88 protein-coding genes (2 of these 88 only partly in view) are annotated in these 115,343 nt (G+C 68.3%); 56 read left to right on the top strand and 32 right to left on the bottom strand.

Going from position 1 to position 115,343, the window contains the following annotated elements; genetic code table 11:
• Both mdcC and mdcA read right to left on the bottom strand, forming a co-directional pair.
• Positions 1–295: the 5' portion of a malonate decarboxylase acyl carrier protein gene (gene mdcC, locus IFT54_RS13505; RefSeq protein WP_192071026.1), read on the bottom strand. 23 nt of this gene lie to the left of the window's left edge; 295 of the gene's 318 nt are visible here — the first part of the coding sequence; the start codon lies at positions 293–295; its stop codon lies beyond the left edge, outside the window.
• A gap of 11 nt (positions 296–306) precedes the next feature.
• Positions 307–1,953, bottom strand: a complete 1,647-nt coding sequence (gene mdcA, locus IFT54_RS13500) for a malonate decarboxylase subunit alpha (RefSeq protein WP_192071025.1) — start codon at positions 1,951–1,953, stop codon at positions 307–309.
• A gap of 165 nt (positions 1,954–2,118) precedes the next feature.
• On the opposite strand from mdcA, the gene madL reads away from it, so the two are divergent.
• From madL to IFT54_RS13485, 3 genes are read left to right on the top strand one after another with little or no spacing between them, the layout of a single operon-like run.
• Complete coding sequence (gene madL, locus IFT54_RS13495) at positions 2,119–2,562, top strand: malonate transporter subunit MadL (RefSeq protein ID WP_107933815.1); 444 nt, start codon at positions 2,119–2,121, stop codon at positions 2,560–2,562.
• Positions 2,563–2,573: 11 nt separating this feature from the next.
• The gene (gene madM / locus IFT54_RS13490; protein WP_056022622.1) at positions 2,574–3,338 is read left to right on the top strand and encodes a malonate transporter subunit MadM; all 765 of its coding nucleotides are present in this window, start codon (positions 2,574–2,576) and stop codon (positions 3,336–3,338) included.
• Positions 3,339–3,342: 4 nt separating this feature from the next.
• A complete protein-coding gene (locus tag IFT54_RS13485; protein WP_056408419.1) occupies positions 3,343–4,032 on the top strand; it encodes a GntR family transcriptional regulator in 690 nt (229 codons plus the stop codon).
• 10 nt (positions 4,033–4,042) lie between these two features.
• Here IFT54_RS13485 and IFT54_RS13480 read toward each other — a convergent pair whose 3' ends face one another.
• The 11 genes from IFT54_RS13480 to IFT54_RS13430 form a co-directional block, all read right to left on the bottom strand.
• Entirely contained in the window at positions 4,043–5,005 is a 963-nt protein-coding gene (locus IFT54_RS13480) for a hypothetical protein (RefSeq protein WP_192071024.1), read from the bottom strand.
• Positions 5,006–5,016: 11 nt separating this feature from the next.
• Positions 5,017–6,093: an alpha/beta hydrolase gene (locus IFT54_RS13475; protein WP_192071023.1), complete on the bottom strand. Its 1,077-nt coding sequence runs from the start codon at positions 6,091–6,093 to the stop codon at positions 5,017–5,019.
• 1 nt (position 6,094) lies between these two features.
• Positions 6,095–6,895 carry a TylF/MycF/NovP-related O-methyltransferase gene (locus tag IFT54_RS13470; protein ID WP_192071022.1) on the bottom strand — a complete coding sequence of 267 codons (801 nt, stop codon included), beginning with the start codon at positions 6,893–6,895 and terminating at the stop codon, positions 6,095–6,097.
• A complete protein-coding gene (locus IFT54_RS13465; RefSeq protein WP_192071021.1) occupies positions 6,886–7,563 on the bottom strand; it encodes a 4'-phosphopantetheinyl transferase family protein in 678 nt (225 codons plus the stop codon). Before IFT54_RS13465 ends, IFT54_RS13470 begins: the two co-directional genes overlap by 10 nt.
• On the bottom strand, positions 7,560–8,921 hold the full coding sequence (locus tag IFT54_RS13460) for an APC family permease (protein ID WP_192071020.1): 1,362 nt from the start codon (positions 8,919–8,921) through the stop codon (positions 7,560–7,562). Before IFT54_RS13460 ends, IFT54_RS13465 begins: the two co-directional genes overlap by 4 nt.
• Positions 8,921–9,313, bottom strand: a complete 393-nt coding sequence (locus IFT54_RS13455) for an SCP2 sterol-binding domain-containing protein (RefSeq protein WP_183936524.1) — start codon at positions 9,311–9,313, stop codon at positions 8,921–8,923. Before IFT54_RS13455 ends, IFT54_RS13460 begins: the two co-directional genes overlap by 1 nt.
• Positions 9,314–9,325: 12 nt before the next feature.
• Entirely contained in the window at positions 9,326–10,576 is a 1,251-nt protein-coding gene (locus tag IFT54_RS13450; RefSeq protein ID WP_192071019.1) for an acyl-CoA dehydrogenase family protein, read from the bottom strand.
• Positions 10,554–15,182, bottom strand: coding sequence for an aminotransferase class III-fold pyridoxal phosphate-dependent enzyme (locus IFT54_RS13445; protein ID WP_192071018.1), 4,629 nt, complete (start codon positions 15,180–15,182; stop codon positions 10,554–10,556). Before IFT54_RS13445 ends, IFT54_RS13450 begins: the two co-directional genes overlap by 23 nt.
• A complete protein-coding gene (locus tag IFT54_RS13440; protein ID WP_192071017.1) occupies positions 15,179–16,210 on the bottom strand; it encodes an NAD-dependent epimerase/dehydratase family protein in 1,032 nt (343 codons plus the stop codon). The genes IFT54_RS13445 and IFT54_RS13440 overlap by 4 nt, the downstream gene beginning before the upstream one ends.
• Positions 16,211–16,322: 112 nt before the next feature.
• Positions 16,323–18,419 (bottom strand): GMC family oxidoreductase N-terminal domain-containing protein, encoded by a 2,097-nt coding sequence (locus tag IFT54_RS13435; protein WP_192071016.1) that lies wholly within the window; start codon positions 18,417–18,419, stop codon positions 16,323–16,325.
• A 15-nt stretch (positions 18,420–18,434) separates the two neighbouring features.
• Positions 18,435–19,136 carry a hypothetical protein gene (locus IFT54_RS13430; protein WP_192071015.1) on the bottom strand — a complete coding sequence of 234 codons (702 nt, stop codon included), beginning with the start codon at positions 19,134–19,136 and terminating at the stop codon, positions 18,435–18,437.
• 168 nt (positions 19,137–19,304) lie between these two features.
• Here IFT54_RS13430 and IFT54_RS13425 point away from each other — a divergent pair, with 168 nt between their 5' ends.
• The 14 genes from IFT54_RS13425 (at position 19,305) to IFT54_RS13360 (ending at position 39,736) form a co-directional block, all read left to right on the top strand.
• Positions 19,305–20,936 (top strand): ABC1 kinase family protein, encoded by a 1,632-nt coding sequence (locus tag IFT54_RS13425; protein ID WP_192071014.1) that lies wholly within the window; start codon positions 19,305–19,307, stop codon positions 20,934–20,936.
• Positions 20,937–20,940: 4 nt separating this feature from the next.
• Entirely contained in the window at positions 20,941–22,461 is a 1,521-nt protein-coding gene (locus tag IFT54_RS13420; protein ID WP_192071013.1) for a hypothetical protein, read from the top strand.
• The gene (locus IFT54_RS13415) at positions 22,458–23,441 is read left to right on the top strand and encodes a hypothetical protein (protein ID WP_192071012.1); all 984 of its coding nucleotides are present in this window, start codon (positions 22,458–22,460) and stop codon (positions 23,439–23,441) included. Before IFT54_RS13420 ends, IFT54_RS13415 begins: the two co-directional genes overlap by 4 nt.
• Positions 23,442–23,543: 102 nt before the next feature.
• Positions 23,544–23,762, top strand: coding sequence for a hypothetical protein (locus IFT54_RS13410; protein ID WP_192071011.1), 219 nt, complete (start codon positions 23,544–23,546; stop codon positions 23,760–23,762).
• A 94-nt stretch (positions 23,763–23,856) separates the two neighbouring features.
• Positions 23,857–24,186 (top strand): hypothetical protein, encoded by a 330-nt coding sequence (locus IFT54_RS13405; protein ID WP_192071010.1) that lies wholly within the window; start codon positions 23,857–23,859, stop codon positions 24,184–24,186.
• Positions 24,187–24,230: 44 nt separating this feature from the next.
• Positions 24,231–24,596 (top strand): CsbD family protein, encoded by a 366-nt coding sequence (locus tag IFT54_RS13400; RefSeq protein ID WP_192071009.1) that lies wholly within the window; start codon positions 24,231–24,233, stop codon positions 24,594–24,596.
• A gap of 4 nt (positions 24,597–24,600) precedes the next feature.
• The gene (locus IFT54_RS13395; RefSeq protein WP_192071008.1) at positions 24,601–26,133 is read left to right on the top strand and encodes a PAS domain S-box protein; all 1,533 of its coding nucleotides are present in this window, start codon (positions 24,601–24,603) and stop codon (positions 26,131–26,133) included.
• Positions 26,130–26,342: a CsbD family protein gene (locus IFT54_RS13390; protein ID WP_192071007.1), complete on the top strand. Its 213-nt coding sequence runs from the start codon at positions 26,130–26,132 to the stop codon at positions 26,340–26,342. The genes IFT54_RS13395 and IFT54_RS13390 overlap by 4 nt, the downstream gene beginning before the upstream one ends.
• A gap of 35 nt (positions 26,343–26,377) precedes the next feature.
• Positions 26,378–27,256, top strand: coding sequence for a hypothetical protein (locus IFT54_RS13385; protein ID WP_166747352.1), 879 nt, complete (start codon positions 26,378–26,380; stop codon positions 27,254–27,256).
• Between the two features lie 243 nt (positions 27,257–27,499).
• Positions 27,500–34,495, top strand: a complete 6,996-nt coding sequence (locus IFT54_RS13380) for a BapA/Bap/LapF family large adhesin (RefSeq protein WP_192071006.1) — start codon at positions 27,500–27,502, stop codon at positions 34,493–34,495.
• A 114-nt stretch (positions 34,496–34,609) separates the two neighbouring features.
• Complete coding sequence (locus IFT54_RS13375) at positions 34,610–35,938, top strand: TolC family protein (protein WP_244648970.1); 1,329 nt, start codon at positions 34,610–34,612, stop codon at positions 35,936–35,938.
• A complete protein-coding gene (locus IFT54_RS13370; RefSeq protein ID WP_342354833.1) occupies positions 35,935–38,097 on the top strand; it encodes a type I secretion system permease/ATPase in 2,163 nt (720 codons plus the stop codon). The genes IFT54_RS13375 and IFT54_RS13370 overlap by 4 nt, the downstream gene beginning before the upstream one ends.
• Positions 38,094–39,281 (top strand): HlyD family type I secretion periplasmic adaptor subunit, encoded by a 1,188-nt coding sequence (locus IFT54_RS13365; RefSeq protein ID WP_192071005.1) that lies wholly within the window; start codon positions 38,094–38,096, stop codon positions 39,279–39,281. Before IFT54_RS13370 ends, IFT54_RS13365 begins: the two co-directional genes overlap by 4 nt.
• Positions 39,278–39,736 carry a MarR family transcriptional regulator gene (locus tag IFT54_RS13360; RefSeq protein WP_107933826.1) on the top strand — a complete coding sequence of 153 codons (459 nt, stop codon included), beginning with the start codon at positions 39,278–39,280 and terminating at the stop codon, positions 39,734–39,736. The genes IFT54_RS13365 and IFT54_RS13360 overlap by 4 nt, the downstream gene beginning before the upstream one ends.
• 11 nt (positions 39,737–39,747) lie before the next feature.
• On the opposite strand, the gene IFT54_RS13355 is transcribed toward IFT54_RS13360, so the two are convergent.
• Positions 39,748–41,148 (bottom strand): sensor histidine kinase, encoded by a 1,401-nt coding sequence (locus tag IFT54_RS13355; protein WP_192071004.1) that lies wholly within the window; start codon positions 41,146–41,148, stop codon positions 39,748–39,750.
• Entirely contained in the window at positions 41,138–41,803 is a 666-nt protein-coding gene (locus tag IFT54_RS13350; protein WP_192071003.1) for a response regulator, read from the bottom strand. Before IFT54_RS13350 ends, IFT54_RS13355 begins: the two co-directional genes overlap by 11 nt.
• Before the next feature lie 113 nt (positions 41,804–41,916).
• On the opposite strand from IFT54_RS13350, the gene IFT54_RS13345 reads away from it, so the two are divergent.
• The 5 genes from IFT54_RS13345 to IFT54_RS13325 all read left to right on the top strand — a co-directional run bounded on the left by IFT54_RS13345 (position 41,917) and on the right by IFT54_RS13325 (position 47,191).
• Positions 41,917–43,005, top strand: a complete 1,089-nt coding sequence (locus tag IFT54_RS13345; protein WP_192071002.1) for an ABC transporter substrate-binding protein — start codon at positions 41,917–41,919, stop codon at positions 43,003–43,005.
• The gene (locus IFT54_RS13340) at positions 43,002–44,507 is read left to right on the top strand and encodes an OprO/OprP family phosphate-selective porin (protein WP_192071001.1); all 1,506 of its coding nucleotides are present in this window, start codon (positions 43,002–43,004) and stop codon (positions 44,505–44,507) included. The genes IFT54_RS13345 and IFT54_RS13340 overlap by 4 nt, the downstream gene beginning before the upstream one ends.
• Positions 44,508–44,670: 163 nt before the next feature.
• Positions 44,671–45,972, top strand: a complete 1,302-nt coding sequence (locus tag IFT54_RS13335) for a CitMHS family transporter (RefSeq protein WP_192071000.1) — start codon at positions 44,671–44,673, stop codon at positions 45,970–45,972.
• 63 nt (positions 45,973–46,035) lie between these two features.
• Positions 46,036–46,689, top strand: coding sequence for an alpha/beta fold hydrolase (locus tag IFT54_RS13330; protein WP_031440721.1), 654 nt, complete (start codon positions 46,036–46,038; stop codon positions 46,687–46,689).
• A gap of 121 nt (positions 46,690–46,810) precedes the next feature.
• On the top strand, positions 46,811–47,191 hold the full coding sequence (locus tag IFT54_RS13325) for a hypothetical protein (protein ID WP_031394795.1): 381 nt from the start codon (positions 46,811–46,813) through the stop codon (positions 47,189–47,191).
• A gap of 82 nt (positions 47,192–47,273) precedes the next feature.
• On the opposite strand, the gene IFT54_RS13320 is transcribed toward IFT54_RS13325, so the two are convergent.
• Positions 47,274–48,941 carry a glycoside hydrolase family 43 protein gene (locus IFT54_RS13320; protein WP_192070999.1) on the bottom strand — a complete coding sequence of 556 codons (1,668 nt, stop codon included), beginning with the start codon at positions 48,939–48,941 and terminating at the stop codon, positions 47,274–47,276.
• Positions 48,942–49,046: 105 nt separating this feature from the next.
• Positions 49,047–52,193, bottom strand: a complete 3,147-nt coding sequence (locus tag IFT54_RS13315) for a TonB-dependent receptor (protein WP_197984672.1) — start codon at positions 52,191–52,193, stop codon at positions 49,047–49,049.
• A gap of 561 nt (positions 52,194–52,754) precedes the next feature.
• On the opposite strand from IFT54_RS13315, the gene IFT54_RS13310 reads away from it, so the two are divergent.
• Both IFT54_RS13310 and IFT54_RS13305 read left to right on the top strand, forming a co-directional pair.
• Positions 52,755–54,038, top strand: a complete 1,284-nt coding sequence (locus IFT54_RS13310) for a DEAD/DEAH box helicase (protein WP_031396629.1) — start codon at positions 52,755–52,757, stop codon at positions 54,036–54,038.
• A gap of 80 nt (positions 54,039–54,118) precedes the next feature.
• Entirely contained in the window at positions 54,119–56,302 is a 2,184-nt protein-coding gene (locus tag IFT54_RS13305; RefSeq protein WP_192070998.1) for a penicillin acylase family protein, read from the top strand.
• On the opposite strand, the gene IFT54_RS13295 is transcribed toward IFT54_RS13305, so the two are convergent.
• Both IFT54_RS13295 and IFT54_RS13290 read right to left on the bottom strand, forming a co-directional pair.
• The gene (locus tag IFT54_RS13295; RefSeq protein ID WP_244648965.1) at positions 56,299–58,941 is read right to left on the bottom strand and encodes a M1 family metallopeptidase; all 2,643 of its coding nucleotides are present in this window, start codon (positions 58,939–58,941) and stop codon (positions 56,299–56,301) included. The two genes, IFT54_RS13305 and IFT54_RS13295, sit on opposite strands and share 4 nt — an antisense overlap.
• 11 nt (positions 58,942–58,952) lie before the next feature.
• Positions 58,953–60,764, bottom strand: a complete 1,812-nt coding sequence (locus IFT54_RS13290) for a DUF885 domain-containing protein (protein WP_192070996.1) — start codon at positions 60,762–60,764, stop codon at positions 58,953–58,955.
• 119 nt (positions 60,765–60,883) lie between these two features.
• Between IFT54_RS13290 and IFT54_RS13285 the strand changes: the two genes are divergently transcribed.
• The 8 genes from IFT54_RS13285 (at position 60,884) to IFT54_RS13250 (ending at position 73,916) form a co-directional block, all read left to right on the top strand.
• Positions 60,884–61,756, top strand: coding sequence for an oxygenase MpaB family protein (locus IFT54_RS13285; RefSeq protein WP_244648964.1), 873 nt, complete (start codon positions 60,884–60,886; stop codon positions 61,754–61,756).
• 371 nt (positions 61,757–62,127) lie between these two features.
• The gene (locus IFT54_RS13280; RefSeq protein ID WP_192070995.1) at positions 62,128–63,396 is read left to right on the top strand and encodes an efflux RND transporter periplasmic adaptor subunit; all 1,269 of its coding nucleotides are present in this window, start codon (positions 62,128–62,130) and stop codon (positions 63,394–63,396) included.
• Between the two features lie 134 nt (positions 63,397–63,530).
• Entirely contained in the window at positions 63,531–66,710 is a 3,180-nt protein-coding gene (locus tag IFT54_RS13275) for an efflux RND transporter permease subunit (protein ID WP_192070994.1), read from the top strand.
• Between the two features lie 10 nt (positions 66,711–66,720).
• A complete protein-coding gene (locus IFT54_RS13270; protein ID WP_192070993.1) occupies positions 66,721–68,133 on the top strand; it encodes an efflux transporter outer membrane subunit in 1,413 nt (470 codons plus the stop codon).
• An 84-nt stretch (positions 68,134–68,217) separates the two neighbouring features.
• A complete protein-coding gene (locus IFT54_RS13265; protein WP_192070992.1) occupies positions 68,218–68,724 on the top strand; it encodes an RNA polymerase sigma factor in 507 nt (168 codons plus the stop codon).
• Between the two features lie 7 nt (positions 68,725–68,731).
• On the top strand, positions 68,732–69,658 hold the full coding sequence (locus tag IFT54_RS13260; protein WP_244648961.1) for a FecR family protein: 927 nt from the start codon (positions 68,732–68,734) through the stop codon (positions 69,656–69,658).
• Between the two features lie 89 nt (positions 69,659–69,747).
• A complete protein-coding gene (locus IFT54_RS13255) occupies positions 69,748–72,648 on the top strand; it encodes a TonB-dependent receptor (protein ID WP_342354832.1) in 2,901 nt (966 codons plus the stop codon).
• Positions 72,648–73,916: a histidine-type phosphatase gene (locus IFT54_RS13250; RefSeq protein WP_192070990.1), complete on the top strand. Its 1,269-nt coding sequence runs from the start codon at positions 72,648–72,650 to the stop codon at positions 73,914–73,916. Before IFT54_RS13255 ends, IFT54_RS13250 begins: the two co-directional genes overlap by 1 nt.
• A gap of 13 nt (positions 73,917–73,929) precedes the next feature.
• On the opposite strand, the gene IFT54_RS13245 is transcribed toward IFT54_RS13250, so the two are convergent.
• Positions 73,930–74,250, bottom strand: coding sequence for a hypothetical protein (locus IFT54_RS13245; RefSeq protein ID WP_031441677.1), 321 nt, complete (start codon positions 74,248–74,250; stop codon positions 73,930–73,932).
• Positions 74,251–74,394: 144 nt separating this feature from the next.
• Between IFT54_RS13245 and IFT54_RS13240 the strand changes: the two genes are divergently transcribed.
• Together IFT54_RS13240 and IFT54_RS13235 are read left to right on the top strand one after the other, a co-directional pair.
• On the top strand, positions 74,395–75,207 hold the full coding sequence (locus IFT54_RS13240) for an IclR family transcriptional regulator (protein ID WP_192070989.1): 813 nt from the start codon (positions 74,395–74,397) through the stop codon (positions 75,205–75,207).
• A gap of 35 nt (positions 75,208–75,242) precedes the next feature.
• Entirely contained in the window at positions 75,243–75,596 is a 354-nt protein-coding gene (locus IFT54_RS13235) for an L-rhamnose mutarotase (protein ID WP_446740674.1), read from the top strand.
• A 4-nt stretch (positions 75,597–75,600) separates the two neighbouring features.
• Here the strand turns inward: IFT54_RS13235 and IFT54_RS13230 are convergent, their stop codons facing one another.
• Entirely contained in the window at positions 75,601–76,377 is a 777-nt protein-coding gene (locus IFT54_RS13230) for an SDR family oxidoreductase (RefSeq protein WP_056676926.1), read from the bottom strand.
• Positions 76,374–77,228 (bottom strand): amidohydrolase family protein, encoded by an 855-nt coding sequence (locus IFT54_RS13225; protein ID WP_192070988.1) that lies wholly within the window; start codon positions 77,226–77,228, stop codon positions 76,374–76,376. Before IFT54_RS13225 ends, IFT54_RS13230 begins: the two co-directional genes overlap by 4 nt.
• Positions 77,229–77,376: 148 nt before the next feature.
• Here IFT54_RS13225 and fucP point away from each other — a divergent pair, with 148 nt between their 5' ends.
• Genes fucP through lldD form a run of 5 tightly spaced genes read left to right on the top strand, consistent with a single transcriptional unit; the run spans position 77,377 to position 82,737 of the window.
• The gene (fucP, locus tag IFT54_RS13220; protein WP_107933870.1) at positions 77,377–78,681 is read left to right on the top strand and encodes an L-fucose:H+ symporter permease; all 1,305 of its coding nucleotides are present in this window, start codon (positions 77,377–77,379) and stop codon (positions 78,679–78,681) included.
• Complete coding sequence (locus IFT54_RS13215; RefSeq protein WP_107933872.1) at positions 78,678–79,418, top strand: SDR family oxidoreductase; 741 nt, start codon at positions 78,678–78,680, stop codon at positions 79,416–79,418. Before fucP ends, IFT54_RS13215 begins: the two co-directional genes overlap by 4 nt.
• A 43-nt stretch (positions 79,419–79,461) precedes the next feature.
• Positions 79,462–80,310, top strand: coding sequence for a fumarylacetoacetate hydrolase family protein (locus tag IFT54_RS13210; RefSeq protein ID WP_192070987.1), 849 nt, complete (start codon positions 79,462–79,464; stop codon positions 80,308–80,310).
• Entirely contained in the window at positions 80,307–81,596 is a 1,290-nt protein-coding gene (locus IFT54_RS13205) for an L-fuconate dehydratase (RefSeq protein ID WP_192070986.1), read from the top strand. The genes IFT54_RS13210 and IFT54_RS13205 overlap by 4 nt, the downstream gene beginning before the upstream one ends.
• A gap of 7 nt (positions 81,597–81,603) precedes the next feature.
• Positions 81,604–82,737, top strand: a complete 1,134-nt coding sequence (gene lldD, locus IFT54_RS13200) for an FMN-dependent L-lactate dehydrogenase LldD (RefSeq protein WP_192070985.1) — start codon at positions 81,604–81,606, stop codon at positions 82,735–82,737.
• A gap of 33 nt (positions 82,738–82,770) precedes the next feature.
• On the opposite strand, the gene IFT54_RS13195 is transcribed toward lldD, so the two are convergent.
• Together IFT54_RS13195 and IFT54_RS13190 are read right to left on the bottom strand one after the other, a co-directional pair.
• Positions 82,771–83,406 (bottom strand): 2-dehydro-3-deoxy-6-phosphogalactonate aldolase, encoded by a 636-nt coding sequence (locus IFT54_RS13195; RefSeq protein WP_192070984.1) that lies wholly within the window; start codon positions 83,404–83,406, stop codon positions 82,771–82,773.
• Positions 83,403–84,302, bottom strand: a complete 900-nt coding sequence (locus IFT54_RS13190) for a 2-dehydro-3-deoxygalactonokinase (RefSeq protein WP_192070983.1) — start codon at positions 84,300–84,302, stop codon at positions 83,403–83,405. The genes IFT54_RS13195 and IFT54_RS13190 overlap by 4 nt, the downstream gene beginning before the upstream one ends.
• A 258-nt stretch (positions 84,303–84,560) precedes the next feature.
• Here IFT54_RS13190 and IFT54_RS13185 point away from each other — a divergent pair, with 258 nt between their 5' ends.
• Positions 84,561–85,712 (top strand): cellulase family glycosylhydrolase, encoded by a 1,152-nt coding sequence (locus IFT54_RS13185; RefSeq protein WP_192070982.1) that lies wholly within the window; start codon positions 84,561–84,563, stop codon positions 85,710–85,712.
• 13 nt (positions 85,713–85,725) lie between these two features.
• Here IFT54_RS13185 and IFT54_RS13180 read toward each other — a convergent pair whose 3' ends face one another.
• From IFT54_RS13180 to IFT54_RS13155, 6 genes are read right to left on the bottom strand one after another with little or no spacing between them, the layout of a single operon-like run.
• The gene (locus tag IFT54_RS13180) at positions 85,726–87,963 is read right to left on the bottom strand and encodes a GH92 family glycosyl hydrolase (protein WP_192070981.1); all 2,238 of its coding nucleotides are present in this window, start codon (positions 87,961–87,963) and stop codon (positions 85,726–85,728) included.
• Entirely contained in the window at positions 87,960–89,117 is a 1,158-nt protein-coding gene (locus IFT54_RS13175; protein ID WP_192070980.1) for a Gfo/Idh/MocA family protein, read from the bottom strand. The genes IFT54_RS13180 and IFT54_RS13175 overlap by 4 nt, the downstream gene beginning before the upstream one ends.
• A gap of 14 nt (positions 89,118–89,131) precedes the next feature.
• Positions 89,132–90,403 (bottom strand): Gfo/Idh/MocA family protein, encoded by a 1,272-nt coding sequence (locus IFT54_RS13170; RefSeq protein ID WP_192070979.1) that lies wholly within the window; start codon positions 90,401–90,403, stop codon positions 89,132–89,134.
• Positions 90,400–91,254, bottom strand: a complete 855-nt coding sequence (locus tag IFT54_RS13165) for an FAD:protein FMN transferase (protein WP_342354831.1) — start codon at positions 91,252–91,254, stop codon at positions 90,400–90,402. Before IFT54_RS13165 ends, IFT54_RS13170 begins: the two co-directional genes overlap by 4 nt.
• A gap of 1 nt (position 91,255) precedes the next feature.
• Complete coding sequence (locus IFT54_RS13160; RefSeq protein WP_192070977.1) at positions 91,256–92,566, bottom strand: Gfo/Idh/MocA family protein; 1,311 nt, start codon at positions 92,564–92,566, stop codon at positions 91,256–91,258.
• Positions 92,567–92,579: 13 nt separating this feature from the next.
• A complete protein-coding gene (locus tag IFT54_RS13155; RefSeq protein WP_192070976.1) occupies positions 92,580–93,977 on the bottom strand; it encodes a 3-keto-disaccharide hydrolase in 1,398 nt (465 codons plus the stop codon).
• A 276-nt stretch (positions 93,978–94,253) separates the two neighbouring features.
• Here IFT54_RS13155 and IFT54_RS13150 point away from each other — a divergent pair, with 276 nt between their 5' ends.
• From IFT54_RS13150 to IFT54_RS13120, 7 genes are all read left to right on the top strand, one after another.
• Positions 94,254–95,000 (top strand): FadR/GntR family transcriptional regulator, encoded by a 747-nt coding sequence (locus IFT54_RS13150; protein WP_192070975.1) that lies wholly within the window; start codon positions 94,254–94,256, stop codon positions 94,998–95,000.
• A 212-nt stretch (positions 95,001–95,212) separates the two neighbouring features.
• On the top strand, positions 95,213–98,248 hold the full coding sequence (locus IFT54_RS13145) for a TonB-dependent receptor (protein ID WP_192070974.1): 3,036 nt from the start codon (positions 95,213–95,215) through the stop codon (positions 98,246–98,248).
• A gap of 194 nt (positions 98,249–98,442) precedes the next feature.
• Positions 98,443–98,880: a VOC family protein gene (locus tag IFT54_RS13140; protein WP_192070973.1), complete on the top strand. Its 438-nt coding sequence runs from the start codon at positions 98,443–98,445 to the stop codon at positions 98,878–98,880.
• Between the two features lie 187 nt (positions 98,881–99,067).
• The gene (locus tag IFT54_RS13135; RefSeq protein ID WP_192070972.1) at positions 99,068–99,598 is read left to right on the top strand and encodes a 2Fe-2S iron-sulfur cluster-binding protein; all 531 of its coding nucleotides are present in this window, start codon (positions 99,068–99,070) and stop codon (positions 99,596–99,598) included.
• Positions 99,595–100,584 carry an FAD binding domain-containing protein gene (locus tag IFT54_RS13130; RefSeq protein WP_192070971.1) on the top strand — a complete coding sequence of 330 codons (990 nt, stop codon included), beginning with the start codon at positions 99,595–99,597 and terminating at the stop codon, positions 100,582–100,584. Before IFT54_RS13135 ends, IFT54_RS13130 begins: the two co-directional genes overlap by 4 nt.
• Positions 100,581–102,923: a xanthine dehydrogenase family protein molybdopterin-binding subunit gene (locus tag IFT54_RS13125; protein ID WP_192070970.1), complete on the top strand. Its 2,343-nt coding sequence runs from the start codon at positions 100,581–100,583 to the stop codon at positions 102,921–102,923. Before IFT54_RS13130 ends, IFT54_RS13125 begins: the two co-directional genes overlap by 4 nt.
• A 296-nt stretch (positions 102,924–103,219) precedes the next feature.
• Positions 103,220–104,332 (top strand): alkene reductase, encoded by a 1,113-nt coding sequence (locus tag IFT54_RS13120; protein ID WP_192070969.1) that lies wholly within the window; start codon positions 103,220–103,222, stop codon positions 104,330–104,332.
• A gap of 69 nt (positions 104,333–104,401) precedes the next feature.
• Here IFT54_RS13120 and IFT54_RS13115 read toward each other — a convergent pair whose 3' ends face one another.
• Both IFT54_RS13115 and IFT54_RS13110 read right to left on the bottom strand, forming a co-directional pair.
• Positions 104,402–105,061, bottom strand: coding sequence for a UPF0149 family protein (locus IFT54_RS13115; RefSeq protein WP_192070968.1), 660 nt, complete (start codon positions 105,059–105,061; stop codon positions 104,402–104,404).
• Positions 105,058–105,255, bottom strand: coding sequence for a hypothetical protein (locus IFT54_RS13110; RefSeq protein ID WP_043157026.1), 198 nt, complete (start codon positions 105,253–105,255; stop codon positions 105,058–105,060). The genes IFT54_RS13115 and IFT54_RS13110 overlap by 4 nt, the downstream gene beginning before the upstream one ends.
• A 300-nt stretch (positions 105,256–105,555) precedes the next feature.
• Here IFT54_RS13110 and IFT54_RS13105 point away from each other — a divergent pair, with 300 nt between their 5' ends.
• From IFT54_RS13105 to IFT54_RS13065, 9 genes are all read left to right on the top strand, one after another.
• Positions 105,556–107,724 carry a methyl-accepting chemotaxis protein gene (locus IFT54_RS13105; protein ID WP_244648956.1) on the top strand — a complete coding sequence of 723 codons (2,169 nt, stop codon included), beginning with the start codon at positions 105,556–105,558 and terminating at the stop codon, positions 107,722–107,724.
• Positions 107,725–107,944: 220 nt separating this feature from the next.
• The gene (locus IFT54_RS13100; protein ID WP_192070967.1) at positions 107,945–108,256 is read left to right on the top strand and encodes an STAS domain-containing protein; all 312 of its coding nucleotides are present in this window, start codon (positions 107,945–107,947) and stop codon (positions 108,254–108,256) included.
• Complete coding sequence (locus tag IFT54_RS13095; RefSeq protein WP_031439694.1) at positions 108,253–108,621, top strand: response regulator; 369 nt, start codon at positions 108,253–108,255, stop codon at positions 108,619–108,621. Before IFT54_RS13100 ends, IFT54_RS13095 begins: the two co-directional genes overlap by 4 nt.
• A complete protein-coding gene (locus IFT54_RS13090; RefSeq protein ID WP_192070966.1) occupies positions 108,618–110,630 on the top strand; it encodes a chemotaxis protein CheW in 2,013 nt (670 codons plus the stop codon). Before IFT54_RS13095 ends, IFT54_RS13090 begins: the two co-directional genes overlap by 4 nt.
• 2 nt (positions 110,631–110,632) lie before the next feature.
• Positions 110,633–111,148, top strand: coding sequence for a chemotaxis protein CheW (locus IFT54_RS13085; protein ID WP_192070965.1), 516 nt, complete (start codon positions 110,633–110,635; stop codon positions 111,146–111,148).
• Positions 111,149–111,274: 126 nt separating this feature from the next.
• A complete protein-coding gene (locus IFT54_RS13080) occupies positions 111,275–111,751 on the top strand; it encodes a chemotaxis protein CheW (protein ID WP_056408544.1) in 477 nt (158 codons plus the stop codon).
• An 81-nt stretch (positions 111,752–111,832) separates the two neighbouring features.
• A complete protein-coding gene (locus IFT54_RS13075; RefSeq protein WP_446740673.1) occupies positions 111,833–112,696 on the top strand; it encodes a CheR family methyltransferase in 864 nt (287 codons plus the stop codon).
• A gap of 3 nt (positions 112,697–112,699) precedes the next feature.
• A complete protein-coding gene (locus IFT54_RS13070) occupies positions 112,700–113,785 on the top strand; it encodes a protein-glutamate methylesterase/protein-glutamine glutaminase (protein ID WP_159511844.1) in 1,086 nt (361 codons plus the stop codon).
• Positions 113,786–113,796: 11 nt separating this feature from the next.
• Positions 113,797–115,343 carry the 5' portion of a hypothetical protein gene (locus IFT54_RS13065; RefSeq protein ID WP_192070964.1) on the top strand. Its footprint extends 190 nt past the window's final position, so 1,547 of the gene's 1,737 nt are visible here — the first part of the coding sequence; its start codon is at positions 113,797–113,799; its stop codon lies beyond the right edge, outside the window.

Genomic DNA, 115,343 nt, shown 5'->3' with positions numbered 1-115,343 from the left:
TGCGGACGGCCTGGGCGAGGCGCAGCGACACCGTATCGGGTCGCGCGCCACCATCGTTGATCGCGATCCGCAGGCCGCCGGCGGCGCGCCGGCCGACGAAATCGGCGACCACCGCGTCCCACAGGTCGCGAAAGCCGTGCGCCGCAGTGCAGATCTCGATCGCGCACCGATCGGCTGCGTCGCCGCGCTCGACCAGCACTTCCAGATTGCCCGACGCGACCACGCCGACCAGCGCCATCGCGCGCGTGCCGCCCGCGGGCACGGGCGCGGCGATATCGAAATGCAGGATTTCCATGCTTCTATCCCCTACCAGTTCCGGAACCGGCTCGGCGGCCGGTAGAGCCCGCCCGAGGCGAGCATCAGGTCCTTGATCGAACGCGCGGCCAGCATGTTGCGGTTCGCGTCGAGCGGGTCGATGCCGAGATCCTCGGGCCGCTGGATGATCTTCCGTTCGCGCAGCCGTTCGACCATCGCCTTGTCGCGGCCGCGGCCGATCTCGGTAAAGCCCGCCACGCCGCGGATCGCCTGTTCGCGCTCATCCGCATCGCGGCAGAGCAGCAGGTTGGCGATGCCCTCTTCGGTGACGATGTGCGTCGTGTCGTCGGCATAGACCATGATCGGTGCGAGATCGAGATCGAGCTTTTCGGCGAGTTCGAGCGCGCCGAGCTTTTCGACGAACAGCGGTGCGTTACCCTCGCCGAACGTCTCACCGATCTGCACGACGAGTTTGCGGCCGCGCCGCAGCGGTGCCGCGGTGTCGGGATCGGCCTCCGCGCCGGCTTGCAGCCAGGGTGCGCTGGGATGGCGCCGGCCACGCGCGTCCGACCCCATGTTGGGCGCGCCGCCAAAGCCGGCGATGCGGTTTGCGGTGATCGTCGAGCTGTGCCCGGCAAGATCGATCTGCAGCGTGGAGCCGATGAACATGTCGCAGGCATACAGCCCCGCGGTCTGGCTGAAGGCACGGTTCGAGCGGAGCGAGCCGTCGGGGCCGGTGAAGAAGATGTCGGGCCGCGCGGCGAGATAATCCTCCATGCCGACTTCGGAGCCGAAGCAATGGACCTGCTCGACCCACCCCGCCTCGATCGCGGGAATCAGCGTCGGGTGCGGGTTGAGCGCCCAGTGCGTGCAGATCTTGCCCTTCAGCCCGAGCTTCTCGCCATAGGTCGGCAGCAGCAGCTCGATCGCCGCGGTGTTGAAGCCGATGCCGTGGTTCAGCCGGCGCACGCCGTAGGGCTGATACAGCCCCTTGATCGCCAGCATCGCGGTGAGGATCTGAGTCTCGGTCATCGCCGCGGGATCGCGCGTGAACAGCGGCTCGACATAGAAGGGGCGCCCTGCGTCGAGCACGAAATGGACCTGGTCGCCGGGGATGTCGACGCGCGGCAGCGTATCGACGATCTCGCCGACCTGCGCGATCACCAGACCGCTGCCGAAGCTCGTCGCCTCGACCACGGTCGGCGTGTCCTCGGTATTGGGGCCTGTATAGAGATTGCCGTGACGGTCCGCGCTGACCGCAGCGATCAGCGCGACCTGCGGCGTCAGATCGACGAAATAGCGCGCGAACAGTTCGAGATAGGTGTGGATCGCGCCGAGCTCGATCTTGCCGCCGAACAGCATCTTCGCGATCCGTGCCGATTGCGGGCCGGAGTAGGAGAAGTCGAGCCGCTTCGCGATCCCGCTGTCGAACACGTCGAGATGCTCGGGCAGGACGACGCCAGACTGCACCATGTGCAGGTCGTGGATCCGCGCCGGGTCCATCGCGGCCAGCCCCCTGGCCAGCACATCCGCCTGTTTCTGGTTGTCACCCTCCAAGCAGACCCGGTCGCCGGGCCTGAGCACCGCTTCGAGAAAGTCGACGAGCGTTTCGGGATCGACCAGCTTGCCGGTGGCAAAGCCCCGGCCCGCCGCGATCCGCTCCTCGCGCATCTGCTTGCGCGTATTCCATTGCCGCACCGCATCGCCTCCTGACGCTTATTCTGACCCTCTTGTATTCGCTATTGCTCCAAAGGCAACCCTGTGCATACTTAACGGCGTATAAGACGCCAGATCGAATACATTGAGAGGATATGCCATGAGCGAGTCCCTACCCGTTGCCGCCGCAGATGCGGGACGCGGCGCATGATCGCCGGAGTCGCGCTGCTCGCGATCTGTACGCTGATAGGGCAATTGCTGGGCGAAGGCCTTGGCGTGCTGCTCGGCGTGAAGGCCAATGTCGGCGGAGTCGGCATCGCGATGATCCTGCTGATTGCCGCGCGGATGTGGCTGAAGACGCGCGGTCGCTACAATGAAGGCGTGTCACGCGGGATCGGCTTCTGGGGCGCGCTCTATATCCCGATCGTCGTCGCGATGGCGGCGCAGCAGGATGTCGTCGCCGCGGTCGAGGGCGGCCCGATCGTGCTGATCGCGGGCGTCGGCGCGCTGCTGCTGTGCTTCAGCGCGGTCGCGATCATCAGCCGGTTGTCGGGCACGCCCGAGACGATGGACGAGATCGAGGCGCGCGAGTCGCGTGAAGCCGAGATGGCGATCGCCGCCGGATCCCCCGCCCCGATCACCCCGCGCTAAGGACCGAACGCATGGAAATGATCACCAAGGTCCTGACCGCCAATGCGCTGCTCACCGCGTTTGCGGTCGTCGGCATCGTCATGTGGCTGTCGAACATCCTGTCCGCCAAGCTGACGATGGGCCGGGTCCACGGCTCGGCGATCGCGATCCTGATCGGCCTCGCACTCGCCTTCTGGGGCGGGATCGCGACGGGCGGGCACAAGGGGCTCGCCGACCTGCCGATGCTTGCGGGGATCGGGCTGATGGGCGGCGCGATGCTGCGCGACTTCGCGATCGTCGCGACCGCGTGCGAGGTCGATGTCGAACAGGCGAAGAAGGCGGGGCTGATCGGCGTCGTCGCGCTGCTGCTCGGCACGATCCTGCCGTTCATCGTCGGCGCGCTGGTCGCGGCGTCGTTCGGCTATACCGATGCGGTGTCGATGACGACGATCGGCGCGGGCGCGGTCACCTATATCGTCGGGCCGGTCACGGGTGCTGCGATCGGGGCAAGCTCGCCCGTCATCGCGCTGTCGATCGCGACGGGCGTGTTCAAGGCAGTGATGGTGATGGTCGGCACGCCGTTGGTCGCAGGGCTGATCGGGCTCAACAACCCGCGCAGCGCGATGGTGTTCGGCGGGCTGATGGGGACGGTCAGCGGCGTGTCGGGCGGGCTCGCCGCGACCGATCGCCGGCTCGTGCCCTATGGTGCCTTGACCGCGACCTTCCATACCGGGCTAGGGTGCCTGGTGGCGCCGTCGATCCTCTATCTGATCGTCCGCGCGATCGTGGGGGGCTGACAGCGTGGCGGATATCGAGAGCGAAGACACGGGGCTGCTGTCCGACCGGATCCGCAACGCGCTGACCGACGCGATCTCGTCGGGCGAGCTCGCGCCGGGCACGATGCTCGACGAACAGCAACTGGCCGACCGCTACGGCGCGTCGCGCACGCCCGTCCGCGAGGCGCTGCGGCAGCTCGCGACCAGCGGGATGGTCGAGGTCCGCCCGCGCCGCGGCGTCATCGTCCGTCATGTCACCGCCGAGGAGGTGATGGACATGTTCGAGACGATGGCGGAGCTCGAGGCGGTGTGCGTCCGGCTCGCCACCTACCGGATCACGCCGCTCGAACGCAGCCGTCTGCTGCGGGTCCATGAGGCGAGCGAGGCGGCGGTCGTGGCGGGTGATGTCGACGCCTATGACGCGCTCAACCGCGAGTTTCACGAGGCGATCTACCGCGCGGCGCACAACGACTTCCTCGCCGACCAGGCGATCGCGGTGCGCACGCGGCTCAACGCCTTCCGCCGGATGCAGCTGCGCCAGGACCGCCGCCTCGCCAGCTCGCGCGCCGAGCATGACGCGGTGATGCGCGCGATCGCCGAGGGCGATGGCGACGAGGCGGCGCGGCGGATGCGCGCGCATATGCTGAATGCTGCGAGCGCGCTCGACAGCTATATCGCACACCAGGACGCCGCGCACGCCAAGCCGGCGGGATGACCGCGGCGCGTCAGGCTCGGCGCCCAGGGAGCCGGGTCATCATGTAGATGCCGACCAGCAGCAGGTCGGGGACCCACAGGAAACCGCCGCGCATGTAGAAGTCGGTATTCTGGCCGGTCCAGAGCCAGTTGAACTTGCCATTGGCGAGCCACAGGCCGTCAAAACCCTCGATCAGCGCCCCCTGGAGCAGCAGGATCGCGAGCATCCGGGGCTCGCCGCGCCGGACCGCGAGCCACAGGCCGAACAGCAGGAACAGCCCGTAAGCGAGGTTGCGCGTGCCGATCCACCGCGCGGGCAGGATCGCCCCGAACAGCGCCGACCCCGTCCCCCAGTCCGGAAACGGCCGGAACGCCGCCATCCAGAAGCCGGTGCTGTCGAACCACCACCAATAGGCGAACAGCAGCTTCATCCCGGCATAGGCGAGCGTGACGACATAGCAGACGATCACGAAATGGCGGTCGATCCAGCGGCCTGCCGCGCTTGGCCGTGGCGGGATCGGCGCTGTCGGCGTCGCGCGGGCGGGGCTGCCCGACTGGCCGGCGAACACCCATGCCGCCGCGAGCAGCGCGACCACCCAGCCGACACTGACGATCATCGCGCCGCTCGATACCGGCGGTGCCCAGCCCACCGCCTGCCCGCGGCTCAGCCAGACGGCATCGATCGTCTCGATCAGCGCCGCCTCGCAGGCAAAATAGGCCGGCAGACGATAGGCACGCAGACACAGCGCGACGATCACGGTGGCGAGAAACCCGATCGCGTGCATCGCGGTCCGCGTGCCGAGCCATTTCGCCGGCAACAGCGCACCATAGAGCGCGGCACCGCTGCCCCAATCCGGAAAGGGCCGGAACAGCAGTTCCCACCGCGCGATGCCGTGAAACCAGAAATCGCCGGCGACCAAGGCCTTGCTGGTGACATAGACAAGCATCACCGCCAGTGCGGCGAGGAACGCGGGCACGGAGTGGCGGACGGGCATGATGCGCGCTTTCAGTTCGACCCCGAGGGGTGGCTGGTGGAGGAGTCGCCCGCGGCCTGCAGATTGGCGGGCCAGCGGCCGGGGGCATGGACGCGGATCCAGTCCACGACCGCGTCGATGAGTTCGGGGGGCGGCTTGAGGATCATCAGATGCGCCAGGTCGCCGAGCAGCAGGAAGCGCTTCTGACAGGTAAGCTGGTCGAACAGATGCTGTTCATAGGCGACCGGGAAGACTTCGTCGCCGCGTGACGAGATCAGCATCAGCGGCGTCGTGATCCGGTCGAGCGGCCGTGCGAGGTCGGTCTTGGCGAGGGTCGAGATCGCCCCGAGGCCGTAGGCGAGCGTGACCAGCGGATCGGTGCGCATGAGCTCCATCGCCGAGCCGCCGCCGGGCAGCTTCAGCTTGTCGAACGGCAGGTACCAGGTGACGGGGATCGACCAGGCACGCAGCCGCAAAAACAGCCGGCACAGGAACGGCACGAGCCACCGGGGTGGCTTCAGGATCGCGATCTGGCGGATCGTGTTCCCGTCGAGCCAGGCGATATTGTGACAGACGACGGTGGCGACCGCGGGATCGTCGGTGGCCGCGACGTACAGGCCGATCACCCCGCCCTGGCTGCTGCCCGAGAAGACCACCTTGCGACCAAAGCGCGCATGCGCCCAGGCGCAGACGGCGCGCGCATCGTCGATCGCCTGCGTCACGGTGAAATAGCCGCGCCAGCGTCCGCTCCGGCCGTGACCGCGCGGATCATAGGCGACCACCGTGCAGCCGCGGCGATGCAGGTCGACGAGCAGCTGCGCGTAGAGCTGCGCATAGGCCGCGGTCCCCGGCATGAAGACATAGACCGGCGCATCGGGCGCGCCCTGCAGCACATAGAGCGCGAGGCACACGCCGTCCGCGGTCCTGAGATATTCGCGCGCAAAGCCATTGGGCGCCGCATCGATGCCGAAGCGCGCGTAGAGACCGGCGAGATAGGTGATGAGCGTACATTCGCACGCGCGCCGGCGGTGCATGTACCATTGGCTGACCGCGAGCCACAGCAGCATCCCGCCAAGCAGGAGGGCGGCGAGGATGGACAGGATCGTCATCTCACGCCGCCGCGCCACGCCGGGTGGCGGCCGAATGGACGGCCAGACGCCCTGCCCCGGCGCCGTCCGGGGGGACCGCCGCCACAGCCGGAGTCTCGGGCACGCCGCGGCAGACGATCATCGCCTGCGTGCTCGGCAATTCGATCGGTCGTTCGGGTCGTGTCGCGAGGAAATCGGCAAAGGCGCGCTCGACCCCGGGCAGCATCGAATAATCGTGCGACAGGATGATCCCGCCGCGCACCATCCGGGGATAGAAGAAGGCGAGCCCGGCCAGCGTGCTTTCATAGAGATCGACGTCGAGATGCACGAAGCTGAAGCGCAGCGCGTCGAGCCCGGTGGTCGAGGCGGGGAACGCGCCGGGATGAAACCGGACCATGTCGAGATCGGCAAGCCGCGCGCGCACCCGCGGCAGGCTGGCCTCGAACTGACCCCGCTGCAGGACTTCGCGTTCGTCCGCACGGGGTTCGGGAAGCCCGGCGAAGCTGTCGAACAGATGCAGCGCCCGCCCCGGCGCCGCGGCGGCGATCAGCGACGCGGACGTCCCTTCGAACACGCCGAACTCGGCCAGATCGCCATCGAGCGCGGCCTGCGCATGCGCGATGCCGTACAGCGTGAACGACTCGTTCGCGGTCAGCAGCGACTCACGGCCGCGTTTGCTCCGGCGGATCAGCGCGAGCGTGTCGCCCCGCTTGTGCCCCCGCAGCGACAACGACTCGATCGCCGAGGCGAGCCCGATCGCACCGCGGCGGAGCAGCCGGCTGCGCCCGACGATGCGCTGGACCTGAGGGTGCTTCATCCACATCGGCCGGTCTCCTCCACGGGGCAAAAGGCGAGCGCCGCGTCGGCGGCGATGCCATCGGGCAGGCGCAGGTCGCGCCATGTCCAGCGCGTGCCGCCGAACTGCAGCGTGCCAGCGCTGGCGGACAGGGCGAATGGCGACTGGGCGCGGACCGACAGGCCGAACCCCGTGCCCTTCACCAGCGCCTCGTGGCGGGTCCAGCGGCGCGTCACCTCGGCATCGGGGAGTGCGTGATCGCGGCACAGGAACGGCGCGCGGTCAGGCCCGTGGCATTCGATATCGACGCCGAGTTCGGTGTCACGGGCGAGCGCGGTCAGCGCGATCACACCGCTCCGGCTGGTGTTGAAGTAGAGCGGCACCGATCCGCGCGACCGGATGCTCGGTTTGCCGCGCGCGCCCGACACGATCTCGACCGCGTCGGCGGACTGGCCGAGCGCGCGCGCCAGCAGGCCGCGCAGCTCGAGCCGGGCGCGGCTGGCGCGGGTGGTGTGCGTATCGGTCGCGCCGGTGTCGGGCGCCGGGGCGGCGGGCAGATCGTACAGCCACAGGTCAATAAACCCGCGCTCCGGCATGACGCAGGTCGCAGCCGCCCAGTCCGCGACGATCGCGCCGTCGCTGACCGCGACGCGCGCATGCCGGGGCGTGGACAGGGCGGACGACGGCGTCGTCACCGGGCCGCACCGACAGGCGCGCGGACCGCCGCCTGCTCCTGCGACCTCCGAGAATAGAGCGTGAGCACTGCGACGAGCAGGATCGCGACGGCGACGCCGGCGATGGCCTGCGGCACGATCGCGGGCACGGTGAACAGCGATGCCACCGCGATCAGCGGCATCAGGACGATCACCGCCCAGTGGCTCGCCCCCGGTAACCGGCTGCGGAACGGCCGGGCGAGCTCGGGGCGACAGCGGCGCAGACGCTCGACCGCGCCGACATAGGCGGCATAGATCAGGCAGATGATCGCCGACCCGACCAGCCCGACGACGAGATACAGGTCGAACGCCGCGATCAGCAGCGCGGCGACCAGGCCGAGGCTGCCCAGCACGAGCACGGCACCGACCGGCGCGCCCGTATCGACCTGTACCCGCGCGACGAACCGCGGCAGCGATCCCTCGCGCGCGAGCGCCTGGAGCAGTTGCGCGCCGCCCATGATGCCCGCGTTGAACGTCGAGACGATCGCGCCGAGTCCGACCAGCACGGCGAGCGCAATGCCGGGGCTGCCCAGCAGCGCGGTGAACAGCGGCACCTGCGGCGTCGCACTCGTGGCGATCAGGCCGTGCGGCAGCCTTGTACCGAGCGCGGCGACGAACAGGCCATAGGTGACGAGCAGCGTCCCGATCGCGACGAGCATCGCGATCGGGACCCGCCGCGCATAGGCTTGCCGCGACAGGCCGATCGGGGTGACCCATTCGAAGCCGGTATAGATGAAGATCGCGAGCGCGGTCGCCGCGGGCAGCCCCGCCCAGCCCGCGGGCGCGGCTGTCGTCGCCAGGTCTCGCGTCGACGCGACGGCCGGTGCCGGCAGGAACCAGAGCGCGGCCGTGGCGGTGACAAGCAGCACCGCCATCGTCCCGAACGCGGTGAGGATCTGCAGGCGACGGGGCAGGTCGAGCCCGCGCAGGTTCGTCAGCACGACGACGGACATCAGGACGACGATCGACACCGTCGGTGGCACGGCGGGCAGCGCGGCCTGCACCACCATCGCAAAGCCGTAGCTCTCCACCCCCGCGATCATCACGACGAACAGCAGATAGGCGTGGACCAGCACCAGCGCCGCGACCGGTCCGAACGCCGCGCGGAAATAGGTGATCACCGCGGGCGAGGAGGGCCACATGCTCGCCAGCTCGCTGATCGCTGCGCCGATCACCGTGCAGATCACGCCGGCGACCAGCAGCGCGACCAGCGCCGGGCCGGTGCCGGTCACCGCGAACAGCCCCGAGACCATCGCGAACGCCGAATTGCTGAGCGCCATCCCCGCGCCGACCGCGACATAGAACAGCCACTCGCCGCGAGAGGACAGGCCAGTCGCCATCACAGCCCCCAGATGACCATGGCGAGCGCCTCGAGCTTCACCTTGTCGCGCGCGTCCGAATAGACTTCGAGCTGTCCGTCGATCACTGCCGAGGACGGATTGTAGCGGCCCGCGAAGATCTCGATCAGCGTCCGCTCCTCGCCGCTCAGCGTCACGAACGGGGTGTCGCCGGTGCCCTCGGTTCCGTCGCGGATATCGGTGACGCGGGTGCCGGTCACCGTCAGCACGACGCTGCGCGCGGTGTCGGTCGCGTCGACGAGCAGACGGCGGTTCCAGCCCGCCGTCAGCTTCGCCGCACGGACATTGGCGTTGAAGCGGTCGCGGAAATCGCCGAGCCAGTGATCGAGCGTTTCATGGGGAATGGCAGGCTGCGTGGCGGCGGCAAATGTCATCGCGATATATCCTCAGGCCCAGGGTTGCGGCGTGCCGAGCAACTGATTGCCCATGATCACCTTCAGCGTGTCGTCGGAGGGGCCCATCAGCGAGCCGGCGCGCGCGTCGCGGTAGCAGCGCTCGACGAGGTGGCCGCGCTTGTAGCCACTGCCCCCGCAGACCTGCAGCGCGGTATGCGCGACATCGACCGCCATCTCGCTGGCGATGATCTTCAGTTCGGCCAGCTCGACGAAATAGGGATCGTCGGGATTGTCGCGGATGATCTCGTCGAGCAGCCCGGCGGTGTTGAACTCGTTGAACAGGACGACCGCATTGTCCGACATCTGCGCGACCCGCAGCACGGTCGCGCGCGCCTGGTCGATCCGGCAGCGCATCTCGGCGGCATAGCGCTGCACCGTCTCGACGGTGGCGAGCGAGCGTTGCGTATCCGAATGGACGCGCCCCTTCACATGCGCGATCGCGCCATCGAAGGCGGCCGAGGCAAGGCCCAGATAACAGCTCGCGAGGCCGACCAGGTAGATCGGCAGCGCATAGGCCATCATGAACGAAAAGCCCGTGGTCTCGCCGCCGAGCCGGGCGATCGGTGGGACGTGCACCTGATTGAAGTGCAGCGGGCGGCTGCCATTGCCGCGCAGCCCCATGCCGTCCCAGGCCCCCTTGGGCTCGATCCCGGTCGCATCGCCATCGACCCAGAACATGCTGAGATCGGTCGCTCCGGCATCGGCGTTGCCACGTGTCGGGACGAGGTAGAAATCGGCATGGCCCGCCGAGGTGCAGAACGACTTGAACGAATCCAGGATGAAGCCGTGGCCGTTCTTGCGCGCATGGCTGTCCATGTGCCAGATCCGGTTGCCCGATCCCGGTTCGCTCATCGCGAACGCGCCGAGAAGCTCGCCGCGGACGATCGGGGCGATGAACCGCTCGACCTGTTCGACATCGGCGAGCGCGCACAGCATCGGCAGCGTCGACTGGTGCATCGTATAGATCATCGCGGTCGACACGCAGCCCTTGGCGAGCGCCTCGGTGACCAGCGCGGCGGTGACGATGTCCCCGCCGCCGCCGCCCATCTCGGTCGGGATCATCAGCGCGAGCAGCCCCGATTGCTTGAGCGCGTCGATATTGGCGCTGGGGAAGACCCCGCCGTGATCGATCTCGGCCGCATTGGGGCGCAGCACCTCGCGCGCCAGCGTCTCCGCCTTGCGACACCAGCGTCCCTGCTCCCGCGTGAGCGCGATGCCGTCAAGATTGAGGGCGTTGGGCATATCTTTCCCCTTGGTCATGAAGGTTGTGCGCGCGGCGGGCGCGCCAGTCGGCGGGCTCGAGCGGGCGGCCGAAACTGGTCGGCGCGGCGATCCGGAAGCCCTGCCGCGCGCCCCAGCCGCGCAGGGCGCGAAGATAGTCGAGCGGTACGCCAAGCCCGATCGGCGCGGCGTCGAACCGGCCTTCGAGCGCAAGGATCATCGGTTCGCACATGCACGCGAACGCGACCCCAGCAGCGAGGCCGAAGCGGATGCCCAGATCGGGCGCGCCGGGGACCGCGACCAGCCCGCCGTCCAGCACCAGCAGATCGGGCCGCGCGGTCGCGGTCGCGCGGCCGATGTTGCGCGGCTGCGATACGTCGCACAGGATCGCGTTCGGGCGGAACAGTTCGGGTGCCAGGATCAGGTCCGGACTGGAGGTCGCGGTAAAGACGAGGTCGCAGGCGGCGAGCGCGGCATGGTCCGCGGCAAGCTCGACATCGCCCGCGAGGATCAGCCAGTTGGCGACCGCGGCCGCATCCGCCCCGGTCCTGTCGTGATAGGCGAGCGCGCGGCGCGCCAGGTCGCCGCTCACTCCGTCGCGGCCCGCGATCAGCGCCGCGGCGATCGCCGCCGCGGCCGACCGCAGCCGCGCCAGACTGGCGCGCCGATGCCCCGGATTGCCGACGAGCACGATCCGGCTGACGCGCTCGGCCATCAGATAGGCGAGACCGAGTCCGACCGAGCCCCCGCCGCCGACGATCCCGACGACCGCCTTGTCCAGCGGACGGTCGAGCCGGTCGCACGCCGCCGCCATCGCATCGACCGCGGCGATCGCGGTGTAGCTGTTGCCGGTCGTGACCGGCACCCCCGAGCCGGCAAGGTCGCTGCCGCCGCCGCACGCGATCGAGCAATAGCCGCCCAGCCCGACGACACCCGCGCCGGCGGTCCGCGCGAGCTCAGCCGCCGCGCGGATCGCCGCGAGCCCGCCGGCGCGGTCGCGTGCCAGCGCCTGCGCGGTCCAGGGGACGAGGATTATCGTGCCGCACGCGGTGCGATCGTTACCCACGACCGAAAGCGTGTTCGCGACGAACGGCGCGATCATGCCGCCGAGCCGGTCGGTCAGTTCGGTCAGCTGCGGCACGTAAAAGCGCGCGAGCGTGTCGTCGATCGCGGCAAAGCCCGCGGCGTCGAGCGGATGCGCGAGGAACGCCCAGGGTCGCGCGTCGTGCTTCGCGACGACGATCGACGGCGCCGAGGGACGCGGCGGGGTCCGCGTCTGGCCGATGGCCGATCCCGACAGCGGCGCGTCGAGCAGGTGGTTGATCAGCGCCCCGCCATCCCCCGCCGCAAGCAGCCGTGCGACCTGCTCGACTGCGGCAACGATCAGCTCCGCCTCGGCCTCGGTCAGTGTCAGCGGCGGCTCGATCCGGACGACGTCGCTGCCGAGCAGCGTCGGTGCGACGCGGACATGACAGACGTTGAGGAGATAGCTTGCGACGAGCGGCGCAAGCATCGCCTGTTCGGCGAGAATATCGAGCAGGCCGTGAGCGGCGGGCGCGGCGCGGCCCGCGGGCAGCTGCAGCCCGAGGAGATAGCCACGCCCGCGAACCCCGAGCCGGGCCGCCGGATAGCGATCCGCCACGCCGCGCAGCCCCGCCTCGAGCCGGGCGCCGCGCTCGGCAACCATATCGACGAGACGCCCGCCATCGGCCGTCAGCCGGGCGAGCGCGGCAAGGCCGACCCGGCAGGCGAGCCCGTTGCCGGCAAAGGTCGAGCTGTGCTTGCCCGCAAATGCCGCACTGTGGCAGCCCGACGCATAGAGGACCGCGCCGATCGGCAGCACCCCGCCGCCGAGCGCCTTGGCGAGGAGCAGGATGTCGGGCGCGACGCATTCGACGTCGCAGGCGAACATCGCGCCGGTGCGCCCGAGCCCGGTCTGGATCTCGTCGACGATCAGCAGCACGCCGTGCGCGCGGCACAGGCTGGCCACGGCGGCGAGATAGCCGCGCGGCGGCTCGACGATGCCCGCCTCACCCTGGATCGGCTCGACGATGAACCCGGCATAGCGCGTGCCGGTCTCCACGAGGACGCGCTCGAGCGCGGCGATGTCGCCGAACGGGACATAGTCGACGTCGAGGACGGGCGCGCCGAACGGCGCCTGGAACGTGTCGCGTCCGGTCACCGACAGCGCGCCGAAGGTCTTGCCGTGGAACCCGTTGGTGGTCGAGAGGAAGCCCGGGCGTCCGGTCGCGGCGCGGGCGAGTTTCAGGCCGATCTCGGTCGCCTCGGCGCCGCTGTTCGCAAAGCAGACGTGGCGCAGCCCGGGTGGTGCGATCGCCAGCAGCGCCTCGGCCAGGGCTCCGGCGGCGTCATTCATCGACGGCTGGACGAGGCTCGGCGCGGCAGCGGTGCGTGCCGCGTCGAGCGCGTGCCAAATCTCGGGCGGGTTATGCCCGAACGGGAGCGCGCCGAACCCTGCAATCGCGTCGAGGATGCGCGTGCCGTCGTCCCATGTCAGCCAAGCGCCGGCACCGGTCGTGAACGGCCGGTCGAGCCGGAAGCGGCGCAGCAATGCCCCGATCTCGGGGTTGACCAGCGTTTCCCACGGATGGCGCCCCGCCGTGGCTGCGGGCGGCGCGGCGCGTTCGGCGGCGATCTCGGCGATGCTCCATCCGCGCAGGAGCCGTTCGAGCGGCAGGTCGATCGTCATCTCCTGCTCGATCGCGGCGCGTAGGTCGGCAAGTTCGAGCGACCCGAGACCGAGCTGGTGCAACGGGCGCTCGACCGCGACGTGCAGATCCGGATCGCCGAGCAGCCGGCGGACATGGCGGACCAGCGTCGCGGTCAGCGCGTTGGCGTCGGGGCACGCCTTGGCGGGCAGCGCGACGCTTGTGCGAGCGGCGGGCGCGGATGAATGCGTGGGCCACGCCGCGATCACCCCCTCCAGCCGCTGGTCGCACCAGGCGTCGCGCACCGCCGCGCGGCGCAGCTTGCCGCTCGACGTCTTGGGCAGCGTGCGACGTCGGAGCAGGACGACGGAGCGGACCGCGATGCCGTGCGCGTCGGACACCGCGGCGCGCACTGCCGCGATCACGGTTTCAGGCGCATCGCTGCCCAGATCAGCAAAGACCTCGGCCGCGACGACCAGCGCATCGGTATCGCCCTCGACCGCAAAGGCCACGACATTGCCGGGGCGGACCGCGGCGTGCGCCGCCTCGACGGTCGCCTCGATATCGTGCGGCACGTGATTGGTCCCGGCGATGATGATCAGGTCCTTGAGCCGTCCCGTGACGACGAGCTCGCCCTGATCGAAAAACCCCGTGTCGCCGGTGCGCAGCCAGCGCGTCCCGGGCTCGCCCGCGATGCGCGCGCCGAACACCGCTTCGCTCTCCGCCGCGCGGCCCCAATATCCACCGGCGACGCTCGGGCCCGTCACCCAGATCTCGCCGGTGGCTCCGGAGGACTGCCGCTCCAGAGTTTCGGGGTTCACGAGCGCGATGTGGTGGCCGGCCGCCGCTGTGCCGCAGGCGGCATAGGCCAGCGCGGGCGCCGCGTCGCCGTCCGCGGCTGGCGCGCCGACCATCCGCGGCCCCCCTTCGGCGCGGGTGCCGCTGACGAACACGACGCTTTCGGCCAGTCCGTAGAAGGGGCGCAGTGCCGCGGCATCGAAGCCGACCGGCGCGAAGGCGGCGGCGAACCGGTCGACCGTCGCGCGTCGGACAGGCTCGGCACCGCTGACAGCGACACGCCAGTGTTGGAGATCCAGCCCGTCGCGCTCACCTGCGGCGATGTGACGATGGCACAGCTCATAGGCGAAATTGGGTGCGCCGCTCCAGACGCCGCGGTGCCGGGTCAGCGCGCGCAACCAGCGCACCGGCCGGTTGAGGAACGTCTGCGGGGCCATGAGCACGAGCGGATGGCCGCCATACAATGCGAACAGGATGCCGCCCGCCAGTCCCATGTCGTGGAAATGCGGGAGCCAGGTCACGCCCGGCGCACCCGCCGGCAAGTCCATCGCCGCGCCGATCGCCGCGAGGTTCGCAAGTGCCTGTGCGTGCGTGATCATCACGCCCTTGGGCATTCCCGTCGATCCCGACGTATATCGGAGATAGGCGATGTCGTCCGGCGATGGCAGGTCGCGCTGCCCCGGCGCGGGAAACGGCGGTCCGGATGGTCCGGCGGACACCGGGGGCAGCGCGTCGCTGGCGATCCATGTGACCACCTCGCGAGACACCGCCCCGGGCAGCGCGGTGACGCGATCGCTGGTCGTCAGCGCGATCCGGGGCGTACAATCCGCGATCACCGCGGCGGTCGCGGCATAGGCCAGCGTGCCGATCGTCCCGCCGCGTGGGCAGGGCACCGGGACCGCGGTCATGCCGGCAAGGCCCGTCGCGAAGAAGCCGATGATGAAGTCGAGCCCGGGGGGATAATAGAGCAGGACGCGGTCGCCGCGCCGGCCGTGCGCGAGCAGGTGCGAGGCGAGCGCGCGCGCGCGTGTTTCGAGCGCGGCGAGGTCGAGGATATCCTCGCTGCCGTCCTCGCGTTCGAACCAGTACCCAGCGTCCTTGCCGCCGCCCGGGGACGCCCTGGCGATGAGCAGATCGACAAGGGTCGAGGCGCCGGTCACTGGCCTGCCCCATGCGCGACCGGCTCGCCCGAGATCGTTTCGCGCGGGACGGCGCGACGCGTCTCGGCGATCTGATCGCGGACCCAGTGCACCGCGGGCGCGAGCACGTCGCGCGCCGGTCGCGGGCGATAGCCGAGCTCGGCGCGGGCTTTGTCCGACACGACGAACCAGTAGCGGCTGAGATAGTCGAGCAGGACCGGCTCGATCGGCGGCGCCAGCCGGACCAGGCGGCACGCGACCACCGCGCTTCGCAGCAGCGCGAACGGCACGACGACCACGGGCCGGCGGACCGCGGCGATATCGAGCATCAGCCGGACGATCTGTTCGATCGTCAGATTGTCGCCGCCCAGGATATAGCGTTCGCCGGCACCGCCCCGTGCGAGTGCGGCGACGATACCCGCAGCGACGTCGTCGACATGGACGACCGAGCTGCCGCCCCTCACCGCCAGCGCGGGCCAGCCGCTGAGCACGTCGCGGATGCTGCCCGCGGTGATCCAGTCCTGATCGTCCGCGCCATAGGTTTCCGCCGGGCTGACGATCACCGTCTCGAGCGTACCGCCATTGTGGCGGAGGACCGCCTGTTCCGCCGCATGTTTGGCGACCGCATAGTCGAGCCCCGACTGGCCGAGCGTGAACCGGCTGCGCTCGTCGAGCGCGACGGGTTTGCGGGTGCCGTCGATCGCGGCGGTCGAGGAGACATAGACGAGCCGCCGGACACTGGTGTCGGCGAGCGCCGCGAGCAGCCGGAGCGTCCCCTGGTGGATAACGTCATGGACCGCCGGGCCGGTGATCTGGTCCCAGCCGCTCAGCCCGGCGAGATGAATGCAGGCATCACAGCCCTTGACCGCGCGGGCCAGGCTGAACGCATCGAAGAGATCGCCGCGCACCTGTTCGACCGCGAGTCCGCCGAGCCGGCCGATCCGGCGCTCGGAGCGGACGAGACAGCGGACCTGGTATCCGTGGTCGAGCAGCCGTCGCACGGTGCGGGCGCCAATGAAGCCGGTACTTCCCGTGACCAGAACCCTCACCGCGACCTCCTTCAGAGAAGATTCCATAATACTGGGTTTATAGCCTGCGACATGGCGATGATGGTCCGTAATGGAGCGCCAGCTGACCAAGCTGCTCCATTATGAATGATCGTCAGGCGACGATCGACTTCGCGGCATAATGAGCGAGCGCCATGACCGTCATCTGCAGATTTACCGTGATAGGCGACGGAATGATGCTGGCGTCGGCGATCCACAACTTGTCGATCCCATGGACGCGCATGTCGAGATCGACCACGCCCTGCGCCGGATCGGGATGGAGCACATTGCCACCCTGCAGATGCGCGGTCGTGATCTTGAGATACTGGAGCGGGCCGACCGCGCCGAAATAGGCGTCGAGCTCGGCGGGCGAATTGGCCCAGGTCGCATCGAACCGCGTCGAACAGACGCGGCGTGCGCCGGCGGCGAACATCGCCTGCCCCGCCGCCTTCATCCCCAGCGTCAGGCGATACCAGTCGTCATCGTCGAGCGCATAGGAGATGGTGTAGCCGCTCGACGAGAGATCGGCGTTGATGCTGCCATAGGCGTTCGCGCCGATCACCGGGACCGCGACGGCGACGTCGTTGTAGCGATCGAGCAGGCCCATGAAATCGGGACCCCATTGCGGGGCCTCCATTCCGAGCGATGACGGCGGTCCGAAGGCGGTCTCGATCACCATGCGCTCACGCGGCATTTCGATCGCATAGCCGACCTGGATCCCGCGGGCGCCATATTGGCGCGTCGCGAACTCGCCGAACACCGGGGTTCCCATATTGCCCGAGAAGCGCTTGCCGACGGTCCGCACCCCCGGGAGTGCGCCCGAAAAGCCGCTGCGGCGCAGGATCTTGGTCGAGGCAAAGGCGCCCGCGGCGAGAACGATCCGATCGGCCTCGACCTGAAAGGCGGTGCCTGTGGCATCGCGTGCATAGGCGCCGCGGCACCGCTGCGCGCCCGGTTCGCCGTCGAGCATCAGACCCGTGACGTGCGCGTCCGGCACCAGCAGCGCACCCGCCGCCACGAGCCTCGGCAAGGTCGTCTCGTTCATCGACTGTTTGGCGCCGAACCGGCATCCGGCATTGCACCGCCCGCACCCGATACAGTCGAGGATATTGCACTTCACGGTGGTCGCGGTCTGGCCGATCGCGGCAAATCCGTCCTTCAGCGTCTGCGCCATCGGCGGCATCACCACCGGGTTGACGGGTCGGACGTTGAGCAGGTCGAGCATCGCGTCGTAGCTGGCATCGAGCCGGGCCCAGTCGAGCGTCACGCCAAAACGCTCCCAGCGCTTGACGACCACGTCGTCCCACCAGACGCCCTCGGGCTTCCAGGCGACCGAATTGTTGAGCAGCGTCCCGCCGCCGACCACGCGTCCCTGGACGAAGGTCGTCTTCTCGTCCGCAGACAAAGTGAAGCCGCCGTTCATGTACAGGGAGGCGGCGGACTCCATCAGCTTGTCGGGCAGCGCGTCATTGGGCACTAGTGGCCCGGTCTCGAGGATCACGATCCGCGCCGACGGATCGGCCTGCTGGATGAAATAGGCGGCGGTGGCGCCCCCTGCCCCCGACCCGATGACGAGATAGGTCGTCGAACCGGCCGGTTTGCGCGCGACCTCCGCCAGCGTCTGCCGGCGCTGCATCAACAGCTTCGAGGCGCGCGTACGCTGCGGGTCGGCGAGATCCGGCCCGCTTGGCGGGGTCCAGCTGCGTTGCTGGAAGCGCTGATAGTCCAGGCCATTCCAGGTGCGGTCGAGGTCGAGATAGGCACCGCTCAGCAACGTCTTGACCGCGCCGATGACGATGATGCTCTTGATCGGCTGGTCTTCCTCGGCCGCGGCCTGCTCGCCGAGCCGCACGAACAGCGTGTCGACGACGCGGGCCCGGCCCGCCGCGGACCGAAAGCAGAAGACGATCCGCAAGACCTGGCTCCAGACCGGCAGGAACAGGCCGAGCAGCAGACGCGCAAGCGGCGAATAGGGCAGTTTTCGCGGAACCCAGAGCGGCATGACGAGGACGCTGAGCGCCGCCTGGACGAAGACCGCCCGCGTCATCATCGTCATCAGCCGATCGAGTTCGCGCACCACCGCGCGACCGTCGGGATCGAGCAGGACATTGCCGGGATTGCGACCGATCAGCGCGACCGCGAACCGCTCGAGAAAGCCGCGGTTCGCACGCCAATACAGCCAGAGCACCGCCGCGATCACACGCTCGACCACCGCACCCTCCCGCGTCTAGAGGCGACGCTTGCGCGTCGACGGCGGGCCGGCCGGCGGGGGGCGGTCGCCGACGCGATCGGCGTCGTCCCCGGGCGCGCCCACACTCTCGTCGGGCGCCGTGCCGTCATCATGATCGCGCGGATCGGTGTCCTCGCGACCCAGATCGCGGTCGGCATCCTCCGCATCGTCGAGCGCATTGTCATATTCATCCTGGAAACGCCGGCTGGACCGCGAGACGACGCTCGCGGCGCCCGCCAGCGCATCGGATACGGCATGGGTGAAACCGGCCACCTCGTCCCCCGCCTCCTCGATCCGGTCGGCGTTCGAGCGGCGCGTCGCATAGGACGGCGACACCCGGTCGGGATCGCGCTCGGCATACTCGTCCTCCCGATCGAGGTCATCGCGATACGCCTCGTCACGGCGGCGGCTGGCGCGCGTGGCGCCGCCGAACAGGTCGAGCGCGACATTGCCAAGGATCGTGACCGCACCCTTGAAGCTTTCGGCGTTCGCCGCGCTCCACGCGCGCACCAGCGCATTGACGTCGTTCGCGACGCGATCGGCGACGCGATCGATCGTCTCGACATTCTCGGCAAAGTCACGCGGCGACCGCAGGTCGCGCCGGGACCGGACCCGCGCACGCCTGACCAGCCGCTCATGCTGCACACGATCACGCCGGTCGCTGTCACCCTGATATGGTTTGTCAGAACGGTTTGCCATGCCCAATCCTTTCGAGATTTGCAGATTATTTTATCTTGTACTTGCGCCCTGGTGATTTTGATTGACTCTTGACTATCACGGATCCCGGCATAGTTTAACAAAGGCATTTGAGTACTATCTCCATTGCGGACTAGAACTTCGTCTGAAACCTCCGAAATGGAGCAAGACATGCCGGCGGCGGTCATCGACAGCGACGAAATCGGCGAGCGGCGCGGGGTATCGGCGGTCGGAGCCTGGCATCTGGTCATGGCGATCGGCCGCGCGGCGTTCCTGACTGCGCTTGCGATACGGCTGTTCTTCCGCCCCGCAGTGATGCACCTGCTCAAGCGCGACTCGACCGAGGCGGGGGTCGCGCGCCGGTTGCGGCGCCTGCTCGAAGCGGGGGGCGTGACGACCGTGAAGATCGGCCAGTATCTGGCGATACGGCGCGATCTGTTCTCTGCCCTCACGTGTGCGGAACTGTCCCGCCTGCTCGACGCCGTACCGCCGATGCCGGGCGATCGTGCGGCGGCGATCATCGCAGGCGAACTCGGCTCGCCGATCGCGACGTGGTTCGCGGCGTTCGATCCGGTACCGATCGGGGCCGCCTCGATCGCGCAGGTCCATCGCGCACGGTTGCACGACGGCACCCGGGTCGCGGTCAAAATCCAGCGCGACGGCATCGTCGCGACGATGACCGCGGACTTCCGGCTGATCGCCGCCGCCGCGGCGCTGGCGGATCGGCTGGGGCTGTTTTCCGGCGTAGGCGCGCAGGCGCTTGTCGCCGAGATCGCCGCCTTCACGATGCGCGAGACCGATTTCCGGATCGAGGGCCGAACCGCGGATCGCATCGCCGCGGATCCCGAGCGCGGCGTCCGCATCCCGCGGATCCACTGGACGCTGAGCACGCAGCGCGTGCTGGTGATGGACCTGATCGTCGGCGTGCCGCTGGCACGCGTCATCGCACGCGGCGGCGAGGCCAAACGCCTGCGGATCACGCCAGCGGTGATCGCCGAACGACTGTGCGAGGCGTTTCTCCGCCAGCTGTTCGTCACCGGCTTCTTCCACGGCGACCCGCATCCGGGGAACGTCATGATCGAACGCGGCGGTGGAATCGCGCTGATCGATTTCGGCATCTTCGGCGAGATCTCGGGCGCGGACCGGTCGACGCTGGCGGCCTATGTCGAGAATCTGGCGCTTGGCCGGATCGAGGCGGCGTTCGACTGCTATGCCGCGCTCGTCACCCTCGCGCCGACGACCGATGTCGCGGCCTATCGGCGCGCGACGCAGGCGATCCTGCGCGGCTGGCACGAGGCCGCAACCGATCCGGCGACCCCGGTGGGGCGCCAGCTGACGGCCTATTACCAGGGCCTGATGTTCGAGGTGATGCGGCGGCACCGGGTCCGGCTGGCGCCCGAGCATCTCCTGTTCTGGCGCGCGCTTGGCCTGCTCGATTCGACCGCGCATCAGCTGCCGGGGCGGTTCGACCTGCTGGCGGCGGTGCGCCGCTTCTTCGCGGATATCCGCCCGGGCATCGGCGTGCGCGGCGCGTCCGCGGTCGGCGGCCTCGTCGACTATGTCCGCCTGACACGTGGGGAGGCCGCGCGCGCGCTGGCGGCGGTGACGCGACGTCCGGCAATCCCGATCGTCGCGCGGCTGCCGGGTGGCGACGATGCCCGCGCGGTCGCGCTCCCGCTCGCCGCATTCGCGCTGGCGCTGCATGCCGCCGCCTTGCCCGATGGACCCGCGGCCGGCGTGGTCGCGAGCGCGGCGGCGCTCGTCGCGATCGGCGGCCTGCGCGCGCTATGGACCGCGGGCTGATCGCGTGGCGACGACCGCGCAGCAGGCCGCGGTGCGGCTCGCTCGGCTGGGCCACGGCGGGGCGCGCCTGTCGCAACTGATGGCGCTGCGGATCGATCTGTTCGACCGCGAGACGAACCGGGCGCTCACGCTACGCCACCCCGTCGAGGTCCGACCGCCGGCTGAGGCCCTCGCGCTGATCGCGACGGAGCTCGACCAGACGCTCGACGCGATCCTGCCGGTCTGGACCGCCGGTGCGGCCGGGAGCAATCCGTTATGCTGGACCGCGTTCGGTCGGCGTGCGGACGGGCGCGACCTACTCCTGCGCGTCGCCATGCCCGAACGCGCGCCCGACAGCGCGACGATCGACGCCGCGATCGCCATAGTCATCCCGCTGCTTCGACCCGGTGTCGATCGCGAGCACGCGGCGACGTCGCTGGCGCGGGATCTGCACCGCTGGATTGCCGCCGATCTCGACATTCCCGGGCACCGGCGCCGGATGCTCGCGTGGCGACGTCGAGCGTTGACGCGGACCGGAGTCGTCATCCCGCGGATCTGTACGCCCGACGCCGCGCATGTGATCGGCGTCACGCCGCTGGCCGGGCTGCCCCTCCCCCAGGTCGAACAGCTCGTCGCGCGCAACGACGTGGCGGCGCTGGACCGGCACGACATCGACGCGCCGACCGCGGCGCAACGGCTCATCGAGGCGGGACTGGAACGGCTCTTCATTCATCACGAAGCGCCGGTCGACCCGCGCCCCGCATCGCTGCTCATCCTGCCCGAAAGCCGGATCGGCCTGGGCGATCTCGACGCCGCCGAGCCCTTGTCGCGCGCGCTTCAGCAGGCGCTGCCCCGGTTCGTCCGCGCGTTGCTGTCGGGCGATCCGGCCCAGCTGGCCAGCGAGGCAGTGGCGCTGTTCGAGGCGGGGCCAGTGGCAGATGCCGCGGCCTATGCGCGTCACGTCACGACGCTGGAGCGGCGGATGCGGGATCGGCGCGACGGCACGTGGTTCGAGCGCGCGCTGGCCGACGGGCTCGCTGCCGCAGGGCCGTGCGGGTTTCGCGTGCCCGCCGATCTTCTGGCGGCGCTACGCTGGATGACCGCTCTTGCCGCCAGCGCCTGCCGGCTCGACCCGGCGGTCGACCTTGCCGCGATAACCCAGAGTTTCATGATGCGGCGGAGCATCGAGACACTGTTCGAAGCGCCCGACAGCCATGCGATCGCGGTCGGGCTGCTCGACGAAATCGAACCGCTCGCGACGCTGCCCCGCCGGCTCGACCAGCTTCTGTCACAGGCGACCGCGCCGCAATACCGCGTGCCGGTCGATCTGCGCGAACCACCGGCCGACCGCGCGGTACGGCGGGATCAGCGGCGGCTGATCGGCGTCGCGATCTTCTGGGTCGGCTGTGCGGTGCTGCTGCTGGTGCCGCATCCAGCCGCCGATCGCTGGCCGGCATGGGCGTCGACCGCACTGACGGCCACGCTCTGGAGCCTGGCGGCGCTCAGCGCGACGGGCTTTGTCCAGCTCTGGCGGCGGTCGGCGTGAGCGCGTTCGGCGAGGCGGCGTGCGCCGCCGAACAGGCCGGCAGCACAGCGCTGGCGGCGATGCTGCGCGCAAGTGCCTCGTTGCTGGCCGGCGACAGCGAGTCTGCCGGCCTGCCGCGCGACGTCGTCATGCGTCTCCACCGCGATGCTTGGGAGATGCAGGCCCGGCTGTCGCAGGTCGCCGCGGTGCCGGGTATCGATGCGGCATTCGGCGATGTCGTACTCCTCGCGCGCGACCTTGGCGAACGTCTGGTTGCGCTGATCGCGCTGGTCGACACGCTGGTCGACGAAGCCGAGCGGCTGCACGGCACGCAGGCGGGCCGGGGTCGCTACAAGCGCCAGCAGGTCAAGGCCGCGCTGCTCTATGCCGCACGGCGCGGCGGGTACGACATTCCCTGGGTCCCGAGCCTGCTCGAGCCGGCGGTGTTCTCGCTCGGCGCCGATCTGCTGATCGATTTCACGGTGGCGCACGTCAACCAGAACGCGCTGTGGGACACGGACCAGCTCGCCGGCGCGCGGCTCGGCATCCGCGCGCGGATCGCGAGCCCGCCGCTGCTGCTGCTGCGCCAGCTTCTCGACCGCGCGGCCGCATGGCTCGCCGGACTGGCATGGCGACTCGTGCTCGGCGCGAACCAGCTCTCGCCCGGGCTGCGCGTGATCGTCGACCGTGTCGCGAGCCGGGATGCGGGGGCGCTTGCCGCGGTGGCCGAGTTGCGGACGCTGATCACGGACAATCCGGGCCTGGTGCGCAGCCTCGCCGCGGTCTTCGCGATCGGCACGCAGCAGGCGGAGGTGTTCGTCCATCTGTCGGGCGCGCAGAAGCAGGCCTATGTCCGCGCGCTCGTCATGATCGTCCTGCGCCAGCATGGGCTGGCCGGCCGATCCGTGCTGCTAGACCGGATCATCGAACAGGTCGTGACGGTCGGGATCGACGCGACGGTGGCGATCTTCAACCGGCGGGGTGGCTTCCGCCGCGCGTGAGGGCGACCGCCGGACGGGGGCGGCGCCGACTGGGATATCTACCCAGTGCACTGGTCCTTTCCGATCACGCGGCGTTGGCGCTGACGGCCTAAGGTCGCGGCGATGACCATTGAGAAAAGCAGGACGATGACGGATCAGGACGACGACCGGCCGCCCCACACCGGCGATGCCGGAGAGGACGCCTATTTCCACGCGCGCGCCGACTGGCACGAGCGGCGCGCCAGCGTGGCGACCGATGCCAGCACGGTGACGCTGCATCGCCGGTTCGCGCGATTGTACCGGGCACGGGCGGCCGATCCTCTAGTATATGAGTACCCATGATTAGCGCATAAATACCAGGAACTTACGTCTCGTTACACGCTTTATACGTCCGATCCGGGAGCAGTTGCGCGACTGGAATGTCGGGAGCCCGATCATGAAAAGCCTGTCTGCGACGATCGCCTCGCTTGTGCTGATGACGGGAGTCGTCGGCTGTGCGGCACCGGCGACGCGGATATCCTCGGGGTTGCAGCGCTACGGGCTCGACGCGCCGCGCGCGGATTGCGTCGGCGAGCGACTCCAGTCGCGCCTGTCGCTCGGACAGCTCCAGCGGCTCGGCAAGGCGGCCGCGGCGTATCGGCAGAACGACACGACGCCGGGGGCGCTGACGCCGTCCGACCTGATCCGTGTCGCCTCCGAACTGCGCGATCCGGCGATCGCGCTCGAGGTCGGCAAGGCCGCAGCGGGATGCGGCGTGCTCCCCTGATCCGCGAATGTGCTTTTTTTCATATGCAAGTGAAGGACAAGACGATGAACAAGGACGAATTCCAGGGCGACGCACGCTATGTCGGCGGCAAGGTCGAGAAGACGATCGGCGATACCGTCAGCAGCCGTGACTGGCAGGTCGACGGCGTCGTCGATCAGGTCGCGGGCGGCGCACAGAATCTCTACGGCCGCGCGAAGTCCGCGGTCGCCGATGCCGTTGATGGCGCCCCGGAGCTCGCCGACAAGCTCGGCAGCGACGCCCGCGAGGCCGCCGACCGCGCCGGCCAGCTGGCGCGCCAGGGCGCGCGGACCGTGCAGGAATCCGCCGAGGACGCACCGTTGCTCTGGGCATTCGGCGCCGCCGCGATCGGCTATGGCCTGGCCTGGCTCGTCCACGGCCAGCGCGACTGATCCGATGACCGCCGCCCCCGCCCTCAAGTCGCTGCGCGACTCCGCTGATCTGCGCCATCTGCGCCAGATCATCGCGGGGCTCGACGAGGGCGTGATCCTGATCGATCCGGACCAGTCGATCCTGTGGGCGAACGCCGCGGCGCTCGCGATGCACGGGGTCGACGCGGTCGAGGATCTGGGGGCGACGGTCGACGCCTATCGCGCGAAGTTCCAGCTGCGCTATCGCAACAACCATCGGTTGGGCGACGACGACTATCCGATCGAGCGCGTCGTGTCGGGCGAGGCGTTTTCGCAGGTGGTGGTCGAGGTGGCGGTCGCGGGCGAGGACAGCCCGCGCTGGGTCCATCAGGTCCGCAGCCTCGTCCTGACCGACGACCAGGACGAGCCCGAATGCCTCGTCCTGGTCATTCAGGACGTCTCGGCGCAGTTCGAGGCGGAAGACCGGTTCGAGCAATCGTTCAACGCGAACCCCGCGCCCGCGCTGATCTGTCGGCTGTGTGATCTGAAGTTCGTGAAGGTCAATCAGGGGTTTCTCGACATGACCGGGCATGAACGCGACGGGGTCCTCGCGCGCACGCTCTACGATCTCGACATCCTCGCGCATGCCGACAAGCGCGACGTGGCGAAGCAACGGCTGTGCGAAGGGCGGACGATCCCGCAGATGGAGGCCGAACTCGACCTGCCCGAAGGCGGTACCAAGCTGGTGATCGTCGCGGGCCAGCCGATCGATCTGGCCGAGCAGGCGTGCATGCTGTTCACCTTCGCGGACCTCGAACCGCGGCGCAAGGCGGAGACAGCGCTGCGCCACAGCGAGGACCGGTTCACCCGCACCTTCTCGCTCGCGCCGGTCGCGCTGGCGATCGGCACGCGCGACGGCCACCGGCTGTGCGACGTCAACGAGGCGTTCACCGAGTTGACCGGCTATACGGCGGCGGACATCGTCGACGAGCCGCTCGGGGTCGTCGATCTGTGGGAGACCGGTGCGATCCAGCACGAGATCGAGGGCGAGATCGCCGCCGACCGGCCGATCCGCGACCGCGAACTGCGGCTCCGACTGAAATCGGGTCAGGTGATCGACGGGATCGTCTCGAGCGAACCGATCCAGCTTGGCGGCGAACCGTGCATGCTGTGGGCGATGCGCGACATCAGCACGCGCAAGGCATCCGAGCGCGAGCTGGTCCATGCGATCGAGGCGGTGATGCAGGATACGAGCTGGCTCAGCCGGTCGATCATGGAGAAGCTCGCGCGGATCCGGACGCCGCAGGCCGATCCCGTCGGCGTCGGGCTCGACGAGCTCACTCCGCGCGAGCGCGAGGTGCTGGCGCTGATCTGTCGCGGGCTCGACGACAAGTCGATCGCACGGACGCTCGACGTCTCGGGCAACACGGTGCGCAATCACGTCGCGCGGATCTATTCGAAGATCGGGGTCAACCGCCGCAACGCCGCCGCAGCCTGGGCGCGCGCGCGCGGCTTCGACGGAGACTCGCTGCCCGCGCGTCATCCGGCCGATGCGGCAAACAAGGAGGTCGCAGCATGACCGACGACACGACACCAGGCGGCAAGGCCGGCAGCAAGACCGGACGCGCGCGCCAGGCCAAGGGCTCTGTCCAGGAGGCGATCGGCAAGATCATCGGCGACCCCGGTGTCGAACGCAGCGGCCGCCGCGAAAGCAAGGCCGGCGCGAAGCAGGCTCAGGCCGAGCCGCATGAAGCGGATCATTCCATCGACCGCGACGGAACCGACTGACGCCGTCGCGGGCACATTATTCAACAGGAGCATCTATGACGATCACCACGACACCCGGCGTTCTGCCGGCCGACGACCTGCGTCTTGCGAAGACGCCCAGCCGCATATCCTGGGGCGCGATCTTTGCGGGCGTCGTCCTCGCGATCGCGGTCCAGCTCGTGCTGGGCATTCTCGGCACGGGCATCGGCCTGACGCTGGTCGACCCGGTCGAGGGGACCACACCGGGCGCGGCTGGCTTCGGCATCGGTGCCGGACTGTACTGGATCGTCACGACGATCATCGCGCTTGGCGCGGGCGGCTATGCCGCGGCACGCGTCGCCGGGGTCCATGACCGGTTCGACGGGCTCGTCCACGGCCTCGTGGTCTGGGGCGTGACGCTGATCCTGACGCTGTACCTGCTGACCTCGGCGGTCGGCGGGATCATCGGCGGCGCCTTCCGTACCGTCGGCTCGGTCGCGACCGCGGCCGGCACCGGGATCGGTGCCGCCGCGCCCAAGGTCGCCGACGTCGCCGGCGTCGATACGGGCGACGTCCGCGAAGAGGCGGCCGCCTACCTCTCGGACGCACCGTCGGACCCTGCACAGATGACGTCGGAACAGGCGCAGAAGGAAGTCGCCAAGCAGCTTCCCGCGCTCGCCCGCGGCGGGCCGGACGGCGCGCGTGCCGAGAGCCGCATCGTCGACATCGTCGCCGCGCAGCGCAAGATCGCCCGTCCCGAAGCCCAGGCTCAGGTGACGCGCGCCAAGGCACAGTTCGTCAAGACCAAGGACGAGACGATCGCGACCGCCAAGTCGGCGACCGACACCGCCGCCGGCGCCGCTGCGGGCACGTCGTTCATGGTGGTGATCGCGCTGCTGATCGGTGCCGCCGCCGCAGGGGCCGGCGCGACCGCCGCGACGCGTCGCCGCATCTGATCGCGATACGCCGAGCCTGACTGGGGCGCTGCCGGATCCTCCGGCGGCGCCTTTTTTTTTGGCCGGCGCGCTGCCGTGCCATGACCTTGGCCGCGGAATTGATTCCGATAGCGGAATGGTTGCGGCCCCCCGACCGCGCCGCGCTTTGTCCCTCTCGAGAAGTCAGCAGTTTCGAAGGTCGTCGACGTGCCCGCTGGGGCCGTCGGCGCCGCGGCGCTGCTGACCCGCACAGGAGGATGAAGCATGGACGTACACGTCATCTCGAAGGCAACCGGGGCCGTCACGCGCGTATCGGGAGAGGCCGTGAGCCTCGATGCGCCAAGCGTCGTCCGGCTCGACCTTGCCCGCTCCGAAGTCGCGGGGTTCGAGCGTGAGGGCAATGCGCTCATCGTCCGGCTGACCAATGGCGACCATGTCGAGGTCGCCAATTTCCATCCTGAAGATGCCGGGGTCGCACCGCATGATCTCGTCCTGAACGAACCCGGCGGCACCATGTGGCAGGCGCGCGTCGCGCCGGGCGCGCCGCGCTTCGTTCCGCTCGAGGATCCCGAGGAGCTTGTTGCGGCGGCGGGCGGCGGCGGTGGCGCCTCGCTCGCGCTGCCCGCGGCCCTGCTGGGCGGGGTGGTCACGGCAGGCGGCGCGGCGGCGGCACTGGGCGGCGGCGGCGGTTCGGATACCCCCGCGACCCAGCCCGATCCGGCCACCCCGCCCGTCACGCCCCCCCCTGTGACGACCCCACCCGTCATCACCCCGCCCGACACGACACCCCCCGCCGCTCCGAGCGTCACGATCGCAAGTGACGGCACGGCCGTCACCGGGCTCGGCGAGGCCGGCGCGACGGTCACAGTGCGTGATGCTGCTGGCGCCGTGATCGCAAGCGTCGTCGTGGCAGCGGACGGCAGCTTTACGACGCCGCTGTCACCCGCTCAGTCCAACGGCGGCAGCCTTGCCGTCACGCAGACCGACGCCGCGGGCAATGTCTCCCCCGCCGTACAAGTCGCTGCGCCCGATACCACCGCACCCGGCGCGCCCGAGGCAGCGATCGACGCTGGTGGCGCGACCGTCACCGGGCGCGGCGAAGCGGGCGCGACCGTCACGGTGCGTGATGCTGCGGGCATTGTGATCGCCAACGTCGTGGTGGCGGCGGACGGCAGCTTTACTACGCCGCTGTCGCCCGCGCAGGCGCGTGGCGGCAGCCTCGCCGTTACGCAGACCGACGCTGCGGGTAATGTCTCCGCTGCGGTGCAGATCGCGTCGCCCGACCTCACCGCGCCGGTGACCCCCGCCGCTGCGGTGAACGGCGACGGGACGTTGCTCAGCGGCAGCGGCGAGCCGGGCGCGCGGGTTACGGTGACCGACGCCAATGGCGTGGTGATCGGCACCGCGACCGCCGGGACGGACGGCGCCTTCGCGGTGCCGCTGTCGCCGGCGCAGACCAATGGCGAGACGCTGGGCTTCAGCCAGGCGGATGCGGCGGGCAATGCCTCGCCCGTGGTCGGGGTCATAGCGCCCGACCTCACCGCGCCGGCGGCACCGACGATCGCGCTCGACGGGACTGGCACGATCGCGACCGGGGCTGGCGAGCCGGGTGCGACCCTCACCATCACCGGCGAGGGCGGCGTTGTGCTCGGAAGCGGAAGCGTCGACGCCGGCGGACGCTATGAAATCACGCTGCGATCGGCGCAGACCGATGGCGAACGGGTCGAGGCGGTCCAGAGCGACGCCGCGGGCAATGTGTCGGGCAATGCGAGCACGATCGCGCCCGACTTCACCGCGCCCGCGCAGCCGGTCGCCGCGATTAACGGCGATGGTACGCTGGTGACGGGGACGGGCGAACCTGGCGCGCAGATCGTGGTCCGCGACCCTGCCGGCACGACGATCGGCACCGCGCAGGTCGGGGTCGACGGACAATATAGCGTGCTGCTCGACCCGGCACAGGCGAATGGCCAACGGCTCGCGGTGATCCAGACGGACGCCGCAGGCAATGCCGCGTCCCCACTGTCGCTGATCGCCCCCGACGTGACCGCGCCGGCGGCCCCAGCCGCCACAATCGATGCGACAGGGACAATCGTGAGCGGCAGCGGCGAGCCCGGTGCCCGGATCTCGGTCCGCGACACCACCGATACCGAGATCGGCGCGGCGATCGTCGATGCGCGCGGCAATTACGATGTCGTGCTCGTCCCGCCGCAGATCGACAGCCAGCTGATCTCGGTCGTGCAGGCGGATGCCGCGGGCAATGTCTCGACCGCCACCGCGCTGATCGCACCCGACCAGACCGCCCCGGCCGCGCCGACTGCGACCGTCACCGCCGATGGTGCGAGCCTGACCGGGACCGGAGAAGCGGGTGCGACGCTGACGGTGCGCAGCCCGGTCGGGGCGGTGATCGGCACGATCATCGTCGCGGGCGATGGCAGTTATACCGTCACGCTGACGCCGGCGCAGACCGACGGGGAAACGCTGAGCGTGCGGCAGGTCGATGCCGCGGGCAATGCCTCGCCCGAGGTGACCGCCGTCGCGCCCGATCTGGTCGCCGATCTCGGCCCCGATGCACCGACCGCGACGATCACCATCGACGGCAGCGCCGTGACGGGGAGCGCGGTAGCGGGCGCGACGGTCACGCTGTTCGATGCCGATGGCGTGGTGATCGCGACGGGTCTCGCCGCGGGCGACGGACAGTATAGCATCGCGCTCGTCCCTGCGCTGCGTGACGGCGAGACGATCCGCGTGACGCAAACCGACGGCGGCGGCAATGTCTCGCCCCCCGCGACCGCGATCGCCCCCGACCTGACCGCGCCCGACGCCCCCAGCGCGCTGCTCGACCAGACGGGCACGGCGCTGACCGGGACGGGCGACGCCGGCGCGGCGATCACGGTGCGCGATGCCGACGGCACCGTGATCGGCACGGCGACAGCGAACGCCGCCGGCGCCTTTGCGGTGATCCTTGATCCTGCGCAGCGCGAGGGCGGGACGCTTGCGGTGACGCAGGCGGACGCCGCGGGCAATGTCTCGGCCCCCGCGCTGGTCGCGGTGCCTGATGTCACCGCCCCTGCGGCACCGACGGCGACCGTCGAGGGCGATGGCAGCCTTGTCGTCGGCACGGGTGAGGCTGGTACGATCGTCACCGTGCGCGATCCATCCGGCACCGCGATCGGTACCGCGACCGTCGCCGCCGATGGCGGTTTCCGCGTCGCGCTCGACCCCGCCCAGGCGGATGGCGAGACGCTGAGCGTGACGCTGACCGACGCGGCGGGCAATGTGTCCGCACCCGCCACCGCGCTCGCCCCCGACATCACCGCGCCGGGCGTGCCGACCGCGACGATCAGCGGTGACGGTTCGGTCGTCACCGGATCGGGCCAGGTCGGCGCCACCGTGACCGTTACGGCGCCCGGCGGAACGACGCTCGGGACGGCCATCGTCGCCGCCGACGGCGCCTATGCCGTTGCCCTCGTCCCCCCGCAGCTTGACGGCGAGGCGCTGTCGGTCGTCCAGGCCGACCGCGCGGGCAATGTCTCGGCCCCGGTGGGTCTGCTGGCCCCCGATACCACCGCACCCGACGCGCCCACCGCGACGATCAGCGGCGATGGCAGTCTTGCGACGGGTACCGGCGCCCCGGGTGCGACGATCAGCGTCACCAACGCGGCGGGCATCGTGATCGGTACCGCGATCGTCGCGGAGGACCGAAGCTATGCCGCAACGCTGACCCCGGCGCAGGCCAATGGCGAGAGGCTCGGCGTGACGCAGGCCGACGCGGCGGGCAATGTCTCCGTGTCGACCGGCGTGACGGCCCCGGACATCACCGCGCCGCCTCAGCCGCTCGCGATGCTCGACGCGAGCGGATCGGTCGTCATGGGCACGGGCGAGCCCGGCGCGACGCTGACGGTCCGCGATGCCGCCGGCACGCTGCTGGGAACCGCGATCGTGACCGCGCAAGGCGATTATAGTGTCACGCTCGCGACCCCGCAGATCGACCGCCAGACACTCAGCGTGTCGCAGGCCGATGCCGCGGGCAATCCGTCGCCCGCGACCACGCTGACCGCCGCCGACCTGACCGCGCCGGCCGCGCCGCTGGCCACCGTCGCGCCCGATGGACTCACGCTCACCGGCACGGGCGAGGCGGGGGCGACGGTCACCGTCCGCGATCCGCTGGGCCGCGTGGTGGGTCAGGCCGTCGTCCAGGGCGACGGCACCTATACGGTGCCGCTCGTTCCGGCGCAGACCAACGGCGAACTGCTGGGGGTCGACCAGCGGGACGTTGCCGGAAACGGCTCGCCCATCGTGACCGCGACCGCACCGGACCTCGTCGCGGACACCACGCCCGATGCGCCGAGCGCGGCGGTCGACCCGGATGGCGCTGCGGTGGCGGGGACGGCGAATGCCAGTGCCGCGGTCATCGTCTATGATGCGGTCGGGACGATCATCGGCACCGGCGTCGCCGGTCCGGACGGAAGCTACCGTGTCGCGCTCGTCCCCGCCCGGATCGACGGCGAGACGGTCCGCGTCACGCAGACCGACGCGGACGGCGACGTATCGCCGCCCGCCACCGCGGTCGCGCCCGACCTGACCGCCCCCGCCGCCCTCACGGCGACCCTCGATGTGACGGGAAGCGTCGTCACGGGCACGGGCGAGACGGGCGCGACGATCACGATCCGTGCGGCCGACACGACCAGTCTGGGCACGGCGATCGTCGGCGCGAACGGCGCCTATGCGGTGACGCTGACGCCGGCGCAGACCGATGGCCAGACGCTGGCCGCGACACAGGCTGACGCTGCGGGCAATGTCTCGGCGCCGATCGCGCTGGTTGCGCCCGATTACACCGCGCCCGCCCTGCCCGTCGTCACGATCGCGCAGGACGGCAGCACGGCGACCGGGATCGGCGAGCCGGGTGCGACCGTGACGATCCGTCTCGGTACCGTCATCCTGGGCACCGCACAGGTCGCCGCGGATGGCAGCTACACCGCGCAGCTGAGTCCTGCGCCGGTCAACGGCGAGACGCTGTCGGCGAGCCAGGCCGATCCCACCGGCAACGTCTCGGCCGTCGCGACCGTCGCGGCGCCCGACATCACCGCCCCGCCGCCGCCGATCATCTCCGCGATCACCAACGACGGCACGACGCTGACCGGGACGGGCGAGGTCGGCGCACGGGTCGAGGTTCGCGGTCCCGATGCCACGCTGATCGGTGTCGCGACCGTCGATGCCGAGGGCCGCTATACGGTCACGCTGGCGCCGGCACAGGCGGCGGGCGGGACGCTCAGCGTCACCCAGGCCGATACCACGGGGAATGTCTCGGTCCCGGCCAGCATCGCCGCCCCGTTCGACATCGCCGCGTTCGGCAATGTCGACGCCGCCGGACTCGATCTCCTGCCGACCACGACCCCGGTCGATCTGGGCAGCGCCCGTTATCTCGCCCTTGTCTCGCTGGGCCTCGTCAACCTTGACGCCGAGGTGCTCGCGGTCCGCAACGTCCGCTTCTCGGTGGCGGAGGGCCACAGCCTGGATGCACGGTTTACCTATGACGCGGCGGCAACGATCGGCGCCGCCAGTGACTATGCGGTGGTCGTGCAGCGGCTGGTGGGGACGCAGTGGGTCGCGGTCACCGGCAGCGGGCCGGCCTCGCTGCTCGAGATTGGTCTGCTCAACGGCAATCTCAGCGCGACCGAGACGCTGGGACCGGGCGTGTACCGGGCGTTCCTGACCTTCCAGGGGACGGCGGGTGTCGGGCTGCTCGGCGATCTGTCAGTCGCCGGGATCGATTCGGACTTTACCGACATTGCCGGTGCAACGCCGATCGCGGCGACCGGCAACGTCATCACCGACGCGGGCCCGGGTGGCGAGATCGACGTTACGGGCCCCGGAACCCGCGTCGCCAGCGTCACGGTCAACGGCGTGACGACCGACGTCGGACCGGACGGGAGCAGCGTCACCGGCGCCTGGGGCAGCCTGAGGATCAACCCCGACGGCAGCTACAGCTACACCCCCGTTGCGAATGCCGGCGCGATCGGGCGGACCGAGACCTTTACCTACACGCTGGTCGACCCGACCGATGGCGAGCGTGAAACCGCGACGCTGACGATCGCGATTGGCAGCCCGGACATCACCGGCGCGCCGCTTGCGGTCGCCGACCAGGCGTTTGCCGACGTGACGTTCCAGAATGTCGTCACCACGCTGCCGCCCGCACGGACGTTCGACTTCCCGTCGACCGGGACCATCCTGACGGGGCAGGTCACCGGCACGGGCACCGGCAGTTTCACCGTCGCCCCCGCCGCGGTGTCGGATATCACGATCGTCGCCGCGCGAACGGGTGGGCTGCTCTCCGTACTGCCGGCCTATACCGTCAGCGTGCGCAGCGCCGACGGCCTCATCGTGCGGACGGCAACCATCAATACGGTGCTAAACCCGGTGCTCGGCGGCGTCGCGACCTTCACCTTCGACGACCTGCCCAGTGGCAGCTATTCCTACCAGGTCAGCAGCAACGCGGCGCTGAGCGTCGGGAATTTCGGCACCACGGTCTCGCTCGGCTCGAGCACCTTGTTCCTCAACGACTACGCGCTGGCGACGCGCGAGACCGCGACGGGCAATCTGCTCGACAATGACACGACCAATACCAGCTTCGCGGCGATCCGCGTCGATCGCGGCAGCGGTTTTGCCGAGATCGGCGACACCCCGGTCACGCTGACCGGCCGATATGGCACGCTGCAAATCGATGAGACCGGCGGCTATGCCTATCAGCCCAGCGCGACGCTCGGCTTCTCCGCGGTCGATCTTACCGACAGCTTCACCTATCAGCTCGTCCAGCCCAATGGCGTGCTGTCCACCGCGACACTGACCGTGACGATCGACGTGCCTGGCGACGGACCCGCCGCTGCGGCGGGCTTCGCATCGGTCGCATCGGACGCAAACGGGTTCGCGGAACTGACCGCCCTGGTGGAGACCGGGGACCTCGACGTCATCCCGCTCGACGCGCTGACGGTACAGAGCATCGAATCGGGCGCGTTCGCGGCGGCCGGACCGGTGATCGGGCTCGCCACCTATGATCTGTTCGAGGGTCAGGGCGAATTGGAGGACGTGCTGTCACAGTATCTTGCGGCGGAACCGCAAGCATTGACCGGAGAAGAGCCCGATACGGTTTCGTTCGATCCGATCGTCGTCACCGAAATCGCCACCGTCGTCGATCCGTTCGATTACCTCGCCACTATCCCGGATCAGGATCAGAACGGACTAGTCACCAGTCATGTTGTATAAGCATTCGAAACTGGTCTTTTCTAGAACCATTTCAGCAACTTAAAGACTGTTTACTCTATACGTTTCGTTAAGCACCCCTGTCCTTTGCTGCTGCCAGCAGAGGACAGGGACGCAATGATCACTTCCACTATGAGCGCGATGCGATCGCTGGCCGCGGGCGTCCTATTGGCGGCTGTGCCGTGTAACGCCGGGCAAGCGGTCGACACCCCTCGCCCCGCGACGCCGGGTCCGGTGACGCTCGAAACCGCGGCACGCGAAGCGGTTGCCTGGCATCCGTCGCTGACCGAGGCGGCGGGCGCGCTGGCGGCACGCGGCGAGGAGGTGAAGGCGGCACGCGCGGGCTATCTCCCCACCGTCAGCGCCGGGATCGGCAGCGGGTTTGACAGTCGCGTATCGGGGACGCTGCGACCACGACCCCAGTTGGGCGCGTCGCAGATGCTGTTCGATTTCGGCAAGGTGTCGAGCGAGATCGCGGGCGCGCGCGCCGGGACGCGGGTCGGGCGTGCGGAGATGCTACTCGCGGTCGACACGCTGATCCGCGACACCGCCTATGCCGTGATCGAATATCAGCGCGCGTCCGCCCAGCGGATCATCGCGGCCGAACAGGCCGACCGGATCCGCGAGATCAGCGAGCTCGTCGGCAGGCGCACCGCCTTTGGTGCCGCGACGCGATCGGATGCGCTGCAGGCGCAGGCGCGGGTCGAGGCGGCGATGGCCAGCCTCGCGACGGTCGAGGCAGCGGAGCGCCGCTGGGCGAGCAATCTGGCCTTCCTGCTCGGTCGCGACGCCCCGCCCGCCGCGGTGTCCGCCGACGTCCCCGACTGGCTGATGCGGAGCTGTTCGGGCCCGGTGCCCGCCTGGGAGACGGTGCCGCTGGTCATGGCCGCCGAGGCGCAGGCGGACCGCGCCGCCGCCGCGCTGCGCCGCAGCCGCGCGGACCGCTATCCGACGCTGTCGATCGGCGGCGACGCCTCGACCGACGTGACCGCGCCGCTCGGCAATCGCAGCATCTACAATGTCGGCCTGCGCGTCTCGAGCAACATCTTCGCGGGCGGGGTCACGCGTGCGCGTGCGCGCGGCGCGGCGTTCGAGTTGGAGGCGGCCCAGGCCGCCACGCGCCGGGTCCGCAACGAGAGCAGCCAGCGGCTGGCCGAGGCCCGCCAGCAGATCGAAAGCCTGTCGCAGGTCGTCGCCACGCTGCAGTCGCGCCAGACCAACATGCGCGAGACGGGCCGGCTGTACCGGATCCAGTATCTCGAAATGGGCACGCGCACGCTGGTCGATTTGCTCAACGCCGAACAGGAATTCCAGCAGGTGCGGTTCGAGGCGGTGAACGTCGCCCAGACCCTGCGCAGCCTCCAGGTGGATTGCCTGTATCTGTCGGGCCGGATGCGCGACGCGTTTGCGCTGTCCGGCGCGACGGTGCGCGGGGTGACGCTGTGACCGCCGACCGGGTGCCGATCGCGGTGGCGGCGGGCGGACCGGGCGCCGGCATCGACGCGTGGCTCGACCTGCTTGGCCGCGTTGCCCGCCACTACCGCCTGCCGCTGTCCGAACAGCGCGCGCGGCTCGCGGCCCATTGGGAGCTGGGCGACGGTGACGAGGCGCGCATCCGCACGCTGGCGCGCGCCACCGGGCTCGGCGTGCAGTTCGTCCCCGCCGCGGGCATGCGGCTGACGAGCTGGCGGCTGCCGCTGATCGTCCGGCTGCGCGATGGTGAGATCGCGCTGATCGAGGGGATAGACGCGGAGGGCCAGGCCCGGCTGATCGTGCCGGGCGACCGGGGTGGAGCGACGCATCTGCCGATCGACCAGCTGACCGCGGGCGCGACCGGCTATGTCATTCCCCGGCCGTCGCGCTCGGCGCCCGACACGCGGATCGACGCCTATATCCGGCCATTCCAGGATCACTGGCTGCGCGACATATTGATGGCCGACGCGCCGTCCTACGGCCATGTCATGGTCGCGTCGGTGGTGACCAACTGCCTGGGGCTCGCGGGCGTCCTGTTCTCGATGCAGGTCTATGACCGCGTCGTGCCGGCGGGCTCGATCCCGACGCTGACGATCCTGTTCGTCGGAGTGCTGATCGCGATCGGCTTCGATTTCGTGTTGCGACGGCTCCGCACGAACATCGTCGATGTGCTTGGAAAGCGGGCCGATCTGCGCATTTCGGACCGGGTCTTCGGTCACGCGCTGCGGGTTCGCAACCGCGCGCGCCCGACCTCGACCGGGACGTTCATCTCGCAGCTGCGCGACCTCGACCAGGTGCGCGACATGCTGACCTCGACGACCGTCGCGACCGTCGCGGATATGCCCTTCTTCCTGCTGTTCCTCGGCGTCCTCTTGTATGTGGGCGGCGCGCTGGCGCTGGTGCCGCTCGCCGCGCTGGTCCTGCTGCTGCTGCCGGGGCTGCTCGCGCAACGCCGGCTGCGGATGTACGCGACCGAATCGATGCGCGAATCGTCGCTGCGCAACGCGATGCTGGTTGAATCGGTACAGGGTATCGAGGACATCAAGGCGCTGCAGGCGGAGGACCGGTTCCACCACCAGTGGAACCATTATACCGCAGTCGCGGGCGAGGCGCAGCTCAGGCTGCGCGGGCTGACCAACGGCCTGTCGGTGTGGACCCAGAGCATCCAGAGCGGCGTCTATGCCGCGATCATCTTCGTCGGCGCACCGCTCGTGATCGCGGGCGACATCACCACCGGCGTGCTGGTCGCGACCTCGATCCTCGGCTCGCGGATGATGGCGCCGATGGCCCAGGTCACGCAGCTGCTCAGCCGGTTCCAGCATGCCAAGGTGGCGATGGGCAGCCTCAACCAGATCATGGCGCTGCCCGTCGACACCGCTGACGCGGATCACCGCATCCCGCTGCCCGTCGTCCAAGGCGACTTCGCGCTGCGGTCCGCGGTCTTCACCTATGCCGACCCCAACGCCCCCCCTGCCCTGACGGTCCAGACGCTCGACATCGCGGCGGGCGAGCGGATCGCGTTGCTGGGGCGCAACGGCGCGGGCAAGTCGACGCTGCTCCAGGGCCTGTCGGGGATGCTGCAGCCGGTGTCGGGGGAGGTGCTGCTCGACGGCCTCGCGCTGCATCAGGTCGATCCCGCCGATGTCCGCCGCGACATCGGCCTGCTGACCCAGACCTCGCGGCTGTTTCACGGGACGCTGCGGGAGAATCTGACGCTCGGCGCGCCGATGGCGTCGGACAGGGAAATTAGCGAGATGCTCGCGATGGTCGGCGCGGACACCATGGTCCGGCGGTTGCGCGACGGTCTGGGCCATGTCGTGCAGGAGGGTGGCCGAGGCTTGTCGGGTGGGCAGATCCAGGGGCTGCTGCTCGCGCGGCTGCTGCTCCGCCAGCCGAGCGTCGCGCTGCTCGACGAGCCGACCGCGGCTATGGACGAGGGTACCGAGCGGCACTTCATCGCGCGGCTCGGGGCGTGGAGCCGCACGCGTACGCTGATCGTCGCGACGCATCGCATGCGGATGCTCGAGATCGTCGACCGGATCATCGTGATCGACAATGGCACCATCGTCCTCGACGGCCCCAAGGATCAGATCCTCGCGCAGATGCGCGGGACGCGGAGTGCGGCGGCATGAGCGCGCGGGCGATCGACGACGACCACCTCTTCGGCGGCGAAGGCAGCGTCCGGCTCGCGACCGCGACGCGTCTCGTCTGGATCCTGGCCGCGCTGTTCGTGGCCGCGCTCGGCTGGGCGTGGTTCGCGGCCCTCGACGAGGTGGCGACCGGCGAAGCGCGTGTCGTGCCGACCAGCCGCGAACAGGTGATCCAGTCGCTCGAGGGCGGGATCCTGACCAAGCTTCCGGTGCGCCAGGACGATATCGTCACCCCGGGTCAGCTGCTTGCGCAGCTCGATCCGACGCAGGCGGGGTCGACCGTCGACGAGACCGCCGCCAAATACCGCGCCGCGCTGGCCAGCGTCGCGCGGCTTCAGGCGGAGGCGAACGGCACGCCGCTGACGTTTGCCGCCGAACTCGACCGCTATCCCGAGCTCAAGGCCGCCGAGACGCGGCTCCACGACACCCGGCGACGCAGCCTGCAATCGTCGATCCAGCTGATCGACCAGAGCCTGGCGCTGATCGGACGCGAGGTCCGGATCGGCGAGTCGCTGATCGCGGTCGGCGCGGCGAGCAATGTCGAGGTGCTGCGGCTGCAACGCCAGCGGGCCGAGCTCGAGCTCAAAAAGGCCGATCTGCGGTCGCAATATATGGTCGAGGCGCGGCAGGATCTGGCGAAGGTCACCGAACAGGTCGACTCGCTCGCACCGGTCGTACGGGGGCGCTCGGACACGCTCTCGCGCCTCACGCTGCGCTCGCCGGTGCGCGGGGTCGTCAAGAATATCGAGGTGTCGACGATCGGCGGCGTCGTGCCGCCCAATGGCAAGCTGATGGAGATCGTCCCGCTCGACGACCGGCTGCTGATCGAGGCGCGGATCCAGCCGCGCGACATCGCCTTCATCCGTCCCGGCCAGGCGGCCAGCGTCAAGGTGACCGCCTATGACTATTCGATCTATGGCGGCCTGACGGGCAGCGTGGTCAGCATCTCGCCCGACACGATCCGCGACGAGGTGAAGCCCGACATCCTCTATTACCGCGTGTTCGTGCGGACCAAGGCGGATTCGCTGACGAACAAGGCCGGCGCGCGGTTCGCGATCACCCCCGGCATGGTCGCGACGGTCGATATCCATACCGGCAGCAAGACGGTGCTCCAGTATCTCGTCAAACCCCTCAACCGGGCGCGGGAGGCGCTGCGCGAACGATGACCGATGTCGCACGCCGCAACCTGCGCGCACCCGGCGCCGGCGCCCCGAGACCGATCGCACCCGCTCTGCTCGCCCGCGCGCGCCAGGCCCGCCAGCTGCGCGCGACGATGAGCGCGTTCCTGCCGCAGGACCTGCTGGTCGATCCGGCCTGGGACATGATGATCGACCTGTTCATTGCGGCCGCCACCGGCGAGACGCTCTGCGTGAAGGATCTGACGCTGATGTCGGGGGGCAGTGCGGCGGGGACGATGCGGCGGATCGATCGGCTGCAACAGGCCGAGCTGCTGCGACGCCATGTCGATCCCGCGGATCACCGGCGGGTGCATGTCAGCCTGACCGATACCGGCCACAGGGCGATGGCGGCGATGCTGGACCATCTGTTCGATCGCGGCGCCGGGGATGCGGCCCCGGCGGTGGCGCCGAAATCCTTCGCACCGGGCAAGCTGCGCGGCTGACGGGCGCGGCGTCAGCCGGCCGCGGCGGTGCCGGGGAAGCGGACGACGATCGTCGTGCCGCGGTCCGCTGCGCCGAAGCCGACGGTCGCGTTCAACCGCGCGACGGCGGAGCGGACGATCGCGAGCCCGAGCCCGCTGCCCTCCGGGCTGCCCGGTGCGCCGAGACGGACGAAGCGGTCGAACGCGACCTCGCGCTGGCTGTCCGCGATGCCCGGGCCGTCGTCGATCACCGCGATCGCGGTCTCCCCGCGCGAGGTCTGGAGGCTGACCGTGACCGTACCGCCGCGCTGATTGTAGCGGATGCCGTTGTCGACGAGGTTCGACAGGATTTCGAAGATCAGCGTCCGGTGCCCGGCCACCCGGTAGGTCTCGACCGGGTCGGTTTCGAGCGTGAGGTCGATCCCCGCCTCGATCGCCTGGTTGATCTGGCGGGTGATGACCGCGGCGGCCACCTCGCGCAGGTCGACGGTTTCAAGCGGGGCGGACACCCCCGCCTCTTCCGCCCGCGCAAGTGCCAGCAACTGGGTGACGAGCCGTTCGAGCCGCGTCACGGCATCGCCGATTTCGTCGAGCGCCTCGTGCCGTTCGGCGCCCGAACCACGCCGCGCGAGCGCCACCTGAACCTTCAGGACCGAGAGCGGCGTACGCATCTGGTGCGACGCGTCGGCGGTGAAGCGCCGCACGCCGACCGTCGCGGTATCGAGCTGCGCGAGCAGCCGGTCGAACGCGCCGGCGAGCGGGCGCAGCTCGCGCGGCAGCGGCCCCGTGTCGAGCGGCGAGAAGTCGGGCCGCGCCCGCTTGTCGCGCGCCTCGATCGCGCCGCGCAGCCGGGCCAGCGGGCGCAGACTCCACCCCAGCGCCGGGCGAAGCAGCAGCGCGGCACCACCGACCAGGACGCATTCGCCGATCAGCAGCGCGATCATCAGACGGCGGGTCAGGGCTGACCGATTGTCGATCGTCTCGGCGATCTGCACGATCACCGGCCGGTTTATCCGCGGCAGGTCGCGACGGACCTCGGCGATGCGGATCCGCTGACCGCGATAGCGCGCAAAGCGGTAGGCGGGCACATCGACCGCGAGCGCGGCAGGATCGGGTGCGGGCAGGTCGGCATAGCCGGTGAGCAGGTCCCCGCCGACCGCGATGCGGTAATAGACATTGTCGCGTTCGGCATTCTCGAGCATCCCGAACGCGGCGGCGGGCAGGTCGAGCGTGACCTCGCCGCGCTCGACCTGCACGGTCTCCGCGATCGCGCCAAGCGCGCCCCCGAGCACGCGGTCGCTGGTGCGCCGGACGACGTCGGTGATCAGCGTCGCGCCGACCACGCCGATCAGGATCGCCGCGGCGAGCAGCGGACCGAGCACCGCCACCAGCAGGCGCGTCCGCAGCGCCGGGGCACGCGCCTCAGCCGGCATCGAGCATATAGCCGACGCCGCGGACGGTGCGGATGCCCGGTCCGTCCGGCGCGAGTTTGGTCCGCAACCGCGTGACATGGACCTCGATCGCGTTGCCGCCGACGGGTTCGTCAAACCCGAACACCTCGCCGATCAGCAGCTCGCGCGGCACGACGCGGCCCGCGCGCATCGCCAGCGCCTCGAGCACCGCGCGTTCGCGACGGCGCAGATCTAGGACCCGGCCAGCGATATCCGCATCGCCCGTCGAGCGGTTCATCGTCAACGTCCCCACGCTCAGCACCGGGAGCGGGTCGCCGCCGCGCCGCCGCCCCAGCGCGCGGACCCGCGCCTCGAGCTCCTCGGGATCGAACGGCTTGCGCAGATAGTCGTCGGCGCCGAGATCGAGCCCGCGCACGCGGTCGTCCAGCGCATCGCGTGCGGTCAGCATCAGCACGGGCACGCGCTCGCCGCGTCGCCGCAGCGTCTCGAGCACCGCGAAACCGTCGATCCCGGGCAGCCCGACATCGAGGATGACCAGCGCATAGGGCTCGCCCGCGACGATGCCGAGCGCCTCCTCGCCGGTCGCGACATGATCGACCGCATTGCCGCCCGCCCGCAGCAATGCCGCGATGCTGCGCGCGAGGGCGGCGTCGTCCTCGATCAGCAGAATGCGCAAATCGGCTTACCTCGTTGATTCAAAAGGGCGTGAAAGGTTGGTGACAGCTTCGATTCGTATTCCACCGCTACTGCCTATCCGAACACAGAGACGGAAGGCGAGGAGAGGTGACGATGGCACGAATGGTTCTCACGATCGGACTGCTGGCCACGCTGACCGGGTTCGCGGCGACCGCGGTATCGGCGCAGCGTCCGGCGGGCTATCCCCGATCCTATGACACGCTGATCGAAAGCGCACGCGCCGAACGGCAGGTCCGGATCTACGGCAATGCCGATCGCGCCGAGCTGCTGCCGGTGGTCGCCGCGTTTCGCAAACGCTATCCCGGCATCACCGTCCTCTACGCCGATCTCGGATCGACCGAAATGTATCGCCGCTTCGTCGCCGAGACGCGCGCGCGGCGCCTGTCCGCGGATCTGGTCTGGTCGTCGGCGATGGATCTGCAGGTCAAGCTGATCAACGACGGTTTCGCGCAAAGCTATGCCAGTCCCGAAAAGCCCGCGCTGCCCGCCGTCTCGGTCTGGAAGAACATGGGCTTCGGCGTCACCGCCGAGCCGATCGGGATCGTCTACAACAAGCGGCTGCTGCCGCCGGCGCGCGTGCCGCGGACGCATGCCGAGCTGGAGGCGCTGCTGCGGACGCAGCGCACCGCGCTGACCGGGCGCGTGACGACCTTCGATCCGTCACGCTCGAATGTCGGCTATCTCTATCTGTCGGAGGACATGGCGATCACGCGCGACACGCGGTCGTTGCTGGAGGCGATCGCGGCGACCAAGCCGGTCCTGTCGCGGACCAGCGAGCCGATGCTGCGCGGCGTCGCCGAGGGCCGGCAGGCGATCGCCTATAACGTCATCGGCTCCTATGCGCTCGAGCGCGCGAGCACCGATCCGCGGATCGGCGTGGCGTTCCTCAAGGACTATACGATCGTCACGTCGCGGATCGCGTTCATCGCCCGCGAAGCCGCACACCCGGCGGCCGCCAAGCTGATCCTCGACTTCCTGCTGTCGCGCGAAGGCCAGTCGCTGCTCGCCAAGCGCAGCCTCTGGCCGGTCCGCACCGACGTCCCCGCGCGCCGCCTTCCCGCCGCGCAGGCCCGGCCGATCCGGGTCGGACCGCAGCTTCTCGTCACGCTCGATCATCTCAAACGCCAGCGCTTCCTGCGCGACTGGACCGCCCTTCTTGCCAACGGAGCCTCTTCCCGATGACCCCATTTCGTACCGGCTGCGCTCTCGTCGCGCTGATCATCGCGACACCCGCGCTCGCCCAGACCGGGGCACCGGCGCCCAGCGACGCCGACCTCGCCGCACTGGTCCGCGCGCAGGCGGCCGAGATCGCCACGCTCAAGTCCCGGCTCGACCGGCTCGAGACCAATGCGGTCGTCGCACAGGCGGCTGCGCCCGCGGCCCCCGTCCAGCCGACCGCCGCCGCGCCGCAGCCGCAGCTCGCGCAGACGGGCGAGCCCCGGCGGACCGTGCCGTTCGCACCGCAGCTCGCGCCCCCCGGCCCCGCCGACCGTAGCGTCGCACAGGCCGTGGCGGCACGCGACAATCCATCGGGCCTGACGACCGAATGGGGCGCGGGCCTGCCGGTCTTCCACTCCGCGGACGGCGTCTATACCTTCAAGCCGCGCGGCCGGATCCTGACGGATGTGAGTTCGAGCTTCGGGTCGAAATATGACGGCCGCAACATCACGACGACGGGGATGCGCGCGCTGCGCCTCGGTCTCGAAGGCGGCGTCGGCACGCATTTCTTCTATCAGTTCGAAAGCGACTTTTCCGAAAACGAGGTCGACGTCGTCACCGCGTTCGTCGGCTGGCGCAACCGTATCACGCCCGGTCTCGATTACGACGTGCGCGCAGGCCATCTGTTCAACGACCGCAGCTTCGAGGGATCGACCGGGTCGGACTCGACCCCGTTCCTCGAGCGCACGACGGTCGCCACCGCGATCATCCCGCAGCGTGGCTTCTACGGCATCGGCGTGATGCCGCGGATCTTCTGGAAGACCGGCCACGCGTCGGTCACCGTCACCGGCGACCGGATCGACGGTACGCAGACGGTCGGCGACAGCCGCACCGTGCTCGGCCGCGCGCACTGGAACCCGATCAAGTCGGACACCGGCGTGCTTCATGTCGGGCTCTGGGGGTTCGACGAATCGCTGTCGTCCGTCGCGGGCACGCTGACCCGCAACACGGTGATCGGCGGGCGCTTCAACGGCGCGCTGCGCGTGTCGACCGGACCGCTGACGGGCGGGACCGGGACGACGGGTTACGGTGTCGAGCTCGGCGGTTATCGCGGGCCCTTGTGGGTGATGGGCGAAGCCGGCCAGCGCAATGCGCGGCTCGACGGTGGACGGCCCGATTTCGTCAGCAAGGCGTGGAGCGTGTCGGGTGGTCTGTTCCTGACCGGCGACCTGCCGCCCTATAACCCGCGGCTCGGGAGCTTCGGCCAGCCCAAGGTGCTCAAACCCACCTTCGATGGCGGCGTCGGCGCGATCGAACTGACCGCGCGGTACGAGAGCCTCGATTACAGTGACCTGCTGACCGGCGGCGACGGCTGGGCCGCGACGGTCGGGGTGAACTGGTATCTCAACAGCTTCACCCGGTTCCAGGTCAACGCGATCCAGTGGAACACCGACAATCGTGCGGGCGACTATGTCGGCAACGACAGCGGCCAGACGGTCAGCGCGCGCGTCGGTGTGACGTTCTGATGCGGCGCGCCGTCTCCGGCATCTACCGCTCCGTCATCCTGACGAAAGTCAGGATCCAGAGCCAGACAGGACGGCCCTCCGTAACCTTAAATCCTGACTTTCGTCAGGATGACGGGGGTTTTGCCCCCACCCCCTTTTTCACGCCCTTTTCTAGGACGATGCGATGAACCTTGCCCTGCTTGGCTTCCTGATGGTCGCCACGTTCATGACGTTGATCATGACCAAGAAGATGACGCCGCTGGTCGCGCTGATCGTGATCCCCTCGGTCTTCGGCGTCTTTGCCGGCGAGGCCGCGGGTCTCGGCCCGATGATGATCGACGGGATCAAGAACCTCGCGCCGACCGGCGTGATGCTGCTGTTCGCGATCCTGTTCTTCTCGACGATGACCGATACCGGCCTGTTCGATCCGCTGGTCGGACGGCTGATCCGGATGGTGCACGGCGATCCGATGCGGATCCTGATCGGCACGGTCGTGCTGTGCGCGCTCGTCAGTCTCGATGGCGACGGCTCGACCACCTACATCATCACGATCGCCGCGCTGCTGCCGCTGTACAAGCGCTATGACATGAACCGCCTGTATCTCGTCTGCTTGCTGATGACGACGAGCGGGATCATGAACCTGACGCCGTGGGGCGGGCCGACCGCACGCGCGGCGAGCGCGCTGAAGCTCGATCCCGCGACGCTGTTCCTGCCGCTCATCCCCGGCATGATCGCAGGGCTCGCCTTCCTCGTCGGGCTGGCGGTGTATTTCGGCCGCAAGGAACGCGCGCGCATGGGCGAAGCAGGCATCACCGCGACCGACACGTTCACCGGCATGGCGGTGTCGCAATATCCCGAAGCGCGCCGGCCCAAGCTGATCTGGTTCAACGCAGCCCTTGTCGTCACTTTGCTGACGCTGCTGGTCTGGGGCATCCTGCCGCTGTCGGTACTGATGATGCTCGCCTTCGCGATCGCGATGATCGTCAACTATCCCGGCGTCGCCGACCAGAAGGAACGCATCTCCGCGCATGCCGGCAATGTGCTGGCGGTCGTGTCGCTGATCTTCGCGGCGGGCATCTTCACCGGGATCCTCGGCGGTACCGGCATGGTCGAGGCGATGAGCAAGGCGGTGGTCGGCGTGATCCCGCCGGCAATGGGCCCCTATATGGCGCCGATCACCGCAGCGCTCAGCCTGCCCTTCACCTTCTTCATCTCGAACGACGCCTTCTATTTCGGGATGCTGCCGATCCTCGCCGAAGCGGGCGCGCATTACGGCGTCGCACCCGAGGCGATCGCGCGCGCGTCGCTGATGGGCCAGCCGGTCCATCTGCTCAGCCCACTGGTGCCGTCGACCTATCTGCTCGTCAGCCTGGTCGGGATCGATCTGGCGGATCATCAGCGGTTCACGCTGGTGCCGGCGATCCTGGTCTGCGCGGTGATGACGGTGGTGGGCATGATCGCGCTCGCCTTCCCGTTCGTCGCCTGACCGGTCCGGCCGCCCGATGATGCCCCCCGCCCGCCCCCTGCTTCCCGCCACCGGAGACACCGCATGACCCGTTCGCCGATCCCGCTCGTGCTGCTCCCCGCCATGGGGTGTGACGGGCGGCTCTGGGCACGGCAGATCATGGATCTTGCCGCGCTCGCCGAGCCCGAGTTTCATGACCTGTCGCAGGACGACACGCTGTCGGCGATGGCCGCGCGCGTGCTCGCCAAGGCACCGCCGCGCTTCGCGGTCTCGGGGGTCAGCCTGGGGGGTTATGTGGCGATGGAGATGGTGCGGCAGGCGCCCGACCGGGTCCTGCGTGTCGCACTGTTCGGCACGCGCGCGTCGATGACGATGCGCCCGCGGACGGTCGACGGCCAGGGGCTGCTCGCGACTGCGCCGCATGCCGATCCGCGACTGACCGCGATCGTGGCGGGCCCGGTGCAGGCAATGGCTGACCGGGTCGGCAAGGCGGTCTTCGAACGCCAGCAACGCGCGCTGCTCGAACGACCCGACATCAGCGACGCGATCGCCGCGATCCACGTGCCGACGCTCGTCGCGGTGGGCGATCGCGACCGGATCTGCACACCCGACGATGCGCGTGCGCTGGCCACGCTGATCGAGGGCGCGCGATTCCACGAGCTGCGGGGCTGCGGCCATCTCGCCCCGCTCGAACGGCCGGGTGAGGTCACTGCCCTGTTGCGCAACTGGTTGCGCTGACGCGCGCGGCGGGCCCGCGAACAAAATGCGATCATGTTGATGCAGGTTGATAGGAATGGCGGGACATTCGTGACGCCCGACCGCGTTGATGCTCGCCGATACCGGCTAGGAGAGAGCAGACATGGCCGTCAAATTTGCAGGAACGATGAACGCGATCAATCGCGGTCTCGACGCGACGAAGCCCGCCAAGGGCGCCGACATGGTCGAGGATTGGGAAGCCGCACTCGCCGATATCGAGACACCCGGCGCCAAGGGCATTCTTCGTGACCTGGCATCGCTGCGCAAGCAGCTCGAGAAGGACGCGCCGGACGCCGACCGCGTCCATGCGCTGCTGCACCGGCTTGGTGCCGCGACGACCAAGATCGCGGAAAAGGCTGACACGTCGCAGGACAAGCTGCGTGCGCTCGGCGAGGCGCTGACCGAGGCGGGCGAGGATAGCCCCGACGAGGAAGAGGACGTCGCCGCAGCCGCAAGCCCTAAGCGCGCGCGCAAGAAGGCCTGAGGTTCAGGCGCGGGCCGGCACGTCCGCCGGCCCGCGCCTTTTTCTTATTTCGGCATCACGTCCGCAGCGGTGCCACGCGAGGTCAGCGCGTCCAGGCATAGGGGCCGACGAGCGTCCCGACGAAACCGCCCGCCACCCGCGTGCTCAGGAACCGGACGTCGACATCTGATGCGAGCGTACGAGGCGTTGCGCCGGTCGTGTAGCTGAAGCGCATCGTACCCCCGGTGGCGTCGATCGTCAGCGTAACCGGGCCCGTCGGATCGACCGGCGCGCTTGCGACGAGCTGCTCCTTGCCTTCCTGTGTCGTGTAGAGGGCGACGACAGGTTTCTCCGCAATCCGCGTTAGCCCGAAGAAGAGATGCGCCTTGTCGCTCTGCATCGCCGCTAGGCCGGCACGATCGCCGGTTCTCGGCGAGAATCGCAGCGTGGTCGAGATCGTCGCGTCGTGATGCTGCTGGCGCCGGCCTACAAAGGCGGGCACGCCCGCGAGATCGCCCATCGGCGCGCCCCGGCCGAGTACGAGCTCGCCCCCGGTCAGGCGATAAAACGGCGCCTTGGGGGTGCGGACACCGACCCATTGCATCGCCAGACGATCGCCGTCGAACTCGTCGACATAGGAAAACGCACCGGCCGTCGGCACTGGCCCCGGGCGTTGCGCAGGCAGTCTGGGCGACGCTGCGACTTCGGGGACGCGCTGCCCCTTGGGCAGGATGATCGGCCAGCCATCCTTCCACGTCACGGGGAGAAGGAACGTCTCGCGTCCGATATTGTAATAGTCCCCCGAATAGGGCCGGACCGCGAGGAAGGTCGCCCACCACTCGCCCGTCTGCGTCTGGACCAGTTCGGCATGCCCCGCCGAGGTGATCGGCCGCGAGCGTGCGGGATCGAGATCGCGCTGCGTCAGAATGGGGTTGCCGGCATAGGGCTCATAGCGGCCGCGCAAAGTCCGCGACCGGAGCACGACCTGAGAATGATTGACGCTCGTGCCGCCCTCCGCGGCGGTCAGATAATACCAGCCATCCTTGCGGAAGATGTGCGGCCCTTCGATCCAGACCGGCTTTTTCAACAGGTTGACACCGCCATTGACGAGCTGCGTGCTCTCGCCGACCATCTGCCCCTTGCGCCAGTCATATTCCTGGATCCAGATCGCGCGGTGCCCGTCATAGCGCGGCGGTTCGGCGGGGGCGCGGTTGTTGACGATATAGGCCTTGTCGCCGTCCCAGAAGATCGAGGGGTCGATGCCCTCGAACGGCAGCCAGATCGGCGCGGACCAGGGGCCGGCCGGATTGCGCGCGGTGATGACGAAATTGCCTTTGCACTCGACGCAGGTGTTGACGATGTAGAAGAGGCCGTCGTGATAGGAGATGTCGGGGGCAAAGACCGCCTGCGACGTCCGCATGCCGGTGAAGTCGAGCTGATCGGGGCGGTTGATCGCGTTGCCGATCTGAGTCCAGTTCACGAGGTCGCGCGAATGGAAGACCGGCAGTCCGGGGAAATGCGCGAACGACGAATTGACGAGATAATAGTCCTCGCCCACCCGCGTGACCGACGGATCGGGATAATAGCCCGACAGGATCGGGTTGCGATACTGGTTGCGCTGCAACGGTGCCGCGCCGGGCGACCGCCCCTCATAGCTGAATCGGCTGAACCGGGGCGATGCGTCGGACGGCACAGCGGCGGTCTGTGCCGGACCGCCCTGCGCGACGCTGGTGCCGGCGAGCGCGATGAGAGCGAGGGTGAGGATGCGCATGAGGGGGGATCCTTTGTCCGGAGCGGGCGGCGTACAGACTGGTCGTCGGGTCCTTGAGCGGCTGCCGGGACGATCGCGCGATGGCGACCGTCCCGACCGTCGGTCCTAGAAGGTGCCGCGCAGGCCGATCAGGAACTGACGTCCCGGCTTATACTGCGTGAACGTCGCATTCTCGAACTGGAAATAGGACCGCAGCGTCGCGTCGGTGAAGTTCGACACGTTGACCGTCAGCTGCGGTGCGCCCGCAAGGCCGAAGATCTTGTCGAGATCGAACGACGACGAGAAGTCGTAGGTCGTATAGTCCGTCCCGAACAGCGCCGCCGCCGGGATACCGTTCTGCGCCGCGCCGCTATTCTGTGCGCCCTGACGCGAGGTCGTCGCCACCCGGAGCATCACGCCGTTCTTCTCGTAGAAGCCGGTGATGTTGTAGGTGAAGGGCGACACGCCGAACGCCGTTGCCGGGCCATCGCTGCGCTGATCGACGATCGTCGCATTGGCATTGAAGCCGAAGCCCGTGACGCCGATCATCCGGGTCAGGAAGTCGAGCGGCTGGACCCACTGGAATTCGAGGCCGTTGATCGTCAGCTTGTTGGGCACGTTGACCTGCGACGTGACCTGAACCTGCGCGACGCCGGGGCCGCCGCGCGACTGGATCGCGAACTGCTGGTTGGCGTTGAGCGTGTCGAAGGTGATGCCGTATTGCGCCAGCGCCGCGAACGGCACGGTGTTGATCGCGGTGTTGGTGAACCCCTCGATCGACTTGCGGAACGCGTTGAAGCTGACGACGCCTTCACGGCCGGTATAATATTCGAAACCGAGGTCGAGGTTGGTCGACATATAGGGCTTGAGCGCCGGGTTGCCGATGTTCGCCTGATCCGCCGACGGCGCACCGAAATTGACCCCGGGAAGCTGCGCGGAGGGGTCCGGACGCGTCATCGTACGCGAGCCGGCGACACGCACCACCGCCTGGTCGCCAAGGTCATAGGCGAAGGTCGCGGCGGGCAGCCATTTCGAATAGACGTTGCGCGTCGACACCTCGCTGACGATATTCACGTAGCGGCTGCCGTCGGGCAAGCTCGCGCCCGTGCTGGTCGTGTTGCGCGGATCCGGCAGCGAGACGCGACCCGTGATCGTCTGGATCGTGTTGACGTAGCGCACACCGACATTGAACCGCAGCGTGTTGTCGCCGATCTGCTGCGCGCCGTTGAGTGTGGCGAAGGCGGATTTTACGACCTCGCGGATCGCACCGCCGCTGGCGCCGGTGTTGGCCGCACCCGTCTCGGGCGCCGCGTCGTGGAAGCTGTCATAGTTGGTGGCGGCGGCAAAGGCCGGCCAGTCGACCGTGACGAACCCTGCCGGACCAGGCTTCAGATAGCCGGGCACCGCCGCATTGGGAACCAGCGAGCCGCCATAGCTGACCGGCCCCGCCAGGCCGGTGGTCGCGCCCGTGCCATAGCCGGGATAGCTCGGATAGCCCGCCGGCGCGGCGCCGGGCGCGTTGAGGCCTTCGCAGGGCGGCTGGGTGTTGGGCGATGCGACGAACACGTTGGGATTGTTGCCGCAGACCGCATTCTGCCACGCCTGGCTGTTGTCGAACCCGCGGATCCGCCGCGACACATCGTCGAACGCGCCGCCGATCTTCAGGTTGAGCGCCTTGCCGCCCCAGGTCAGGTCGCCGCGTGCGCCCTTGCTCTTGTTGAGACGCCGCTCGTCCTGGATGCTGACCCGGCTGCCCGGGTTCCAGCCGAAATTCGCCGGATCGTTGAGGTCGAGGCCGCTCTGGATCGTCGGGATCCCGCCGGTGGTGCTGTAGGTGACCGTGTTGCCGACGCCGAGCGGGGTGGTGACACCCACCGTCGGGCTCTCGCGGTGGAAGGTCGACCGCGCATAATTGCCCTGCAGCGAGGCCTTGAGCGTCGGCGAAATCTCCCATTCGCCGCCCGGGTTGATGCTGACCAGCTTGGTCGTCTCGGTATAGGGGCGGAATTCGTTGAAGAACTGCGCGTTCGCAAACGTGCCGCCGGTCACCACGCACCCGATCGTGCAATCGGGATTGTCGAAGGTCAGGTTGGTCGGGATGATCGCGCCGTTGCGGACGATCCAGGCCATGTTTTCGCGGGTGAGCTCGTTCTTTTTGTAGCCGTACAGACCGTCGATGTAGAAATGCAGCGCATCGGTCGGCTGCCATTCGGTGCTGACGATCGCGTTGATCCGGTCGCGCGGGCCGCGGATGCTGGTCGTGCGACCGAGCCGCGGGAGCAGCGCATTGTCGATCTGCTGGATCGTCGCGCCGGGGTTGTTCGCAAGCAGGAACGCCCGGTCGATCGGCGTCCCCGCGACCAGCCCGGCGCCGGCGCCGGCGGGCACCACCGCCGGGATCGTCCAATTGCCGCCGCCGGTCGTGTTGCAGCCCGACGTGGCGCCGCACTGCGCCGCGGTGAGCGCCGGATTGGTATAGCCAATCGTCTCGAACCCGCGCGTATCGGTGAACAGCCTTTGTGCCGACACGCCGGCCAGGATCCCGAACGTGTCGGTCCGCCAACTGCCGATCAGCGCGCCGCGCGCGCCGATCCGGTCCTCGGGCGACTGGCGCGTGCCCTGGACGTTATAGTTCAGGAACCCGGTCGCGCGGTCGAGCGGACGTGCCGAGCGCAGATCGATATTGCCCGCCGCGCCGCCCTCGAGCAGGTCGGCGGTATAGCTCTTGTTGACGGTCAGCTTGGTGAACAATTCGGTCGGGAAGAAGCTCAGGTCGACCGAGCGGTCCGTACCCTGCGCGTCGGTCGCGCCCGACGACGCGACGGCGATCGTCGCGCCGTTGAGCGTCACGTTGGTGAAGTTCGATCCGAGCCCGCGGATCGCGACATTGGTCCCCTCACCCGTCACGTCGCGCGTGATCGTGATGCCGGGAATGCGGTTGAAGGATTCGGCGATGTTGGTGTCGGGAAACTTGCCGATATCCTCGGCAAAGATCGAATCGGTGAAGCCGGTCGACGCCCGCTTGGCATCGGTCGACTTGGCGAGACTGGACCGGTAGCCGGTGACGACGATGTCCTCGCTAGGCGTGCCCTGCGTGTCCTCGGTCTGCGGCGCGGGCGGCGTTGCCGGGGCGGGATCCTGACCATTGTCCGGCACCTGCTCCTGCGGCGGCGGCACCGTCTGCGCCAGCGCAATCGACGGCGCCAACACGGCCAGGGTGGTAGCGCACAACAAGGCTGCACGCGTCAGACGCGGCTGTCGAAATGGCTTCATGATCAGGGTCCTCTCTGTGGGGTCGTCGCCGTTCGTTGCGGCATACGAAGTCGGTACTGGGGCGCGGAAAGCGGGTCCCGGTTTGGCTAAAACATGGTGCTGTGTGCGTATTTCGATCAGCTGGTAGGCGCGCAGGGCTACCCGAACTGACTTAGGGGACGCACCGTAGCGGCACGCGTGCCTGGGGCATCCGCCGGCCGGTCTGGCGGCCGCGACATTGGCCGGACACTTTCATGTTCACTCATCCTATCCCTCATGAAACCGTCTGACGCAGTCTAATGTTACCGGTATCTCGCCATGATTGGTTAGCGAGTCAAGCCGGTTTTGGTTTGGCCAATCTCTTAGGCCCTTTCTACAGGCCGCGAGGACGTCCGATCGGGGCGGTCCGTGGCGCATTTTGGTCTCAAGGGTTGCCCGCTGCCGCCGGTAAGCGAATGCCCTTGGCGCGTTGCCGCTATTCCAGATTGACGCAGTGCAGCATAAAACCTACCAGCGCGCGCTCCCGAAATGCTAAGCCCGACCAGGCGCGGCCTTGCCCAGCGCCGGAGGCGCCGCTTTACCATGACCACGACCTTCGCCGACCTCGCTCTGGCTCCCTTCCTGCTCGAGGCGCTCGCCGAACAGGGCTATGCCCACCCGACGCCAATCCAGGCGCAGTCGATCCCGCAGCTGCTGCAGGGCCGCGACATGCTCGGCATGGCGCAGACCGGCACGGGCAAGACCGCCGCGTTCGCGCTCCCGCTGCTCCACCGGCTTGCCGCCGATCCCCGCCCTGCCCCCAAGGGCGGCGCGCGCATCCTCGTCCTCGCGCCGACGCGCGAACTCGTGTCGCAGATTGCCGCCGGGTTCGAGAGCTTCGGCCGCCATCTGAAGCCGAGCGTGATGACGATCTTCGGCGGCGTCAGCCAGTTTCACCAGGTCAAGGCGCTCGAGGCCGGCGTCGACATCATCGTCGCGGCACCGGGCCGTCTGCTCGATCTGGTCGAACAGGGGCTTTGCGACCTGTCGGCGCTCGAGGCGCTGGTGCTCGACGAGGCGGACCAGATGCTCGACATGGGCTTTGCCAAGCCGATCGAGCGGATCGTCGCGACCTTGCCCGCGGACCGGCACACTTTGCTGTTCTCGGCAACCATGCCCAAGTCGATCGCGACGCTGGCCGACAGCCTGTTGCGCGATCCGGCGAAGGTCGAGATCGCCCCGCCCTCGACCACGGTCGACCGGATCGAGCAATCGGTGATGTTCCTCGACGCCGCGAACAAGAAGGATGCGCTGCTCGCGCTGCTGCGCACGCCCGACATCGGTCAGGCGGTCGTGTTCACGCTGCAGAAGAACATCGCCAACGACGTTTGCGCGTTCATCGGCGAAGCGGGGATCACCGCCGAGGCGCTGCACGGCAACAAATCGCAGGGCCAGCGCGAGCGTGCGCTCGACGCGTTCCGTGCCGGCACCGTCCAGGTGCTCGTCGCGACCGACATTGCGGCGCGCGGGATCGACGTCGACACGGTGACCCACGTCTTCAACCACGACCTGCCGAGCCTGCCCGAAAGCTATGTCCACCGCATCGGCCGGACCGGACGTGCGGGCCGCAGCGGGTTCGCGGTCACGCTGTGCGACGCCGAGCAGCGCGCATGGCTCCACGACGTCGAGCGCGAGATCGGGCGCACGCTGACCGTGCACGACGATCACGAATGGCATTGCGAAGTCGCGCGCCACTCGACCAAGCGTGCGCCGGTGCTTGGCGGTGGCCCGGTCAAGCAGGTCAAGGCGCCCAAGCCGCCGCGCGAGCGCAAGGTGTGGACCGAGGAAGAGAAGCTCGCCGCGCGTATGGCCGCCCAGGCCGCCTGACCGCGGGGACCGTGTCGACCCCGTCGAGACGGCGGGGGCGACGCATGGTCATTCCCGGGTTTGCGGCTTAGGCTGCCGCGATGGCCATGATCCTTCGACACGCCCGCACGCCGGTGATCCTGTTGGCGATGCTGACGACGGCGCCCAGTGCCCCACCGACCGAGCGGGCACGGTGGGCGGCGCAGGCGGCACGCGTGACGATCACCCGCGACGACTGGGGGATCCCGCATATCCGCGGTCGGTCCGACGCGGACGCGGTGTTCGGGCTGATCTACGCACAGGCCGAGGACGACTTCGCGCGGATCGCGGCGAATTACCTGACCGCGCTCGGCCGGAGCGCGGAGGCGGACGGCGAGGACGCGGTCTGGGCCGATTTGCGGCAGCGGCTGTTCGTCGACCCAGCTGAACTCCAGCGCGACTATGCGGCAAGCCCCGGCTGGTTGCGGACGCTGATGCAGGCCTGGGCCAACGGGCTGAACTATTATCTGGCGACCCATCCGCAGGTGAAGCCAAAGGTCCTGACCCGGTTCGAGCCGTGGATGGCGCTGAGCTTTACCGAGGGCAGCATCGGCGGCGATATCGAGCGGATATCGCTGAGCGACCTCAAGACCTTTTACGGCACGCCGACGCCGCCCAGCCCCGAGGAGCTGGGCATGGTGCCGCGTGAACCGGCGGGCTCGAACGGGATCGCGATCGCACCGCGCCTGACCGCGAACGGCCATGCGCTGCTGCTGATCAACCCGCACACCAGCTTCTACTTCCGCTCCGAGGCGCAGATGACGAGCGACCAGGGGCTCAACGCTTACGGCGCGAGCACCTGGGGCCAGTTCTTCATCTATCAGGGCTTCAACCCGTCTGCGGGCTGGATGCACACCTCGTCGACGGTCGACAATGTCGATGACTTTGCCGAACGGGTCGTCCGCGGCGACGCGGGCTACCGCTATCGCTACGGCAAAGCGCTGCGGCCGGTCACCACGAGGGTCGTCACGCTGCGCGTCCGCAACGCCGACGGCACATCGGGCACGCGCCGCTTCACGACCTATCGCACGCATCACGGCCCGATCGTCGCGAGCAAGGCGGGACGCTGGATCGCGACCGCGCTGATGTGGAAGCCCGTGCCTGCGCTCGAGCAAAGCTATCTGCGGACCAAGGCGACCGACCTGGCAGGCTATATGGCGGTTGCACAGCGCAAGGCGAATTCGTCAAACCACACGCTGTTCGCCGACGCCAAGGGCGAGATCGCGTTCCTGATGCCGCAGTTCATGCCGATCAGAAGTGACCGGTTCGACTATACCCGGCCCGTCGACGGCAGTGACCCGGCGACCGACTGGCGCGGGCTGCACGGGCTCGCCACGCTGCCGAGCGTTGCGAACCCACGCACCGGCTGGGTGCACAACACCAATGACTGGCCCTGGAGCGCGGCCGGACCCGATAGTCCGCGGGCGGCGGACTATCCTCGCTACATGGATCAGGTCGGCGGCAATGCGCGCGGCGTCCATGCGGATCTGTTGCTGACCGGGAAACGCGGCTGGACCGCGGAGACGCTGCGTGCGGCGGCATACGATCCCTACCTCCCCGCCTTTGCGCGGCTTCTCCCCGGTCTGGTCGACGCCTGGCGGACGCTGCCTGCCAGCGATCCACGGCGGGCGAAACTCGCGGCGCCGATCGCGCTGCTCGATCGCTGGGATCACCGCTGGGGCTATGGCTCGGTGGCTACCAGCCTTGCGGTGTTCTGGGGCGATCAGCTGTGGCGCGAGGTCGGCGGGTTCGCACAGGCCGAGCGGATGAACGTGCCCGATTACATCGCAACGCGCGTCACGCCGGAGGCCAAGCTGGCCGCGTTGTCGGCCGCGGTCGACGGGCTGAGCCGCGACTTTGGCGACTGGCGGACGCCGTGGCAGGCGATCAACCGCTTCCAGCGGCTCGACGACGCAATCCAGCCGCATTTCGACGATGCGCGCGCGTCGACGCCCATGCCCTTCACGTCCGCGCAATGGGGCAGCCTCGCTTCGTTCGGCGCCAAGCGCTGGCCGGGGACGAAGCGCTATTACGGGACCAGCGGCAACAGCTTCGTCGCGGTCGTCGAATTCGGCCCGCGCGTGAAGGCGACGGCGGTCATGGTCGGCGGCCAGAGCGGCGATATCGCGTCTCCGCACTTCGCCGACCAGACCGCGCGCTACGCCGGCGGCACGCTGCGCCCGGTCTATTTCCATCCCGACGAGCTCAAGGGGCATGTCGCGCGGGAATACCGCCCCGGCGGCTAGGTCTTCCGAATGGCGACGGTGCGCGCCAGTTCGTCGCGCGCCAGCAGGACCTTGCGGCGCACGTCGATCGGCAGCGACCGCTGCTCGCCAAGAAAATCGTCGACGATCCGCAGCGCCTCCGGACTCACCTGCCCGCCGATGAACCCGTCGATCCATGCGGGCAGGAAGAAGATGCGGCGATTCTGCCGGATCCACAGCAGGCGATCGAGCGCCGGTCGCAGAAACCCGATCGTCAGCGCCGCCTGCCCGTCCGCATTGAACGCGCCGAGGCTTTCGCTCGCCCATGCCTCGTTGAGCGCAGCATCGTCGAAATAGCGCTTGAAATAGGTGGTCTTCACCGCGGCCCGCGGGGATGCCGCCTCTGCGACAAAGGCATCCTTGGCGGCTTCGGTCGAGGTGTCGCGCGCGCGCTCGGCGGCGAAGCGCGTGCCCGCGTCGGGCGCGTCGATCGTGATCAGCCGCCGGACGATCGCCCAGCGTGTCGGTTGGCGGATAAGCTCGCCGGCCAGTCGTGCGCGGCCGTCGAGCAGGGCGCGGAGGCGGTCGAGCGCGAGCGGCGTCCGTGCGGTCGCGATCAGACGGTCGAGCGCGTCCTTGCGCAGTCCATAGCCGATCGCCGCATCGTCGATCCGCGCGAGCAGCGCTGTCTCCCAGCCCGCCCGGAGACCCGCGCCGCGTGTCTCGGTGAGATAGACGTCGAGCGCCGCTGCGCCGCGCGACAGGATCGCGCGCGATATCTGTTCGTCGCGCTCGGCGGGAAGCTCGCGCAACAGCACCGCAAGATAGCGTTCGGGCGGCAGCCGGCGGTCGCGGACCACATCCCAGAGCGCGCTCCACAGCATCGCGCGCAAGAGGCTGTCCGTCACGCTGCCAACGTGTGCGGCGATCCACGCGACGGTCCGGTCGTCGGGCATGAACAGGCCGTAACCCTGGTCGTCGTCATTCGCCCAGACATAGTCGGGCGCGAGCAGTCCGGCGGCCTTGTCGACGGTCGCGACCGCCCCTTCGAAGCGTGCGTCGAGCACGACGTCGTCGCGGTCGTGATAGCCGAGGCGGACGCGCACCTTCATCGGCCAGGCGCCACCCGGATCACCCGGCAACCTGCTCTCCGGTCGCTGTTTCAGCACCAGCGCGCCGATCCGCCCCTGCGCGAGCGTCAGCGCGGTCTCGATCCGCGGCAGCCCCGCGCGCAGGACATAGTTGCGACCGAACGCGCCCAGATCGATACCCGACGCCTCACCCACCGCACCGAGCAGGTCCTGCCAGGTCGCATTGGCATAGCGATGCCGGGTAAGGAACAGGTTCAGGCCGTGCCGGAACCCGTCCTCGCCGACGAAGAACGCCAGCTGCTTGATGACCGCCGGCGCCTTGTTGTAGACGATCGGTCCGTAATTGCTCTTGGCGGCGTCGAGATTGTCGAGCGATTGCCAGAGCGGTGCCGTGCCACTGGTCGCGTCGGCGCGATAGGCGGGCGTCTTGATCGACAGCAGGAACGTCGTCCAGGCGTTGCTGTCCGGTTGCAGGTCCGCCTGGATCCGCGCGGCCATGAAAGTCGAGAACCCTTCCTTCAGCCACAGATCGTCGAACCAGCGCATCGTGACGAGATCGCCGAACCACTGGTGGCTGATCTCGTGATAGATGGTCTGATCGCGCGCCAGCTGCTGCGGCAGCGTCGGCGGCTCGCGGAAGACGAAGCGGTCCTCATTGTAGAAGACCGCGCCGACATGCTCCATGCCGCCGAAGGGGAAGGCCGGTGCGAGCACGAGATCGAGCTTGGCGAAGGGAAAGGCGATGCCGAACCAGTCGGCGAGCCAGCGCACCGCTGCGCGATTGGTCGCAAGCTGTACCTCAGCATCGACCTCGGCCGCGCGCGAATGGCGGGCGTAAAGCGTGATCGGCTGCTCCCCGGCGGGGGCCGATGTCGTGCCGACCCAGGGCCCGGCGGCAAAGGCGGCGAGATAGGTGGAAATCGGCGCGGTCTCCGCGAACCGCCAGCGGGTCGCGGCGCCTTGCGGGGTCTTCGCGGCGACCGGCCCGTTGGCGATCACCGTCCAGCCATCGGGCGCGACGACGTCCCAGCGGATGCGCGCCTTCAGGTCGGGCTGATCGAAGCACGGAAACAGCAGATTGGCGTCCGACGGCACCAGCAATGTGTAGAGATAGGTCCGCCCGTCGGCCGGGTCCTTGAAGCGGATGATCGCGGCGCCTGCGCTGGCGATCGGGGTCTCGAAGCGCGCCGACACGCTGTTGGCTCCGGTCTTCAGCACGCGCGCTGGCAGCACGAGATGGCCATCGCGTCGCGCAGTGGCCGGGACCGCCACGCCGTTCGCCTCCAGCCCGGTGAGCATCGTTCCGCGGAAATCGAGGACGAGGTCGCCGCTGTCCCTGACCCGGTCGAACCGGATTACGACCGACCCGACCGCACGGTCGGCGGCCGTGACGTCGAGCGAGATGGCGTAGCGGACCCGCGCGATCTGTGCCGCCCGCCGTTGCGCCAGTGCGAGCGATATGCCCGGCCCGGTCAGCGGATCGGCAGCGACGGCCGCCTGCGCCATGCCCGGCCAGCCGATCGCCGGGAGTGCGAGCGCGCTCTTCAACAGGGCGCGGCGATCCGCTTCGCGCGGCGTGTCCGGATCCATCGTCACGCCCCTTATTGCCGGTGCGCGGCGATGTAGCGACCGACCTGTTCGTCGAGCACGTCGAGCGGCAGCGCGCCCTGGTCGAGCACGGCTTCGTGGAAATCGCGAATGTCGAACCGCGACCCCAGTTCGCGTTCGGCGCGCGCGCGCAGTTCGGCGATCTTGAGCTGACCGACCATGTAGCTGGTCGCCTGCCCCGGCCAGTTGAAATACCGGTCCACCTCGCGCGCGATATCCTTGTCGGAAACCGAGCTGTTCGCCTTGAAATAGGCGATCGCCTGGTCGCGGTTCCAGCGCTTGGCATGGATCCCCGTGTCGAGCACCAGCCGGATCGCGCGCCACACCTGGAGCGACAGCATGCCGAACCGCGCATAGGGATCCTTATAGACCCCCATCTCGTTCGCGAGCCGCTCCGAATACAGCCCCCAGCCCTCGATATAGGCGCCATAGCCGCCGAACTTGCGGAATTTCGGGATGCCGGTCAGCTCCTGCTGGCGCGCGATCTGGAAATGATGGCCCGGCGCGCCCTCGTGCGCGGCGATGCCGGCGACCTGGACCTTCTGCGTCTGGTTCATGTCGACCAGGTTGACGTAATAGATGCCGGGCCGCGATCCGTCCGCCGACGGCGGGTTGTAGAAGGCGGTGGACGCGGTGCCCTCACGCCATTTCTCGACCGCGCGCACCTCGAGCGGCGCCTTGGGCAGGGTCCGGAAATAGCGGGGGGCCGCCGCCATCACCGACGCGATCACGGCGCGCGCGTCGCCGAGATACTGTTCGCGCCCCGCACTGGTGTTGGGATATTTGAACTGGGGATCGGTGCGGATCTTGTCGAAGAACTGTTCGAGCGTGCCGGTGAACCCGACCTCGCGCTTGATCGCCTCCATCTCCTGCCGGATCGCGGCGACCTGTTTCAGGCCCAGATCGTGGATCTGGTCGGCGGTCAGCGCGGTCGTGGTCGAGGTCTTCAGCCGGTCGGCATAATAGGCCGCGCCATCGGGCAGATTCCAGGCGCCGAAATTGCCCTTCGATTGCGGCTCGATGGCGTCCAGCGTCGCGAACAGCTGGTCATAGCCCGCACGGAACGGCCCCGTGAGCGCCGCGCGCGCCTCCTCCAGCAACGCCGTCTTGGTCGCCACGGGCACTGCCAGCGCGGTCACCTTCTTGCGGAAATCGGCCATGACCGTCGAATCCGCGCCCGCGTCGAACGGGGCACCGACCAGCACAGCGCGTGCATCGGCACGGGCGGGCGCGAAATTGACCTTGTTGGGGATGATCCCGGCCGCCGCCTGCTCGCGCATCGTCGTGCTGACCTCGCGCATGACGCGCTCGGTATCGCGCAACCGTGCGATATAGGCCTGCGCGTCGGCGAGCGTATCGACCTTGTGGTTGTTGATCAGCAACACCGGGATGTCGCCCGCGGGACTGCCGTTGGTCGTGACGGGGAAGCGCAGCTTGCGGAAGCGCAGCGATTGCCGCCCGCGGTCGACCTCATATTCGAACAGCCGGTAGCTCACCCGCGCGCTTTCGCCCAGATCGTCGGGACGGAACCGCGACCGCATGGCCTTCAGCTGCCGCTCCGACAGGGCCTGCGCGCGGACCGCGGCGTCGGCGGTATAGTCGTCGAGCCGGTCATAATGCGTCTTCATGCCGAGCTGGGTCAGCGATTCCGGGCTGAGATCAAGCTGTTCGTCATAGGCCTTGTCGAGGAATGCGAGCAGTGCCGCATCCTGCGCCGCGACGCGCTGGGTCTCCACCGGCGCCGGGGCGGCGGCGAGGACGATCGGCACGGTGGGCAGCAGCAATAGGGCAAAGGCAAGACGCATTACATTCTCCTGTCGAATGCGTGCTTGTCGCGCGCGGATCCCGTCAGCGCAATCACGGACCGCCAATTGCATGGCCGCTCCAGCGTCAGGTGCGAAATTGGCGATCGCGCGTTCATGCCATGATGAAAGACCTTCCTACTCTGCTGCGTGACCGGGCCAGGTCCGGCGCCAAGGCCCGGATCGTCGGGCAGGTGCGTGCGCTGTTCAACGACCAGGCGCGCGGCGAGGCGCCGGTCCAGCGCAGCGCTGCGGCGATGTTCGCGCCCGATGCGGTGATCGGCACAGTGCATGGCGACGTGGTCAGCATGATGGTCGGCGGCGTCGCGGCACTACTGCTGCAGATGCTGCACCCGGCAGTTCTGGCGGGCGTCTGGGATCATTCGAACTTCCGCACAGACATGCTCGGCAGGCTCCGGCGCACCGCGCGGTTCATCGCGGTCACGACCTATGGCGAGCGCCCCGATGCGGAGGCGGTGATCGCGCGTGTCCGCGCGGTGCACGCGCACATCGCCGGGACGCTCCCTAACGGCACGCCCTACCGCGCGGACGATCCCGCGCTGCTCGCCTGGGTCCATGTCTCGGAGGCCTGGTGCTTCCTCGCCGCGTGGCAGCGTTTCGGCGACCGCCGGCTCGGCATGGCCGAGCAGGACGCCTATTATGCAGCGTTCGCCGAGGTCGGCGAACTGCTCGGCGCCGCATCGCTGCCGCGGGATCGGGCGGGAACGGACCGTTATCTGCAGACCATGCGCCCGCAGCTTGTCGCGGATGCCCGGACGCGCGAGGTTGCCCGGTTCGTGCTCGAGCAGACACCTGCGAACCCGCTCGCCCTGCCCGTCCAGCGTATCGTGATGCAGGCCGCGGTCGATCTGCTGCCCGCATGGGCGCGGCGAATGCATGGGCTGGCGGGGTCGCCGGCGTTGATGCGGCCCGTCGTCACGTCGGGCACACGCAATCTGGCGAGAACATTGCGCTGGGCGTTTGTCGAGCAATAGCCGATCCCCGGCCGTCGCGATTAAACTACCAGCCGGTATGTTAATCTGGTTGACAGGTTTCCGCGCCGCTTTATATACCAGCCGGTAGACAAACAGTCCCGGCCGATGGTCGGTCAAATTGTCGTCCGTCAATCGTCTTCCGGCCACCGAAGTGGCCGACACTGTCCTAGTCGAACGCCAAGAATTCCGCAGTTTTCAGACCGGTTACGGCATAATGCCGGCGACCGGATATCGTCCACGCTTGTCATCTGGACTGTCGATGCCGCGAGCACCGACGATCGGTGACGCATGTCCATTACAACGGGGGGCAATCCCATGGCATATCCCAGATTCACGTGCACGTCAGCCGATCGATCACGGAGCGATGCGGCATGACCGTGTTCACCCCGATCAAGGCGGCCGACGCCACGCCGGTGGCGGCCCCTGCCCCCCGACGCAGACCCGTTTGGCAGCGCGGCGCGATGCTGCTCGTGCCGGTCGCGCTGGTAGGTGCGATCGGCGTCCGGCTGCTCGATCAGCCCGATGCGGCGATGGCGGCGCCCCCGCCCGCCTCGGTCACGGTCGCATCCCCGCTGGTACGGCAGGTGAGCGAATGGGACGATTATGTCGGCCGGTTCGCGCCGAGCCGCAGCGTCGAGATCCGGCCGCGTGTCGCGGGCGAAGTCACCGGCGTCCACTTCCATGACGGCGATATCGTCCGCAAGGGACAGCTGCTCTTCACGATCGACTCGCGCCCGTTCGCCGCCGCGCTGGCCGAGGCGCACGCCAACGTCGCAAGCGCCAAGAGCGCCTTGTCGCTTGCGCGGACCGACCTCGGCCGTGCGCAGCGGCTGGTCGCGGACGAAGCCGTCTCGGCGGGTGAGGTCGACGCGCTGCGTGGCAAGCTCGAAGCCGCCAGCGCCGCACTCGCCGCCGCGCAGGCGCGCGAACGTGCCCGCGCACTCGACGTCGGCTTCACGCAGGTTCGCGCGCCGATCGGCGGGCGCATTTCCGATCGCCGCGTCGATGCGGGCAACCAGGTCGCGGGCGGCGAAGGCACCGGTGGCACCGTGCTAACGACGATCAACGCGCTCGACCCGATCTACTTCACCTTCGACGGGTCGGAGGCGCTCTACCTCAAGACGCAGCGCGCGCGTCAGCCCGGTGCGGCGCCAGCGGCGGTCGAGATCCAGCTGCAGGACGAGACCGAGCATCGCTGGAAGGGCAAGCTCGACTTCACCGACAACGGTCTCGACCAGCGTTCGGGCACGATCCGCGGCCGCGCGGTGCTCGCCAACCCCGGCTATTTCCTGACGCCGGGGATGTTCGGCAACATGCGCCTTGCGAGCGCGGGGACGCGGCAGGCGTTGCTGGTGCCGGACGACGCGGTGCAGACCGATCAGGCGCGGAAAGTGCTGCTGACGATCGATGCGAAGAACGTCGTGAGCCAGAAACCGGTCGAACTCGGGCCGGTAGTCGATGGCCTTCGGATCGTCCGCTCGGGGATCGGGCCGAACGACCGGGTCATCATCCAGGGCACGCAGATGGCGATGCCGGGTGCCACGGTTGCGCCGAAGGCGGGACGGATCGCGGTCGCGACCGGGGCCGCTGCGCCGGCGTCGGTTCAACCGATCTCGGGTGAGGCCACGCTCGCCAGATAACCACCGTTCCCCGGCGAAGGCCGGGGCCCAGGTGGCATAGCTTTTCGATGTAATCACTGCGGTTCGCCCAACTGGGCCCCGGCCTCCGCCGGGGAACGGAAAAGCGCGCGCGCCCTCTATCGAGGACACAAACCATGCGCTTCTCGCGCTTCTTCATCACCCGGCCGATCTTTGCTGGCGTGATCGCGGTGATCATCACGATCGTCGGTGCGATCGCCTATATGTCGCTGCCGGTGTCGCAATATCCCGACATCGTCCCCCCCACCGTCACCGTCAGCGCGACCTATCCGGGCGCGTCGGCCGAGACGGTCGCCGAAACCGTCGCCGCGCCGATCGAGCAGGAGATCAACGGCGTCGACAACATGCTCTACCAGTCGTCGCAATCGACCGGCGACGGCAAGGTGACGATCACCGTCACCTTCAAGATCGGCACCGACCTCGATGCCGCGCAGGTGCTCGTCCAGAACCGCGTCGCGGTCGCGGTCCCGCGCCTGCCCGAGGACGTCCAGCGATTGGGCGTCGTCACGCGCAAGACGTCGCCCGACTTCCTGATGGTCGTGAACCTCGTCTCGCCCGACAACTCGCTCGATCGCGGCTACATCTCCAACTATGCGCTGACGCAGGTCCGCGATCGCCTCAGCCGCATCGACGGCGTGGGCGACGTGCAGCTGTTCGGCGCGCGCGATTATTCGATGCGCGTCTGGATCGACCCAGGTCGCGCCGCCGCGCTGGACCTCACCGCGGGCGAGATCGTCGCAGCGCTCCGCGCACAGAACGTCCAGGTCGCCGCCGGCACGCTCGGCCAACCGCCTTATGACAAGGGCAACAGCGCGTTTCAGCTCAACGTCGAGACGCAAGGGCGCCTGACCGATCCCAAGCAGTTCGCGGACGTCGTCATCCGCACCGACGCGCAAGGGCGCCAGGTCCGCGTCTCGGACGTCGCGCGCGTCGAGCTCGGCGCGCAGGATTACGGCGCCAACACCTATCTCAGCGGCAAGCCCACCGTCATCGCCGCGGTCTTCCAGCGTCCCGGCTCGAACGCGCTCGGCGCCGCGCAGGCCGTCACCGCCGAGATGGAGAGCATGTCGAAGCGCTTTCCCAAGGGCCTGGAATACGAGGTCATCTACAACCCGACCGAATTCATCGCGCAGTCGATCGACGCGGTGAAGCATACGCTGTTCGAGGCGATGATCCTCGTGGTACTGGTCATCCTCGTCTTCCTGCAGAAATGGCGTGCGGCGATCATCCCGATCGTGGCGATCCCGGTCTCGCTGATCGGCACGTTCGCGGTGCTTGCCGCATTCGGCTACAGCCTCAACAACCTGTCGCTGTTCGGCCTCGTCCTCGCGATCGGGATCGTCGTCGACGACGCGATCGTCGTGGTCGAGAATGTCGAGCGCAACCTCGAACACGGGCTCTCGCCGCTGGAGGCCGCGCGCACGTCGATGGACGAGGTGTCGGGTGCGCTCGTCGCGATCGTGCTCGTGCTGTGCGCGGTGTTCATCCCGACGGTGTTCCTGACCGGGCTGTCGGGCGCGTTCTACCGCCAGTTCGCGGTGACGATCTCGACCGCGACGATCATCTCGCTGCTCATCTCGCTGACGCTGTCGCCAGCGCTCGCCGCGATGCTGCTCAAGCCCAACGCCCCTACAGGATCGGGCAACCGCCTGACCCGCACGGTGCGCCGCGCGGGCGACGCGTTCAACCGCGGGTTCGAACGGATGAGCGAAAGCTATGCCCGCCTCACCGCGCGCCTCGTCGCCGCGCCGAAGCGGATGATGGTCGCCTATGCCGCGCTGATCGCGGTCACGGTCGGCGTCTTCATGGTCACCCCGTCGGGCTTCGTCCCTGCGCAGGACCAGGGCTATTTCCTGACCGTCATCCAGCTTCCGCCCGGCTCGTCGGTCGAGCGTACCGATGCGGTGATGCAGAAGGTCGCGAAACGCATCCTGCCGCTCGCCGGCGTCAAGGGCGCGGTCATGCTCGCGGGCTTTGACGGCCCATCGCAGACCCTCGCCCCCAACTCTGCCGCCGCCTATATCCCGCTCAAGAGCTTTGCCGAGCGCAAGAAGCTCGGCGTCACGCTCGCCAGCATCATGGCGGAATCGCAGAAGGCGACCGGCGACATCACCGAAGCGCGGCTACTGATCGTCCCGCCGCCGCTGATCCAGGGCATCGGCTCGGCCGGCGGCTATCGCCTGATGGTCCAGGACCAGGGCGGCCACGGCTATGGCGACCTCGGCAAGACGAGCTACGACCTGATCGGCAAGGCGAACCAGACCAAGGGCCTGGCGCAGGTCTACACCTTCTTCGATACCGCCACGCCGCGCATCTTCGCCGATGTCGACCGCGCCAAGGCCAACCTCTTGGGCGTCCCCCCGGAGCGTGTGTTCGAGGCGTTGCAGGTCTATCTCGGCTCGGCGTTCGTCAACGACTTTAACCTGCTGGGGCGCACCTACCGCGTCACAGCCCAGGCCGATGCGCCGTTCCGCAACACCACCGCGGACATCGCCAACCTCAAGACGCGCTCCAATTCGGGCCAGATGGTCCCGGTCGGCTCGGTCTCGACGTTCCGCGACAAGACCGGCCCGTACCGCGTGGTGCGCTACAACCTGTTCCCGGCGGTCGAGGTCGATGGCGACACCGCCAAGGGCTATTCCTCGGGCCAGTCGCTGGTGGCGATGGAGAAGCTCGCCGATGCGTCGCTGCCCGCGGGCTATGCGCATGAATGGACCGGCATCGCCTACCAGCAAAAGGCGGCCGGCAGCACCGCTGCCCTCGTCTTCGGAATGGCCGTGCTGTTCGTCTTCCTTGTCCTCGCCGCGCAATATGAGAGCCTGACGCTACCGCTCGCGATCATCCTGATCGTGCCGATGTGTTTGCTCGCCGCGATGACCGGGGTGAATTTGCGGGGGATGGACAACAACGTCCTCACGCAGATCGGGCTGGTCGTGCTCATCGCCTTGGCCGCGAAAAACGCGATCCTCGTGGTCGAGTTCGCCAAGCAGGCCGAGGAGCAGGACGGGCTGTCGCCGGTCGAAGCGGCGGTGCGCGCGGCGAAGGACCGGTTGCGGCCGATCCTGATGACGAGCTTCGCGTTCATCCTCGGCGCGGTGCCGCTGGTGATCGCCGACGGGGCCGGCGCCGAACTGCGCCAGGCGCTCGGCACCGCGGTGTTCTTCGGGATGATCGGCGTGACCGGCTTCGGGCTGCTCTTCACCCCTACCTTCTATGTCGTCGCACGGGCGCTGGCGATGCGGTTCGAACGCCGCAAGCCAGCCGCTGCCCAGCCGACGCTTCAGCCAGCCGAATAGGACCAGCCTCATGAAGTCCCTGCTTCTCGCGAGCCTCTCGGGGCTGACGCTCGCCGCGTGCGCCGCCGGCCCCGATTACGTCGCGCCGATCACCCCGCCCAAGGCGACCGCGTCGTTCGTCACCGTCAGCACGGCGACCGTCGCGACGGCGCCCGATAACGACTGGTGGCGGATGTACCGCGACCCGGTCCTCGACGGCCTCGTCGCCGATGCGCTCGCGGCGAACACCGACCTGCGCGTCGCCGTCGCCCGGCTCGACAGCGCCCGCGCGTCGCTGCGCGGCGCCAAGACCGATCGCGAGCCGCAGGTGAACGCCAGCGGCAGCGGCAATTACGCGCGAACCTCGCAGCTCCAGAACCTGCCCGGCTTCGACCGCGAGCGCGCCACCTACGATGTTGGGCTCGACGTCAGCTACGAGGTCGATCTGGCCGGCCGGGTCCGGCGCAACGTCGAGGCCGCGCGCGGCGACGTGGGCGCGGCGCAGGCCGACGCGGATGCGGTGCGGGTCTCGATCGTCGCCGCGACCACGCGCGCCTATGTCGACGCCGCCTCGTCCGCCGAACGCCTCGCGGTCGCCCGGCGGATCGTCGACCTGCTCGAGAAATCGAACACGCTGACGGGCAAGCGGGTCGACGCGGGTCGCGCCGCGCGCCTCGATCAGGTCCGGATCGCCGCGCTGCGCGATCAGCGCGCCGCGAACATCCCGCAGATCGAGGCCGAGCGCCAGGCCGCGCTCTTCCGGCTCGCCACGCTCACCGGCCGCACGCCGCAGGAGCTGCCCGCCAGCGCCGGCGCGCGCACGACCACGCCGCGTCTCGACCGGCCGATCCCGATCGGTGACGGCGCGAGCCTGCTCGCACGGCGACCCGACGTCCACGCCGCCGAACGCCGCCTCGCCGCCGCCACCGCGCGGATCGGGGTGCAGACGTCGCAGCTCTATCCGCAGATTGCGCTCGGCGGCTCGATCGGTTCGACCGCGCTCAGCGTCGGCGACGTCTTCACCGGCGGGCCTATCCGCTGGTTGCTCGGTCCGTTGCTCAACTGGTCGGTCAATCAATCGGCGGCGCGCGCGCGCATCGCCGGCGCCGAAGCCGACACGCGCGGTGCGCTCGCCAGTTTCGACGGCAGCGTGCTGACCGCGCTGGAGGAAACCGAGACCGCGCTGTCCAATTATGCGCGCGAACTCGATCGCCGCACGCAGCTGCAGTCCGCGCACGACAACGCCGCCACCGCCGCGCGCATCACCCGCGCGCGCCAGCGGGAAGGCCAGATCGACTTCCTCGACGTCCTAGACGCCGAGCGGACGCTGGCGGATACCGATACCGAGCTTGCCGCGGCGGACGCCCGCATCGCGGGGGCGCAGGTCGACCTGTTCCGTGCGCTCGGCGGGGGGTGGCAGGCGCCGGGCCGCCCTGCGGGCTGACACCGGCGCGGCATCGTCGCGTGTCACTGATCCGTCGCCGGCACGTCATCAAACTGTACCGGCGGGCGCATACCGCCTGGGCCGATGGGGACGTCCGAGCTCAGCGTGGTCGATACCGGGGCGGGTCGCCTCTGGGCGGGCTGGTCACGTCTACGCGCGCAGGTCGAGCGGCTGACGCGGCGGGCGGATGGCGAGGATCTGCTCCACGACGCCTATGTCAACATGGCGACCCTGCCCGCAGCGCCGCGCAACGACGAGGCCTTCCTTGTTCATGCGGCGGTCAACCGCGGCCGCGATGCGTTCCGGCGCGAGGCGGTTCGCGGGGCCAGCGAAGACGCGGGAGCGATCGAATGGCTGCGCGACTGTTCGCCGATCCAGGACGAGGTGCTGATCGCGAAGGCGCGGCTCGACCGGGTGCGCGAGGGGCTCGATCGTCTCAGCCCGCGGACCCGCGAGATCTTCCTGATGCAGCGGCTCGACGGGTATAAATATCGCGAGATTGCTGCGCGTCTGGGAATCAGCCAGAGTGCGGTCGAAAAGCACATGGCCAAGGCGATGACCTTCCTGGTCGATTGGACGGAGGATTGGTGAGCACGCAATGCATGGCCGCAAATCCCTAGACCGGATGTTTTCGGACAAGGCGGCGCCCGAACGCACCGCGGCGCAGTGGATCGCGCGGCTCAACGCGGACGACGTCAGCGCGCAGGACGCGATCGTCTTTCGGGAGTGGCTGACCGCGAACCCCGAACATACCGAACGGTTCGAGCGCGCGACCGACCTGTGGGACATGGTCCCGGGAACCGCACCGTCGCGCGCGCCGGTGGTGACGCGCCGCCGCGCGCTGGGCGGGGTCGCGGCACTCGCGGTCACCGCGGTCGCCGGGACCGGCGTGTTCCAGGCAGCCTATGCCGCGACGCCGTATCGGACGGGAATCGGCGAGCAGCGACGGATCGTGCTGCCCGACGGCTCGGCCCTGCTGCTCGACGCGGTCACCCGGCTGCACGTGGTCGCGACCGAGCGGCGGCGGCGGCTCTGGCTGACGCAAGGCCGCATCGACCTGACGGTGGCGCCATTCGCGACCCCGTTCACGATCACCGCGGCCGACCGGGCGATGACCGCCGGCGCGGGCCGCTTCGACCTGCGATGCGACGCGCGCGACGGGGCGGCCTTTACCGCGATCGAAGGGCGGGCGACGATCGCCGCGACGACGTCAACTGGCGCTGCGCACCTCCTGACCAACGGGTCGCGGCTGCGGAACGATGTGATCGATCGTCCCGACCTTGCGGCGACACGGGCCTGGACCAGCGGTCGTGCCGCGTTCCACGACGATACGCTCGCGACGGTTGCCGAGGAGGCGAACCGGTACAGCACGACGCGGCTGGTGATCGCCGACCCGGCGGTCGCTGGGCTGCAGGTCAGCGGCATGTACCGGATGGGCGACAATGTCGCGCTGGGGCGTGCGCTCGCGACGCTGCTCGGTTTGCGGTTGCGAACGATGGACGGTGCCGTCCTGCTCGGCGGATAAAAATTCGCGTCAGCGGGGTGGGGTAGATCGCGGCTCGCCCGTCGAGGAGGAGCGGCAGTATCGCCGCCTTCCTTGGGGGGATGAACACCGTGACGACCAATCGCCGGCGCCTGCGCCGTTCGTTCGTGATGGGCGCAGCCTGCGCCGCGCTGTCGACCGCCTTTGCACCCGCCGCGGCGATCGCGCAGGCCAAAATGGTACGCGTGCATCTGGGTGCCCAGTCGCTCGGCCGATCGCTCGAAGCGCTCGCCCGCCAGAGCGGCATCGACATCCTGTTCACGCCCGCTGCGGTTGCCGGTCGGACCGCACCCGCGATCGACGGCACGATGGCACCGCACGCCGCGGTCGAGCGGCTGATCGCCGGCACCGGGCTGATGGTCCGTCAGCAGCCCGATGGCGCGCTGATCGTCGCCGCGACGGTCGAGACCGCAGCGCCGCAGACTGCCGCGACCGCGCCGGCCGACGAGACCCGCGAGATCGTCGTGACGGGCTATGCGAGCAGCCTGACCGGTGCGCTGGCGCAGAAGCGCAAGGCGACCAACGTCATCGACGTCGTCAAGGCAGAGGATATCGGCAAGTTTCCCGCGCAGAACATCGCCGAGGCGCTCCAGCGCGTGCCCGGCGTGTCGATCGTCCGCGACCGTGGCGAGGGCGTGTTCGTCCGCATCCGCGGGCTTGGCGCCAATTTCCAGGTGGTGACGCTCAACGATCGCTCGGTCGCGGTGAACGAGAATGTTCGCGACAGCGGCCAGAGCGGCCGCCAGTTCCGGTTCGACACGCTGCCGTCCGAGTTGATGTCCGCGGTCGAGGTGATCAAGAGCCCGCGCGCGAGCCTCGACGAAGGCGGCATCGGCGGCACGATCAACCTGCGCACCTTCCGGCCGCTCGACCTGAAGAAGCCGGTGCTCTCGCTATCTGCGACGGCAAGCTCGCCGCGCCTGGCGGATGCGGTCGATCCGCGACTGTCGGGCATGGCGAGCTGGGCGAGCCCGGACGGCAAGTTCGGCGCGCTGATCGCGGGCGTCTATGACGAGCGCACCACGCGGCAGGACCGGATCACCGGCGTTGGCTGGGCGGACGGCAAGATCGACACCGACGGCAACGGCTCGCTCGACAGCGACACGATCCTGATCCCGACCGCGATCCGCCCGACGCTCGAGCGCGAGAACCGCGACCGGATCGGCATCAACGGCGCGGTGCAGTGGAAGCCCGACGACCGGTTCGAGCTGAACGTCGACGGGCTGTGGAGCCGGCTGAACGTCGCCTATGACGAGCTGACCTATTCGGCGGCGGATGGCTCCAACCTGCCGCGCGGGATCGTGCCGGGCAGCGCGGTGATCGAGAACGGCGTGCTGACCGGTGCGACGACGACCGCCTCGACCACGCAGATCGGCCGCGAGACGTCGGTGCTCCAGTACAAGAATTGGCTGGTCGGCACCAATGCGCGCTGGCAGGCGGGCGGCTGGACGATCGCCGCGGACGGCAGCATCGGCCAGGCCTATTCGAACACGCCCGAGCCGATCTATCGCACCCGTTTGCTCGGCACGGTGGGCGCGACGACGTTCGATTTCGGCAAGGCGGGCGACCGGCTGCCCAACGTCACGCTGCTGAGCGCCGACCTGTCGAACCCGGCGCTGCTGCCCGGACGGCGGATTGAATATCGCGTCAACGACTCGAAGGACCGCGAACGCGCCGCGAAGCTCGACGTCACGCGCGACCTGACCGGCGTGGTCAGTGCGCTGCGTGCGGGGGTGAAATACCAGAAAAGAACGCGCGCCTATGATCGTCGCGACATCAACTTCACCAGCGGCATCGCCGGCAAATATTTCGACGCGAGCTATTTCGTCCCGTTTCCGGTCGATGATTTTCTGAAGGGCGCGAACGGCACCCTGCCGACGAGCTGGGCGATGCCCGATCCGGCCAAGTTCCTCGCCGCCGCCACCGGCAAGGAGGCTCTGCTCGCCGCGCCGCTCGCACGCGGCGATCTGCGCAACAGCTATGCGATCGGCGAGGAGATCGTCGCGGGCTACGCGATGGCCGATTTTGCGTTCCCGCTCGGCGGCATCGCGGTGCGCGGCGATGTCGGCGTGCGCTATGCACGGACGCGGCAGACCTCGTCGGGCTATGCCGATGACGGCAAGGTCGCGCTGCCCGTCAGCTACGACAAGACCTATGACAACATCCTGCCCTCGTTCAATCTGGTCGCCGAGGTCTCGCCCGATCTGCAGATGCGGTTCGCCGCGTCGAAGGTCATCACCCGGCCATCGCTCGCCGATCTGGCGCCGCGGCTGACGATCAATTCGAGCCCGACCGTCCTCACCGCGGTCGGCGGCAATCCCGAACTGAAACCCTTCGAGGCGTGGCAATATGACGGCACGGTCGAATGGTATTTCGCGCCGGGCAGCGCGCTGGTCGGCGGCGTGTTCTACAAGGACATCACGACCTTCGTGTTCCAGCAGACGCGCGACTTCGTCCTCGACGGCCAGACCTATCGCCTGACCGCGCCCAAGAATGGCGGCGACGCCTATGTCGCCGGCGTCGAAATCGCGTATCAGCAGCTGTTCAAGATGCTCCCCGCGCCGTTCGACGGCCTCGGCGCGCAGGCCAATTACACGCACACCAAGACAGGCGGCACCTATGCGCTGGCGACCGGCGGCATTTTCCGCGATGCGCTGGTCGACGTCGCCAAGGACAGTTTCAACCTGACCGCCTTCTACGAGAAGGAGCGCGTCGGCGCGCGGGTGAGCTATAGCTGGCGCGGCAACGTGCTGCGCGACGTCGGCGGCGCAGGGCTCGCCGCCAACAACGACAGCGCGTTCGGCAGCCTCGATTTCGACATGTCGTACAAGGTGACGCCGAACGTGACCTTCGTCGTGCAGGGCATCAACGTCGCCGGCGGCGTCCAGTGGCAATATGTCCGCGACAACCAGTTTGCGGGCTATACCGATTACGGGCGGACGTTCATGGCCGGCGTCAGGGCGAAGTTCTGATGCGGATAGCCTCGCTGGCGGCCGGCCTCGCGCTGGTCGCCTCGTCCCTCGCGCCGGCACAAACGTCGCCGCCGCGAGAGGACAAACTCGAACGCGTCGTCATCGTCATGCGCCACGGCGTCCGCAGCGCGATGTCGAGCCCGGAAGAGCTCGGCCGCTACAGCCGCCGCGCCTGGCCGCGCTTCAAGGTGCCGGCGGGGCACCTGACTGCGAATGGCGCGACGCTCGTGACGATGCTCGGCGGCTGGTACGCGGCGCAGTACCGGCAGCTGGGGCTGCTCGGCGCGAGCGACTGCGCAGTCTATTACTGGGCGAACCACACGCAGCGCACCGAGGCGACCGCGACCGCGCTCGCCGCCGGCCTGACGCCGGGGTGCGCTGCGCCGATCCACCAGTCGGCGGCGGCCCCCGATCCGCTGTTCGAGGCGCCGCAGACCCCGCTCGCGCCGCTCGATGCCCCGCGGATGCTCGCGGCGATCTCCGCGCGGGTCGGCGGCGATCTGGCGGCGTGGGACGCGCGTCAGACCCCCGGCCGCGATCGGTTCGAGGCGCTGATGCTGCAATGCCGCCGTATCCCGTGCTCCACGACCGAGCGCACCCGGGTCCAGCGCCGGCTGGGCGATACGCCGATCACGATGCGGATCGACGCGACGGGCAAGCCCGACCTCACCTCGCCCAGCCTGCAGGTCGCCGGGATCGCCGAGAGCCTCGTCATGGCCTATGCGGACGGGCTCGCCTTCCCCGGCTGGAGCGGGATCGACGCGGCGACGATCGGCAAGGCGCTCACCGTCCATGGCGCCGGCATCGACCTGCGCACGCGCACCCCGGAAGTCGGCCGCCAGACCAGCAGCTATCTCGCGATGCGGCTGCTCGCGACGCTCCAGCGCGGCGCCGGCGCGACCGCGCTGGCCGACCCGATCGGCAACGCGGAGAAGATCGTCGTCGTCAGCGGCCATGACGGCACGGTGACGATGCTCGCCGGGCTGCTCGGTCTCGACTGGACGCTGCGCGATTACGGCGCCGGCGAAGCCGCCCCCGGCGGCGGACTGGTGTTCGAGCTGTGGCGTCGTGGCGCGACCGGCAAGAGCGTCGTGCGGGTTCGCTATGTCGCGCAGGGGCTCGACCAGATGCGCTACCGCATCCCGCTATCGGCGCAGACTCCGCCGGAGACCGTTGCAATTCCGGTCCCCGGCTGCGGCGACCCCTGCCCGCTCCCCCGCTTCACGCGCTATGTCCTCGATCAGGTGTCGCCCCCACCGCAGGGCTAGCGCGGAGGCGCGCTTAATTGCCCTCGGCGTCGACGACGAACACGACGGGCTTGCCGCGCGACATCGGCTCCCAGCCTGCGCCCAACGCCGCCCGGATACCGCGCGAGATGGTCGGATCGTCGATCTGAAGCCGCCCGCGCGGCAACCCCTTCAGCAGGCGCTTGGGGGCGGGAAATTCGAGCATCGCCTCGCGCTGGCAGTCCTTCTCGAGCAGCGAAAGGACCATCCCCTTCCACCCGTCGTCGTCCGACCATTGCGGCTCGCTCTCGAGGCGCCAGTCATAGGTGGTGCCATCGACGTCGATGGTACCGGAAGTGCTGAGATTTTTCGACATGCCGCCGCCTTAGCAGGTCTGTCACGGCATGCCATGCGTCTGATCGCACGCCATAGCGGGGCCTGAATTACCAGCCTGCGACGGAGCCGCTATGTTCTTGGCGTGGGTGATCGTAGAAGCCGCCAAAAGCGTACCGGGGGAGCCATGACGACGAAATCGCGCTATCAGGCGCCCGCGCTCAAAAAGGGGCTCGAGATCCTCGAGCTGCTGGCCGCCGCCACCGCGCCCCTCAACATGTCGGATATCTCGACCGCGCTCGGCCGGTCGGTCAGCGAGATCTTCCGCATGCTGCAGGTGCTCGAGGAACACCGCTATATCGCGCGGGGCGATGACGGCTATCGGCTGACCAACCGGCTGTTCGCGCTCGGCATGAGCCAGCCACCGGTCCGCAACCTCGTCGGGATCGCGCTCCCGGTGATGAGCGAGGTCGCGCGGCGGACCGGGCAAAGCTGTCACATGGCGGTGGCGTCGGGTGCCGAGATGGTCGTGATCGTCGGCGTCGAGGCCCCTAGCCTGTCGGGCTTTGCCATCCGCGTGGGCTATCGCCGACCACTGCATCGCTCGGCGTCGGGACGGGTCCTGCTGGCGTTCCAGTCGGCGGACGTGCGCCAGGCCATGCTCGACGACGTGCGTCTGGCCGGTGCGGATTTCGACACGGCCGCGCTGGCGGCGGAGCTGGACGCGATCGCAGCGAAGGGTCTGCACACCACCCCAAGTCCGGTCCTGAATGCGATCACCGACATGTCGGTGCCGATTCTGGTGATGGGGTCCGCGCGGGCAGCGTTGACCGTGCCGTTCGTCGATGGCCCGGGCGCACGCGTGACGCTGGACGCATCGCAGGCGGTGCTGCGCCACGCCGCCGCGACGATCGCCGAGCAACTGTCCCCCGAAGTCCGCGACGGGCTGTATCAGCGGGTCGTCGACCACGGCGCACCCGACGCGGGATCCGACGGCTGACCGCTGAAAACGTGTCGCCTACTCCCCTCCTCACGATGGAACACGATATCATGTGGCATTGCCTTCTGCTCGACCTTCACGACGATGCCGCGCTGATCGCGGCGTATCGCGAGCGCCACCGCGCGGTGCCTCCTGCCGTGCTGGCCTCGATCCGAGCGGCGGGAATCGAGGCGATGGACATCTATCAGCGCGATGACCGGCTGGTGATGATGATGCGGACCGGTCCCGGCTTCGACCCCGAGGCTAAGGCCGCGGCGGACGCGTCCGATCCCGCCGTGGTCGCGTGGGAAGCCGCGATGTCGCGCCTCCAGCGTCCGTTGCCGAGCGCGCAGCCGGGCGAGAAATGGCTGCCCGCCGAACGGATCTTCGCGCTCGACGAGCAGGGCTGACCGGTCAGGTCAGCGTGCGGTCGAGATGCGTGTAGCCGCCATCGGGGATGATCCACTGCCCGGTCGTGTGCGACGACCGCGCCGACAGCAGGAACACCACGGTATCGGCGATCTCTCGATCGGTCGTCAGCCGGCGCCCGAGCGGGATGTTGCCCGCGATCTCGTCGAGCTTGGCCTGCGGATCGTCGAACGTGTCGATCCACGCGCGGTAGAGCGGAGTCATCACCTCGGCAGGGAGCACCGCGTTGACGCGGACGCCGTCGCCGACCAGCGCCGCCGCCCATTCGCGCGTCAGGCCGAGCTGCGCGGCCTTGGCGGCGACATAGCCGCTGGTCTGACCCTGCCCGGTCAGCGCGGTCTTCGACGAGATGTTGACGATCGCGCCGCGGCTGGCCTTCAGGTGCGGCAGGCAATGATGCGCCATGCCGTAATAATGGCCGACATTGGCGACCAGCGAGGCGAGGAAGGCCGCTGTTCCCGCTTCCAGCCCGATCCCGTCATTGGCGCCCGCATTGTTGACCAGGCCATGGATGCCGTGCCCCGCCGCGACGATCTGCGCGACTGCCGCGGCGCAGGCGACATCGTCGGTCATCTCGGTACGGATGAACATCGTCGCGGGTTGAAGCGCACGGATATTCGCCTCGAACGCAGGGTCGAGCGCGCTGCGCCCGAGGATCGCGGGGATCGCGCCCTCCTCCGCGAGCAGCGTCGAGATCGCGCCGCCGATCCCCGCGCCACCGCCGGTGACGATCACCAGTTTACCGTCGAGTCCCAGCTTCATGATAGTCCATCCTCGATAGTAGATAAGCGGTAGACGCGCGCCGCCGTGCCGCCAAAGATCGCATCGCGATGCCCCGGGCACGCGCGCGCGACGAAGGTTTCGATCAGGTCGACCACCGCCGCATGCTCGGCGGCAAGCAGGCACACCGGCCAGTCGGATCCGAAAATCAGCCGGTCCGGTCCGAAGCAGGCGAGCAGATGATCGAGATACCGCGCGATGTCGGTCGGCGACCAGATGGCGTGATCGGCCTCGGTCACCAGCCCCGACAGCTTGCAGGTGACGCCTGGAAAGGCGGCGATGGCTGCGATCGTCCGGGCCCATGCGCCCCATTCGCCACCCGCGATGTCGGGCTTGCCGCCATGATCGAGCACCAGCGCCCCCGGCCCGGTCGCTGCAAGCAGGTCGGGAACACAGCCCAGTTGTGCCGGCCCGCGGACCAGTATGTCATAGGCGAGACCGCGCCCCAGGATCGTCCGCACGCCGCGCAGGACATCCTTGCGCAGCAGATAGCGCGGATCGGGTTCGTCCTGCGCGATGTGCCGTATGCCCACAAGCGACCGCGATGCGTGACGGTCGAGCCGGGCTGCGACGTCGGGCGCGGTCAGGTCGACCCAGCCGACGACGCCCATGATCCAGGGCGTCTCGTCCGCGAGCGCGAGCAGCCAGTCGGTCTCCGCCGCGCTATTGCAGGCCTGCACCGCGATGCAGCCGTCGAACGCGGCGGCCTCCAGTGCGGGCCGGACGTCGACCGGGAGCCGGTCGCGCGCGAGCGCGCCGCCGGGCTGGATCCAGCCATACTCCGCCGTGCGATAGCGCCAGAAATGCTGGTGCGCATCGATCCTCATCACCATCGGGCTTTTGCATCCCTTCGCTTGTTGCTCACCTGTGACATGATTTTTTATATATGCAAACCTCTCTCAAGGCCTATGATGGCGGCAATCGCACCAGAGGCGACGAAGAGAGGATGTCATGGCACACGCTGCGAAGGGCTCGAGCCACATGGCCGACATAGCTGACACCGCGACGAGCACCGGGCGTTTCATCCGGCCGGGATTTCGGACGGGCTTCATCCTTGTCACCAGCCTGTTCTTCCTTTGGGCGCTTGCCAACAACTTCAACGACATCCTGATTCGCCAGTTCCAGAAGGCGCTCGACCTCAATCGCGCGCAGGCCGGCCTGATCCAGTTCGTCTTCTATGTCGGCTATTTCGTGATGGCGCTGCCTGCAGGTCTGGTCATGCGCCGCTTCGGGTATCGCGCAGGCATATTGACCGGGCTGGCGCTCTACGCGATCGGCGCGCTGCTGTTCTGGCCCGCCGCAGAAGTCCGCGAATATGCGGCCTTTCTCGGCGCGCTGTTCGTACTGGCGTCGGGTGCTGCCTTCCTCGAAACCGCCGCCAACCCCTATATCGTCGCGTTCGGCGACCCGGCGCGCGCCTCGCAGCGGTTGAACCTCGCCCAGGCGTTCAACGGCTTCGGCGCGGTGCTTGCGCCGACGATCGGCGGTCTGTTCATCTTCTCAGGCGTCGAGCATGACGCGGCGACGCTGACGACCATGCCGCAGGCGCAGCTGGTTGCCTATCGCGTCGCCGAGGCGCGCATGGTGCAGGTGCCGTATCTGCTGCTGGCGATCATCGTTGTGCTGGTCGGCGTCGCCATCGCACTGGTCCGCCTTCCCGCGCTCGACACCAAGACCGACGACAGCGCGCATGACGGGCTGTTTACGGTCCTGCGCGCGCCGGGGCTGTGGCGCGCGGTGGTCGCACAGTTCTTCTATGTCGGCGCACAGGTCGGCATCTGGAGCTTCTTCGTTGATTTCGTGAAGGACAGCCTGCCCGCCACGCCCGAGCGGTCGGCCGCCTATCTCCTGTCGCTCAGCCTCGTGCTGTTCATGGCGGGGCGGTTCATCGGCGCCGCGCTGATGCACAGGCTGCCGGCGACCCGGTTGCTGTTCGCGTGCGCGGTCGCCAACATCGCGCTCTGCGCGGTGGCGATGCTGTCGGGCGGCTGGATCGCGGTCGGTGCGCTAGGCCTGACCAGCTTCTTCATGTCGATCATGTTCCCGACGATCTTCGCGCTCGGCGTCCGCGATCTCGGGCCGCGCGCGACGATCGGCTCCTCGCTGATCATCATGGCGATCATCGGTGGTGCGCTCGTGCCGCCGGTGATGGGCCTGATCGCGGGCGCAGCGGGTGGCCTGCACGTCGCGATGGCATTGCCGCTGATCTGTTTCGCGGTCGTCGCACTGTTCGCGCGCGGCGCGACCGACGCCCCCCTTTCCCCTATCATGAGGACGATCCATTGAGACTGAACGGTAAACGCGCGCTGGTGACCGCTGCAGCACAGGGCATCGGCCGATCGATCGCGGAGGCGTTCGTCGCACAGGGTGCGACGGTCTACGCCGCCGACGTGAACGGCGAGCTGCTCGCGACGGTCCCGGGCGTCACGCCCATCATGCTCGACGTCACCGATGCCGCCGCGGTCGCGGCGCTGCCGGCGCAGATCGGCGACATCGACATCCTCGTCAACGGCGCAGGCTATGTCCATGCGGGCGATATCCTGGCCTGCGACGAGGACGCCTTCGCCTTTTCGATGACCTTGAACGTCACGTCGATGTACCGGCTGTGCCGCACCTTCCTGCCGGGCATGCTCGCACAGGGCAGCGGATCGATCGTCAATCTCGCCTCGATCGCATCGAGCGTGAAGGGCATTCCCAATCGCTTCGCCTATGGCACGACCAAGGCCGCGGTGATCGGCCTGACCAAGGCGATCGCGGCGGATTATGTCCTGCGCGGCGTCCGCTGCAACGCGATCTGCCCGGGCACGATCGACTCCCCGTCGCTGCGCCAGCGCGTCGCCGAGCAGGCGAGCGCGGCCGGCATTCCGCTCGAGGAGGCGACCGCCGCCTTCGTCGCGCGCCAGCCCGTCGGCCGCCTTGGCCGCCCCGAGGAGATCGCAGCCCTCGCGCTGTACCTTGCGTCCGACGAGAGTGCATTCACCACCGGCACGACCCATGTCATCGACGGCGGCTGGGTCAACTAACCACCCCCTTCCCCACGACCTAGAACCAGAGGACGTTCGCTCCATGAAACTGTTACGCTACGGCCCGATCGGCCATGAAAAGCCCGGCATGCTCGGTGCCGATGGTGCGATCCGCGATCTGTCGGGGGTCGTGGGCGACATTGCCGGCGACACGCTGACGCCCGAGGGGATCGCGACGCTGGCCGCGATTGACCCGGCGACGCTGCCACTCGTCGACGGCACGCCGCGCTACGGCGCCTGCGTCGGCGCGGTCGGCAAGTTCATCTGCATCGGCCTCAATTACAGCGATCACGCCGCCGAAAGCGGGATGGACGTGCCCAAGGAGCCGGTCGTCTTCAACAAATGGACCAGCGCGATCTGCGGCCCCGACGACGCGGTCGAAATGCCCCGCGGCTCGACCAAGCTGGACTGGGAAGTCGAACTCGGCGTCGTGATCGGCAAGCCAGGGCGCTATATCGACGAAGCCGATGCGATGGCGCATGTCGCGGGCTATTGCGTCATCAACGACGTCAGCGAGCGCGAATACCAGCTCGAGCGCGGCGGCACCTGGGACAAGGGCAAGGGCTGCGACACGTTCGGCCCGATCGGCCCGTGGCTTGTCACGGCCGACGAGGTGCCCGATCCGCAGGCGCTGCGTCTGTGGCTCGAGGTCGATGGTCACAAGTATCAGGACGGCACGACCGCGACGATGGTGTTCGGGGTTGCCGAGATCGTGTCCTATCTCAGCCGCTTCATGAGCCTCCAGTCGGGCGACGTGATCTCGACCGGCACGCCCCCCGGCGTCGGCCTTGGCCAGAAGCCGCCCAAATATCTGGCGGTGGGCAACGTCATGCGGCTCGGCATCGATGGCCTTGGCGAGCAGACCCAGCGCGTCGTGGAATCGCGCGCATGACGACGATCACCGGGCTGCGCATTCGCGACGTCCGCTTCCCGACCAGCCTTTCGCTCGACGGCTCGGACGCGATGAATCCCGACCCCGATTACTCGGCCGCCTATGTCGTGCTGGAGACGGACACGGCCGGGCTCGAAGGACACGGCCTCACCTTCACGATCGGGCGCGGCAACGAGATCTGCGTCGCCGCGATCGGCGCGCTGCGCGAGCGGGTGATCGGGCTCGACCTCGACTGGATCGCGGCGGATGCCGGGCGGTTCTGGCGCCACGTGACCAATGACAGCCAGTTGCGCTGGATCGGCCCCGACAAGGGCGCGATCCACCTGGCGACCGGCGCCGTCGTCAACGCGGTGTGGGATCTGTGGGCGAAAAGCGTCGGCAAGCCGGTCTGGCAGCTGGTCGCGGACATGACGCCCGAGGAACTCGTCCGGACGATCGACTTCCGCTACATCACCGACTGCATCACGCCCGACGAGGCGCTCGCGCTGCTGACCAATCGCGCCGAGGGCAAGGCGGAGCGCGTCGCGACGCTCAAGGCCGAGGGCTTTCCCTGCTACACGACGTCGGCGGGCTGGCTCGGCTATTCGGACGAGAAGCTCTACCGGCTGGCGCGCGAGGCGGTCGATGCCGGGTTCGATCATATCAAGCTGAAGGTCGGGCGCGATCTCGACGACGATATCCGCCGGCTGCGGATCGCGCGCGAGGCGATCGGTCCCGATGCCAAGCTGATGATCGACGCCAACCAGATCTGGGAGGTCGACCAAGCGATCGAATGGGTCAACGCGCTCGCCTTCGCGAACCCGTGGTTCATCGAGGAGCCGACCAGCCCCGACGACGTGCTGGGCCATGCCAAGATCCGCCGCGGGATCGGATCGGTCAAGGTCGCGACCGGTGAGATGTGCCAGAACCGCATCCTGTTCAAACAGTTCATGGACGCGGGCGCGATCGACGTCGTGCAGATCGACGCGTGCCGTCTCGGCGGCGTCAACGAAGTGCTCACGGTCCTGCTGATGGCGGCGAAGCACGACCTGCCGGTCTGTCCGCATGCCGGTGGCGTGGGGCTGTGCGAATATGTCCAGCACCTGTCGATGATCGACTATCTGTGCTTTTCGGGCACGCGCGAGGGTCGCGTGATCGAATATGTCGATCATCTGCACGAGCATTTCGTCGATCCCTGCGTCATCCGCGATGCCGCCTATATGCCGCCGACGCGGCCGGGCTATTCGATCGAGATGAAGCCCGAGTCGCTCGAACGTTATGCTGTGTCGGCGGAAGTGCGATACTGATCGCGTCATGATCATCGCCTCGACGCATGACTTCCGCGAAGCCGCCCGACGGCGGCTGCCGCGCTTCCTGTTCGATTATGCGGATGGCGGCGCCTATGCGGAGCAGACGCTTCGCCGCAATGTCGACGACCTCGCCGACATTGCGCTGCGCCAGCGCGTGCTGCGCGATGTCGCCGACATCGATCTGACGACGTCGCTGTTCGGGCGGACGATGGCGCTGCCCGTCGCGCTGGGTCCTGTCGGGATCAGTGGCATGTATCATCGGCGCGGTGAAACCCAGGCCGCCCGCGCGGCGACCACCGCGGGCGTGCCCTTCTGCCTGTCGACGGTTTCGATCTGCCCCTTGTCGGAGGTAAAGCAGGCGAGCGGCACGGGCGCGTTGTGGTTCCAGCTCTACGTCATCCGCGACCGGGCGTTCATGCGCGACCTGATCGCCACGGCGAAACAGATCGGCGCGGAAGCGCTTGTCTTCACCGTCGACATGCCGGTCCCGGGCGCGCGGTACCGCGACGCGCATTCCGGCATGTCGGGCGCGGGCGCACCCCTGAAGCGCGTTCTGCAGGCGATGGGCCGGCCCGGCTGGGCGTGGGACGTCGGTCTGCGCGGACGGCCGCACAAGCTCGGCAATCTCGAACCCGTGCTCGGCAGCAACAGCGGGCTCAACGACTATATGGGCTGGCTCGGTGCGAACTTCGATCCGTCGATCGGCTGGGCCGATCTCGAATGGATCCGCTCGGCCTGGGATGGGCCGCTGATCATCAAGGGGATCCTCGACGTCGAGGATGCGCGCGAGGCGGTGAAGATCGGCGCGGACGGCATTATCGTCTCGAACCATGGCGGCCGGCAGCTCGACGGCGTGCTGTCGACTGCACGCGCACTTCCGGCAATCGCGGACGCGGTCCGCGGCCAGGTCACGGTGCTGGCGGACTCCGGCGTGAGGTCAGGCCTCGACGTGGTGCGGATGCTAGCACTGGGCGCGGAGGGCGTGCTGCTCGGCCGCGCCTGGGTCTATGCGCTCGCCGCGGGGGGCGAGGCCGGGGTCAACCTGCTCTTGACGCTGATCGAACGCGAGATGCGCGTCGCAATGGCACTGACCGGCGTCCGCCGGATCGCCGATATCGATCGGACCATCCTGGCCTAGGGTCGTGGACGACAGCGCCCGCCAGGCCGCGCGTTACACGGACCGCGCCGCCTGCCACACCGCGACGAGCGAACGCGCGCGGGTGCCGACGACAGCGGCGGTGTCGCCCGGCTTGTAGAGCGCGCCACCGACGCCGATCCCCTCGGCACCCGCCGCCAGCCAATCGGCGAGATTGTCCGCCCCCGTGCCGCCGACTGCCCAGACACGGACGGTCTTCGGCAGGATCTCGCGCACCGCCTTCAGATAAGCGGGTCCGAACGCGACCGCGGGAAACAGCTTCAGGCGTCGTGCACCCGCGGCGATCGCCTGGAACGCCTCGCTCGGCGTGACGAACCCGGGCATGGGCTCGAGCCCGAGTTCAACGCCGCGGGCGATGACGGCGGGGTTGGTGTTTGGGGTCACCATGATCGTGCCGCCGGTCGCGGCCAGCGCCTCGACCGCGGCGATGTCGAGCACCGTCCCCCCGCCGATCGCGGCCCGATCGCCGAACGCCTGCTGCAGCAGGCGAATGCTCGTCGCCGGGTCTGGCGAGTTGAACGGCACCTCGATCAGGCGGATGCCGGCCTCGACCAGAGCCTCGCCGATCGCCAGCACCTCGTCGGGTGCCACACCGCGCAGGATGGCGACGATGGGCGCAGTGCCCGATGCGAGCAGATCATCGACGGTCATGGTGTCTCCAGCAAGGCAAGGCCGGCAAGCGCACAGGCTTCGCCGGTATGAACGGTAGCGCCAAAGCCGCGTGCCGCGAGCGCGCGGCCATAGCGGTCGGCGAGCGCCGGATCACCGATCAGCGTGATGGTGCCGGTGGCCGCGGGCAGGATCTCGGCGATCTCGGCGCCGATGACCAGCCCGGACAGGAACCCCAGCGCCCAGCGGCCGCTGGCGCCCGTACGCAGTTGCGCCGCCCGCGTCTCGAACAGCGCGCCGAGCAGATGCCCGCCCTCCAAGATGCGGTCGAGGCCCGCGTCGAAACCGACGGCGTCATCCTCGGGCGCGCCATCATCCGCCGCCGCACGCGTCAACGTCGAATGCCGCCGCAGCAGCGCGAACAGCTCGCCCGTCACGAAGGTCTGGAACCCCGTCACCCGGCCGTCCTCGACATTTGCCCATTTGCTGTGCGTACCGGGCAGCGCGATCAGATGACGTCCGGATGCAAGCTCGGGCATAATCGCCATCGCACCGAAGATCTGCGTCTCCTCGCCACGCATGACATCGGGTGCGCCCGACCCGCGCGTGCAGGCAAGCCCCGCGCCGATCGTGACGGGGATCCGGTCGACCATCGCGCGCGCCGATCCTGCCGCCCAGATTGCCGGATCGGCAGGACAGTCGACATAGGGAATCTCGACCCAGCCGTTGCGCGATCCGACCATGCCGCAGAGATGGATCGCGCGCGGCTCCGATATCGCGCGCCAGCGTGCGAGCGCGCCGCGCAGCACCTGTTCGGGTGTCTGGTCGCCAAGGTCCCCGATACCGGGCCCCGCGGCGCGATCGACAACCGCACCGTCCTCGATCCGGTAGAGCCGCAGGTTGCTCGTGCCCCAGTCGCCAGCGACGGTATAGCTCATCGGCCGCGCCTGAGGTGGCTGAGGGCGAATGGCGAACCCGTTGCGATCACCCGATCGGGCGAAATCAAACGCTTTTCCAGAACCGGGCTCCCGTTCGCAGCCGACGCTGATCCGCGCGACGCCTATTACTAATCCTATAATTATGTGCGACGAAGAAGCAATTGCCTCGCTGTTCTCGCAATGGACCGGCCTGGCCCACGTTCAATTCGGCCTGACGTACCTGATCTGCAACGAGAATGACCGACAGGGGAGGAAGACATGGGCAAGCTATTGCTGGCCGCGCTCGCGGCGACGACTATGCTGAGCGTCGGCACCGCCGATGCCCGCCCGCGCTGGACCGAGGCGCAGGCCAAGGCCTGGTACGCGAGGCAGCCCTGGCTGGTGGGCGCGAACTACACCCCCGCCTCCGCGATCAACCAGCTCGAAATGTGGCAGGCGGCGACTTGGGATCCCAACCGGATCGATCACGAACTCGGCCTCGCCCAAGGGATCGGGATGAACACGATGCGCGTGTTCCTTCACGACCAGCTCTGGGTTCAAGATCCCGAAGGCTTCAAGCGCCGCATCGACGCGTTCCTGACGATCGCACACGCGCACGGCATCCGCCCGCTGTTCGTGCTGTTCGACAGCTGCTGGGATCCCGATCCGAAGCTCGGGCGACAGCATCCGCCGATTCCCGGCGTCCACAATTCGGGCTGGGTGCAGGGTCCGGGCCTGCCGGGATTGCGCGACTGGAGCCGCTACCCCGCGTACAAGGCCTATGTGCAGGGGATCGTCGGGGCGTTCGCGAAAGACGACCGCATCCTTGGCTGGGACGTCTGGAACGAACCCGACAATGGCGCCGACCAGTATAAGGGCCAGGAGGGCAAGGAACCGCTCGTCCGCGCGCTTCTGGCGCAGGCGTTCGACTGGGCACGTGACACCGACCCGTCACAGCCGCTGACGTCGGGCGTGTGGCAGCATGACGACTGGACCCCGACCGGTGGCAAGCTGTCGCCGATGGAGACGCTCCAGCTCGGCCAGTCCGACGTCATCAGCTTCCACGATTACAGCTGGCCCGAGACGTTCGAGGCGCGCGTGCGTCAGTTGCTGCCGTATGACCGGCCGATCCTGTGCACCGAATATATGGCGCGCGGCAATGGATCGACGTTCGACGGCTCGCTGCCGATCGCCAAGCGCTACAATGTCGCGATGATGAACTGGGGGTTCGTCGACGGCAAGACGCAGACGCGGCTGCCTTGGGACAGCTGGAAGAAGCCCTATGTGATGGAGGAGCCGACGATCTGGTTCCACGAGGTCTTCCGCGCCGACGGCACGCCGTATCGCAAGGCGGAGACCGACCTGATCCGCCGGCTGAGCGCGGCACCAAAGACCGTGGTTCCCGGCGGACCCAGCGCACATTGGCGCTGACGCCGATCGGGTCTCAGGGCAGCGACGACGCCGCGCGACCCCAGTCGTTCGGCGTACGACCCAGATCGAGCTCGAGCGTCCCGCCCTGCAGGATCGCGGCCTGCGACACGAACGGCGTGTCGAGCGGTCGCCCGTTGAGCCGCGCCGCGCGGATGTAGCGCGTCCCCGCCCCCTGCCCGCGCGCGACGATCGAGAAGGTCCGCCCGCTCTCGAGCATGATCCGGCTCCGCGGCTGGTGCGGCGCGTGGAGGTAATAGAGGTCGCTGCCGAGTTTCGGGAACAGCCCGAGGCGGTTGAACACGTAATGCGAACTCATCGCGCCGCTGTCCTCGTCGCCGGGATAGGCGTCCGCGGTAAACCGCCGGAAGACGATATCGGCATATTTGCTCGTCAAATCGGGGCGCCCGACCTCGCTGAACAGCCAGGGCGTCGAGAAGGACGGCTCGTTGGTGAAGTCAATCAGCCCCGCATCGAACGCATGCCGCAACCGCCGCGTGAACGCCGCGCGCCCACCCATGATCGCGACCATGCCCGGAACGTCGTGGACCGCGGCATAGGAGTAGATCCAGCCCGTCCCCTCGTAGAAGCCGAAATTGTCGTGCGTCTTGCCGTCCCAGCCGCGCTTGGGGTCGTTCGGCTGGAACCGCCCGTCGGCAAAGCGTGGCCCCACGAACCCGGTATAGCCGTCGCTCGCCGCGCGCGGATCCCAGACGTTGCGCCAGTTCCCCGCGCGCGTCTCGAGCACCGCGGCCTCCGCGGCGTGCCCCGTGCCTGCCGCGACCTTCGCCGCGTAATAGTCGTTGAGCGCAATGCCCATCGTCGCCGACCCCGAGCGTGACCGCTGCGGCGTCCCCTCGGGGCTGCGATCGTCGACCGCGAAATAGCCGTCGACCAGATAGCGCGGCCGGCGCCGCTCGAACGCGTTGAACAGGACGACGTTCGCCGCCTTCTGCCAGTCGACACCGGGGACGCCGCGCAGGAATCCCTCGCCGATCACATTGTCGACCTCGTCGCCCGCCTGCCCGACATGGAAATTGCGCCCGGCAATGAACGCGGTATCCGCCGCGCCATAGCGTTCCCACGTCCGCACGAACGATCCGATCACCCCGGCATAGGCGCTGGGCCGGATCAGCGACATCAGCGGATAGACCGTGTGGTACGTGTCCCACAGCGTATAGTGATCGTCGTAGAGCGGCGACGCGCGCTCGGTGTCCGCCTGGTCCTGCGTGCGGTCGCGCGGCTGGATGACGCTGTGGTACATCGCGGTGTAGAAGCGCCGCCGGTCCGCCGCGCCGACCCCGTCGATCGTGATCCGCCCGAGCGCGTCGTTCCACGCCTTGCCCGCCGCGCTGCGGACCGCGGCCATGTCCCAGCCGGGCAGGTCCTGCGCGAGCAACTCTTCGGCGCGCGCCGCGCTGGCGAACGAGACCGAGATCTTCATCGTGACGGGCCCACGACCCGCGCTGCCGAACGTCCACCAAGCGCGCAGCGGCTGGTCCGCGGGCGCGCTCGCGCGCGTCGCGCCGGGGGTGCGGACATTGGCGCGTTCGACTCCCCAGGCGGTCGGCTTCGCGTCGACCTTGGCGACGAACCAGATATCGACCTCCGCGGGCGACCAGTAATGCCGCGTGCGGACGCGCCCGACGATCTTGCCCTGCTCGGGAAACAGCGTCACCTCGGATCCCGCGGTGCCGAGCTCGCCCATGATCTTGCGCGTCACGTCGAACAGCAGATGCGCGTCGCCGCTGTTCGGAAAGGTGAAGCGGTACAGCGCGGCATGATGCGCGGGCGCGATCTCGACGTCGGTGTGATAGCGCGCGAGCGTCACGTGGTAGCCGTCCGCCCGCGCGCGTTCGTCGCGCTTGGGCGAGAGATGCTCCGCCTCGGTCGTCGCGAGCGGCCCCGTCTGCGGCGAGACGAGGAACGTGCCATAGCTCGGCACCCCGCCCGACCCCTGCGTATGCAGTTGCGCAAACCCGCTCAGCGGTGCGGCGCGGTCATAGCCTGCATTGCTGGTCGCCGCGGTGATCGTGTTCGGGCTGGGGTGGATCGACCCCGCAGGTAGCGTCGGCCCCGGGATCGTGTCGCCCTCGTCGTCGTCCCCAGTACCGATCAGGGGATCGACATAGTCGCTGAGCGGTAGCGGATCGCGACCCGGCCCCGGTGCGGCCGGTGCGGCCGCCGCAAGCGCCACGCCGATTCCGATCGCGCGCAGCACTGTGCAGGCCGCCGCGCCGCGCCGCGCCGTCATCGCTTCGCCGGAGTCGCACGCGCCTCCGCGGTCAGGACGAGCTCGGCCGCGAGCAGCGCGCCCTCCTGATCCTGCGCCACCGACGTGCGTTCGACCAGGTCGGTCACGAACTGCGGCCCGAACGGCAGCGGCACCTTCGAACAATCGAGATAGCGCGTCCCCTTCTTATCCGCGATCAGCAGGTGGTTGCCGCCCGGGCGTCCTGCGATGTCCACGTATTTGCGGAGCTCGATATAGCCCTCGGTGCCGAGGATGAAGAGGCGGCCGTCGCCCCAGGTCGACAGGCCATCGGGCGTGAACCAGTCGACGCGGACATAGCCCGCCCCGCCATCACCGCTCAGCATCATGTCGCCGAAATCCTCGAACTTGGGATGCGCGGGATTGCCGAAATTACCCGTCTGCGACGCGAGCACCTGCGCGCGCTTGGTGCCCGTCAGATAGACGAACTGGTCCGCCTGGTGGCTGCCGACATCGGTCAGGATGCCGCCGTTGCGCGCCGGATCCCAGAACCAGTCGGGGCGGCTCGACGCGGACAGGCGGTGCGGCGCGAGGTTGATCGTCTGGATCACACGCCCGATCGCGCCGTCATGGACGAGCTGCCCCGCCATCACCGCAGCGGGCACCTCGAGCCGTTCGGAATACATGATCGCGAACTTGCGCCCCGTCTCGCGGATCGCGCGGCGGACGTCGGCGAGCTGCTTCAGCGTCACGACCGCGGCCTTGTCGCTCAGATAATCCTTGCCCGCGCGCATCACGCGGATGCCCAGCGGCGCGCGCAGCACGGGGATCGCCGCGCTGCACACCAGCTTGATCGCGCGGTCGTCGAGGATCTCCTGCTCGGACCGCGCCAGCTTGATGTCGCCATAGCGCTTGCGGAACATCGCGATCTGCTTGGGATCGGTCGCGTAGAAGGCGGTCAGGACGCCGCCGCCGCGGATCACCGCGTCGGTGATGCCATAGATATGGTTGTGGTCCATCCCGATCACCGCGAACGGCACGCGGTATTTGGCTTCGGGCGCGGGCTTGGCCATCGCCCCTTCGGTCGGCGCGTCGCCGCGCGTAGCGGATTGCGCGAACGCGTCGGCGGCGAAGCCCGCGGCCAGTCCGGCGGTCAGTCCGAGCCCGAGAAGTCCCCGGCGGTTGGTGTCGCTCACAGCTCTATCCCCTTTCAGATCGCGACCAGGTTCGTCGGCCAGGTCATTGCTTGATTTTGGTCCATCGCCTGCTCGCCGAGCAGCGACGCGACGCTCGCCTGATAGGCCTGGCGCAACAGGCCGGGCAGCGGCTTGCCCGCGCGCACCGCCTCGCCAAAGCCCTCGAACTGCAGCATCGTCTCATCATATTCGCCCCAGCCGAGCGACTCGCCGGGCGTTGTCACGGGCAGCTCGGGGAACCAGGTCGCGCCGCCGATCGGCACGGTGCGCTTGTGCCCGCGCGCGACGTCCTTGTGCATCCGCTGCAACGCCAGCACCTTGGCGGGCACCTCCTGATAGATGCGTCCCAGCTCGGGCTCGATCGTCCCCTTGCTGCCCTGGATCTGCTCCTCGCAGCCATAGCGCGCATTGTTGAGCAGCGAGGTGTAGATCAGCTTCCGCCCGCCGCTATATTCGTAGATCAGCGCGACATGGTCATAGACCTCGCGGCCATCCTTCCAGAAACAGATGCTGCCCGACCCGATCACCCGCGTCGGTACCGCATCGAGGAACCAGTTGCCGACCTGAAGCTGATGCGTCGCCAGCTCGGTCATCAGCCCTGCCGACCGGTCGCGGTACAGCCGCCAGTTGATCTGCCGGTCGTTCGCATCGGCAGGCACCGCGCGGCGCCAAGCATTGTTGCGGTGCCAGCTCGCGCGGATCTGCGTCAGCGTGCCGATCTCACCCGCGCGCGCGCGTTTCAGTGCGTTGAGGTAGGTCGGGTGGAACATCCGCTGATGCCCGATCTGCAGGATCTTGCCCGCCGCCTTGGCGTGCGTGATCATCGCGCCGCAATCGGCGATCGTCCGCGCCATCGCCTTTTCGCACCAGACATGCAGCCCGGCGTCGAACGCGTCGAAGCAGAGCTTCGCATGCGTATCGAGCGGCGTGGCGATGACCACCGCGTCGATCCCGCGCGCATCGAGCATCTCGCGGTGATCGGCAAAGCGCCGCGCGGTCGGCGCCCATTGCTGCGCCTTCACGAGGTTCGGCGCATAGCTGTCGCAGATCGCGACGACCGTGCAGTTACGCGACTTGGCGATGTTCTGAATCAGCGCGCGGCCGCGGTCACCCGTGCCGATCACGCCAAGCCGCACCGGGTTCGACTTGACCGGCTCGGCACCCGCCGCCGCGGAGGCCGCGGACACCGCCCAGGGTGCGGCGGTCGCCATCCCCGCGCCCGCCGTCGCCGTCAGCACGCGATCGATGAACGATCGTCGTGAAAGGTCGAAGTCCTTGTCGGTCATGCCGCTTGCATCCTTGCTGTGTCGTCGGTCCGCGCCGCGGCCTTGGAAAGATCGTACAGGAACCGCCGCGCCGGCGCCGCGTCGAGCAGGCGTCGCGCGCGCGGCGTATCGGCGACGAGGAGTGCGGTGCTCATCGCTTCCGCTATGCCGCCGCTGCGGTCGATCGCCACGGTACAGCGCGCCGCGGTCACGATCCCGCCATCGGTGGGGCGGATCATCGCCGCGCGCTCGGGCGCCTGCGTGCCGGCGCCGACCGTCGTCGAGATCGACAGCGCCTCGTCCACCAGCTCGACCTCGACCAGCACCGCGTCGGTGCACGACGGATCGGGGATCGCGAACGGCCACCCGCCGCCCAGCGGATGCTCCCCGATCACCGCGATCGAGCTTTCACCCGCGGACAGGCACGCGCAGACGACGCCAGCATCGCGCAGCGCGGCGCACGCGCGGTCGAGCGCGAAGCCCTTGCCGAAGCCGCCGAAATCGAGCGCGAGCGGCCGGGTCGCGGCGATCCGCGCGGAGGTGCGGTCGAACACGAGGCCGCCCCAGCCCGCCCCGGCGAACCGCCGATCGGCGGCCGGATCGAACAGGCCTAGGGTCAGCACATGCGCCTCGTCGATCGCGATCAGCGCCTCGGTCAGCACCGGATCGTCGATCGCGACGCCGTGCCCGGCGAGCAGTTCGTCGTTGAGCACGGTCGTCGGCGACGGCCGGTGGATCGTCAGCGCGTCGTCGACGCCCTCGATCGCACGCCGTGCAGCAACCAGCGCATCTTCAGACCCTGAACCGAAGACGTGAAGCTCGATCCGCGTCCCCATCGCGACGAAGCGCTCGACCCGCGCGGCGATACCCACGTCAGGCCCTGACCTCCCAGCCGGGTTCATAGGCGACCGACCACAGCTTCATCGCCTCGGCGCTGCTCGGCTTGCCGGTTGCGGGATCGACGGTCAGCATGCTGTTGGTGCGATAGGCCATGTTGCCGAGGTGGCAGAGCGTCGTGCTGATATGCCCCTCGGTGATCGGCGAGTTGAGCGTGGTGGCCTTGCCGCGGATCACATCGACGAAATTGTTCGCGTGATAGACGTCGAGCACCCCCTCGCCGACCGTGCCGGTCGTCTCCGACGTCGCCTTGGCCATTACCTGCCGGATCGACTTGCCCGCCAGATCATAGAGTTCGAACCCGTTGCGATCGACCACCGCCGACCCCTTGGTGCCGAGCAGCAGCACGCCGCGGCCGCGGCCATAGGTCAGCATCGCGTTGCAGCTCTGCCCGTTCCAGCGGATCACCCGGTCGTTGTCGTAGTTCAGGTCGAGCGACAGCGAGTCGTACATCTCCCAGTCGTCGCCCGCGTGGAAACGCTTGGCCCCCTTCGCCTCGACCTTCGTCGGATAGGTCAGCCCCATCAGCCAGCGCGCGACGTCGAGTTCGTGCATCGCGTTGTTGCACAGCTCGCCCGTCCCATATTGCCAGAACCAGTGCCAGTTATACGGCACCAGGTTCGACCGGTACGCCGCGCGCGGGCGCGGGCCCTGCCACATGTCCCAGTCGAGCGTCGCGGGTGGTGCGACCTGCTGCCCCTTGCCGATCGATCCGCGATTATTGGCGTACCAGGTCTGCGCCTCGTACACGTCGCCCAGCTCGCCCGCCTGAACCAGTGCGAGCAGCTGCCGCGTCTCGGGGCTCGAGCGCTGCTGGTTGCCGACCTGGAGCTGGCGCCCGGTGTTCTTCTGCGCGGCGATCATTGCCTCGCCCTCGGCCGGCGCAATGCCGATCGGCTTCTCGCAATAGACGTGATGGCCCGACTTCATCCCGTCGACCGCCAGCTTGGCGTGCCAGTGATCGGGCGTTGCGACGGTGATGATGTCAATCGCCTTGTTGTCGAGCAGCTTCCGATAATCGCCTTCGGTCCGCGGCGCGGCATGGCCCTTCGCGGCAAAGGCCGCCGCGCGCTTGGCCAGCACCGCCGAGTCGACGTCGCAGAAATGCGTGACCTCGACGTTCGGGACCTTGGTGAACGCGCTCATATGCGCCTGGCCGCGGCTGTTCAGGCCGACGATCGCGACGCTCAGCCGGTCGTTCGCGCCCTTGATCCGTGCATAGCTGCGCGCGGTGATCGCCATGCCCAGCGTCGCGCCCGCGCCCTTTATCATCGTCCGACGGTCCATCGTTTGATCCCCCTTAGAGTGTACGCAGCTTGATCGACCGGAACTCGGCCCGGTCGCCATGATCCTGAAGCAGGATCGGCCCCTGCACGGCGTCGCCGAACCCGGCGATCCCGGCATATTTGCTTTGCGCCACCAGCGCCCGGAACGCCGGCGACCCGCGGTCATATTCGACCATCTTGAAGCCGTTCAGCCAATGCTCGACACGCGCGCCGCGCACCACGATCACCGCCCGGTTCCATTCGCCCGGCGGGTTGATCCGCTTGCCCGGGCTTGCCGAATCCGACAGGTTCCTCGCCGCGATCAGGTCGTAGAGCGAGCCGAGCGTCCGGTTGCCGTCGCGACCCATCTTCGCATCGGGATGCCGCGCATCGTCGAGCAGCTGATATTCCAGCCCCAGCGCGTCGCCCTTGCGCTTCAGCAGGCCGGCATCGACGAAATACTTGATCCCGCTGTTCGCGCCGGGCGCCAGCTTGAAATCGACTGAAAGCTCGAAATCGCGATATTCGCGCGTGGTGACGATGTCGCCGCCGCCGCCGTCCACGCGCAGCACGCCGCCGGCCATCGTCCAGCCCGCCGTCGGAAACGCCGTTCCCTTCGCGCTGCGCCAGCCGGCACCGGTCTTGCCGTCCCACAGCAGTTTCCAGCCTTCGCGCTGCTCTTCCGCGGACAGCTTATTGCTCAGCCAGCCCTGCTGCGGCAGCGCGGTCGCGGGCATCGCGTAGCGCGCCGGCGCATCGGTGATGACGCGGACGTTGCGGAACCGCACCTCGGGGTGCCGCGCGGCGTCCGCATCGGGGATCGCATGGACCTGGAACGCGATGAAGCCGCGCGCATCGACGTCGTCGACTGTATCGGTCGCGGGCACGCCGTTGATCCAGCTGCGCAGTCGCGTGCCGATCGCCTCGACACGGTAGTGGTTCCAGTCGCCCGAGCGGAAGGTCTGCCGCGCGGGCGCGTTGCGGCCGAGCGTGTACAGCCATTGCCGGCGCTGTTCGTCGTACATGCCCGCGCTCCACGCGCGCGCCGATGGATCGATCTCGACCTGATAGCCGTGCACGACGCCGCTGCGATAATCGGGCCGGCTCTGTCCGCGGATCATCATCCCCGAATTGAGCGCAGGGTCGGTCTTCGCATCGAACTCGACGATGAAGTCGCCATACTGGGCCTCGGACACGAGCCAGCTATTGGTCTTGCCGGGCTCGGCGCGCCCGATCAGCTCGCCATTCTCGAACGCATAGGTCGCGTTGCCCCCGGTCGCGCGCCAGCCGGCCAGCCCCGCGCGCGGGGTCACGTCGCGCCACGGTGCTTTTGCCTGATCTGTGGACGATTGAGACGCAGGGGCAGCGTCGACCGACGGCTGCAGCAGCAACGGTGCGGCCGCCAAGGTCAGAATTGCGAGTGCTCGAACCATTCGCCTCCCCTTTTCTCTTTTCTGCGAGCACGGGCTGGGCAGCCCTATCCGGACAGGTCCGGTCGTCTCGCATCGTTTCACCGCCGACATGTCGCTGCCGTACGTCTCTCCAAAACCGACCCTAATTTGTGGTCGGGCCACATGCAAACAGATTGTAAGGCATTTTATCGATATTTCCGCTGGTTCGGGGCTTACCGGACTTGACGATGCCGGTGTCCGCGCGATGTAGGGGACGGCGCCGACGTTCAGGCTGCCGTCTATCGAACGAGGAATGCAATGCAGGACGCTGAAGGCGGCGGTAAACTCTACCGCAAGATCGTGCAGGCGATCATGACGGACATCGCGGACGGCGTGTTTCAGGTCGGCGGTCGCCTGCCCGCCGAACGCGATCTGACGGAGCGGTTTCAGGTCAGCCGCCCGACGATCCGCGAGGCGATGATAGCGCTCGAGATGAAGGGCATGGTCGAGGCCCGCAAGGGATCGGGCGTTTTCGTGCTGGCATCGTCATCGAACGACTCGGAGCAGGAACTCGATATCGGCGCATTCGAGATCACTGAGGCGCGCCGCCTGCTCGAAGGGGAAGTCGCCGCGGTTGCCGCCACCGAGATCACCGAAGAGCAGCTGGTCGAGTTGCGCGGTCTGCTAGCGCAGATGGATCAGGACGACACGATCGCAGCGGAGGACGCGGATCGCCAGTTCCACATCGCGATCGCCGAGGCGACCGGCAATGCGGTGATCATCTCCGCGGTAGCCGACTTCTGGGACATGCGCTTCCGCTCGCCACTCGCGCGCGAGGTACTGGCGAAGGCGGGAAGCCTCGGCACGGAGAACCGCATGGCCGAGCACGGCCGGATCCTGACCGCGCTGGAGGCGCGCTCGCCGGTCGACGCGCGCAACGCGATGCGCGATCACCTTGCGCGTGTGATCGACCACCTGCTCGACGTCACCGAGACCGAAGCGGTCGAACGCGCGCGGGCCGCGACCGTCCAGCGCCGCCGTGCCCTGGCCCGTCGCTCGGTCTGACCCGCCCCAACGTCTAGAGGTGCATGCTGTCAAATCGCAGCTACGGATGCGCCTCAAAATATTGGTCAAACTAATTGTCTGACCAAATGATTCCATATTGTCATATTTCTGCGGCCCTGATACCTGACGACCTACGCCGACCCTAGAAAACTGGGGCGGCAAAATGTCGGGCCGCGTCGACTCAGCGCGACCGGCCTATCGGGAGAGGGTCCTTGAGCCACAAGAGCTTCGATAAGCGCATGCTGCTTATCTCGACGAGCGTCATTGGTCTGTTGGTCGCCGCGCCGGCCATGGCCCAGCGAACCGCGGGCAGCCAGGTGCCGCAGCCAGCCGACAGCCAGACGAGTTCACCCGACCCTATCGACCCGACCCAGGCCACGTCCGAGCCGGAAAACGCCGATATCGTCGTGACCGGGTTCCGCGCCTCGCTGAACAACGCACTGAACCAGAAGCGTAACGAGACCGCCGCGATCGACAGCATCGTCGCAGAGGATATCGGCAAGTTCCCCGATTCCAACCTCGCCGAGTCGATGCAGCGCATCCCCGGCGTCGCGCTGTCGCGCGGTGACGGCGGCGAGGGCCGCAACATCTCGGTCCGCGGCCTCGGCGCGCAGTTCACGCGCGTCCGCATCAACGGCATGGAAGGCGTGTCGCAGGTCAGCGGTACCGACATTCGCGGCGGCGTAGCGACGGGCCGTTCGTTCGACTTCGTGACCTTCCCGACCGAAATCTTCTCCGCGCTGTCGGTGCGCAAGACGCTGTCGGCCGATGTCGAGGAAGGTTCGCTCGGCGCGACGGTCGACCTGCGCGCGCCCAAGCCGTTCGACCAGAAGAAGAGCTTCGTGCTCACCGGCACTGCGCGCGGTATCTACAACGACATCAGCAAGAAGGCCGATCCGCGCCTGTCCGCGCTGGTCTCCAAGCAATTTGGCGACACGTTCGGCATCCTCGGCAGCATCGCCTATTCGAAGCGCCATATCGCAGAATATGCCTATTCGGCCGCCGATGTCGTGCCGACCACGGTCTATGGCCAGGCGCAGCCTGCGGGCACCGCGAATGCCGGCGTGATCTTCCCCTTCTGCACCCCGGTCGGCTACAGCTTTCGCGGGGCCGCGACGAACAGCCCGACCGCCGGCTACGCCCAGCCGAACGGCACGCCGATCGGCGCAGACGCCAATAATTGCAGCACCGGAAATCCGCGCACGAGCACAGCGGCGGCCTATGATTATGTCATGAGCCGGACCGGGGTGAACGGTCGTCCGGGCGGCGGCGTCTATCTCCCCCGTCTACCGCGACCGGCGAAGAGCGACCAGGAACAGCAACGTCTCGCGGGCACACTGACGCTGCAATGGAAGCCTGGCGACAATACCGACATCTCGCTCGACGGGCTATATTCGCGGTTCAAGGTGGATCGGCTCGACACCTATTTCGATGCACGCTCGTTCGGGCGCGCGATCTCGAACAACGGCCAGCCGCTGACGTCGGTCCGCGAGATCGAGGTCGATGACAATGGATCGCTGATCCACGGGCTGTTCGACGGCGTCGATCTGCGGTCGGAGATGCAGCAGGAGAAGTTCACCTCGACCTATCGCCAGGTCAATCTGAACCTCGACCACCGCTTCTCCGACACCGTCCGGGTCTATGGTCTGGCCGGCATCAACCAGTCGCGGCTCGACGTCGACCGCCTGCAGGTCGCGATCGATGCCAATGACACGCGCGACTTCTCGATCGACTTCCGCGACAATCCCGACATTCCGAAGATCGGCTACGGGATCGACACGACCAATCCCGCGCTCTTCCAATATGGCCCGCCACTCGCCAACGGCGACCAGCGCGGCCAGCTGTCGAATTTCATCCGTCGCAACACGATCACGAGCAAGACCTTCGAACTCAACGGCGAATGGGAGGCCGCCCCCGACTTCACGCTGCAGATCGGCGGCCAGTATCGCACCAACAAATATACCGCCCGCGAGCGGCAGCTCGCCACCAACACGCCGCTTGCCTTGCCGTCGGGCGTGACGCTCGCCAGTCTCACCACCGTGACGACTGGCATCGGCAGCAATCTGGACGGGCTGTTGCAGGATTTCGTCTCGATCGATCCCGAGAAGTTCCGCGACGCGGTCGGGCTCGACAACTATGTCTATTGCAGCCTCGAATGCGCCAAGGGCACATATGGCGGCGTCGATGAGAAATATGCCTCGGGCTATGCGATGGTGAAGTTCAACACCGCCAACTCGCTGCCCTTCGCGCTGCGCGGCGACGCGGGCGTACGATACGTCCATACCAAGCTCGACACCTATGGCCCGATCACCTCGGCAGCGCCCGCGGGGTCGCTCTACCCCTCGCGGTTCGTGATATCGGAGGTAGGCCGCAGCTATGACGACTGGCTGCCGTCGGCGAACCTCGCGCTCGACATCACCCCCGAGCTGATCGCGCGCGCCTCGGTCGCCCGCGTGATGTCGCGGCCAGCCTATGGCCAGCTGATCCCCGCAGGCTCCGCGAACCTCGTCATCCAGACCGCAACCTTCAGTAATCCCTTCCTCGAGCCGATCCGTGCCAACACGTTCGACGCCGCGCTCGAATGGTATTTCGCCAAGGGCTCGCTGATCTCGGTCGCGTATTTCTACAAGAATATCGAAAGCTATATCCAGACGACCAGCCAGGCGGTCGCGTTCCAGGATATCGGCCTGCCGCTGACGCTGCTCAACGGAACGCAGTTGCGCCCGACCGACGTGTTCACCGTCCAGCGCAGCAACAACACGGAAGGCGGGCCACTGCGCGGGTTCGAGGTCAACGTCCAGCTGCCCTTCACCTTCCTGCCCGGCGTGCTGCGCAATTTCGGCGCGCTCGGCAACTTCACGCGGGTTCGGTCGAACATCAACTACGTCATCTCGCCGACGCTGTCCCGGACCGCGCCGCTGGTCGGGCTGTCGCCCGAAACGGCAAGCGGGACGCTCTATTACGAAGACGACAAGTTCAGCATCCGCTCGACGGTCAACTATCGCGCGGCCTTCCTGACCGCCGTCCCCAGCGGCTCGGTCGACGCAGATTCGACCGCCAATGCGAGTTCGATCTTCGTCGACGCCTCGGCCTCGTACAACCTCAACGAGCATATCAAGTTGATCGCCGAAGTATCGAACATCACGGACGAAACCAATCGCCTGACCGTCGACACAGTGCGTCAGGACCCGCTCTACACCTCCTATTTCGGCCGCACCTATGCGCTCGCGGTCAATTTCCAGTTCTGACGAATTCACGGTTCTGGTCGATATCGGCGCGCCCCCCCTGCCGATGTCGACCCGATCTCCGGGTGCGCTGCACGTCACGTGCGGCGCACCCGGTTCTTTCTTTGACTACGGTGCCGACGGCGCGCCGCATGGGTCCGGCCCTTCATCGTCACACACGCGCTGACCACATATTTCAGGGACCGGGCCTCATGATCGTGCCATCCATTCTTCTCGCGCTTGCAGCGTTGCAAACGACAGCGGCGCCCGCGGCGACCGCCGAGCATGTTGCGATCCAGGCCGCGGACATCGATCGCAGCGCGGCCTTCTACCACGAGGCCTTCGGCCTGCGGATCATCCCGACGCCGCTCAAGAACCGCCGCTGGCTCGATCTCGGCAACGGCCTCGCGCTCCACATCCTCGACGGCCGTATGGCGCCGAAACCCTCGAACCGGAACGAGCATCTGGCGCTGCACGTCGACGATCTCGCTACCGTCATTGCCTGGCTGGACCAGCACGGACGCGTCTGGACCGACCTTGCGGGCACACCGCACACGATGCAGCTCCGGTTCGACGGCGTCCGCCAGATCTATGCACAGGATCCCGACGGCTATTGGCTGGAGATCGGGGACGCACGCGGCACGGCGCCACGATGACGTAGCGGCCGATCTCGACCAAGGTTATCGAGCGGCAACTCTCTTGGCCGCCACCGCACCCGAGGGACGAGCACGCTGTTTGATCTTTTTGGATTTGCGCTGCACCCCGGGCCCTGAAAGACATCAGCACGACACATAAACTGGTGTACGCTGCCCCTCGGCGCGGTGCGCCACAGGAGAGATCGCCATGTCGTTCGTTGTCAATGGAAACGCCGTCCCGGGACCGGCGGATCCCCGTGTCTCGCTGCTCGATCACCTCCGGGAGACGCTCCACCTGACCGGCACCAAGAAGGGTTGCAACCAAGGCGCGTGCGGGGCCTGCACGGTGCTGGTCGATGGCGAGCGGATCCTGTCCTGCCTCGCGCTGGCGGTCCAGTATGACGGGCGTGAGATCACGACGATCGAAGGCCTCGCCGAGACCGCGGCGCTTCACCCGTTGCAGGCGGCGTTCATCGAGCATGACGGTTTCCAGTGCGGCTATTGCACACCCGGGCAGATCTGCTCGGCGATCGGCATGGCCTCGGAGGCCCGCCGCGGCGTGCCGAGCCATGTCAGCGCCGACCTTGCCGCCGACGTGATCCTGACCCGCGACGAGATCCAGGAACGGATGAGCGGCAATCTGTGCCGCTGCGGCGCGCATAACGGCATCATCGATGCGATCCAGGCAACGATGGCGCCAGCGCCGACCGCCGAGACGAGCGCGGAGATGGCGGCATGACTCCCTTCACCTACCTGCGCGCCGATACCGTGAACGACGCCGTGCGACTGGGTGCGGGCGAGACCGCGGCCTTTCTCGGCGGCGGCACCAATATCGTCGACCTGATGCGTGAGACCGTCGCCCGCCACGAGACGTTGGTCGACGTGACCCGCCTGTCCGCCGCAGTCACCGAGACGGCAGAGGGCGGACTGCTGATCGGCGCGGCCGCCACCAACACCGCGGTCACCGAGCATCACGGCGTGCGGACGCGTTATCCCATGCTGTCGCGCGCGATCCTCGCGGGGGCATCCGCGCAGATCCGCAACATGGCGACGGTCGGCGGCAACCTGCTGCAGCGTACGCGCTGCACCTATTTCTATGACACCGACGGATCGCATTGCAACAAGCGCGCGCCGGGTACCGGATGCGATGCCCGCGAAGGGTTCAACCGCATCCACGCGATTCTCGGCGCATCCGATGCCTGCGTCGCGACGCACCCCTCCGATATGTGCGTTGCGCTGACCGCGCTCGACGCTGTCGTCCATGTCGAGGGACGCGACGGCGCGCGGACGCTTCCCTTTGGCGAGCTGCACCGCCTGCCCGGCGATCGGCCCGACCTCGACACGGTGCTGGCGACAGGCGAACTCATCACGGCGATCGAACTGCCGCCGCTCGGTTTCGCGGCACGCTCGACCTATCGCAAGGTGCGCGACCGGGCGAGCTACGCCTTCGCGCTGATCTCGGTCGCCGCGGCGATCGAGATGGACGGCGACCGGATATCGGACGTCCGGATCGCGTTTGGCGGTGTCGCCCACAAGCCATGGCGCGCGAAGAAGGCGGAGGCCGCGCTGCGCGGCGAACTGGCCAGCGAGGCCGCCTTCCGGGCGGCCGCAGCCGCGGAGTTCGCCGATGCGCGGCCGCTTCGCGACAATGCGTTCAAGCCCGAACTGGCGACGCGAACGCTGGCCGCGGTGCTGGCCGAGCTGGCGAAGGGAGACGTCGCATGAGCATCGTCGATACCGCAAAGCAGGCGGCGCAGGGCCTGATGCAAAGCGCGATGGAGAAGCTCGTTCCGCTTGCACCCGACAGCTGGATCCCCGGCGGCCGGCCCGACCCGCTGATCGCGCACAAGCACGGGCTGATCGGCACGCCGGTATCGCGCCTCGACGGCGCGCTGAAGGTCAAGGGCGAGGCAGGTTTTGCAGCGGAGTTCCGCTTCGACGACATGGCCTATGCGGCACTCGCCTATGCGACGATCCCGCGCGGCCGGATCACGGCGATCGACAGCGCGGCCGCGGAAGCCGCGCCGGGTGTCGTCCTGGTGATGACTCACCTCAACGCGCCACGGATGAACACACCGGGCATGTTCGGCTCGTCCCCGACCGCGGTGGGCCCCGCCGACCTGCCGATCCTGCAGGACGACCGCATCCACTGGAACGGGCAGCCGATCGCCTGCGTCCTCGCCGAGACGCAGGAACAGGCTGATCATGCAGCGTCGCTGCTCGGCTTCACCTATGATGCGGAGCCGTCGACGACCAGCCTCGAGGACGCGAAAGCGAACGGTCGCGAACCGGGCCTGTTCATGGGCCAGCCGCTGCACAACCGGATCGGCGATGCCGACGCCACACTCGCCACCGCGCCGCATGTCGTCGATCAGGTCTATCGCACCCCGCGCCACAACCACAATCCGATCGAACCGCATGCCGCGACGATCGCATGGATCGACGGCGCGCTGGTGATTCACGACGCGAGCCAGATGGTCACCGCCCAGGCGCAGACGATCGGCGAGGTCTTCGATCTCAAGCCCGACAAGGTCCGGTTGACCTCGCCCTATGTCGGCGGGGGTTTTGGCTGCAAGGGCTTGTGGGATCACCAGATCATCGGTGCCGCCGCGGCGAAGCTGGCAGGCCGCCCGGTGCGGATCACGCTGTCGCGCGAGGGCGTGTACCGGGTCGTCGGCGGGCGATCGCTCACCGAGCAGCGGGTGGCGATCGGCGCGACCGCGGAGGGCCGCTTCGATGCACTGGTCCACACTGGCCTGTCGATCATGACACCGCACAACAACATGCCCGAGCCGTTCATCCTCGGCACGCGCGCCGCCTATGCCTGCCCCAATATCAGCCTGCAGGTCGACATCGCGCGGATGAACATGCTGGCCAACACCTTCATGCGCGCGCCGGGCGAGGCGGTCGGCACGTTCGCGCTGGAATGCGCGGTCGACGAGCTCGCGGTCGAGCTGGGCATCGACCCGGTCGAACTGCGGATCCTGAACGAGCCGGACAAGGACCCGACGTCGGGCCTCGCCTTCTCCTCGCGCCATATCGTCGAGGCGTGGCGCAACGGTGCAGATCATTTCGGCTGGGCGGATCGCAGTGTTGAACCGGCCACGCGCCGCGATGGCGAATGGCAGATCGGCATGGGCTGCGCGACCGGGACCTATCCCTATTACCGGATGCCCGGCGCACAGGCGCGCATCACCCTCACGCGTGAGGGCGACGCCGTGCGCGCGTTGATTGAGGTCGCGGCGGCGGAAATGGGCATGGGGACCTCGACCACCACCGCGATCGTCGGCGCGGAACGACTGGGTCTGTCGCTCGATCAGGTCGAGGTCGGCTATGGCGACTCTTCGATCCCGGGCGCGATCATGGCGGGGGGATCGCAGCAGACCGCGGCGATCGGCGCGGCCGTCATCGCGGCGCATAACGCGCTGGTCGCCAAGCTGCTCAAACTAGCCGGCAACGATTCGCCCCTCGCGGGGCTGTCGGCGGATACGATCGGCAGCGAGGATGGCGGGCTGGCGAAGATCGACGACCCGTCGCAGCGTGAAAGCTACGCCTCGATTCTGACGCGTGCGCAGCGCGACAGCGTCACCGTCACCGCGGCGGCGTCGCAGCCGCTCGAACTGATGCACTGGTCGATGCACTCGCACAGCGCGATTTTCTGCGAAGTGCGGGTCAATGCGGTCACTGGGGAGACGCGCGTCAGCCGGATCCTCGGATCGTTCGATTGCGGCCGCATCCTCAACCCCAAGACGGCGAAGAGTCAGTTTCGCGGCGGGATCATCATGGGGCTCGGCATGGCGCTGATGGAGGAAACGCAGTTCGACGAACGCAATGGCCGGATCATGAACCCGAGCCTTGCCGAATATCACATCCCCGTGCACCTCGACGTTCCGGAAATCGACGTCATCTGGACCGATATCGCCGATCCCCACACACCGATGGGTGCGCACGGGATCGGCGAGATCGGCATCACCGGCGTCGCGGCGGCGGTCGCCAACGCGGTCTACAACGCCACCGGCAAGCGCGTCCGCGATCTGCCGATCACCCTCGACAAGCTGCTATAGGGTGGCCGTTTAGCGGGGACGCGATACGCGCCGGTCGGGCAGCCGCCGACCGGCGCTGTGCGGTCCCGCCGCCGCGTTTTGAACCATTTGCGGCACCGAACGCCCCCGTGCGAACAACGGCGCACCGGCGACGGTTGCATGGATCGCCCGCGCCCGTGTCTCGCTACCGGATTCGGAACGTCGTCATATTCTGCCGCGACAACGTCCCTCCTTACCGCCGTGCCGGGATCTAGCGGCTGCTCGCGCGTTACAGCTTGCTGCTCTCCTCCTCCCCCACGCCAACGGAAGACCACATCATGTCCGACCAGACCGACAGCCCCGTCCTGCAGCCCGTCACGATCGGCGATCTGCGACTGCAGAACCGTATCGTCATGGCGCCGCTGACGCGCAGCCGCTCGAACGACGACGGTGTCCCGCCCGACTTTGCCGCCGACTATTATGCGCAGCGTGCCGATGCCGGCCTCATCATCAGCGAAGCGACCAACATCTCGTCGCAGGCGCGCGGCTATGCGATGACGCCCGGCATCTGGTCGGACGCTCAGGTCGCCGCATGGACGCCGATCGTCGAGGCCGTCCACCGGCGTGGTGGGGCGATCTTCCTCCAGCTGTGGCACACCGGCCGCATCTCGCATCCCGATCTCCACGACGGTGCCCTCCCCGTCGCGCCGTCCGCGATCAAGGCGGAGGGCCAGGCCTTCACGAACGACGGGATGAAGGATTTCGTCACTCCTCGTGCACTGGAGACGGACGAGATTCCCGCGATCGTCGAGGATTACCGCCGCGCTGCCGAACAGGCGAAGGCCGCCGGCTTTGACGGCGTCGAGGTCCATGCCGCGAACAATTATCTGCTCGAACAGTTCATCCGCGACAGCACCAACCAGCGCAGCGACGTCTATGGCGGTTCGATCGAGAACCGGCTGCGCTTCCCGCTCGACGTGGTTCGCGCCGTGGTCGATGTCTGGGGTGCAAACCGCGTCGGGATCCGCATCTCGCCCGCGACGACCGAGCCGGGCAAGACCCCGCTCGACAGCCAGGTCGGGCGGACCTTCGACACGTTCGTCGATGCCCTGTCGGAGATCGGGCTGCTGTACATCCACGATATCGAAGGCGTGACCCAGCAGACGCGCGACGTGCCGGACGGCGTCGACTTCCAGGCGCTGCGCAAACGCTTCTCGGGCGCGTATATCGCCAACAATCAGTATACGCTGGAGCTTGCCGAAAAGACGCTGGCAGAAGGCAATGCCGACCTGTTCAGCTTCGGTCGCCCCTTCCTCGCCAATCCCGATCTCGTCGACCGGCTGCGCACCGGCGCGCCGCTGGCCGAGGCGCCGAAGCAATATTGGTATGGCGGCGGCGCCGTCGGCTATTCGGACTGGCCCGGAATGAACGGGAAGATCGAGCTCTCGTAATGCGGCAGAGCGTCTGAGGTGACCGAGGGGACGCGGGGCCGGCACACATCGTGCCGCCCTCGTCCCCGATCAGCCACAGCAGCGCTTGTGCTTTTTCCCCGACCCGCAAGGGCACGGATCGTTGCGACCGACTTTCGATGGCGTCGTCGCCGATGCGTCGGGTGACGACGGGCCGGCGACGCTCACCTGCGCGGCATACAGGCGCTGGACGGCGTCGGTGAGTTCGGCCGGCGCCCGGTCCTGAAGCGCGTTGATCACAACGCTGTCGAGGTCGCTCTCATTGCCCGCGACCGCGATCAGCGTTGCCAGCTGCGACCACGGGGCCGCCCTTGCGGGGTCGTCGGCCAGCGCATCCCAGGCCTCGGGGCGCAACGCGACCGCATCGGTCAGGCCGTCGATCCAATATTCCCACAGAACTTCACCATCGCGCTCATCGACGTCGAAGATCGGTTGAAGCTTGCCGCGGGCAAGGTCGCGCGCGATCTCATCACGTCGCGCCGCCACCGCATCGGCGAACCATTGCACGTCGAGCGGATCCTCGAAGGGCGGCGTGCCATCGGACTCGCTTCCCCAGATCACCGTCATCCACTCGCCCGGCGCGATCGCCTCCGGGGAGATCAGCAGCCCGGTGAGGAAGCCGTCGAGCTCGGTGAGCAACATCGGTTCCTCGACGGCGAGATCGGCGAGCGCACCATCGAGGCGCCGGAAGCGTGACGGGAATCGCTTCACAGGCTGAGCGCGCGGCGGCGCATCTCGGCCTGCGCCATCTCGCGCAGCGGGGTCGCCTCGCCCGCAGCGAAGATGTCCGCGAGGTCGAGCAGATCCTCGTCGCCAAGAGCATTCACCGAGGCCTCGACGGCCACGAGGCGATCGAGCGCGCGCGCCGTTACCATCCCCTGGCGCTTGGTTCGTATTTTGAGCATCGCCGTCCACTAGCAGAACCGGTCAGGATTTACAGGCGCAGACCACGTCCATGATCCGGCACGCGTCGACGTGCGGGTGGCAGACAACCGGCGCACCGCATCGCAATCGCGAAAATTGTCGTGCGCTCCAAACCGTCCCTGCCCTGAGCACTCTATAATCAAGCTGACCTTGATGGGCGGTCCCCCGATTCCGCGCTTGTCGGCCAGATCGGCGTGACGTGTGAGATTGAGACGACGGCAAATGGCCGCCGTGTTGTTTGAGCTATTGATTTACATGATGCAGCACAAAGGAATCCGTTGATGTTGGCAAAGATCCTCGGCGGCGTCTCGTCAGACGTCCTCACGTCCGAATTGGCGCGCCTCGAGAGCATGTTTGCCGATGGTGACTTTTCGCAACGGGCGAATACGTCGCTCGCCAACGGCCAGACCCAGACGGTGTTGTGCGCGATCAACCAGATGCTCGATCGCGCGCTGCGCCCGGTTGGCCAGTTAAGCGCAAGGATAGACGACTGGAGCGCCGCGCATGACAAGGGCGATATCGACGCCATCCTGCCGGTCGACGAGTTTCACGGGACGTTCGCGGTCATGGCGAAGCGGCTCAACCTTCTGGTCGGCAGCCACATCGCGGTCAAAAGAACCGCGATGGCCTGCGTCAGGGAATTCAGCGAGGGTAATTTCGCCGCCCCGCTAGAGCGTTTCCCGGGCAAGAAGGCGTTCATCAACGAAACGATCGAAACGCTGCGCGCAAATCTGCAGGGACTGATCAGCGAACTGAACCACATGTCCTCCGAGCACGACAAGGGCGACATCGACGTCATCGTCGCGGCCGACCGGTTCAAGGGCGACTTCGGCACCATGGCGCGCGGCGTCAACACCATGGTCGCCAACCATATCGCCGTGAAGAAGAAGGCGATGGCCTGCATCAAGGCGTTTGGCGAAGGCAATTTCGACGCACCGCTCGAAGCCTTTCCCGGCAAGAAGGCGTTCATCAACGACACCGTCGAGACGCTGCGGCGCAACCTGCGCGACATCATCGGCGAGGTGGAACGGCTGATCAAGGCATCGACGGCGGGCGAGCTCGGCCAGCGCGGTGACGAGACGCGCTTCGTCGGGGATTTCGCCGGACTGGTTTGCGGGATCAACGCGATGCTCGATGCGACGCTGCTGCCGATCGAGGAGGGCAATCGCGTCCTGAACCTCGCCAGCGTCGGCGACCTGCGCGAGATGGTCGAGATCCCCTGCCAGGGCGACCACCGCCGCATGAAGGATTCCATCAACGCGCTGGTCGACAATCTGCGGGTAAGCGCCAGTCTCGCCGACAAGATCGCCGACGGTGATCTGAGCTTTGCACATCAGCCATTGTCCGACCAGGATACGCTTGGACAGGCGATCGTGCGGATGGTCGACAATCTGAGGGTGAGTGCCGATCTGGCCGACAAGATTGCCGATGGCGATCTGGCGGTGTCGCATCAGCCCATGTCCGACAAGGATGTTCTCGGCCAGGCGCTGGTGCGGATGATCGAACAATTGCGCAACGTCGTTGGCAAGGCCAGCGGCGCCGCCGACAACGTCTCGGCCGGGAGCCAGGAGCTGTCGGCAAGTTCCGAGCAGGTCTCGCAAGGCGCGACCGAGCAAGCGGCGGCTGCCGAAGAAGCGTCCTCAGCGATGGAAGAGATTGCCGCCAACATCAAGCAGAGCGCGGACAATGCCGCGCAGACCGAAAAGATCGCCCGCCAGTCTGCGAAGGACGCCGAACTCAGCGGGATCGCGGTCCAGCGCGCGGTCAACGCGATGCGGACGATCGCGGAGAAGATCGGCATCGTCCAGGAGATTGCCCGCCAGACCGATCTGCTCGCGCTGAACGCCGCGGTCGAGGCTGCGCGCGCGGGCGAACATGGCCGCGGTTTTGCCGTCGTCGCCTCGGAAGTGCGCAAGCTCGCCGAACGCAGTCAGGTCGCAGCGGCAGAAATCGGATCGGTGTCCTCGCAGACCGTCGCCGCGGCGACCGAAGCCGGCGACATGTTGACCAAGCTGGTGCCCGACATCAGCCGCACCGCCGAACTCGTCGCCGAGATCAGCGCGGCCTGCCGTGAACAGGATATCGGCGCGGCACAGATAAACGAGGCGATCCAGCAGCTCGACCTGATCAGCCAGCAGAATGCCGGTGCATCCGAACAGATCACCGCAACGTCGGAAGAACTTGCCTCGCAGGCTGAGGAACTCCAGGCCAGCATCGCCTATTTCCGGACCGGTGGCGGCGCGGATATCGGCCATCGCCGGCCGGCCCCGGCCGTGCAGCGCAAGGCAACCGCGCGCAGTCCGATCGCTGCTCGGCCAACCGCGAAGGCCAAACGGCCAAAGCCCAATTCTATCGCCGACCAGCAGGCCCGCGTGAACGGCTTCGCGCTCGATCTGATCAAGGGTGGCACCGACGCCGACGACGATGCTTTCGGCGCCCAGGCGGCCTGACCGCGGATTGCTGAGACGGGCGGCCTTAGCCGGTAATCAGACGCAACCGCTGACGCTGTGGTGAGGCGATCGCGCCGTCGGGCGCGGTCGCCTTGCGGCGTTAATGACGACCTGATCGAAAATAAGCGATGGGTCCGGAACGGACCTCTTGGCCGCCGTCTATAATGAACCAGCGGACCCGGCCGCGCGAAGCTGCCGGTCGGAGAGAATGGGGGAACGCATGGCGCAAATCATCCTTGTACCGGCCACCGTCACGACCAGCTCGGTGGTGCCCTTCGCCGCGGACCTCGCCTTACAGCTCGAGCAGCATGACGCGGTCGAACTCGATCTCTCCGCCGTTGCCGAAGCCGATGTCAGCCTGTTGCAGCTCGTCTGCGCGGCGCGCCGTCAGGCCGAACGCGACGGCAAGTCCCTGCGCCTCGCAATGCCGGTGCACGACGTGCTGGCGGCACTGCTCGAGCGCGCGGGCTTCCTCACCGATATCCCATCAGCCGATCAGAATTTCTGGTTTCACGGAGATTTGCCGCGATGAGCGCATCCATCCTTATCGTCGATGATTCCACCAGCATACGCGTCGCCATCCGCATGGCGCTGACCGGGGCTGGCTACACCGTCAGCGAGGCCGCCGACGGCGCGCAGGGCCTGAGCAAGGCCAGTGGCAGCCGCTTCGACATGATCATCACCGATCTCAACATGCCCAACATGGACGGGCTGTCGATGATCCGCGCGCTGCGCAAGAACCCCGCGCAGTGCGGTACCCCGATCCTGTTCCTCACCACCGAATCCGAGGATGCGATGAAGCAGCAGGCCAAGGCCGCCGGCGCGACCGGCTGGCTGGTCAAGCCGTTCGTCCCCGAACAGCTGATCCGGGTCGTGCGCAAGGTCCTCGGACGGTGAGCCAGAACGACCCCGTCGCCGCATTCCGCGTCGAGGCGGGCGAAGTCCTCGAACAGGTCGAGCAGGGCCTGCTCGATCTCGGTCACCGGCTGGACGATCACGAGCTGATCGACGCGGTGTTCCGCGGGCTGCACACGCTCAAGGGCTCGGGCGCGATGTTCGGCTTCGACGCGCTGGCCAGCTTCACGCATCACTGCGAGACCGCCTTCGACCGCGTCCGCAAGAACCTGACCCCCGCCACGCCGCAGCTGATCGCGGTCATCCTGTCCGCGCAGGACCACATGCGCGCGCTGATCGAGGGCGACGCGACCGACCGCAAGGCGGAAGGCGACGCGATCCTGGCGAAGCTGCAGGCGGCGCTGGACGGCGCGCCCGCGCCGACGCCGGAGGCACCGCCCGTCGTGCAGGGGTGGCGGCTGTCACTCCGCCTGCCCCCCGAAGCGATGCAGAATGGCATCAACCCGCTCGCGCTGCTCGATGAATTGCGCACGCTCGGCGACTGCCGGATCGTCGCGCGGACCGACCAGGTGCCGCCGCTTGCCGAGCTGGTGCCGACCGAATGCCATGTCGGCTGGGATATCGAAGTGCGCGGCGCGGTGTCGCGGGATGACCTCGAGGACGTCTTCATATTCGTACTCGACGACCTGGACCTTCAGATCGAGGCGATCGGCGACACGTCGTGCGACGACGTGGAGGATGCCGCGCCGCCGCCTGACGCGGGGACGACGCCGTCTGCGCTCCCGCCCACACGGGTCGACGCGATGCCACCGGTGCAGGATCGCGACCCGGCCACCACCCCGAACGGCCGGGGGGCGCCCAAGACCGGCGAAAGCGTCCGGGTACCAGCCGAACGCCTCGACCTGCTGATGGACCGGGTGGGCGAACTCGTGATCGTCCAGAGCCGGCTGTCGCAGCTCGCGCATAGCAGCGGCAGCAACGCGACGGACGTCGCGCTTCGCTCCATCTCCGAAGAGATCGAGCGGCTGGCGAGCGAATTGCGCGACACGGTGATGGTGCTGCGTATGGTGCCCGTCGCCACGCTGTTCGGCCGGTTCCGCCGCCTCGTCCACGATATCGCTCGCGACACTGGCAAGACGATCGAGCTGTCGACAGACGGCGAGACGACCGAGGTCGACAAGACGGTGATCGAACGGCTCGCCGATCCGCTGATCCACCTGATCCGCAACGCCTGCGATCACGGGATCGAACCGCCCGAGCGGCGCCTTGCCGCGGGGAAGCCCGAGGTCGGGCAGGTCCGGCTATCCGCGCGTCAGGAGGGTGGCGAGGTTGTCATCACGATCCGTGACGACGGCCACGGGATCGACCGCGAGCGCGTGCGCGCCAAGGCCGAGGCACACGGACTGCTCCAGCCGGGACAGATCGTGAGCGACCAGGAGTTGCTCCAGATGATCTTCCATCCCGGCTTCTCGACCGCGCCGCAGATCACCAGCCTGTCGGGCCGCGGTGTCGGGATGGACGTGGTCAAGCGCACGATCGAGAGCCTGCGCGGCACGATCGAGGTCGCGAGCGTATCGGGTCAGGGGTCGGCGATGTCGCTGCGCATCCCGCTGACGCTCGCGATCATCGACGGGCTGCTGATCCGGGTCGGCGACGGTCGCTACGTCATTCCGCTCGCCGTGGTCGAGGAATGCATCGAACTCAGCCTTGAGGAGGATCTGCGTTCGCGGGGGCGGAGCTTCATCACGCTACGCGACCGGCTCGTGCCGTTCGTCCGGCTGCGTGAGATGTTCGCCACGGGGACGAAGCCCAGCGTCCACCAGAAGATCGTCATCATCGCAACAGGGACCGAGCGGGTCGGGCTGGTGGTCGACCAGATCATCGGCAGCCACCAGACCGTGATCAAGCCGATGTCGGCGGTGCATTGCAACGTCCCGACCTTCGCGGGCGCGACGATCCTCGGCGATGGCGGCGTCGCGCTGATCCTCGACGTCGTCCAGCTCGTCGCACTGGGCCAGCATCAGGAGGAGCGGCTTCGCGCCGTTGCATGACCATGGAAGACACGACGGAAACCCAGTGGGACGAAGACGGCCGGCTCGAGGTGCTGACGTTCGATCTGCAAGCCGAGAAGTTCGCGGTTGAGGCGGTCCTTGTCCGCGAGATCCTGGACCTGCTGCCCGAAACGGTCGTGCCGGGTGCGGACCGGCTGGTCGCGAGCGTCGCGAACTTTCGGGGCAAGATCATCCCGATCGCGGACCTGCGCCTGGCGTTCGGCCTGCCCTCGGCGGAATCGACGATGGACAGCCGGATCGTGGTGGTTGAGCTCGACGTCGACGGTGTCCCGACCCAGATCGGCATCCGCACCGACAAGGTGCACGAGGTGACGACCCTGCACCGCGACGCCAGCGAGACCCCGCCCACGGTCGGCCTGCGCTGGCGTCGCGATTTCATCCGCGAGCTGGTGCGGACGCCGCAGGGCGTCATCGTCCTCGCCAACATCGCGCGGATCTTCGACCCGCTGCTCGGTGGCCGCGCCACCCCCGCCGTGCTCGCGCCGGCACTCCTCTGACGCTGGAAGGACCGACATGTACGGGTCAATCGAACGATGCTCGGCGACGGCCACTGATCGATCCCACGGGTCCCGGCCGGGTGGTGCGGCACGCCCCCACTCCGCAGCCTGTGAAAGGTGCGCGGCATGAGCGTCGCCGGAGAGCTGCAGGCCGTGACCTTCGGGCTGGGTGCCGAAACCTTCGCGGTGCCCGTCACGCTGGTCCGCGAGATCCTTGACTGGACCGAGACCTTTCACATCCCGAACGGCCCCGATTATCTGCTGGGGCTGACCGATCTGCGCGGCGAGGGCGTGACGACGATTGATCTGCGGCGTCGCCTCGGCCTGCCGCCGGTCGCGCCGACGCCGAGCACGCGGATCCTGGTGATCGATGTTCCCGTCGACGGGCGCAACCTGGTCCTAGGCCTCGTCGTCGACCGGGTGCTGGAGGTCAGCACCTTCGACCGTGGCCAGATCGGCGCGGCGCCCGATATCGGCGTCCGCTGGCCGTCGCGCTATATTGCGGGGGTGGTCAAGCGGACTGAGGGCTTCGTCGTGCTGGTCGATGTCGCGCAGATCTTCTCCAGCGCCGAGGTCAGTGTTCTGCACGCCAGCGCCGCATGACGGGTTCGCGTCGCGACCCCTGACACCCAATCCTCATGGTGCCGCCTCGAACGGTCCATCGTCATCCTGGAGCTGGTTCCCGTGTCCTTCATCTCCCCGATCGTGAAAACGCCGCCAAGCGCCTCGGACCAGATCGGCCCGCGCGAGTTCGCGCAGCTCGCCGACTATATCTTCGACTATGCCGGGATCCGGATGCCGGCGAGCAAGCGGACGATGCTCGAAGGGCGGTTGCGGCGTCGGCAACGCGCGCTGGGGTTCGATACGCTCGAGGCCTATTGTCGCCATGTCCTGACGGACAATAATCTCGATCAGGAAGGCATCCACCTGATCAATGCGGTGACGACCAACAAGACGGATTTCTTCCGCGAGCCGGTCCATTTCGACTTTCTGCGCGACGTGGCACTTCCCGGCATGGAAGCGACCTATCTGCGGACGATCCGCGCCTGGAGCGTCGCCTGCTCGACCGGGCCCGAGCCCTACACGATCGCGATGCTGCTCGACCAGTTTGCCGGCACGCGCCGCGGGATCGCCTACAGCATATTGGCGACCGATCTGGACACCGAGGTGCTCGAGATCGCCCGGCGCGGCATCTATCCCGCCGATCTCGCAGAGCCCGTTCCGGCGGCGCTGCGGCGCAAATATCTGATGGAATCGCGTGATCCGGCGCGTCGCGAAGTCCGCGTGATACCCGAATTGCGCCGTGCGATCGCGTTCGCCCGGCTGAACCTGATGGACGAGATCTATCCAGTGGGCGAGCCGATGCACCTGATTTTCTGCCGCAACGTCCTCATCTATTTCGACAAGCAGACCCAGCATGAGGTGGTCTCGAAGCTCGTCAGCAGGCTCGCGCCGGGTGGCTACCTGTTTCTGGGGCATTCGGAATCGATCACGGGGCACGACCTCCCGCTCGTGCCCGTCGCCCACACCGTTTTCCAGCGGAGCTGATCCATGGCCGTCTCCGGAAAGATCCGTGTGCTCATCGTCGACGATTCCGCGGTCGCGCGGCATGCCCTTGCGGCGATCCTCGAGGAGGATCCAGAGATCACCGTCATGGGCACCGCCGCCGACCCGTTCAGTGCGGCCCGCCGCATCCAGGATGAAGTGCCCGACGTGATGATGCTCGACGTCGAGATGCCGCGCATGGACGGGATCACCTTCCTGAAGAAGCTGATGGCACAATGCCCGCTTCCCGTGGTGATGTGCTCGTCGGTCACGGAAAAGGGCTCCGACGCGATGCTGCAGGCATTGGAGGCGGGCGCGGTCGACGTCATCGTGAAGCCCCGTGCCGGTCTCGCCGAGCATCTCGCCGATCACAATCTCCAGATCCGCGACGTGATCAAGGCGGCGGCGCGCGTGCGGGTCTCGCTCCGGTCGTCCAATGGCAGCCGGCCGGGCCGGCTCGAGCAGAAGCTCACCGCGGACGCCGTCCTGCCGCCCCCGAGCGGTCGCGTGATGAACCGCGCGACCGAGCGCGTGGTATGCCTCGGCGCATCGACCGGGGGAACCGAGGCCCTACGCGAAGTCCTCACGGCGCTGCCCGCGACCACGCCCGGTGTCGTCGTGGTTCAGCACATGCCGGAAAACTTCACGCGCGCTTTTGCCAATCGGCTGAACACGCTGTGCGTCGTGACCGTCAAGGAAGCCGAGGACGGCGATCCCGTCCTGCCGGGCACCGTCCTGATCGCGCCCGGCGGCAAGCACATGATGATCGAGCGGCGCGGGACCCGCTATTTCGTCGCGGTCCGCGACGGGCCGCTGGTCTCGCGTCACCGGCCATCGGTCGACGTCCTGTTCCGCTCGGCGGCGACCGCTGCGGGGACGAACGCGATCGGCGTCATCATGACGGGCATGGGCGACGATGGCGCGCGCGGGATGCTCGAGATGAAACAGGCGGGCGGCCGCACCTTCGCCCAGGACGAGGCGACGTCGATCGTCTTCGGCATGCCCAAGGAAGCGATCGCGCTGGGCGGCGTCGATCGGGTCGTCCCGTTGCATCACATCGCCCGCGACGTCTTGCACGCAACGGCACAATAGGGGCTAGGACGATGACATGGGTCGAACACAGGGCTGTCGAGTCCGATCGGGACGGCGACGAAATGCCGGCCTGGAGCGTGCTGGCAACCGAGCTCGAGAGCGTGGCGAGCGGGCTCGACCAGCGCTTCGTCGATGCCGGGCGTTCGCTGGAACGCGCCTATGACACGGTCGGAAACCTGATCGGCAGCCTCGAAAGCGTCACCAATGCGCTCGACCGGGATGCCGCCGACCGCGCGGTCGCGACGATGCAGGCCAATGCCGACCAGCTCGCCAGCCTGCCCGCGCGACAGAAGACGCGGCAGCATTCGCTCGACATCCTTCAGCAGGCGAGCGGAACGGTGCAGACGGAAATCGGGCGGGTCGACCGGACGCTCGATCTGCTGAAGATCTGCGGGCAGTATCTGAAAGTCGCGGCCGCCGGTGCGCACGGTTTTGCCGAGTTCGCCGACGCGATGGTCGCCGAACTGGACGTCAGCGAGCGCGAGATCCACGAGATCAGCAAGGAGGTCGGGCAGCTCGCATCGACGGTTCCCTGCGTCGTCGATGTGAACCGCGTGCTGGCGTCCGAATGCGCGCGCCTGTGCCCGCATGTTCCCGACAAACTCGCCGCGGACGCGATCGGACTCCAGCAGAACCAGATCGAGGCCGCGCGGCGTGCCGAGACGATCGCGACGATTGCCCGGGACATTCGCAGCAAGCTGTCCGCGGCGCACGGCGCATTGCAGATCGGCGACATCACCCGGCAGCGGCTCGAACATGTCGCGCAGGCCTGCAGCCTGCTCGGTACGGCGGTCGACGAGCTCAATCGCGCGGGCGATCCGGCTGCCGCCAGCGCGCTCGAAGGCCAGGTGATGGCGATGCTCGCGGCACAGGTCGCCGACGCGGCCGCGGATCTCCAGAAGGAATCGCGTCTGTTGGGCGGCAATTTCCGCGCGATCGCAACGCAGGTCGCGACGATGGTGGCACCGCATGAATCGAGCGGCGTCGAGCGGACGAGTGATGGCGCGTTCCTGCAGCTGCTTGAGCAGAGCGTCGCCGATGTCGATGCGGTCACCGCGCAGTTGCGCGACGCCGACATGCGGTCGACGCAATTGGGATCGGAAGCCTCCTCCACCGTCAGACGCCTGGGCGAACGGCTGACGACGATCCACCGGGTCACGAGCGGCGTGCGGATCATGGCGTGGAATTCCGATCTGCGCTCGTTCCGCATGGGTCGCGAGGGCGACGGGCTGGCCCGTATCGCGACCGAGATCCGCTGTGCCGTCAACACCCTGGAGGCTGTCTCGGCATCGATCGCCAGCGCCTTCGAACAGCTGAGCGACGCCGCCGACGCGATCGGCTCGCCCCCCGATGGCAACGAAGCGACGGCAGGGTCGCTGCCCGAAGCGCTCGCGGTCATTCGCGCGGGGGCGTTGCTCACGCGTCAGGGCATGTCCGGCCTCGACCGTGATGCGGGTGCGATCCACGACATCGTCGCGGCGATGACCAGCACGCTGGACTGCGAAACCGCGTTTGCCGAGCCGCTGGCGCGCATCAACGCGAAACTCGATGCACTGGC

It is taken from the genome of Sphingomonas sp. CFBP 13714 (genome assembly GCF_014842205.1).
GTDB lineage: Bacteria > Pseudomonadota > Alphaproteobacteria > Sphingomonadales > Sphingomonadaceae > Sphingomonas > Sphingomonas aerolata.
This window is presented reverse-complemented; position numbering and strand designations above follow the sequence as displayed.

What these genes read in the sequence shown, in the direction of transcription:
- madL (WP_107933815.1), top strand. Translation starts at nt 2,119, where the DNA reads ATGATCGCCGGAGTCGCGCTGCTCGCGATCTGTACGCTGATAGGGCAA.
- madM (WP_056022622.1), top strand. Translation starts at nt 2,574, where the DNA reads ATGGAAATGATCACCAAGGTCCTGACCGCCAATGCGCTGCTCACCGCG.
- IFT54_RS13480 (WP_192071024.1), bottom strand. Translation starts at nt 5,005, where the DNA reads ATGCCCGTCCGCCACTCCGTGCCCGCGTTCCTCGCCGCACTGGCGGTG.
- IFT54_RS13475 (WP_192071023.1), bottom strand. Translation starts at nt 6,093, where the DNA reads ATGACGATCCTGTCCATCCTCGCCGCCCTCCTGCTTGGCGGGATGCTG.
- IFT54_RS13470 (WP_192071022.1), bottom strand. Translation starts at nt 6,895, where the DNA reads ATGTGGATGAAGCACCCTCAGGTCCAGCGCATCGTCGGGCGCAGCCGG.
- IFT54_RS13460 (WP_192071020.1), bottom strand. Translation starts at nt 8,921, where the DNA reads ATGGCGACTGGCCTGTCCTCTCGCGGCGAGTGGCTGTTCTATGTCGCG.
- IFT54_RS13455 (WP_183936524.1), bottom strand. Translation starts at nt 9,313, where the DNA reads ATGACATTTGCCGCCGCCACGCAGCCTGCCATTCCCCATGAAACGCTC.
- IFT54_RS13450 (WP_192071019.1), bottom strand. Translation starts at nt 10,576, where the DNA reads ATGCCCAACGCCCTCAATCTTGACGGCATCGCGCTCACGCGGGAGCAG.
- IFT54_RS13430 (WP_192071015.1), bottom strand. Translation starts at nt 19,136, where the DNA reads ATGGCAAACCGTTCTGACAAACCATATCAGGGTGACAGCGACCGGCGT.
- IFT54_RS13425 (WP_192071014.1), top strand. Translation starts at nt 19,305, where the DNA reads ATGCCGGCGGCGGTCATCGACAGCGACGAAATCGGCGAGCGGCGCGGG.
- IFT54_RS13410 (WP_192071011.1), top strand. Translation starts at nt 23,544, where the DNA reads ATGACCATTGAGAAAAGCAGGACGATGACGGATCAGGACGACGACCGG.
- IFT54_RS13405 (WP_192071010.1), top strand. Translation starts at nt 23,857, where the DNA reads ATGAAAAGCCTGTCTGCGACGATCGCCTCGCTTGTGCTGATGACGGGA.
- IFT54_RS13400 (WP_192071009.1), top strand. Translation starts at nt 24,231, where the DNA reads ATGAACAAGGACGAATTCCAGGGCGACGCACGCTATGTCGGCGGCAAG.
- IFT54_RS13395 (WP_192071008.1), top strand. Translation starts at nt 24,601, where the DNA reads ATGACCGCCGCCCCCGCCCTCAAGTCGCTGCGCGACTCCGCTGATCTG.
- IFT54_RS13390 (WP_192071007.1), top strand. Translation starts at nt 26,130, where the DNA reads ATGACCGACGACACGACACCAGGCGGCAAGGCCGGCAGCAAGACCGGA.
- IFT54_RS13385 (WP_166747352.1), top strand. Translation starts at nt 26,378, where the DNA reads ATGACGATCACCACGACACCCGGCGTTCTGCCGGCCGACGACCTGCGT.
- IFT54_RS13380 (WP_192071006.1), top strand. Translation starts at nt 27,500, where the DNA reads ATGGACGTACACGTCATCTCGAAGGCAACCGGGGCCGTCACGCGCGTA.
- IFT54_RS13375 (WP_244648970.1), top strand. Translation starts at nt 34,610, where the DNA reads ATGATCACTTCCACTATGAGCGCGATGCGATCGCTGGCCGCGGGCGTC.
- IFT54_RS13365 (WP_192071005.1), top strand. Translation starts at nt 38,094, where the DNA reads ATGAGCGCGCGGGCGATCGACGACGACCACCTCTTCGGCGGCGAAGGC.
- IFT54_RS13360 (WP_107933826.1), top strand. Translation starts at nt 39,278, where the DNA reads ATGACCGATGTCGCACGCCGCAACCTGCGCGCACCCGGCGCCGGCGCC.
- IFT54_RS13355 (WP_192071004.1), bottom strand. Translation starts at nt 41,148, where the DNA reads ATGCCGGCTGAGGCGCGTGCCCCGGCGCTGCGGACGCGCCTGCTGGTG.
- IFT54_RS13345 (WP_192071002.1), top strand. Translation starts at nt 41,917, where the DNA reads ATGGCACGAATGGTTCTCACGATCGGACTGCTGGCCACGCTGACCGGG.
- IFT54_RS13340 (WP_192071001.1), top strand. Translation starts at nt 43,002, where the DNA reads ATGACCCCATTTCGTACCGGCTGCGCTCTCGTCGCGCTGATCATCGCG.
- IFT54_RS13335 (WP_192071000.1), top strand. Translation starts at nt 44,671, where the DNA reads ATGAACCTTGCCCTGCTTGGCTTCCTGATGGTCGCCACGTTCATGACG.
- IFT54_RS13330 (WP_031440721.1), top strand. Translation starts at nt 46,036, where the DNA reads ATGACCCGTTCGCCGATCCCGCTCGTGCTGCTCCCCGCCATGGGGTGT.
- IFT54_RS13325 (WP_031394795.1), top strand. Translation starts at nt 46,811, where the DNA reads ATGGCCGTCAAATTTGCAGGAACGATGAACGCGATCAATCGCGGTCTC.
- IFT54_RS13320 (WP_192070999.1), bottom strand. Translation starts at nt 48,941, where the DNA reads ATGCGCATCCTCACCCTCGCTCTCATCGCGCTCGCCGGCACCAGCGTC.
- IFT54_RS13315 (WP_197984672.1), bottom strand. Translation starts at nt 52,193, where the DNA reads ATGAAGCCATTTCGACAGCCGCGTCTGACGCGTGCAGCCTTGTTGTGC.
- IFT54_RS13310 (WP_031396629.1), top strand. Translation starts at nt 52,755, where the DNA reads ATGACCACGACCTTCGCCGACCTCGCTCTGGCTCCCTTCCTGCTCGAG.
- IFT54_RS13305 (WP_192070998.1), top strand. Translation starts at nt 54,119, where the DNA reads ATGGCCATGATCCTTCGACACGCCCGCACGCCGGTGATCCTGTTGGCG.
- IFT54_RS13295 (WP_244648965.1), bottom strand. Translation starts at nt 58,941, where the DNA reads ATGGATCCGGACACGCCGCGCGAAGCGGATCGCCGCGCCCTGTTGAAG.
- IFT54_RS13290 (WP_192070996.1), bottom strand. Translation starts at nt 60,764, where the DNA reads ATGCGTCTTGCCTTTGCCCTATTGCTGCTGCCCACCGTGCCGATCGTC.
- IFT54_RS13285 (WP_244648964.1), top strand. Translation starts at nt 60,884, where the DNA reads ATGATGAAAGACCTTCCTACTCTGCTGCGTGACCGGGCCAGGTCCGGC.
- IFT54_RS13280 (WP_192070995.1), top strand. Translation starts at nt 62,128, where the DNA reads ATGACCGTGTTCACCCCGATCAAGGCGGCCGACGCCACGCCGGTGGCG.
- IFT54_RS13275 (WP_192070994.1), top strand. Translation starts at nt 63,531, where the DNA reads ATGCGCTTCTCGCGCTTCTTCATCACCCGGCCGATCTTTGCTGGCGTG.
- IFT54_RS13270 (WP_192070993.1), top strand. Translation starts at nt 66,721, where the DNA reads ATGAAGTCCCTGCTTCTCGCGAGCCTCTCGGGGCTGACGCTCGCCGCG.
- IFT54_RS13265 (WP_192070992.1), top strand. Translation starts at nt 68,218, where the DNA reads ATGGGGACGTCCGAGCTCAGCGTGGTCGATACCGGGGCGGGTCGCCTC.
- IFT54_RS13260 (WP_244648961.1), top strand. Translation starts at nt 68,732, where the DNA reads ATGCATGGCCGCAAATCCCTAGACCGGATGTTTTCGGACAAGGCGGCG.
- IFT54_RS13250 (WP_192070990.1), top strand. Translation starts at nt 72,648, where the DNA reads ATGCGGATAGCCTCGCTGGCGGCCGGCCTCGCGCTGGTCGCCTCGTCC.
- IFT54_RS13245 (WP_031441677.1), bottom strand. Translation starts at nt 74,250, where the DNA reads ATGTCGAAAAATCTCAGCACTTCCGGTACCATCGACGTCGATGGCACC.
- IFT54_RS13240 (WP_192070989.1), top strand. Translation starts at nt 74,395, where the DNA reads ATGACGACGAAATCGCGCTATCAGGCGCCCGCGCTCAAAAAGGGGCTC.
- IFT54_RS13235 (WP_446740674.1), top strand. Translation starts at nt 75,243, where the DNA reads ATGGAACACGATATCATGTGGCATTGCCTTCTGCTCGACCTTCACGAC.
- IFT54_RS13230 (WP_056676926.1), bottom strand. Translation starts at nt 76,377, where the DNA reads ATGAAGCTGGGACTCGACGGTAAACTGGTGATCGTCACCGGCGGTGGC.
- IFT54_RS13225 (WP_192070988.1), bottom strand. Translation starts at nt 77,228, where the DNA reads ATGGTGATGAGGATCGATGCGCACCAGCATTTCTGGCGCTATCGCACG.
- fucP (WP_107933870.1), top strand. Translation starts at nt 77,377, where the DNA reads ATGGCCGACATAGCTGACACCGCGACGAGCACCGGGCGTTTCATCCGG.
- IFT54_RS13210 (WP_192070987.1), top strand. Translation starts at nt 79,462, where the DNA reads ATGAAACTGTTACGCTACGGCCCGATCGGCCATGAAAAGCCCGGCATG.
- IFT54_RS13205 (WP_192070986.1), top strand. Translation starts at nt 80,307, where the DNA reads ATGACGACGATCACCGGGCTGCGCATTCGCGACGTCCGCTTCCCGACC.
- lldD (WP_192070985.1), top strand. Translation starts at nt 81,604, where the DNA reads ATGATCATCGCCTCGACGCATGACTTCCGCGAAGCCGCCCGACGGCGG.
- IFT54_RS13195 (WP_192070984.1), bottom strand. Translation starts at nt 83,406, where the DNA reads ATGACCGTCGATGATCTGCTCGCATCGGGCACTGCGCCCATCGTCGCC.
- IFT54_RS13190 (WP_192070983.1), bottom strand. Translation starts at nt 84,302, where the DNA reads ATGAGCTATACCGTCGCTGGCGACTGGGGCACGAGCAACCTGCGGCTC.
- IFT54_RS13185 (WP_192070982.1), top strand. Translation starts at nt 84,561, where the DNA reads ATGGGCAAGCTATTGCTGGCCGCGCTCGCGGCGACGACTATGCTGAGC.
- IFT54_RS13180 (WP_192070981.1), bottom strand. Translation starts at nt 87,963, where the DNA reads ATGACGGCGCGGCGCGGCGCGGCGGCCTGCACAGTGCTGCGCGCGATC.
- IFT54_RS13170 (WP_192070979.1), bottom strand. Translation starts at nt 90,403, where the DNA reads ATGACCGACAAGGACTTCGACCTTTCACGACGATCGTTCATCGATCGC.
- IFT54_RS13160 (WP_192070977.1), bottom strand. Translation starts at nt 92,566, where the DNA reads ATGGACCGTCGGACGATGATAAAGGGCGCGGGCGCGACGCTGGGCATG.
- IFT54_RS13155 (WP_192070976.1), bottom strand. Translation starts at nt 93,977, where the DNA reads ATGGTTCGAGCACTCGCAATTCTGACCTTGGCGGCCGCACCGTTGCTG.
- IFT54_RS13150 (WP_192070975.1), top strand. Translation starts at nt 94,254, where the DNA reads ATGCAGGACGCTGAAGGCGGCGGTAAACTCTACCGCAAGATCGTGCAG.
- IFT54_RS13135 (WP_192070972.1), top strand. Translation starts at nt 99,068, where the DNA reads ATGTCGTTCGTTGTCAATGGAAACGCCGTCCCGGGACCGGCGGATCCC.
- IFT54_RS13130 (WP_192070971.1), top strand. Translation starts at nt 99,595, where the DNA reads ATGACTCCCTTCACCTACCTGCGCGCCGATACCGTGAACGACGCCGTG.
- IFT54_RS13125 (WP_192070970.1), top strand. Translation starts at nt 100,581, where the DNA reads ATGAGCATCGTCGATACCGCAAAGCAGGCGGCGCAGGGCCTGATGCAA.
- IFT54_RS13120 (WP_192070969.1), top strand. Translation starts at nt 103,220, where the DNA reads ATGTCCGACCAGACCGACAGCCCCGTCCTGCAGCCCGTCACGATCGGC.
- IFT54_RS13110 (WP_043157026.1), bottom strand. Translation starts at nt 105,255, where the DNA reads ATGCTCAAAATACGAACCAAGCGCCAGGGGATGGTAACGGCGCGCGCG.
- IFT54_RS13105 (WP_244648956.1), top strand. Translation starts at nt 105,556, where the DNA reads ATGTTGGCAAAGATCCTCGGCGGCGTCTCGTCAGACGTCCTCACGTCC.
- IFT54_RS13100 (WP_192070967.1), top strand. Translation starts at nt 107,945, where the DNA reads ATGGCGCAAATCATCCTTGTACCGGCCACCGTCACGACCAGCTCGGTG.
- IFT54_RS13095 (WP_031439694.1), top strand. Translation starts at nt 108,253, where the DNA reads ATGAGCGCATCCATCCTTATCGTCGATGATTCCACCAGCATACGCGTC.
- IFT54_RS13085 (WP_192070965.1), top strand. Translation starts at nt 110,633, where the DNA reads ATGGAAGACACGACGGAAACCCAGTGGGACGAAGACGGCCGGCTCGAG.
- IFT54_RS13080 (WP_056408544.1), top strand. Translation starts at nt 111,275, where the DNA reads ATGAGCGTCGCCGGAGAGCTGCAGGCCGTGACCTTCGGGCTGGGTGCC.
- IFT54_RS13070 (WP_159511844.1), top strand. Translation starts at nt 112,700, where the DNA reads ATGGCCGTCTCCGGAAAGATCCGTGTGCTCATCGTCGACGATTCCGCG.